The sequence below is a fragment of the Paenibacillus sp. GM1FR genome (assembly GCF_002803315.1).
Lineage (GTDB): Bacteria > Bacillota > Bacilli > Paenibacillales > Paenibacillaceae > Paenibacillus > Paenibacillus amylolyticus.
In genome coordinates this window covers 57,672-173,014 of the sequence record NZ_MKZL01000002.1, presented here as the reverse complement: position 1 = coordinate 173,014, position 115,343 = coordinate 57,672, and the positions used below count along the sequence as shown (strand labels likewise).

Here is a 115,343-nt window from a genome sequence, read left to right as displayed (position 1 = left end):
AAGTCAAAATAATCTGCATATTCTGCACTATCTTTCGCTTCACTCGTCGTTCTTTGGAAAAACTGAGTCAGCGTGTCGTCCTCTTTCAAGCCCGAGTACAGAGGTACGTATCGATTCAATGCACCGACAACCTTCTCCAAATCCTCATCTTGTCGGCCAAGCGTATGTACGCCAACCGTTAGTTCCTTATCCTCCCCCAGCAGATGCAAAGTCAGATTCCAACAGGCGAGCGTAACGTTATCTATTGTACTTCCAGCCTTCTCCGCTACCTTCTCAAGTTCAGCCCACAATTCTGGTGACCCTTCCACAGGGAAACTTGCCATCGTAATACTCGTGGTTCCGCTACCGGATACCATGGACAATTGTTTATCAACATGATCGAACCGTTTATTGTTCCAAAAACTTCTTTCCTCCGCGTGCTCATCATTGGTCAACAGGTCATTCAACCACTCGGATACAGCATAGTACGGTACCTCTTCTTCCAAAAGTTCAGGGTCCACCTCAGCCACGATTAATTGTGATAAATCCGCTAGAATAACGGCAGGTTCAATATCCGAGAACTGTGGATCAAAAGCGAGAATCAACACTTTGGAACGTTCGGACAGATCCACGTTAATGGCTTCCAGCGAATAATCACCTGTCCATGTGTCCAACTCCTTTCGGATCAACCCTTGGATATCCTGCTCCTGAATCGGTTCATCGGAATATGCAGTACGGAATCGGCTTCTGGTCTCCGAATCTACTTTCTGAAGATGGACCCCATAATTGGGATCGGCTTCTATGGAAGTGCGGAGTGTGCTGTATTTCTCGGCTATTCTCTTCACGGCTAATTCAATCTGATCATTGGAGCACTCACCTTCGATGTTAACAGCAATTACACTTGGGACCAGTGATGTTAATCCGTTATTATTCAGTTCATGCAGTCGTTTCTGTTGTGGTGAAAGGGGATAACCCAGCATTACATTTTCCATGTTCAATCCTCCTGCATTTCTAATGTATTTTCAGTTCGAATGTAATTTCCTTCAGGCGCAATTGAGGCTTAGCGACTCACGGGTTCTCCCATAGCTACCAGTACTTTTCGATCTCCCTGATACGGGTTCCGTGCATGCGCCACCAGCATATTGTCCAGCATAAGGATATCTCCCTCTTGCCATGGAAAGGCGATCGTGGCATCGGCATAAGCCTGACGAATATGTGCAGCCACATCAGCATCAATTGAAGTTCCGTCTCCATAATACGTCTGGTATGGCAAGCCGCTCTCTCCAAATTCTTCGAGCATCAAGTTGCGAACTTCCTCGTTCAGGCTACTGCTATGCCAGAAGGCAATATGATTAAACCACAGGTTCTCATTTGTATCGGGGTGGATCGTAATGGCCGGTCTCACCTGCTTCGTTGTCAATGTTCCATCCTCATTCCATTGGCAAGCCATGTTGTTGTCCAGACAATATTGCTCGACCTCGTCCTTGGACTCTGTGTGGAAAACATACTGCCAGGTCTGTCCGAATCCAGTTCCGTAGTTTCGAACCAACATCCAGCCTTTCTCTGCAAAAACATCCCGAATGTCCGGATCAATGAGGTTATATACTTTCCGTACATCCACAATAGGTGTTTCTCCTCCTTCATCAGCGACAACGATACTGGAGAACCAGATTTTTTTGGGCCATGTCATGACGTAGGACAGTTCATTATGCGGTGCAATGGATTCCTCGTTCGGAAATTCCGTTGACGTATACACCTTGCCCTGTACTTGGGTTCTCGGTGTCGCTCCTTCTTTATAACTGAGCGGTTCGGGGCAGCTTACATCGATGAACCCATAAAAGCTTTCTGGTGTGGTAGTATCAAAACCTCTGAACAGGACGCCACCATATTTCAAAATTTTCTCTTCCACCATATCCTTATTGTTGAGATACCATTGATTCAGATCCAAACCGGATACATTGGGTTTGATTACCAACGGCAGTTCCTGACCTTCCTCCAGAAACGATTGCTTCACAATTTCTTTCTGGATGACCATCTGCGCACCTTTATCAAATTTCTTCTTCATAGTTATTCCTCCTAAGATTTGATTTTGTTGAATTTCTTTTTGCTCTTACTGCTATTCAGCAACTCCATCTTGTACTCGTGGGCCATCACCTCCCAATCATGGCGTACAGCTTGAAGACTCCGTGAGGAATCAGCTGCAATCAGCTTCACTACAGCCATATAATCATGCAGAAATCTCTTCATGGTGGATTTGCCAAACAACTCTGTTTTGTATTCAACTACTGCATTCATGACATGGTCAGCCTCGATGAGATTCAACGTCAGATCCCACTTGCTCTTGCCACTGTGGCCCCACAAAATTTCATTCTGAGCAATATTCAGCCCTTCGATGTTGTACGTATTTTTGACATCAAGTACGAACCATGTCTGGAAGAACGGGGTCAGCCCGGAAGCACGATCCGGGTTCAGCAGTTCAATCAGCTTGCCGAAAGGCATCTCCTGATGATCAAACGCTTCAAACACCGTATTTCTAACGGAAACAATCTGGGCGTCTATGGACTGCTCGGGGTCCATGGTCGTCTTCAAAGCAAGACTGTTGGAGAAATATCCGATCAATCTCTGCACTTCGGCACGATTACGGTTTGCTACAGGTGTTCCCACGACGATCTCGGTTTCACCCGAGTAAAAGTACAGCAACATTTTGTAGGCGGTGAGCATGGTAATGTACAGACTGGCATTGTTTTTCATACCGGCCTTTTTGATCATTTCAATGGTTTGGATCGGAATTTCTGAGAGCAGAATATCTCCGGTATCCCCATTATTCAGCGAAGGCTCCCGGTCATACGGCAATACTTTCACCGATCGGTTAACGGTACTTCCCAACTGGTTGCGCCAATAATTCAGAACTGTCGGAAATTCGGCAGTCATCCATTTATTCTTTTGCCAATGTGAATAGTCGGAATATTGGATACTCAAATTCTCAGTTGCTGCATTTTCTCCCCTCAGATAAGCATTATAGTATGACCCCAGTTCAGCCATCAGAATATCCTGAGACCAGCCATCGAAGATAATGTGATGAAAATTAAAATAGGCAAAATATTGATGTGCATGGATCCGATACAATCCAAAATAATACATCGGCCCGGTTTCCAGGTTGAACTGGTGTTTGGATTCTTCTTCAATTACACGCTTCAGACTGGCTTGGGAATTATCCCTCAGCGTATGCTGGACCTCAATGCCAAAAGGCTCGTAAGGCCTGATTCGCTGCACGGGTGTATTGTTTTCTACAACAAAATACGTTCTCAATACATCATGCCGCTGCACAATTTGATTCAATGCATAGATGTATGCCTCTTCCGAGAATGCGCCCTCAAAAAGGACATGTCCGGGAATATTATATTTGGTGCTCTTCCCCTCGAACTGTTCAACCAGCCACAGGGATTCCTGGTTGAATGACATTACACCTTTGAGTGACGGATCAACTCTGGGAATATCTGTAGACAGGAAGATCGGCTTGTCCATAATTCCGTTCAATACATCCACTTTGGATCTCTTCACTGTGTTTTGTTCCATGCTCATCATGCCTTCCTTTTCTTCCATGACCTGATCCAGATATGAACTTAAGGATTGGATTGTAGGGAAATTAAACATATCGTTAATCGAAAAATCAAAACCTATCTCGGAAAGCCTTGTGTAGATCTGAATCAACTTAAGGGAATCACCACCCCGTTCGTAGAAGTGATCCGTCACACCCACCTCTTCCAGACCAAGAATCTCAGACCAGATGGTAGATATCGTCTGTTCCATGACAGTATTCGGTGCCACATACACATTTTCTTCATCCGATTGTGGCTTCTCTATCGATAACGCCAAGTAATCAATCTTGCCGTTAATGGTAAGTGGAATCGAAGACACCTTGATCAGATGTGTGGGAACCATATACTCCGGCAACAGAGATACCAGATTATCCCGTATCATCCTCCGGGTCACATGTGCATCGCTGACGTAATGAGCACATAACTGACGGGATTGCTGATCCGTCTTGACGCTTACAGCAACATCTCGGATTCCTTTGATCTTCAAGAAAGCTGCCTTGACCTCACCCAGTTCAATTCGATACCCGCGAATCTTCACTTGGTCATCCATTCTTCCGAGGTATTCCATCTGACCATCTTCCCTTAACCGGCATAGATCACCTGTCCGGTACAATCTCTCGCCTGGATGATCCGGGTGTTCGACGTATTTTCTGCCCGTCAATTCGGGTTGGTTCAGATAGCCTCTGGTCACTCCGTCTCCCCCAACCAATAATTCACCCTGAACACCGACAGGAACGTATTGCAGTGATTGATCAAGCACATATATGGATGTGTTCTGAATGGGCTTTCCGATAGGCACATACTCCGTTTGGTCAACATGAGGATTGTAAGTATAGATCATACAACCCACCACTGTCTCTGTCGGTCCATATTCATTGAAAATGGTAACCTCATGTTTGCTTTGCCGGGTAATATTCGCAGCCAGTGAAGCACTCAGATTATCGCCGCCCACAATAAATGTCCGGACATTGGATCTGTCCATAATGTTCATATCCTGAATCAATTGCAGATGAGCCGGCGTCAGCTTGACCAGATCCACTCGCGGATCTAGGACAACATCAGTAATCAATGCCTTGTTATGAGACGAGTTGTAGATAATCATCGTGTTGCCCGTAATTAACGGTGTGAAGATGGAGGTAATGGTCAGATCAAACGCGATGGATGAATACAGTGAAAAAGTCGTTTTCCTGTCAGTAACATAGGTCTGACTCGCCCACCATATATAGTTCGTCAATCCCTTATGCTCCACCAATACACCCTTCGGTGCTCCAGTTGATCCTGATGTGTAGATGACATAAGCCAGATCCTTCACATCTATGGTCAAGTTCAGATTATCTGTTGGTATATATCCATCATTTTCTTCAATCAAGTCAATGACTTCTAGACCGTCCGGCAAATGAACAAGCTTGTTAACCAGGACGAACCTTACCTGAGAGTCTTTCAAAATATGATGAATTCGCTCATCGGGATACTCGGGATCAATCGGAATGTAAGCACATCCGGCTTTTATAACAGCCAGAATCGCGATAACCATCTCCATACTGTGGGTTGCAATAATGCCTACCAGTTCTCGTTGCTTGATTCCTCTGCTGATCAATGTCGTAGCCAAGCCGTTAGCTCTGGCATTCAATTGTTCGTAGTTCATCTCCTTATCCCCCAGGATAAGTGCTGTATGTTGAGGGGTAGCAGCTGCCTGTTCTTCAAACAACTGGATGACCGTTTTGTCGCTAGGATAAGACGCCCTGGTATCATTAAACTCGGTTAGCATCGATTGTTTATCGGCTTCGCTTACAATACTGACCTGTTCAATTCTTTGTTCAGAATGCTCCAGAATGGCTTCCGTAACCGTAAGAAACTGATCGAGCAGAATGTCCATGAACGATTCACTGAACAACTGGGTCCGATAATCCATCTGAAATATGATACGATCCTCATTGATTTTTTCAATAATGTTGATAAGCAGATCATTCGTCTCATGTCCGTTAAACTTGTTGTCCATATAGACATCATGTCCTTGCATCTTGTCAAAGCGTTCTGGACGATAGACCAGTGATATGCCGAACAGTCTGTTCAGTTCCGGTAAGGAGAGCGACTCTCTCAGATCACGGATCAGCTGATTATACGGATATTTCTGATGACGCAATATTTCTTTTTGTTCATTGGAAATGCGTTGCAGCAAGGTTACCACGGTTTCAGAGGGTACTACCCCGATCCTGACAGGTATGGTTGTGACAAACATGCCAATCATGTCTTTATCTGTTTTACTAGTACGGTTCGCGTAGTTGGTTCCAACGACCAAATCGGTTTGGTGAGTGAGTTTATTCAGCAGAATAGCTAGAGTTGAGAGAAAAAAGGTAAATACGCTGACATTCTTCTGACGACAGAAATCTTTCAAACGTACATACATGGAGTGATCCATATTCATCGTTTTTCTTCTGGCTGCGGTGTGAGTTAGAAGGGGATTGTGCGCTTTCAGTTCCATAAATTCGGGAATCGTATGAAACTTCTCTCTCCAAAAGACCTGATCTTTCTCATAGCGTTTGGAAGCGAGATATTGTTGTTCACTATTTATATAGTATTCATAATCGTGAATCGTAGATTCAATCCTGCTTGCATTACCATCTTTCAGTTCGGCATGATAGGTTGCCGTAATCTCATTCGTCAACTGGAATAATCCCAGGCCATCACAGATGATATGGTGAACCTGAATGATGTATCCGTATTGTCCATGACCCTCATACGTATAAAACTGACATAGATCTTCACTATGTACATGAATCGGATGGTTACCCACATACTCAGTCCATGTCACACCCGTCAAGGCTGGATCTTCATGAATATGCTTGAGTGATCTGTACTCATAAGGTTGGATGTATTGTTTATTCTCACCTTGATCCAGTATAATCCGAGTTCGAAGCAGTTCGTTAGTCTTCAAAACCCTGTTAATCGACCGCTCTAACAAGGTGAAATCGATCGGTTCCGGTATGCTCATCTTAGATGTAATCATCCATACATCTGATTTCGGATATAACATTTCCATGTACCATATTCTTTGTTGATGCTCTGTTAAAGGATGCAGATCGACACATACATTTCCCATCTAATTCTCCTTTATATATAATTTATCCTAAAATAAGTTAATTACAACTTATCATCCCACCCAAATTTAATCAATAACTATTTTATTTGTTTTTTTAACATTTTTTCATATAATCCGACATTAAATTACCATTTTCAGCGTAGAAAGAATGAAAGTCCCATCCAACCTTTCTACAAGATTTCCACTTCCGTTTCATTATTCGGTAAAGTTCGAACAAAATGAAAAGCCCCGTGATCGATACAGAGGATCTGCATCTGACCGCGGGACCAATTTACGTGAATGATTCTTCCAAACTTCAGTGCTCATGGATCTTGACTAGCCTAGGGTGAATTGGAACAAATCTTAGCAGTCGACTACCTTTCCAAATTGCTCTGCCTTTTCTGTCATTATCCTCGTTAACCTCGCTCTTAGTCCGCTCATCCACTCCGGCTCATATGACCACTGCTCTGCAACAGATCGAAGCATACGCACATAACCGTACAAGTTGGCAAAACGGCGACAAGCGGGGAACATACTCTCCAGATCATAACGTTCTCCTGCCTCGGACCAGTACCCGTTCAGGAACAATTGTTTCTTCTGCTCCCATTGTTCAGGCTCGATCTCCTCACGTAAACTATCCAGACTCTGTTCCACGTCCATTGCGTACCAGTGATACATCGAGTCATCAAAATCAATGGCATAACAAGACTGGCTACCTTCATCATAGAAGACATTGTCCAGTTCAAAATCGTAGTGGATGAGACCGAAATTTTGCTGGGTCATCGGTAAAGTCGCAAAATACGTTCGAAGAAACTCCACCTCATTCAAAGCAGCCGTTTCACCAGGAAAACCCTTCAGGATCTCCTGCATCATCCAATCCAAAACATCCGTGTAGGTCCAGCGTTTCTCCTTTTGCTCAGGCATGAATGTACGTGATAAATGATGTAGCTCACCCAACGCCTGACCATAGCTGTACAGGATGGTGTCATTCAAATCAATACTTCCTAACTGCGATCCGGGTACTCGCTTGAATACGGAAGCATAGTATGTTCCCCATGGGGTGTGAGCCTCTATGAGTTCTGTCCCTGAATGGGAAGGTACCGCCTCCATAGCTCCATAATGATTCGTTTGAAGATAACGCAGGAACTCCAGTTCAGCGCCAAGATTGATTTGATTTTTCTCCTCTACCGGGGCAAAACGAAGCAATCTCACTTCCCCCTGATCTCTGAACGGATACACGGCATTGGAGGATATGCGATAATACTTAAACATGTCCAGCGACTCAGGATCATAGTTCCAATTCTTCAGGACCATCTCGGCAAGATCATTATGTTGAAATAAATTTTTTAATTTTAACATGGGCATTTCTCCTTTTTGGTCGTTTCATGTGCATTGCTTGTGGGCAACGAATGCCTATTTTTGCGCGCAAAAAGCCGCAGGCTATGCCTGCGGCTTTTAAAAATCTGAGTGTATGAGAAATTTGCACAAGCAAATAAAACTCGCATACGCCAGAAAAAATGAGCAGTTATATCCCTATATATCAGCAGATCTCAGATCGGACTGGGAAACTGGATGTTTCCACCCTGCATCTGAATGGTCTGCCGGAATTATTCAGTTTATGCTTACCTTCATTGTAGTAATGGAACATACCATCTTAGACCGTCGTTTCATGACGCTCACTCCCTTCAAAAAACCAGTTGTTACCATAATAGCCGATAAGCCAAATGTAAGCAATTACAAAATGACGATAATCCCATCATTTTTTACTGGACAACCATCACCCGTTCAACCGTCTCGGTGTTGTCCTTATACCACACCATCACGATGTTTTCTTTTTGAAGATCAGACACTTGAATAGACGAATTCGCACGTGGGCTGGAATTGCCCGAACCCGGCGTCCCCATGCCTTCAGTGATAACAACATCATCACCTATATTCAACTTCATTTCCATTCCGGTATCCTTCCACTCCATGCTTGGGGATGAGTTGTCCTGCACCTCAAGTAACGCCAGCGTAACTGTGTTTCCATTCACGGAGATGACTCTACCAGTAATGTTGGCATTCATCATCCCCTGCGTCATGCCAGGACTGCCTGATCGATCATTCATGCCCGCGGTGCCTCTTCCACCTCTCGGTGTTCCTCCATTCATTCCCAGGCCACCACCATTCGGCATACCGCCACCGTTCATGCCTTGCGCAGAACTGGTCTTGGTAATATTCTGAGCGGTTATCACATCGCAAGCCGTTAGCATAACCGAACATCCCAGCAGTAGGAGTAGCGTAACCGATGTAAAATATTTATTTTTTCGCATATGATCACCTTTTTCTCAGGGAATATCTCTCCAAGGTACCTTTACGATGGAATATGAAGTCATACGTATCTTTGAAACCCATATAGGACAGCACAACCAACAACGGATATACAGGGTAGATGTATCTCGACTTAATCTCCCACAGAATATAAAATCCGATGAATCCGAGAATGACCAGGATTAAGGAGACTTCATCATACCGTTTACGACAAATTCCACCAACCAACCGGATGGAAATAAAACAGTACATCAAGAAATTCATCACATATACGATCCAGAGCAAACCTGTCCGATAAGCCGAATCCCCTTGTAACAGTTCTGTTATCGCATTGGTGTAACTGTAGGAGCCTGCGATTCCGCCTCCCCTTCCTCTTCCGGCACCCATGGAACTTTCATTGCCGATTCCGTAGCGGTCCATCTGGTACGTTCCTTCGGTCCAGGTCCATATAATCTTTTTGTAATACATCTGCACCAAGTCACTTGCACTTGCTTCAGACAGCTTGTTGCCGATCTCTTGTTTGAACAATGCTGCGCTCTCAGCCTTATTGTAGTTGGCCTGCCTCTGATAGATCTGATAACTCTCCATATTGTCCCAGAAGCCAAAACGCTCCAGATTAATGCCCATATTCAGCCACATATAGACCGGTGCAGCATTCTCTCCGACAGATTCGCTCACAACAGAGGAGGATTGAAGAACCGCATTCTGTGTCCAGGTTGGTACATTAAACAACATACCCAGCACACCGATGGAAATGATGACTTTCTTCATTCCAATGCTCCGTAAATTCAGCAGGATATATATGATGGCAGCGATCAGCACAATCACGCCAATGCTTCGGAAGTAATTGCCCATCGCGAGAAAAACGGCGGCAATAACGATTGTTTTCCAAGACTTTTCACGTACAAAACGAATAACAAAGTATAAACATGATGTCAGAAAAGCTGTGGCAATTACATCGTTATAGATCAGGTTGTTCAGGAACAAGGAAGGCAGGTACGTTGCTGCAAAGATCAACACACCGTAATCACGTTCCGTGGATCTGTCGTTCACTTGTTTGTAGATAAGATAAATCATGAACGTTGTTAACGTTGAAAACAAAATATTAAATAGTTTGATGACCAGATAGTTGTCCGGGAACAGGTACAGCAATGTCTTCAGGTACAAGACGATCGAGTAGTTAAACGGGAACATCTGCAGATAACCACCCGGTTCAAACGACGAGTAGTCTTGGTCATACAGCATGTTCATGGCGAGTGAGAGAACGGTCTGTGAATCATCGGTGGGTACTCTCGGAAATACAAAAATGATGATGATCTGAATGGCCAAAGAACTTAGCAGCACAATCGGAATGACAACCTTCGGACTGTATTTGTTCAGCTTCAGACATAGCGCATATAACCCGACACCTGAACCAAGAAGCAAAAGAATGACCGGGAGAAAAATACTCCACTGCTGCATGCCCAAAATGGGATTGTCCCCATACAAGGCGTAGTTGTACTGTGCCCGAACCAACAAGGACGAAGCAATAAACACCGCAACAAACACGAGCAAAATGAGATAAAACGACTTATGCAGCACCTTAGACATGCAAAAACTCCTTTTCGATTACAGGATTCCGTGAGTATTATAATGGCTCTGGCTGAAAAATCGCTGAATTCGAATAAACAATTGCATTCATAAAACTAACGAATTATACCTTTAATGTCGATAAAATACATCGAATACATAATAATATTTTTTTACTAGAAGGAGATTAGAACATGTTTATTCAAAAAAGGTACATCCGCTCGTTACTCTCTCTTCCTCTCGCAGGTCTATTGTTTATGCTGCTCGGAACTCAGCAGATCGCTGCGGCCCCTGTCGACAGTCTGCTGCCTGAGCGAAGTGAACAAGAAATCAGCCAGAAATGGACACAATGGATGAGTGGCAAGAACCAAACTGCAACGTTCACTCAGAAACCCTCTACCAAGGCACCTTACGTCGCTGGTGTAGTAAGTAACACCACATTAGAGCAGGCTCTAGGTGCAGCCAACTTCTATCGTTATCTCTCCGGTTTGGATGGAGATCTCGTTCTGGACCCTGCGCTTAATCGTCAAGCCCAGCATGGAGCAGTTGTTGTCTCTACCGGAGAATTGACTCATTTCCCAACTCGTCCTGCAGATATGCCAAAAGCCTTTTTTGATCTGGGAGCCAAATCGGCTTCAAGCTCCAATCTGTACGCTTCCTATGGTACACAAGGAAATCTTGCAGTCCAAAGTGTTAAAGCCTATATGGATGATTCGGACGCAAGTAACATTGCTGCACTCGGCCATCGCCGCTGGATTTTGAGTTCGCAACTGAAAAAGGTCGGATTCGGAATTGCATCCCGGGACAACAAAAACTATGCAAGCCATTTTAGCACCATGCAAGTTATGGATACGAGCCGTTCAGGAAAACTCAATTACAATTACAACTTGTATCCGAATAAAGGGGCATTCCCGATTGAAGCATTCAATGTGTCACAAGCCTGGTCTGCACAGTTGAATCCGGACATCTTTGCGAAGCCTTCCAACTCCGAAGTACAGGTGGAGATCGTCCGTTCATCCGATCAGAAAACTTGGGTACTGGGAGCAAAAACACCGGTTAGCAGTGATCCTGCAAAGGCCTTTTTCAATGTAAATACCGATGGTTATGGATATAACTACGCTGTCATTTTTCGCCCGGATAACTTGAAGTCCCTGAAGGCAGGCGATACATTCAACGTTCGCATTACCGGTTTGAAAAAGAAAGACGGGTCCAAAGCAGAAATTTCATATCAGACACGTTTCTTCTCGGTTAGCAATCCTTCACAAGAACCTGTAACCGATCCACAGAATCCTGGGACAGAACCACAAGACCCTGGAACAGAGCCACAAGAACCGGAACCCGTGAACGAGGATTACTTGGATAATCATCTGATGCAGTTCGAATATACAGCGGATCGTACGCTGAAAGTACGGGGAACACTCACTGCTTATGCAGGTAAAACATTCTCATTCCAGATCCACGGTCCTTCACCTGACGAAAAACATATTCGCACGGAAACGGTGAAGCTGGATGCTAACGGTCGGTTCAGTCTGACTGTTCCTAATCTGGGCGTTTCCGACCTGACGATCTACTTGCAAGTGGACCCAAGCTTTATGTATTTGATTCCTACAGCAAGTAATTCAAACGTAACGTATTCCTTTGAATAGAAGTGAGCAAGAGCATAGGAATCGAACAAAGTAAAATGAAGTAACGAGCAACGTTAAACTTAAAATCTAAAAGTAAAAACAGTCGGAGTGCATAGGCATCCGACTGTTTTTTATAGTTTATGATATGAGCTTTTGTGATAGGAGCTTTAATTACTTCGGTGCTCCCTTTTTGCGTTTCTTTTCCAACGCGATCTCCACATTTTCTTTCACGCGATACTCCACAATCCGGCGAATGAGATCCTCGGGCAATGGCTGATCCAGCGGAAACTGGACAGACCCCTTTCCCCCTTTATACTTGGAGAGTTCCTCCTGGAAAGCTTGAATTCCCCTGGGAGCAGGGTAAAACCCAATATGATGCTGGTATGCGGCAAAATGAACCAGATTCCCATGCTGTGCATACGTAGGCATCTTGTAACTGATCTTCTCTTCGGCGTTCGGAGCCGCTTCACGAATAATCTGTCTTATTGCCTGTAATCTCACCTGTACATCAGGTGCAAACTCCGAGATATATTCATCTACCAGCACCGAATAATGGTTACTCTCAGCCATCTTGGACTCCTTCCACCACGGATACATCAATGGATTCGTGGTACGGGCATATTTGCTTATATTGTACTTCAAATGGACAAGCGGAACAGCTATTTTCCTGCAACTTGGAATGTTAAATTTGATTTTTAAGTGAACTAAGCCTTATAATACGTTTAAACAATTAAACATTATAACGGAGTGAGCCATGAACGAGTCGATGGGTAACCAAAAAGTTATTGATATTTTCGAGAATCTAAGTCCCTATCTTCAAGGATTGGGAGATCCTGTTCGCCAGCGAATCATATCGCTGCTCATTGATCAAGAGAGCATGAACGTATCGCAGATTGCAGAGCATGTCCCCATGTCACGCCCTACGGTCTCTCATCATTTGAAAATATTACGTCAATCCGGGCTGTTATCGGTTCAGAAAAAAGGTACGGAGATGTATTACAAGCTGGAGTTCAACGATGCGATCGAATTACTCAAACAGCTCGTTCATCTCGTGGAAGTGGAATGTCAGAGCTAGCGCATACCGCGCTGGTGAACCGCATTCCTTTTCTTCACTCTATTATGTTCATTAGTTTAAACATATAAGTACATAAACATATCAACGGAGGTTTATCGAATGAATAGAAAAAGAGTTCTTATCGCTGGGGGCTATGGTGCTGTAGGTGCACAGCTTGCTCGCATTTTGCATGACAGGCATCCTGATCTGGAATTGGTACTGGGAGGCCGTTCTGCGGGTAAAGCAGCACCTTTTCCATCCAATCGTGTCCAAACGGTTGTTGTTGATACCCATGCAGACGATCCACTGATTCACGCAGGAGAGAATATATCGTTAATCATTAATGCAGTGAACGATCTGGATGATCGATTACTGGTGTCGGCCGTACGGAGAAAAATTCCCCTCATCGATATAACACGCTGGACTGAGGTGTTCAATCAAGCGATCCGTACAATAGAGCAGGAAGAGCTTCATGCTCCGGTAGTGCTGTCCTCTGGATGGATGGCAGGAACGGCGTCACTCTTTGCCATGATACTTTCTAACTCTCTGCAACATGTCGAAGTAAACATTCATGCCCTATGGTCGCTGCGGGATAAGGCCGGCCCTGATTCGGCAGCCTTCATGGACCGGATGAGTATTCCTTTTCAGATATCCGAATCCAATACACATCGACTCGTCTATCCCATGACAGATCCGATCAAAGTTCATTTCCCGAACGGGTATACGACTCCATGTTACAGATTGGATACACCCGATCACGTCACATTACCTCATACCAGTCATATTGATTCAACCAGCTTCCGCATTGCATTCGATAGTAAAGTATCTACCTATGCACTCGCCGGATTGGTCAAAACCGGAGTATGGAAGATGATCAGTGGTGAACGTTTCAAGCCATTCCGGCGAAAGTTGCTCTATAATCCAGGAACTGGGAGTGCACATCATCTGGTCATTCAATTGAAAGGATTGGATGCGAAAGGGAATGAGGTTGAACGAACGATGACGGTCTCTGACCCACTTGGTCAGACCCATATGACTGCACTCGGCGCTGCAGTGCAGGCCGAAAAGATACTGATGATGCCAACGGACAAGCCTATGGCTCCAGGCATCTATTATCCTGAGCATCTGTTCGATGATCGAATGGACATGGATGCGGTTACTCATTTTTTCAAACATTACGGCGTTCAAGTATCTTATTCCTAATATCCAGACACAATAAAAATCCGCGAAGCCACTCACTGCTACAATGGGATCTTCGCGGATTTTACGAATAATAATGGAGGGGGATGGCGTGTCCAAGTGAAGGCTTAAGCTTGTTATTATAGTGTCATGGCCCGACCATTTCGCATCAGGTAATCTTCTTTTGTTTTGTAATCCGGCATGATGCTGCCGATTCGCCGCCAGAAAGAGCGATCATGATTCATGTGGTGAATATGGCAAAGTTCATGAATGATGACATAATCGATCACTTCCAGTGGCGCCATCGCCAGGCGATAATTGAACGTAAGTTTTTTGTCCCAGCTACAACTGCCCCACTTGGTGGGAGAATCTACGATCTCTACTGACTTCGGTTTCACCTTCAACTCTTGCTGATAACGTCCGATGCGCTCCCCAATCATGCGTTTACACTCGGCAAAATAAAACTTCTTCAGATTCGCTCGCAGCTCTTCTTCTGTCAGACCCTCTACAGGGATTAAGTCATGCAGTGCATGCTCCTTGCCAAAAAGCAGGAACTTCCCTTTGCCCTCATCTTCGTATTCCTTGGCTTGAGGACCGTCAAGCGCCCGCTGCATCAGAGCGGATTTCTTCAAAATTACATCCCCGTGCTGCTCTACAAGTTGCCGGATCATGTCTTCACTGGTACCATTGGGTGCTTTGATCGTTACCATATAAGGCAAGTCCATCGTGATGGATACTTTCTTGCGTTTGCCGTATTGGATATGACAGTTAATGCTGTGATTATTTAATTCTATAGTTAACATAACGCGCTCCGCTCCTGAAGTTAATCATTCAATCAAATCAAATTGTATACCATCTCCGACCATAATGCATACTGTTCGAAGATATATATGTTTGCATTGTATTTTTATACATTATTATGTATTATTATTTAATCATAAAATCGGAGGTTGGATATGACTCATTCCATAGATTCAGAACATAAAACCATTGAAGAACTATCGCTTAACCACTGGCAACCCCTGTCCACCTTATTATATGACGGTTGGGTACTCCGTTTTGCCAAAGGATATACCAAACGTGCCAACTCCGTTCAACCTATCCATTACTCCACTCTGGATGTGCATAAAAAGATTGAAGAATGTGAGCGCATCTATGCTTCCAATCAGTTAAGTACCATATTTAAAATCACACCGTTTATTCAGCCGGATCATCTCGACCAACTTTTGCAAGACAAAGGGTATACTGTTGTGGATCTGACTCGTATCCAGATCAGGAGCCTGGAAGAGATCAAAGAGCCTGCACACCAGGCTGTACAGATCGACGAACAGTTGACCACAGCGTGGCTGGATCATTTTTGCAGGTTAAATCAGGTGAATGATCTGCAACGGGAAACGACGGAACTTATGTTGAACAATATCCGCACACAGGTAGGTTTCATCTCGCTGTTGATCGATGAGCAAGTCGTCGCTTGTGGGTTTGGTGTCATCGAACGTGGCTATATCGGGTTGTATGATATCATTACAGACGCTAACTTTCGAAATCGGGGACTTGCTGAACAGATGATCTTGCATCTATTGCATTGGGCAAAAAAACAAGGTGCTACCTCCAGTTACCTGCAAGTGGTTGCGAATAATGCACCTGCCTTGAAACTTTACGCCAAGCTGGGTTATTCAGAGATTTATAGCTATTGGTACAGAGTCAAAGAATAGAGTGTTTGCTAATCAAGCTTAGCTTGTGGATTCTTTCATCATATTCAGTCTGACAAACAGATTAATTCAAAACAACATCTTGAAAGCAAAAACTGCCCTCCTTCTATAAAGGAAAGGCAGTTTTTAATTTGTCTTCGTAATTTTCCAAACTCTTCACATCGTTCAGCATTACTCCTTGCGCTTTTCTACAAAGGCAGCTTCACCAGCACCTCATATTTCACGTCGGCCTGTATATTCTTGATGATGTCGCCTGCAATTCGTTGACCGTCAACATGTACCTCAATTGTCCGGACAGTTGCATCCTTCTTCATGTTTACATTCAGCTCAGCCCCGCGGAACAACCGCGTAACTGATGCCTCGTTCCAATCTTCTGGTAACTGCGGCCGCACTTGAAGTCCTTGTGCATGACCTTGCAGTCCAAACAATCCGTCGATCAGACAACGATACACCCAAGGCACCGTGCCGGTGTTGAACAGATGACTGGAGCGCCCAGCTGTACGTGGGAATTGCCGATAAGCTCCGCGATAATAATTCGGGATAAATACAGGTAGCTGACCCCGCTGAAGAATATCCTCGGCATCGGGGCCAGGAATCATTTTACGCAACAGACGATACGCCTTCTCCTTCTCGCCCACCAGGTACAACGCGTAAATATAGAACGCCGCCGCGTGATTGTACACTGCACCATTCTCCGCACTTCCCGGATGTTTCTGCGTAACTCGACCTACATCTTCCCGCATCGCTGTGAAAGACGGCGCGAGTTTCTCGACACCATATGGCGTCTCCAATTGCTCCTCTACGGCACGGATTAACTTCTCCTGTTTCTCCTGATCCGCAGCACCGCTCATAAGTGCCCAGCTCTGAGGATTGATATAGATGCGTCCTTCCACGTCTTTGCTTACGCCAAACACTACGTTATCATCCGTAATTCCGCGGGCATACCAGTCCCCATCCCACAGATACTCATTGGCTACCGCATTGGTCTGAGTGGCTTCCTGACGGAATTCCGCTGCAACCTCGCCATGCCCTGCCTGTTCACCAATATCTGCCCACACATTGAACGCATAGGCCGACGCAATGGTTAACCAGCCGGATACGCCTTTGCCTTTGTACCCCACCATGTTCATCGGATCACACCAGTCACCCTGATTGATATAGTTCAACCCACGCGCATCACGCTCATGGATCAACCAGCGCATCGCAAGATTCATATGTTCCAGTACGGAAACCTTTTGTTCACTGTCTGTAAAAGCAACCTGTTCCTCCAAAATGCTATAGTCATTCGTTTCATCTAGATAGGTCTTCATACAGACCGGAAGCCAGATGCAGTGATCGGTATGAGGAACCTGGTTAATATATTTCAGTTCTGCGTCCGGGTGCAAAATAATGCCGTCTGGCATCGCGCCGCTTATATGCTGTTGAGAGAAAGCGGTCAAGAACGCAGCCCGCGCAATCTGCGGCTGAATATAACTCATACCCATGTTGTCCTGCAAATAATTCCGCGTCTGCGGATCGGTTGTCAGACGATTGGTTTTGCCATGATAGTACATCTGGCGAGGTAGCCAGTGATTCACGACATTATCTAACCAGCTGTCCGGTGTCTGAATCAGGATGTTCCCTTGCCCTTCCGCAATATACTCAGCATACTCCTGTTCAGCTGCGACGAAACCATCCTGTCCATCCTTATTCTGCTTCACAAAATAATGCTGACGAATGCCCTCAATCTCTGTCTCATCATGAGCCGGACCAAAGATAAATCGATACGCCTGCTCCGCTCCTACTTCCAGTTCGACTCTATATTGCAATACAGCTACAGGTGTCTCGTACCGTGCATCTCCACCAGCCAGTGTCTCCGACTGCAGGGCCGAAGGATTATGTAGTCCGCCTTCGCCTTCAAAAGTCTCATGATTTACTTCCCAGCCAGTCGGTTGGTGATCTGCAAGCAGATAGGTTTTGTCGCTGTAATTTTTGATTTTGCTATAATCCTGATATTTCTGATACGGCGTAATCGCCGAGCAGACAATGCCCTGCAAATCTTCCACATATGAACCGGATTGGTTCATCCAGGACATATAACCGACCGTATAATACGGGTAGATACTCAGCTTGCGTTTTTTCGAAGACAGATTGGTTACCTTCACACGCCATAGCTCCATGACATCTTCCTTCGGCAGGCGCAGGGACATCTCGATGCAAATGTCGTCCTGAATCACTTTCCAGTGAATATCGTGTTTACCGACAGCGAACGTATAGCTATCCGCCTGCTTGCGAACCGGTTCATACGGGGCTGAGAAAATTTCGCCACTTATTTCATCTTTAATGTAGACAAACCGTCCTGGATGGTGGGCATAGTACGGCTGCTCCGGTTGCATAAACGTCTTGGCTTCCAGGTTGGGCGCATACGAGTATTTGGCAGGTTCGGGCTGCATGAATTGGGCCACCGCGTACCCCCGACAATTCACATGAATCATCATCTTTTCATTCCAAAGGAATCCGGATGCCTTCGGTAAACTTGTCGGGCTTGTTAGTTCAACATATTGACTATCTTCCGTTGCTTTAATCATCACTGAACCTCACTTTCAGATTATGGAGTTAAAAGACAGAAAACGTTTTAGGTAACTTGTATACAACTTTGTCCATTATAACACGGGAACGCTTACAAAGAACTGAAAACTAAAAAAGAGCTGAGAAACTCAGCTCCGATTACGTTCCAATTGTCTCTCGATGCCCAACCTGTCGATCTGTATCCAATACTCTGCAATTTGTTCGTTTTCCACTCGGTATACTGCACTGGCAATTTCAATCACCGGGAGGTTGGTTGGACTGTATCCGTCCACTTCGCCAATATGGGTACCCGTTTGTCTCCAGCGCACATAAACTTTATCACCTTGCGTCAGCAACTCCAGAATTTCGAGTGAAAACTCCCCGTATACTTCAATCATCTCTCGCACATGATCCGCATAATCAGAAGGTGTTCGGGTGACCATGATCTCATCTTCAGATATCACTTGATGAGCCAGTACTTGTTCCGCCATCACGCTGCTTGCATAATCAGGATTTCGGCCTGATCGGACTTCTTCAAAAAAGGTTCTGACAATCTGTTCTGCTGTCATACGCCAATCCAGCCTCCTCAATTATTCTTCTATTATATATAAATATGTAGTAACTCTTGTATTTTAACACGGTCCCCCCGCTACAGAATTACAACTGTTCTATTGTTCTACAGGACTTATACCCTCCCCTCTCACCTTGACAATGCGTCAATATGACCATAAACTAGCAAAGGATATTAGGAAATTAATAGGAGGTTTGGCCGTTAAGAGGTTCGAGTATGGGTTTTAACCAATTTTGATAATCTTTCGGTGTGTAGAAAGTAGCATTAGAGCAACTCAGAAAAACAAGAAAGCGGTGTATCATGAAACGTCTATTTTTCATTATGTTTGCACTCACCCTGTTACTGGCTGGATGCCAGAGTACTGAACAGGAGAGTAGTCCGTCCGAAAATAACCCTACAGAAGTAGTAGAAGGTTCTACCATTTTAAGTTTGAAGCAGAAATACGGCTCTGAATCGGAACAAGCGATCATGCCGATGTACAACGTAGCTCAGGATGAAGAATTTATGTTCAAGTTTAAAGCCGATTTACGTAAAAGTAACCTGCGAGCTAGTGACATTATTAGTGTACATACCGATATTAAAGCACTCAAAGCAAGCGATGTATATGCCATTCCAGAGACAAACGACAATAGTGTTTCCATTAAGCCTCTTGGATGGGGCGTTTTAAGTTCAGATTCCATGATGAACAAGGATCAAAGTTCTTGGGGCGGTGCCCCCATTTATTACATTCGTCTGAATTATGATCCAGATGCGGAAAATCTAACACTACTCGATCAGCCCATCATTATTCCGTTTACAGTGAAATCGGAGTTACCCGTACCTAACCTAAGATACGAAATTGACAAAGATAGACGGTTCAAGTTGGTCTGGGACAAGGTTGAAGGTGCCACCGAATATAAAATTTATAAACGTTCTGACCTAACCAACTTCGATACAAATGTACCTCTAACTGGCGCAGAGGACGCGTTCAGTAATAGTCTGCCTTTAGATATTGCGGTAACGACAGAGACGTCTTTCAATGATTTTTTGAGAGACGGAAAAGGCGGGCTCGGCACTTATAATGAAATGATAACTACCACTCAGAACCATGGTATACGAGGAGAATATTACGTCACTGCAATCGGTGGAGGCAAAGAATCCAATTTTAGCAGAGGTGTCCCTACAGCTCCGCTTGCTTCCCAGTTGCCAACATCTCTGAAAGAACAATTGTATAGGGAGAAATTAAAGAATATAGATGTACTTCCTCAGAAAGCAACAGTTGAGTACAATGACGGCTCTCTAGCTCGTGAAACCATTGTCTATGATACCAAAAGCGTAGAGATTTCAGAGTTCAATGAAACGAATATTCCTTTTCATATTAAAGGAACAGCTTTGAAAAGTTACGTACGCGTAGAGAATGTAACTCAAGCAGATTTGGACAAACTTTCTCAGCAAACCGTAGCCGATTCCAGCAACGGACTGGTGGAACCAAAGAATGACACACCTTACATTCCTGCACCTGACGTGCCAACGATCATCAACAATCATGATGCACCTGAGTCTGCAACGGAAACAGAAGAAGCACCGGCTTCGGAAACTTCAACTCCAGAGTCTACAACCGATACTGGAACGTCAGAAGCTGCAACTGATCCTCTATCTACTGAGGCTTCAGATGATACTTCTGATAATTCTTCAGATATGGCTTCTGAAGAAGCTTCCAATGAAACACCTGCTTCAGCTCCAGAAGCTGTAGAAGACAACCTGGTAGATGAGCAGAAATCCAATACACAGCAAAATGTAGAACAAGGTAATCAGGAAACCGTGCCTCAGCCTGCTACAGGCGATGCAATGATCAATGCAGATTCCGCATTGGAAGAAGTTTTAGCCAAAAACATGATTGCGGCACAAGATAAAATTTCGTTAAAGGCTTTCCCCGAAGCTCAAAATTTCACGACACTCTCAGATGTTGTCCTGAAAGTGATGTACCAGAATCCATTGATTCTTGGTGTGGAAGGTTTCGAATACAACTATGGTACACTTACCCTTTCGATTCATTACAATGAATCGGCTAGTGGAATCCAGAAGAAGCAAGATGAGATTATTGCCAAAGCGAACGAAGTGGTGGCTTCCATTATCAAGAATGGTATGAACGAAGACGAGAAACGGAAAGCCATCTACGATTATCTGAACGATAACGCGAAGTATGACGATGCAGCGCTGGAAAATGCGGAGCAAAACAACTTCAAAAATGTCGATCCACAGTTTAATGACTCGTTTACCACATACGGTATTCTGGTCAAAGGAGTTGGGGTATGTGCCAGCTATGCTTCCGTTTACAAATTGCTCTCCGATCTCTCGGGATTGGAAAGCATCGTTGTAACGGGCGCTTCCAGCGGCGTTCCACATGCATGGAACAAGGTCAAAATCGGGAACGAATGGTTCCATGTAGATGCCACCAACAACCTGACGAACTCCGGCATCCCGTATTTCCTGTACAATGCCAATGATGAGACTGCTGCAAGTCAGAAAACGATAGCGGATCAAGATTATTGGCTTGATTCCGAGCTCACGATGTTTAATGGCGAGAGCGATGCCAATGATTATTATGTGCAGAATGATCTCGAAGTCGCGTCCATTAATGAGTACAAAACCAAGGCTGAGAGTGAACTCAAAAAAGGAGAGAACCGGGTCATTCTCCGTTTCGCCTCACCTGTTGACTCTGATGAGCTGATGACAGCTGCCGGCGAAGCCCTCGCAGCAGTGGATGAAGCGCTTCTGAACACAGCACAATTAGCCACGCTAGGCAGTTATGCCATTCTGGACCCGAAACCAGAACAAAAGTAATTTAATTACACAGCAATCCCCTTGGCTTTCTAACAAGCAAAGGGGATTTTTTGTCTATTATTAGATGACTTCAAGCCATTGATTTAACCTGTTGCAATCTGGTAATAAAAGAAGAAATAAATGCTTTCTCTTTTGTGAGATTCTGTTGCAATCTCTCACTTATTTTACTGAGTGTACTTGCATCACGCGTTATATTGTATTTCAGAACTATATTTCTCAATTTAAAGTAGTCCTGTTTCAGAATAGTGCTTAATTCCATAAAGGTTGAATCTCGTTCAATGATTGATTTCTCCATTAAGTAAGATAAACGTAACTCCATAAGTAACTTATGTTCATACAAGAGATGAAAGACTCGTGAATCCAATGCTTCTCCAACTAGGGCTGCCTGCTCAATGTCGGTAAAGATGCGTTGAATGGCTTGCATTCCAAAATCGTATTTCTGATCTCGCACTAAGTCATATGTCTCGCTTGAGTTAAGATAGTTTTCCATCGCCGTTATAATCTGCTCCACATGAATTGCATAATTGATATTCTGAATTGGCTTGAGGAATCTCACTTCTGTCCAAAAACTGTACTCATTAGACATGGTCCAGTAGCCTTTCTCAAGTTCATCCAGACTACATACGCTTTGTATGAATTTACCATCATCAAGATTATCAGCAATGTATATCAAATTTTGATCCAGGTCATACCCATACACTAATAATTCATGCATGAGATGTTCTTTTTGATAATAGTCTGTACACGCAATATAGTATCTATCTGCATAAATATATAGATAATATCCCATATCTATCGCTTCCGTAATCACTTGCTTAAGTGATGTTCCCCATTTGCTAATCACAATTTCTTGTGGCAGGTTGTAAAAGGAAATTCCCGGACAGGTACTTAGCAGAAACTGATGAGAATCAAACGAAAAAATTCCCCATCCATGTGCATACCTGATTTGTATAAAGTTATTGAAAATCCATGGCCATAAATCTTCGTGCATAACGGATGTTAATGTCCCATATGATGTGTACGTGCTTATGACAGGGTCACCTAGTTTAAGTACATTCTTGGCCATTACAGAATTCCTCCTTCGATTCCTAGGCATAGTGTATTGATCTGAACAGATTCATTGTATAAGCAACGCACTCTCAGAGCTGGGAGCGAAGATCATGTTCTTGAATATATTACCATGTACCTTTTCCGTTTTATATAAGAACGCTTTCATATATGAAAATATTTTATTTCTCTCATCTTAATGACAAAAAAGAGGATACCGCCCCCAATATGGAGACCGTATCCTCTGATACCCTGATCGGATTATCTAAAACTATTTACGGACTAACCGTACCACCATTCGCATTCAATGTCTCCCCGCTTACATAACTGGATTCCTGGCTTGCCAGGAACACAAATGCCGGAGCCATCTCGGCAGGTTGTCCTGCTCGACCAAGCGGTGTGTTGGAGCCAAAATCGGCCAGCTTCTCGACTGGTTGTCCACCCACGACCTGGAGCGGTGTCCATACCGGTCCTGGTGCAACAACGTTGACACGTATCCCTTTGCTACCCACCTGTTGGGCCAGCGCTTTGCTGAACGTGTTAATGGATGCCTTCGTTGTTGCATAATCCAGCAGGATTGGCGAAGGTTTGTACGCCTGAATCGATGATGTGTTGATAATGGAGCTACCCGGCTTCATGTGTTTCACAGCTGCTTTGCAGAGCCAGAACATGGAATAGACATTTGTTTTGAACGTTGCATCGAACTGCTCGGTAGTCAGATCCGCAATCTGCTCCACAAACTGCTGTTTGCCTGCCACGTTAGCAAGGATATCAATCCCGCCAAGCTCTTTTACCGCAGATTCAATGAGTTCTTCACAGTATTTCTCATCCTTCAGGTCACCTGGCATCGTAATTGCTTTGCGACCGGCTTCCTCAATCAGCTTCACAACTTCCTGCGCATCTGCTTCCTCTTCCGGCAGATAGGCCAGAACAACATCTGCACCTTCACGGGCAAACGCAATCGCTGCCGCCCGGCCAATTCCGCTGTCGGCCCCGGTCACAACCGCTTTGCGTCCCGTTAATCGTCCGCTGCCTTTATAACTTTTCTCACCCGCATCGGGAACAGGTGTCATCTCACGCTGAAGCCCCGGCTCATCCTGCTGCTGTTTCCACTCCGGTGTAGCCTTAGGATATTGTGTCGTTGGATCTTGCATGGTGTGCTGGTCTTGATTAGCCATGTTCAATTTCCTCCTTGGTGATTTACATTGATCACTACGATCACAGAATAACCTTCCGATCGCTGTTATCCCCAGATTTTTTTCTCTCCCTTATATAAGAGGAAAATCTGGTGATAGCGTATGCTTCCGATGTAGCTTTCTTTCAGAAAGCTTTTAGGCGAGCACTCCGTTTCTTCAGATTATTTCTGTGCTCTTCGTTATCATGTAAATATTAAATTTATTATCAGAAGTTGTTTTCATAAAAGTTGCACTCTTTCCTTTGTAACCGAGATGGGTGGAATTTAAACTAAGCCCGCCCGAATTCACTGACGATCGTCACATATCGAATCTCCCCTAACTGGAGATTGTATAATAGAACATGAGGTGATCTCGTTGAACCCAAATAAAGAACCCTACTCCATCGGTGAAGCAGCCAAACTGATCGGCTCCACGGTGAAAACGATCCGTTATTACGATGAGATTGAACTGTTACAACCCTCCAATCATACGGAAGGCGGGCATCGACTCTATACAACGCAAGACCTGTGGCAACTCGAACTCATTATAACGCTTCGTTATCTGAATTTCAGCATACCGGATATTCGAAAGCTCATGTCGGGTGAACTGGCGGTAGCACAGGCACTGGATCTACAGATTGAAGCCTTGGAAACCCAGATCGGCACGATGAATTCCATGCTCTCCATTTTGCAGCAAGCGAAGCAGCATGAAGAAGACACTTCACTGCATTCGGAACAGTCTCTTACCTACATCTCCAGTCTGGTTGAATCCCTAACGGCCCATGCGAGCAGTCGGAAACAATTCGTTGCTGCCAAGGTGGATGAATCCCATCTGCTGGACAGCATTCCGCAGGATTGGAGAGTGTCGTTTCTGCACTTTTTCGATAAATACATGATGAAAGATACCAAACTGACGGCTCAGCAAACACTGGCCTGGAAGGAAATTCAGGAACTGATCAATGATCCGGCCTATTGGGCCGATCTGGCTAGGTTGGAGATTCCGTTCTTCATTATGGCGAATCAGCCACAAGTCGAAGCGGACGTCTGGGTGAAAAAAATGGAGGCTATTCGCATTCGCACTACCGAAGCGCTGGACAAACGTTGGGCAATCGATAGCCCTGCTGTGCAAAGCATGGTGTGGGACTTTGTGTTGATGTATGCAAGTGCTGAGCATGCGGAAGCACCAGAAGTATTTTTTCGCAAACAGGCCCGATATATGCTGGACTCTGTGACGGATCGCATTCTTCGTTTTAACAAGCTGTGCAAGGTGATGAATCCCGAATGGAGCCAGATTGTAGATGGCATTAACTTATTGCAGGAGGGCATGCGGTTACGATTAAAACAAATGGAAGAAGACTGAACTTCAGTCTCCTTCCATTTATACGTTTAGCCTTTTTTCAACAAATAGGATTCATGTTCTCCCACTTCCTTGTCCATATGGAGCGGTTTCCCTTTCAAGTAGTGGTTGAAGAAATCAATCGTTGTATCGTTAACCAATTGTTGTGTCCCCCGCGCTTCTACACCCTGTGTCCATTCGAGCAGTGGAGAGATCAGGTAGAGGTCGGAGAAACTCAGATGTTTGGTGTTGGTCAGCTCCATCCAGAAGTTACCTCCTGCGGTTACCGGCTCATAGCGCTCATACACTTCCTCGTAATATTTCTCGGCTTCCGGACGGGTCGTGCCCATCGCAGCAATCTCTTCGTCACTCATCACACTTGTACCTGCAACGGTTGAGTCTGCACTCATCATCAGGAACGGCTTGCCCACGCCTTCCGTAGGGATACGTTTCTTACCAAACAATACACCGTCCATATTCATGCCTGCTTTCACACGTGGATCATCCATTAACATCTGTACTGTCGTTGCTCCGCCAAATGAATGCCCAAACATGCCGATATTGTCCAGATCCATATGTCCTGTAAAGCGTCCGCTCGGATCCCCCGTACCCAACTTCTCTACCTCATCCAGTACAAACTGTGCATCCCTCACCCATGTCTCATTCAACTTGTCCATGTAACTGAATTGCAGCTGTTCAAAGCCTTCTTTCCCTTCAGATTCAAACTGCGCCACACGTCCATCCGGGAATACGGATACCAGACTGCTATACGTGTGATTAATGCCCACCACAATGTAACCTTGACTGACCAGCTGCTCGACCTGGAACGTATTCTGATTTTCATAGCCATGCAGACCATGAGAGAAAAGAACAACCGGATACTTGGCTTCAGCATCAGATAACTGAGCTTCCTGTATCGCATGTGTTTTGACCTGACTCAGACTGGAAAATAAAAGCTTTGGCAGTTTCAGCACTTCATTGAAGGCTGTCCCGTAGATCTCCGGCTTATTAACATAAGGAGCTGTTGCGCCCTGTACATCTGGATTCGTTGGGTACCAGATCTGTACCATCAGCTCCCGTTGATCACCGATAGAACTCGTCAGCAACTCCTCACGGCTGTTATCTGTCCAGTCGTAGGATACTGTTCCGATTCCATAAGGACCTGCTGGCTTGGCAAACGAAAACACCGGGAACAGCAGCGGCAAGCCAATGCTCACAATAGCGTATACCAACACCAGAAGAGACGTTGCGATGATTCGAACACGTCCGAATTTCCTCGTCACAGTCGATGTGGAAGCAGAGGCCCCGGAACCTTTGCTGTTCAGCGAGGTTACACCTGACTGTTGCTGGCGTCTTGCCTTTGTAAATAACACAACCAGTGGAACCAACGTGAGCAGATACGCCGGAATCATAGGCCAACGGAGTCCTTCGACCACACCATGGATAATCAACAGCACACCCGATATGACGAATCCACCCCATGCCATTTTTCGAAAATGTTGACTCTGTCTCCCGATCCCGATTACCCCCACTAATATAAGCAGGTTGGAAATAAGATAAATCCATTCTATTGTCCTCATATACTTAAAGCCTCCCATTCTGCCACGGATTAAATCGGAATGATATTATTGCGCAGCAGCTATTATATAAATTGAACTAAACATTTACACGAGAACGTAGAGGACAGAAATAACCTGAAGAAGCGGATGCGTTCGCCTTTATCCCCAGATTTTCACCTTTGTAAAATTAAATCAAAAAAATCAGGGGATAACAGCGATCAGAAGGTTGTTCTGTCATCGAAGTGGCAAGTGTAAATAGGCTTTAGTGCAATCTTTATAATTCAAATCTTAAAACCTCCAGTTACAGGAGATTCAAGTATGAATTTTGCGGATAAAAAAATGCACTCCCTGAATGACGCTGAATCACCCGCAGGTTCTCCATTGTATTCAAGGAATGCACGTATGAAATTACGATATAAGTTGATTTTTGAATATTGGACTAGCGATCTTCGCCGCCATCTATCCGTTGTCTTTTGCCAATGCCAAATGCGAAATATCCAGCCACCACGATGGCCATAAACGTAGCTCCAACAACCAGAGGCAAGCGCGTATCCGGGTTAAACGCCATACCGATAATGACGAGAATCAGATACACAATAATGATGTAATTGCTGATCGGGAACCATTTGGACTTGAAGTTATGATCCGCCATCTCGTTGCCCCAACGCTTTCTGAATCGGAACTGGCTGAACGCCAGCGCAAACCATGGAACCATACCCGGAAGAACACTTGCACTGTAGATGTACAGGAACAGCTTGGAGTCCGGCATCAGGTAGTTCAGCACAACCCCAATCAGCAGCAAGGAGATTGTAATGACGATACTGTTGCGGGGAACCCCGCCTTTGGACAGCTTTTTGAAAAAGGCAGGTGCCTGCCCATTCTCAGCCAGCGTGTACAACATCCGTCCCGCACTGTAGATCCCGCTGTTACATCCCGACATGGCCGCCGTGAGCACCACAAAGTTAATGATCCCCGCTGCAGCCACAATACCAACTTTGGCAAAGGTGAGCACAAACGGGCTTCCCGTCTCGCCTACTTCGTTCCAAGGGTACAAGGTTACGATAACAAATATGGCACCAACGTAGAAAATAAGAATACGCCACACGATATTTTTGATCGCTTTACGCAAAGTGTGTTTCGGATTCTCCGCTTCGCCTGCTGTAATACCGACCATCTCCACCCCTTGATACGCAGCCGTTACGATACACAGTGCGAAGAGGAAACCTTTGATGCCTCCAGGGAAGAAGCCACCATGACTGAACAGATTCGACAGTCCGATTGGCTCTCCTCCGTTCCCCAAGCCGAAGAAGATGAGCCCGGTTCCGATCACGATCATCGCCACAATAGCTGTCACCTTGATCATCGCAAACCAGAATTCAAATTCCCCATAGAACTTCACCGCCGCCAGATTCGCTGCTGCAATGATCAGTACCCCAGCAAGTGCAGGCAGCCACTGCGGAATATCCGGGAACCAATATCCCACATAGATACCAATCGCCGTAACTTCCGCCATACCCACCGTAACCCATAGGAACCAGTAGCTCCAGGCGGTCAGAAATCCGGCAAGCGGACTAATATATTTGTGAGCAAATGTTGCAAACGAACCCGTGACCGGCTCCTGAATCAACATTTCACCCATAATACGCATGACAAAAAAGATAACGATACCAGCCAATAAATAAGCCAGCAGCACGGATGGACCTGCCCATTTGATCGTACTCGCCGATCCCATGAACAGACCAACGCCAATTGTACCTCCGAGTGCAATCAGCTCTACATGGCGGGGCTTTAGCCCTCTAGTTAGTTGCTTTGATTCCAAACGATTCTCCCCTTTTCACATTCACATTAACGCAATGCAGAATTACTTCACCAAATTGTACGAGATGTGCCGCAGAAATACAACAAGGAATGTGAGGAAGTTGGGTGGAGACGACTCTTGTATGGCAAAAAAGGGCCTCCTCCTCACGCCCTTATTGGACATGATTAGGATAACCCCTTAAAGTTTATTACAATCAGATCAATCCTGATTTTTGGAGAAGCCGCGAGACGATTGCAGCCACTTCAGCCCTTGTAATATATGCCTTGGGCGCAAGTTTCCCATCACTTCTCCCTGAAAAAATTCCGGCTTGTACACTTTCAGCTATACCACTGTATGCCCACACTGATGAGTCTGCTGCATCTGTATACATCTGAAGACCAGCTGATCCAGATGGAACTTTTAGCCCCGTAATTGCCATGGCTCTTGCCATAATGTTCATGGCTTGCTCCCGTGTAATTTTGTCATCAGGACGGAAAGTTCCATCTTTGAAGCCATCTAGCAATTGGTAGTCATATGCCGTATTGATCGCCCTACTATACCAAACATCGGTGGATACATCCGAGAAAACATTATTGGATGTATCCAGTTTCAGTCCCAAACCGCGTACCAATATCGTGGCGAATTCTGCTCGCGTAATATCTCGATCAGGAGTAAACATACCTTTTCCCGTTCCATCCATGACCATACGTGAACCCATATCGTTTACCTGGGCCTTAGCCCAATGGTTCTGAACATCCTGAAACTCAATTGGATTCCATATAATAGAATAAGTACTATTGGTCAGACTGTTCACTTTGGCATAATATTTGGCACCATTAACAATGACTTGAGTCGGTACGTGACGAACTGATCCATCCGTGTCGATGACTATACCTGTCGTGATTCGGTTAGGATCTACTCCCTCAGGAATCGCAATCGTTCGTTCAACATATGCATTGAAATGGGTAATGTTAATCGTACGATTACCACTAATGCCGCGTACTTCAAAATTATATGTTGGGGCAACAAGCGTAAATCTGTTTTTTTCAATCGCATCTGTTATTACCCGCAGCATCTCTGCTCCAGGAGTCGAAATCTCAATCTGAATCTGAATATCTTTGAGATTAATTGACTGCCCCAGTTGATTGGACAGCGCTTGGATATTGATTTGCCGAGAAGGTAATGTGTAGGTCGCAGAAGGCGTTTGAATTTTCAGAGTTGCGTTTTTTTCCTCCATGTTCTTGATCATCTGACCATTAAGTTCCCCAATGACAACATCAGATTGTGTATTTAGCAGAATGGTGACCGTAGCCCCATTTCCTTCAGCCGAGAGCTTTTCATCCAGTTTCACGGAATCTACCGTTATTGTGGTTACACTTTGACTATTTCGCTCACTTGAAGTTGCTGATCCGATGTTTTCCACTTTCCCGTTGACCATTACATCCACCCCTGAATTTCCTGGGTTCGGAACTTGAGTTCCTGATGTAGGTGGCTGGCTTGGAGTCGTATTACCTCCAATACCGCCAGTACTTCCTCCTCCACCACCGGTATTGCCACCATTACCTGTTGGTACCAACGGGATGATTGCATTGGATAGTAACGAAGACTCACTACCTCCTGCCTTGTTCTTTGCCTTCACTGTAAACGTATAGCTCGTTCCGTTGGTTAATCCCGTGATGATTATTGGGCTACGTGTTCCAGTCACGACTCTATTGTCTGGTAGAACATTCACCTCATATGCCGTTACGGCACTTCCTCCATTGTCTGCTGGAGGATTAAAGCTAAGCGTAACCTGTCCGTTCCCCGCGACTGCTATAACGGATGATGGTGCTTCTGGAACCGTTAATGGAGTTGCACTTTCCACATTGGACTCAGCACTCAAACCACCCAATCCGCCTGCTTTCACCATAAAGTAATAAGTGGTTCCATTAAGCAGATTTTCCACACGATAATTCCCGTCCGTTACGGTGGTAATGGCGTTACTGCTAAATTGACCAGATACTGTTGATAAATAAACTTCGTAATATGTCGCTCCCGGCACGTTACTCCAATTCAGCTGAGCCTGATGATCTCCAGGGATCACTACCAGATCCTGAGGATTGGCAGGCGCATTTGGCAAGTTGATAGCTTGAACAACTTGGAATGTCTGGTCCAGCATATTGTCCGCAGTTACAAGAACCGTCGCAGTGTAGGTGCCCGCTGGCAAACCATCCTTAACCATCACCGTGAAGCTGGTTTCAGCCCCATGGTTAAGAGTCGACACTGTAGGTTGTGTTACTTCAAGATCCGACCCGCTCGCCCCACCAGATGTTACCTCCAAGTTAGTCAATGTACCCGTACCGATATTTTTCACGGTAATGGTTAATGTTTCTTGACTACCCGAGACATAGCCCTGAATCAGTGCTGCTGGGGTTTGATCCGCAATATTCTCAATGATATACGTTAGTGCTGGTTGAATGGCAACTACAGCAACATTGCTCATCGTTGTTGCGGTCATCGTTCCATTTACACCATTATTGGTGTTGGTTACGATCACATAATAGTAGGTCGTTCCCACACTTGTCGTTGGCGCGGCATACGTTGGATTCGTTGCCCCATTGATCAGCGTACCGCCTGTAGTGTTGTTGGTCGTGTTGCTGTACCACTGGTAGCTCAACGTGCCTCCGTCACTGACTATAGCGCCTACGCTCAGCGTTGGACTGCTCGCTCCCTCGTTGGCTGTCTCATCTGCTGGCTGTGTGTTGATCGTTGGCGCTGCTGCATGAACCAGCGTATTCACCGTTACTTGTGCCGCATTGCTTGTTGTTGTTGCCGTCTTGGTTCCATTTACGCCATTGTTGGTGTTGGTCACGATTACATAATAGTAGGTCGTGCCTGTACTCGTCGTTGGCGCATCATACGTTGAGCCCGTTGCCGCATTGATTGGCGTGCCACCCGTTGTGCTGTTGGTTGCGTTGCTGTACCACTGGTAGCTCAGCATTCCTCCGTCACTTACCGTAGCGCCTAAGCTCAGCGTTGGACTACTCGCTCCTAAAATGGCCGTTTCATCTGCTGGCTGTGTATGGATCGTTGGCGCTGCTGCATGAACCAGCGCATTCACCGTCACTTGTGCCGCATTGCTGGTCGCCGTTGCGGTCTTTGTTCCATTTACGCCATTGTTGGTGTTGGTCACGATTACATAATAATAGGTCGTTCCTACACTTGTCGTTGGAGCTGCATATGTTGAGCCTGTTGCTGCATTGATTGGCGTGCCGCCTGAGGTGCTGTTGGTTGCGTTGGTGTACCACTGGTAGCTCAGCATTCCCCCGTCACTGACCGTAGCACCTACGCTCAGTGTTGGACTGCTTGCTCCCTCATTGGCTGTCTCATCTGCTGGCTGTGTGTTGATCGTTGGTACTGCTGCATGAACCAGCGCTTTCACCGTTACTTGTGCTGCATTGCTCGTCGTCGTTGCGGTCTTCGTTCCATTTACACCATCGTTGGTGTTGGTCACGATCACATAATAGTAGGTCGTTCCTGCACTCGTCGTTGGCGCATCATACGTTGAGCCTGTTGCAGCATTGATTGGCGTGCCACCTATTGTGCTGTTCGTTACGTTGCTATACCACTTGTAGCTCAGCGTTCCCCCGTCACTGACCGTAGCACCTACGCTCAGTGTTGGACTGCTCGCTCCCTCATTGGCCGTCTCATTCGCTGGCTGTGTGTTGATCGTTGGTTCTACTGCAGAAAGGACAGCATCATCAAGCACAATGTCATTAATACCATGCCAACTGTTCTTATCGGCTGAATATAAGAGAACCATATCCACATTATCGAAATCTTCATTTAATGAAACATGTTTAGAATGATAATCTGCAATTACTTCGTCATTTTGGAATGAGTAGGTTGCAACCTTTGCACCATCGCGATATCCTTCAACCGTAAGGTTTATTGGTCCTTCACCCCAGTTTGAATAAAAGAATCCGTTAATTTGGAATTCAGATGCATCGCTTGTTCTAATCCCCATCCCTTTCCAACCAATATTAATGTCAGTCTCATAAGTAGTTAGAAAAGGAAACCACCCATCTTCCACTGTATTTGCATATCTGAGAGGTTCCGACATTATAGCTCCACTACTGGTATCACTAATATTGTAGAATTGAAAAACTTTACCTGAGATATTCGTTGAAGAACCTTCGCCATCTTCAGCAATTCCATCAGCCCAGGCACTACTATCAGTTGTGGAGAAGGTTACTGTTGTTGGACCCACCGCTGCTGCTGCAACCCCCGCCCATTGACTCCCGAAGAATCCATTTGCTAAAACCAAGATAAAGCATAGAAGCATGATTAAGACTCTCTTGTACATGTTCACTGAACTGTTGATATTCATCAGTTCCTTCCTCGTTATGAAATGAGATACCGTCCAAACCATTGCTGCTTCATATCGACCCCCATCAACTGAAAATGCCTTATCGATAGACATTATTCGACATTTTTCTGCGAAATCCTTTAGTGCATTAAACAATAAAATATTTATTTTTAAACTATTTTATATCCTCCATTTATCGCCACTGGAATAGGGATCTAAAAATCCATACAAAAAAGAGCTACCAGAAAAATATCTTTGGCAGCTCTACATCCATTTTTGTAATCATCCGGAAGGCAAATGAACCATCACCGTTGTCCCCACGCCCACCTGACTTTTCATTTCGACAGTTCCGTGATGAAGCATCACGATTTTTTTGACGATGGCGAGGCCCAGACCGTTACCACTGATGCTACGATCGCGTGACAGGTCTGTTTTATAAAACCGCTCGAAAACATAATCCAGTTGCTCTGGCGCTATTCCAATGCCCGAATCGGTTATCGTGAAAAAGATTCCATCTACCGACTGGCTCGTGCGTATTTCGATACGCCCACCCACGGGAGTAAACTTAATGCTGTTGCCTAGTAAATTCATCCACACTTGGTTAAGCTGGTCCTGATCTGCCCTTATTTTGATACCGTCCGCCAATTCTAAATGAACTGGAATGCCTTTGGCTGACCATTGAGGCTCGCAAGTCACCACCACTTGCCTGATTTGCTCATCAAGATTATAGGTGGTTGTCTCGAACGGATGATGATCAGAATCCAGAGACGCAAGCTCCAGCAGATTATCACTTAGTCTGGATAGTCGTCCACTCTCCGTAATAATGATATCGAGGTAATAGTTACGATCGGCCTCCGCAACCAGGCTGCTGTTTTTCAACGCCATGGCAAAACCGGAAATAGAGGTCAGCGGCGTTTGAATCTCGTGAGATACATTGGAAACAAAATCCTGTCTCATCTGTTCCAGCTGTTTAAGCTCACTCGCCATTTCATTGAAACTCTGCGTCAATGCTCCCATTTCGTCCACGCGCTTTGTTTGGATTTCCACATTAAAATCACCCTTCGCCAGTCGTTTGGTTGCCCGCGTCAACACCTGGATCGGTTTGACCAAATACCTTGCAGCAATAAGGATACACAAACTTCCGATCAACAGTGCAAGCAATAATACCAGCAAAACCATCCGATTAATGATATTTTCATTCTGCGGAGAATACTGCATAAACATGGCTTGTGGTTCCCCTTTGTATGGAAAAGGAAGACCTATGAACGTCTGCTCCACTTCTCCGGGAGAACGATAGACCTGACCCTGCAACACCTTTTGAACCACTTCTGGTGCGATTTCAACGGTCTCTGTATGGTCTAGGTCATAATAGGTTACGTTACCCGAAACGTCATATAGATGAATGGGATAGGTGGACACTTTCACCATACTTTTGATGAAAGCATCCCTGTCCTCAGGTTGCGTTTGCTCATATAGACGGATCAGTTCCTCCCCTACAGAAATCATGTCATTCTGACCGATATGATTTACTTCTTTTTTGAAAAGGAAGATCCCCATGAAGAAAGAGGTCAGCAAGCTGAAAACAATGACGACCAGAAACGTGCAAATAATACGAACATATAAGGTTTTGATCATGTGATGACTAACCGGTAGCCCAGACTACGAGCCGTTTCAATCTGAAAATGGTGTGCATCACCAGCGAATTTTTCCCTTAGTCGCTTGATGTGAACATCAACTGTCCGGTCATCCCCTTCGTAATCACTCCCCCAGATCTTGATGATTAACTGTTCTCGGGTAAAAATCTGCCCAGGCTGGTTTGCCAGCATGAACAGCAATTCAAACTCTTTTAAAGGCAAATTGATTGTTTCCTCTCCACGAATTACTTGAAAGCTGCGTCGATTCAGCATAATGCCCCCTAGTTGAATGGTCTGGGAGGAGACAATCAGGTAACGTTTCAGCAAAGCTTTTACTCGCATTACAAGCTCTAGTGGATCAAAGGGCTTCGTTAAATAATCATCTGTTCCCAACTGAAATCCCTTTACTTTCTGGGCCGATTCCCCTTTTACCGTGACCATTAGCAATGGCATATTCAGATCCATACGCCGGATCTCCCTGCATAATTCCCAACCATCCAATCGCGGCATCATAATATCAAGGATAACCAGATCGATTGGGGATTTCCCCACGATCTCCAGTGCTTCCGCTCCGTCCTTAGCTACCACAATCTCGAATCCTTCATTCCGCAAAAACAAGGTAATCAGCTCACGAATATGCACATCGTCATCCACAACTAGGATTTTGGTCATATCAAATGTATGCCTCCGATATCTATCTTGTTTCTTCCACTTGGGAGGAAGTCTTCAACCAAAATGCCAGCCCAGCAGGTTCCAATGATAGAAAAATAAACTCAAGATCACCGCTGCTACCATTACAAACGTATAGTGCACACGCTTCAATAACGTCCAATATTGGTTTTTCCATGCCAGGACGCCCATGATGAATATTGCAGCAGTCAACCCTACAAGGATAATCGGCATAAACAGATAGAGACGTAAAGATAGTGGAATATGGCTAAGCCGATCAATCAAATCCATGTTCATCACCAGAAGTGTTGCGCCCAAGGTTAATAGTCCCCATATAGACGTAATAGCTGACAACCGGACTGCCCATTTTTGCGCTTTTGGCATCACTCTGATTTCGCGTCTGCGATAAACAAATCCATGCAATACAGTGATGAACAGAACAACCGAAATGCCCAGCAAGAGGAGCCAGAACTTCGATTGGTTCATTAACGGTGCAGGTTCCAGCGGCATTGGGTTTAATATATCCAGAAACAGATACGTGACCTTGCCCTCTGCATCGGTGCGGAACCCCATCTGATGTGACCCTCCGACCTCCTGGAATAAATTCACCCCAATCGGAGTATATACTTGCTGATCTGCACCACTTCCAATAAACAGTCGGTTATCCGAAAACTCAATATTGATTTGAGTCAGAAAACTGAAAAACTTGTCGATCTTCGTGTGATTACGGCGTGTAAATTGATAGGAGCCTGCATATTTTTCCAGAGACTCCCCGAATTCAATAGAAGTTTCATTAGGCTGCTTAGTTGCATGTACAGGATAGTATCGGTCAAAAAAGGCTTGCGCCAACCCTTCTGCTGCCGTTCCGCCTTCCCCTCCACTATAGGAAACAAAGATGCCCACTTTTTTGTCCGGTACAAGATAAAGGGCTGTATTAAACAGCTCATCGGCCCCTCCATGAGAGATCACACGTAGCCCATTCATATTCAACTCGTAAAAGCCCAGATCCATGGCGGGTAAACGTTCATCAAACTGGAATGCCGGAGAATGCATGAGTTTGGCTGTTTCCGGCTTGAGTATTTGTTTATCTTCATATCGCCCGTCTTGAAGATGGGCAATCATAAAATGAGCCATATCGTTCGCCGACACGCTCCCTGATCCCGCAGGACGAAATCCTCCCTCATACGTTGGCCGTTTGGTTACAAACTCGCCGTTAGCTCGCGCGTATCCAAGGGCGGCATAAGGTTCCAGAGACGCTGGAACAGGCTCCTCTACCGTAGCATAATTCATGCCCAGCGGATCAAAGATATTTTTCTGTATATAGTCATTGTAGGCAACACCGCTCACTTCTTCGACGATAAGTCCCGCGAGTGAGGCGCCATAATTGGAATACGACAGCATCTCGCCTGGTGGCTTAACCCGTGCAGGCATATGTTTTGCCATCGTTTCAGCAATAGAGACGGGAAGTTTCCCCGGATCGGTAGTAATCTGATAACCAACACCGCCTTCCTCGAACCCTGCGGTATGGGTCATGAGATGGCGCAACGTAATCGGTTCCTCATAGGTTTTCGGTATTTTCACCGTTTTCAGATAAGTGTTGACGTCTGTATCAAGATCAAGCTTGCCCGCCTCAACCAATTGCATCACGGCGGTCCATGTGAAGAGCTTTGTTGTTGAAGCAATTCGAAATAAGCTGGTTTCGGGATCAACGGGTTTATTTTCTTCGATGTTGGAATGTCCGTACCCTTTGGAGAGCAGGATCTTCCCATCCTTCACAATCGAAATGACTGCGCCTGGAATCTGTAAAGATCGCATTTGCACATCCATCATCCCATCCATGAATGCCGTTAACTGATCAGTATCCTCCAGATTAGCTACGACTCCTTGCTCCAATTTACCCGGATTTAATCCCTGATTGGATACTGCTGCCGATAGTGGCATGGTCCCTAATCCAGTTGCCTCTAATATCATGCCTAACAATAACACCAGTAAAATCATTTTCCCAAAAATCTTTCTTATCAACGATGACATGACTTGTCCCCACCACTCCGCATATTTTTTAAAACCTGTTCCTTACGCTTTCTTTCGAGAGCATATCAAGCACGTATGAACGGAGCGTGAATCTTTTTTTCATATTTTGCCAAATTAAATTACCTTTAGTAAGATAGGAACAGATTGAATAGGAAAAGGAGACTTTACATGCCTGACTTTTTACTGGTTTTATTTTTGTTTAACCTGTCTCTCTTTCTGCTTCACGAAATGGATGCCATCAGGCGGTCCGAGTGGAAATTGTTTATGGTGTTAAAAGATATGGAAGATGATAAAGCCTATAGGTATTTCACTTGGATTCACCTGCCAATGTATACCATCATCCTCTCTCTTCTTTTTAACTCATATCAGACCATTACATTTTGGGTGCTGGATATCTTTTTCATCATACATACCGTAGTACACTTCTTTTTCGAAAAACATCCTCGAAATGAATTTAAAAACGGGTTCTCCAGATCATTGATCTACCCTATGGGAATAATCGCTTTAGTTCATTTAATATTTCTAATCATCTAATCTGTTTACACCGACAGAATGAAGGAAGCTGGAAGGGTATTATAGAATAACAGTGAATATGGAGGTGTGCCTATGCAGCAGCATCATGCAGAACGAGTTGATTTATTTGTTTCCAATACCCAGATCATCAAGGAGTCGTTCAAATGGCAACATGCGATGATGCAACGTCTGGCTGCCCTGCTCTATGCAGCGGAGAATAAAACAGCGGATGGGGAAGCTATTCGTCAAAGCCATGAGTTGATTAAGCAAAACACAAAGCTTTTCTCTGCATTCAGAGGTAATTCGGTCATTAGCATTGCTACCATGCTCTCCCTTACAGCGGATGAAGAGACAAGACTGGCAGACACCTTGCATGTCTATGACTTGATGAAAGAAATCAAATTCCGTAACTCCGATTATCTGGTTATTGCCGCCTATCAGATCGCTACTCAGACATCACCTGACCAGTTTCAACCTACGGTAGAGCGGGCCAAATTATTTTATGACGGCATGAAAGCAGAGCATCGTTTCCTCACTGGACAGGACGACTACATTTTCGCTGCCATGTTAGCCCTTTCCGATCTCAACGTAGATACTGGTGTGGCACGCATGGAACAACTCTACGGGGAATTAAAACCAGAGTTCTCTTCCAGAAATAGTGTGCAGGCGTTAACACATGTCCTTGTTCTTGGAGATGATCCCCCGGATGCAGGTGCTCGTGTGATTGCTTTAAATGAAGCTTTTCGTAAAAGGGATTTTCGAATGGACAAAACTTATACGTTACCATCTCTCGGGATACTTTCTCTACTGCCTTCGGACAGAGACTCATTAGTGGATGAAGTCGCGGAAACAAATGACTGGTTACGGACTCAAAAAGGCTTCGGTGCCTGGTCAATCGACAAACAGGAGTTGCTCCTGTTCTCGTCTGCTCTGGTAGCCATTCAACATGTGGAGAATCTGCGGAACGGTGTGCTTACGACAGCAATCTCAACCAGTATCACAAATATTATCATCGCCCAGCAGGCCGCCATGGCCGCAACTGCCGCAGCATCGGCTGCTGCCGCTTCTTCATCATCATCGAATTAATAAGTGACCCTGTTACCTTCAATATAAGATGAAAAAGACCCTCCCGAGTTTAAGTTGACTCGGAAGGGTCTTAAAGCATTCAAACCTACACCTAAAATAATGTTCATCATTCGCTAGGATATAATCCCCGTATCCCGGAATTCTTCCACGAAACTATCCAGCCAATCCGGACCATAGTCCAGCGCACCCGTATCACTCTCAATAAAAGCAACATCTAGTCCCATCACCCAAAATCGGCGAGCAACAATAAAGAGATCAACCGCCTGCTCATCTTCGGCAGAGAAACTTCTGACTGAACGATATCCTGCCATGAGCGCATCCCATAATGCTGCTTTTCGCTCATCAGACTGTCTTTTTCGAACTTTTACTTGAGCTAAATCATAGGCACGCCAGCCTTTGGCTGCCCACTCGAAGTCATAATGGATGAACTGATGTTCCTGTTGAAATACATTGTTATTCCCATGCATATCGCCATGGCACAGACCAAAGTCCAGGTCTTGCCTGGAAGTGGCAACGATGCGTTCTTTTAATGTTGTGGCAAACGTATGGAGAAATGCTGCTGCTTCATTGTTCTCACCGATATAGTGAATAATTCGCTCAAGAGGTTCGTCAATAAGTAACTTCAGATCCAGCTCATATCGTGGCAGCTCCATGTTCACCTGATCCATAGCCTCATGCAATTCAGCGGCAGATTGGCCAAAGGCGTAACAAGACTCCTCATCCTCCAGGTTGTTCTCCGTACCCTCAATATACCGAAACATCACAGCAACCCGCTTGCCTTCCGCAGCCTCCAACACCGTATATCCCGTATGATCTTTCTTCTCGATGTATTCTCCAATGTCGGTATGTTCCGCAGAACCTAGAACGTTCTTGAGTTGAGACAATAATGAAAGCTCATACTGAACATCTGCCTCCGTGATTTCAGTGCGGTAGATACGGAGAATGTACATGCCACTGGACGTGCGAACCCGGTAAGTATCATTTAATCCTCTAAGCCAAAACAAACATTCTTCCCATGTTCCAATGTCATATTGATTACTCAATGTAGACTCCAGGTACCTGGGGTTAAGCACTGAACGTAAAGCAGTCGGTTGAATGGACATATGGTTGCTCCTTCGGTTTAATATGATTATTTCTCATCTGATGAACGATGTAATCCTTTCACCTATCAACCTATAACATAGTATATTTTTCGTTTATTTTCCAGAATATATATTTTGATAAGCAAATACTCTCTAGACTCTTATAGCTCCATCTCTCATCAGCAGGTTATTACACTCTGGGTCGGTGCCAGCGCTCGACAATGCAGCACATTCACGAAAGGCAAAATGTTTGCACCCCCTGCATTTCTGAACATCCAGATGCAATAATGCATAATTGATGGCTTCACCCGTGTGCTCAAACATATGATCGGGACCAATCCGTTCAATCAAACCTGTTCTCTTCAACATCTCCAACGGTTGCGCCTGAATGCCTGAAAGTAAAATCCTGCCCCCCGATCTCTCCATATGTTTGACAACACGGGCCAGATTGGATTCACCTGTTGTATCCATAAAAGGCACCTTACCCATTCGCAACAGCAGAGTGCCTGGTCGCCGATGAATCGAATCCATGACCGACTTCTCGAACATATCCGCTGCGCCGAAAAACAGTGGCCCTTCAATTGTATACAGGCTTATTTGCGGACAGTCATGTCCTTCCTGAACCATGTGGGCCATGACTTTCTCATGTTTATGATCGGGATCGGGCAGTACTTTGGCAACCTTCAACATCTCACTCATCCGTTTAACAAATAAAAGGACAGCCAGAATCAACCCAACCTCTACAGCCGTTGTTAAACTTGTAAATACGGTCAGCAAAAAGGTAATCAGCAGAACGAGTGAATCACTCGTTTTGGTTTTCATAACATGTATGAAGGATCTTCGTTCACTCATATTCCAAGCAACCAGCATGAGAAAGGGGGCCATACTGGCAAGAGGAATGTGGGATGCATATGGCGCAAAGAGAACAAGTACCAGCAAAACCACTACACCGTGAATCACGCCAGACCATGGCGATACTGCGCCGGATTTGATATTTGTTGCTGTACGTGCAATCGCTCCTGTTGCAGGAATACCCCCGAATAGCGGCGTCACCATATTAGCAATCCCCTGCCCAATCAACTCTCGATTGCTGTTATGCCGACTTCCAGTCATGCCATCGGCAACAACTGCGGATAACAGCGATTCAATTCCACCCAGCATGGCGATGACAAAAGCGGGTTGCAGCAAGTTCACGATACGTCCCCAAGTGATCTCAGGCACATGAAACTGAGGCAAAGAGTTAGGTATGGCGCCAAAGGACGAACCAATTGTAGCCACCTGCCCTTCAAAAAAGAACGCCGCGACTACCGTCGAAAGAACCAGCCCCACCAGTGATGCAGGCACCTTTGGTGCAAACTTGGGCACAAGCAGAAGAACAGCCAGACAGATTCCAGCTGTAAGCACACTGTATATATTAATCGTCGAGATATGCATCCCGATTTCTTTCATATTGGACCAGAAATCCTCGTGTTTCTCGATGCCTCGAAGTCCCAGAAAGTTCGTAATTTGTCCGCTAAAAATAATGACGGCGATCCCTGCCGTAAAACCGATAGTCACCGGCTTTGGAATAAACTTAATTAATGCCCCGAGCTTGAATACGCCCATTAGTACAAGCATCAAACCGGCCATCATTCCGGCGATCAGCAGATTCTCATATCCATACTGCATCACAATGGCAAATAGGATCGGAATGAATGCCCCCGTTGGCCCGCCAATCTGGAACTTGGACCCACCCAGCAAGGAAATGAGAATCCCTGCGATTACTGTGGTATATAATCCATACTCCGGTTTGACCCCGGAAGCGATGGCAAAGGCCATACCGAGTGGAATCGCAATGATACCTACAATCAGTCCTGATAACAGATCCTTGCGAAAAGCGGCAGCATTGTACCCTGCATATCTCCCCATCCATTTCATGTACCAAAACCTTCTTTTCTTCATATATTTGAATATTTGAATATATTTAAAAGACTACTCCCCTGCATACGTCTTGTCAATCGGATTACGCACAATCCCAGCAGGAACCTAACACAAAAAAACAAGAACCTCCGGAGCTTACACCCAGTTGCTCTTGTTTATTGTGTCAGGACTCTTTACGAATATCTTCCAGCATGGAAATGGCATCAACCAGATGATTGTCAAAAATCTGTTTGGTGACTGCCAGCAGGTCCTTAATCAGCGGATCACGCAGCGAATAGGTGACGGTTGTCCCTTCTTTAATTCCCTGGACAACGTTTTTGCTGCGCAATACAGCCAGTTGCTGTGAAACGGCAGAGCCTTCCGATCCCAGAATGCTTTGCAGTTCATTCACGTTCTTGGCTCCTTCACTCAGCAGTTCCAGAATCTGAATCCGCATCGGGTGTGCCAATGCTTTGAAAAAATCCGCTTTAAACTGTTGTATGCTCTGATTCATACGCTATGCCCCTTCAATCGAACTTTTGAAGATGCAAATATCATAACATAGAACGGGTACCATGCTTTACTCTAACCATAACGGTTTGATGGAAAAATTAAGATTGACCTTGAAGTACACTTCAACCTTTATACTTTACTTATAGTCTCCACAGACCGTATATCTGAACTCCATCAGGAAGGGTGATTCCTCAATGAACATGTATATCCATAATCACAAACGCTCGTTGACGAGCTTTCTATTCGAGAAATATATCGGAACGTTAGATACCAAGAAAATTTTTTCAACACGCGAGCTTACCCGCAAACACCTGGATCATATGGGCTTGGAAAACATTAAACCTTATATCTTGGGTAAAACAAAACTGTCATCTTCCATCAAAGAGCGCTCCCATGAAGACATGCAGGTGTTCACCTTAAACGATCAGCATTCCCGTGAACAGAGAGTCATTCTCTACATTCATGGCGGGGCGCATACACACCAGCCGCTGTCTTTACACTGGAAATTCATGGACCATATGGCTCAGGCCCTGAATGCCAAAGTTGTTGCTCCCATCTATCCAAAGGTTCCTCATTTTAACTATCAGCACACATATCCGAAACTGCTCAATCTATACCGGGATCTGCTTGCCTCCGTGGACGACCCGGCACAACTCACCATTATGGGGGATTCCGCAGGTGGGAACATATCCCTAGCCTTGGCCCATTATCTGAAGATGCATGATCTCCCGCAGCCCAAAGATATCATCTTGTTATCACCTTGTGTGGATATGGTGTTGGACAATCCGGTCATATTTGATTACGAGACCCGAGACCCTATGCTCGCTGTGGAAGGGTATGATGTCATCCGGCGGATCTGGGCAGCTGACAAACCGTTGGACGATCCGTTAATCAGTCCAATCTACGGAGATTTCGCCGGTCTGGGCAAAATCAGCATCTTTATCGGAACCCACGAGGGTTTGTTTCCTGATAATATGAAGCTCGACAAACTGCTGACGGATCAAAGAATCGATCATCAAACGTACGTTTACCCCAAAATGAACCATGTCTTTGTCCTCTATCCGATTCCGGAGGCCAGGGATGCTCAGCGTAAAATGGTTAACATCATAAAAAGCTCAGCACATGAAGCTGGACAATAAACTGTAACGCCTCCCCATAGCCGTTTGGCAAAAAGAACGAAAAAAAGCTCAATCCCTGGACTACCGCCACCGGATTGAGCTTACTTTCTGTTATTCTATCATCTAAATATTATTTATATGAACCATATTCAAACCAGTCAAAGTCCGCTACCTGATCGGAAGAAATACCGTTGCTGCTGCTAAACATTCCGATACAACAGCCAACAAAACCGCCGGCTACTTCGGTGCTCAGGCTGCTTGTATCCACCTGTTCCGCCACCAGATGATACTGACTTCCATCTGTGCTGTAATAGAAGTTTAGTTGCTGACCTGTTGCGGCCAGTTTGATATACACCCGCGATACATCACCCTCCAGCGCGATTTGCGCAATGTGGCTATCCTGACCATCTATAACGGTCACCACACGCAGCACCTGCTGTTTATCCGCCAGAGCACGCTCAATCCGTACGTGATACAGATCGTTCTGAATGACGACAAGACCAGCCGTTTCGTTGGCATTCCCGGGCACAAATTCCATCGCTGTAGCTGCGACATAATCCATATGCCTTTGACGCAGACAAACAAAGCTGGAATTTTCTTTTTCCTTCAATGTTTGCGGTTTCAGCTTCAGTCGCAAGTATCCTTTTCGTTCGGTTAATGAATAGAGATCTTCCTGAGGATTGCGCAGGAACATCCATTGCAAGCCCAGTTTATCACTGTCAAAATGGTCAAAACGCAGTTGCGGCTCTACCGGAACAGGCTTCAAATCCAACGTGCCCTGCTCCTCCAGGATTCCGCGGCCCTCATTGACAACAGGCCATCCGTCCTCCCAAACGACAGAAGCAAGGAACGTCTCCCGCCCCAGGTTGCTATAGCTCCCTCCATATGGACGCGAAGCAAGCATGACCATGAACCATTGACCGTTCGCAGCCTGCACCAAGTCGGCATGTCCTACATTAACAACAGGGTATCGTTTACCCAAATGGCGATGTGTAATGATTGGATTATTCGGATTCCCGACGTATCCTTCGGTCAAATTTTTACTACGAGCAATGGTCACCGCATGGTTTGGCCCTGTGCCTCCCTCTGCAATCAATAAATAGTAATATTCATCGATCTTATACAGATGCGGGCCTTCCGGCCAGATGACATCCACCATCGCCCCGCGCCACAGAACGTAACTGTCTCCCACCAGCTTCATACTGCCCAGATCCAACTCCCGCAGCCACACTTCCCAGTTCCCATTGTAACGAACTCCCTCGGAGCAAGGACGTGTACCAAGGTAATACGCTTTGCCATCATCGAAGAAAATCGTAGGGTCTATGCCTTCTGCGCCTTCAATAAAATAAGGATCAGACCATGGCCCAGCCGGGTCGGTAGCGGTTACAACAAAATTGCCGCCATGTGATACATTGGTTGTAATCATATAGAAGGTGCCTTCATGATACCGGAGCGTTGGTGCGAATATCCCCTGTGAATGGCCTGCTCCCTGAAGATTTAACTGTGAAGGGCGGTCCAGCACATTGCCAATCTGTTTCCAATTCACTAGATCACGGCTCTGAAAGATCGGAACGCCAGGAAAATAGGCAAATGTTGATGTCACCAGATAAAAATCTTCACCCACCCGGCATACGGATGGATCTGGATAAAACCCGGGCATAATCGGATTGTTATACGTGCATTTTTCGCCTTGATTTGCATTCTTCATTCTTTTACCCCTCCAATGGTTAGTCCAGTCACAAAGTATTTTTGCAAGAACGGATACAGTAAAACAATCGGCATTGCCGTCACAACCGTGATTGCTGCCCGAATGGATACAGGCGTCACCATGTTGGTTACATTTTTGAATGAATCCACGTTGACGGTTCCCCCCTGTGAGGTCGCAGAGGATAACAATTTCATCAGCTCATACTGCAAGGTGGTCAAATTCCGATTTCCTGCCGTGTACAACATGGAGTCAAACCAGGAGTTCCACTGACCTACAGCAATAAACAGTGCAACCGTAGCCAGAACCGGCTTGGATAGGGGAAGCACGATACGCATGAAAATCCGAAAATCTCCGGCTCCATCCATCTTCGCGGATTCAATCAATCCCTCCGACAGTCCCTGAATGTAGGTACGAATGACGATCATGTTGAACACCCCGATCAACCCGGGAATAATGTATACCCAGAAGCTGTTCAGCAGCCCCACTTGTTTGATCAGCATGTATCCCGGAATTAAACCACCGCTGAAATACATCGTCATGACAAACAGCGTTGTGACCAATTTGTTGAACATATACTCCTTGCGGCTCAGCACATAGGCCAGCATGGCTGTACAGAACAGCTGTACAACCGTTCCCACCACAGTTCTGGCGACCGAAACAAATGCGGCTTGTGTCAGATTCGGGTTTTGGAATACGGAGACGTAATTTTGCAGCGTCCATTCCCTCGGCCAGAGATAGATCCCCCCGCGGATCGTATCCAGCCCGTTATTGAAAGATACGGCAATGGTGTTTAAAAAAGGATATAACGTAACAACCATGACAAGCAACATAAATATGCCATTGGTGATGGAAAAAATAGAGTCACTCAAGCTTCGTTTTCTGCTAAATCGCTTCACAGTTCTGCCCCCTTATCATATCAATCGCTCTTCACCAAGAGACTTGGCAATCCCGTTGGCGATAAATATGAGCACCAGACTGACCACACTTTTGAAAATGCCTGCTGCGGTGGCAAGTGAGTAGTTGCCGAGATTAATCCCGTATTTCAAAACAAAAATGTCGATCGTCTCGGATACATCCTGCACAAGTCCGTTCCCCAGCAAGTATTGAATCTCAAAACCTGCGTTCAGTACGTTACCAACGTTGATGATGAGCAGGATAATAATTGTTGGTTTGATGCTTGGAAGTGTGACATTGAACATTTTACGAAACCGTCCGGCTCCGTCGATGGAAGCTGCCTCGTACAAGCTCGGATTAATCGACGCCATGGCCGCCAGATAAATAATCGTGCCCCAGCCGATTTCCTTCCACATGCTGGACAGACCTACAATCCCCCAGAAGTACTTTGGTTCGGCAAAAAAATTGATCGGTGCATCAATCAGGCCCAATTTCGTCAACAGCACATTCACTATTCCTGTTTCCGTTGATAATACATTCGCAACAATACCTGTTACGATGATCCATGACAGGAAATGCGGAAGGTAGGAAACCGTCTGTACCACGCGTTTGAACAATACCATTCGCAGTTCATTCAATAAGAGCGCCAGACCAATCGAGCCGACAAATCCCAGAAACAGACTGATCAGGCTCATCGCCAGCGTATTGCGAATGACACGTAAAAATGTAGGGTCCGTGAATAACGTTCGAAAATGATCCACCCCAACCCAATCCTGCTCCATAAAACCAATGCCCGGTCTATAATTCTGAAACGCCATCAACCAGCCCCATAATGGTCCATACGCAAAAATAGCGATAAACGCAATAAACGGAAATGACATCCACATTAATTGTCGCTGACTTTTCATTCTGGACAGGTTGTACCCGATCCAGCTTGTTCCCGCTGGGATATGGCTGGTTTTTAACGAAGGCTGCAACTCCTTTTTGGCCATGTTTTTCTCTCCTTGCTTACGAGTTTATCTATATCACCCAGTCTGGGTGAATCGATTCCATTCCTATCCAATCTCCCAATCTAGCGTGTAAGAAAGGCTACGGGGTTCCCCATAGCCTTTCTGTGTGACAGGCCTTTATCCCCACAGTTCCATACGTCTGCGGACTTCTTCCGTCAGCGCATCTTCATACGCTTTAATATCTGCACTTTCCTTGAGCGTGGCTTGATATTCTTCCCAAGCCTTATCAAATTCGGCTGGTGAAGTCATAATCACTTTTGGCAGCCATTTGCGTTTTACATCGTCCATTTTCTGTCTGGCGATGCTCTCCGGTTTATTCGGTTCAAAATTATAGGTATAGATTGGGAACCACGGTTCATTTTCCTCCGCAGGCTCAAGGAAGTCGGTAAACTTCGTATATCCATAAGCCTTCAGCACTTTTTTGTCGATGTCATTCAATGTGGCAAGGTACTCCTCCGGCTGCTCCTTAGGGTCAAGGGCATTCTTCCCGTCAGCGGTCATGCCTTCATGATGCGGGAAATAGACCAACGGGCTTCCCGTGTTTGCCAGCACCCAGTCCGGATCTTTGGAATTCGCACGTTGCTCTTCATTCCTGGAGAACACACCTTTGTCATCGACTTGGTAATCCACGCCTTCCTGCCCCCAGGTTCTCAATACCTCCATCTCAGGGTCCAGCAAATCATTAATATATTGAAGTGCTCCCTCGATATCCTCGCAGCTTTTTGTAATGGCCAAGCCACCATTCACGTTAAGGATTGGATTGTTCTGATAACGCCCTTTAACATCCTCGGAGAGTGTAATGGACAACGGTACATAGGTTTTGTCATACAATTTTTGCTTCACGAGTGATGCCTCGGCATCAAGGAACTGCCATCCTTGATCCACCATGCCCAGCACACGTCCGGTTGAAATTTTGGAGATATATTGATCATAGTTTGCTGTAAAGGTTTCGTTATCGACCAAACCTTGATGATATACCTCATTGATCTTCTTGAAATATGCCTTCGCTTCCGGAATGGTATTATAGTTTTTGGCCGTCAGCGTTTCTTTATCAACGATGGCTGCGCCTTCGTTAGGATAACCAGCCATGAAGAGCGGAGGGTTCTCCAGTGCGAAATAACGCCAGTCATAGGAGATAATTTCAAATCCAATTGTGGGCTGACCATCAACGGTCGGGTGAGCTGCTTTATACCGTTCAATCAAGTCGAAGTATTGGTCAAGCGTTTTGATTGTCGGATAATTATCCCACTCCAGTACGGCCTTCTGAATCCAGAATGCTTCTCCGTCATGGGATACTTTCATCGACTTTTCTTGTATATTGCCGAATTGAGGAATGAAGTAGATATGTCCATCCGTCGTATTTTTCATCTTCTTCCAGTCTTCGCCCAGGTAATTTTTGATGTTTGGATATTTATCGATGTAATCCTCAAGAGGTACTAACGCTCCTGCTGCTACCAGTTGCTGAGTACCATCACTCCCATCGATAAAATCGGGATATTCGCCGCCTGCAATGAGTACACCAATCCGCTCTTTGGCTGTTTGGCCAGTAAGCCAGTCCATCGTGACTCTGGCGCCTGTTTTCTCCTCAATAGCCTTTAACACCCGATTATCGTCAGGCGCAATTTTTCCCGGTACGGCAAAAAATGCGGAAAATTGTTTCAATTCCCTTCCATCTGCTGTCTTTTCCCCTTTCGAGGACGATCCCGGTGTACATCCAGTGAGTGCGATGACCAGTATTAAAGCGAGCAGAGCACTATACTTGATTCTTTTTCTAACATCCTTTTTCATCATGACCCCTCCATCGATTATATTGACAGAAGCTTTTTGGAAAGCGCTTTCCAAAGGCTGACTTAAAATTATCATGCTTCCATGCCCCTCTCAACGGGATAAACTATAGATGGAATCCCACTAATTCCAGCATCTGCGAAAAAAAATATCCCGCCGCTCCTTCAAGGAGTGCAGGATGTTAATCAAGAGAGTACGCAGCATGGGCACTTTTACGATATTGTGCAGGAGTCTCCCCCATGAGTTTCTCGAACCGGCTAATAAAGTAATCGGAATCCCGATATCCCACCATTGTTGCGATTTCGTATACTCTTTGATCTGTTCTGCGCAACAGCCGGGCGGCTTCCTCAATACGCAATTGATTCAAATAATCACTGAAGCTGATCGAGAAATGCTTTTTAAAAATCTGACCCAGATATGCACTATTCATGTAAAACTGCTCCCCGAGCAATTTCAGGCTGATATTTTCTCTGTAATGCTCGTGAATGAAGGCCTCAATTTTGGCTAATACGCCCATCGCATTTGACTTTTGCTGCTCCTTCAGTTTCTCTGCGCACATGAGCGAGAATTCGCATAAATGATCAATGTTTTCCTCCATGGATAACATCGCGTAGTTCACCTTCAGAAAAGTCGATTCCATCAGCCCGGAATCTGGAGTAACCGCATCGTTATTCACGAGATCCAGCAAAGTGTATGCCAAATAATGCAAGTGGATGCGGACCATACCAGGCTCGATTCTCTCATCCAGAAAAAATTGAAAAATGGCCTTTGCATGACTGTATAACTCATCCGTCTGCTGTTCCTCAATAGACTTGACTAGCCCATCAAACAATTGTTTTTCGAACTGTCCCGGCCGATTAACAAATAAGGTCGTATCCATAAGTTCGAAGTAATAAATGGGCCTGCAAGTGGTGAAGAAACGTAAGCTTTTCATTATGCCGCAGGATTGATAAGACTCGTGCAGCGCCTCCAACTCATGTACTTCCTTCCCGACATAACAAGCAATAGCCGCCTCTTGACCATGGCTCAGATCGGCATGTAATCGGGTCAAATATTGCTCCAAGGTCACTGCCTCACGGTTCACCATCAGGTCCGTAACCATAAGCAGAACCGCATTTTTATCACCTGTGAAGGGCTTCAAAATTTGTCCCGGCAAGGGCTTGCCCACCCATGCCTCAACCCGAGCACACCAATCCGTTCCCTGTTCTGGACCGGCTTCCGCCTCAATCAGGATGCAACGCAGTATGCCGGCATCTTGATAGTGGGGCTGCAGACTCGTAACAGCATCCTCCTCAGCCACCCCAAGCAAGATTGACTGCATATGCTGAGCCATAATAATTCGATCTTTTTTTTGCTGATATCGCTTCTCTTCCGTCCGCGCATTAAATGCGACCCTGAACTCCTCAAGCACCTGAACCAGTTCGGTCTTCACAATAGGCTTGAGAATGTAGTCATCCACCTGGTATTTAATCGCCTGCTTGGCATATCCGAACTCATAGAATCCACTTAGAAGAATCAGCTTGATGTCACCGTTATATTGCTCGTACAAGGTTTTGGCAAGCTGCATTCCGTCCATTTCCGGCATCTTAATGTCGGAAATCACCAGATCGGGCTGCACAGCGCGTATGCACTCCAATGCCTGCATACCATTGGAGGCCTGACCGCAAATCTGAAATCCGTAAGACTCCCAATCAATTAACAATAGAAGTCCTTGGCGAATAAATGGCTCATCGTCCACAATCAGCACGTTGATCATATCCTCGCTCCTTATTCTTGAGATGCCTGCATAAGAGGAATTTGAATGCCAATCGTTGTTCCCTTCCCCTTTTCACTGAATATGTGCACCTGAACGAAATCATCAAAATACATCCGCAGCCGAATATATGCATTCATCATACCAATGCTGCTAAGCTCGCTCATCCGATCCATACTCGGGTCTTGCATCATTTTGCGGAGCGAGGCCAGCTTGTCCTGTTCCATACCGACTCCGGTATCTCGAATGGAAATGTACAGTTCATTACTTCGAATTTCGAATAATACCTCCACGACCCCATCATTCGAAGTCCCCTCAATGCCATGGATACAAGCATTCTCCACAAAGGTGAGAACGGTTAGCTTGGGTATCATCATGGCAGCAATGGATTCGTCTGTGATCCGGATTGCAAATTGCAACTTTTCACCAAAGCGATACTGCTGGATACTCAGATAACTCTCTACAAAATTGATTTCCTCTGCGATTGTAATCAGATCATCGCCCCAATTGATCGTCTGACGTAACAGCAGTGCCAGTTTATGAATGACATCGGAGGTTTCAAGCTCGTCCTTGATCAAACTCCGCATACGGATCGTTTCAAGCGTGTTGAACATGAAATGGGGATTCACCTGACTCTGAAGGGCTTTCAGCTCCGCCTGCTTTTTGGAGAGCTCAAGGGCTTGCCGCTCCACCTGGCCCTTAAACACAATCTCAATCAGGTTCTTGATCTTGATGACCATCATGTTATAACTATGGGTCAGGCTGCCGATCTCGTCTTTGCCCACAGGTCCCGATATCACCTCAAATTTCTCATGCTTCACTTGATCCAGGTGCTCTGCTATCCGATCAACTCTGATGACCAGTGATCTGGATATCAACCAAATTAGCAGTGTCGGCACCAACAGATTAAGAATGATTAGTAAAGTCAAATTAAGCTTGGAATTAACAATCTCCGACAGAACGTCCAATTTCTCCGTGCTGACGACAATCTGCCAATCCTCGGATACGACTGGAATCGATTGCATGGATTGAACAGGATCAATTGAACTGTTTGCAATCAGATTAAATGGCTTGCGCATCTGATTCATTTTTGAATCGTTCGAGAAAATGACCCTGCCATCCGAAACGACATACACCTTCCCATTGGCTCCCTCATTTTTAAGCGATTTGTTGATGAAAGCGTAGTCCAGATCAACCTTTAACACCTTTTCAACCTGCTGCTCCCCAAAGTAATCCAGCTTACGAATAATGCTTACTTTGCGTCCTCCCTGACTTTGCGACATCTCCGCCTGCTGTTTGTCAAAATACGAATAGATCATGATATGGTCGCTTGTGTTCATCAGCGCTTGATACCAATCACTTTTCTTCACCTCATCATCCAGCTTAATGAAGTTTCCTCCATTAACGAAGGTATCATTGCCAACATAAAACGTAATTTGATTCACCTGCTGGTAGCTGTAGTAGTACCTGACCAGATTGTTGTTGCTAAGCATATCATAGTAGGCAGAGTAATAGTCTTCCTGATCGCGATACTTGAACTCCATGAACCGGTTCAGCGTTCCATCGGTATAGAGAAAATTGGACACATACAAGCTATTGTCTATACTGTTCCGCAGGTTGAACTTGATCCTTTGCTGCATTTCATTGAATCGGCTATGCTCCTTCTCTTCAATGTTACCTTTGATGCTTTGGTAAAACACGGTATTTGTGACCAGGACCGGGACCAGCACACAAAAAATGAACAATATGTACAACTTGGTTTTGAGACTCCAATCATCCAGAAACTGAATACGCTTACAGTATTTCTTTCGGCTCATGTTATGTCTTTGTCTCCTCTAACCATGTCATATATCAACATTATTATAACGAGTACAGGATGGGTTGGATACTGCAATCCAGGATTTCCGGGAAGCCTTTAATCAACCTCCCGTTCAACTGGCCCAACAAGACAGACACTAACACCCCACATATTTTCGTATGAACCCGATCTGATCTTAAGTCGAAACGGGTATCTCGTTATAATTTCAAGAGCATTTCGTACTGGCCCACATGATATGCAAAACCTGATTTGACCAGGAGGAAATCTTCCATCGGTTTCAGATGAGACTCCACATTGAGGACACTGATTCTAGGAGATTCTGTGCGTTGGACCATCTCTGTCAGGATGCTGCTTGCAATACCTTTGCCCCGGTAATTTTGGTTCACTGCAAGCTGGGGAATATCACCTGTTTTTTGATCTATAATGCCATAACCAACAATGCTGTGATCCTGACGTGCTACCACATAGATAAAAGCCTCCGGTACAGCGTAGATGGAATCAATTGAATTTTGCCAGGAGGGCTCCACATCCCAAAATTCCTTAAACTGCTCTACATCGATTCTCTCCACACATTCCACCGTGCAGGTCGTTTGCGGTATGAATTGATCTTTTTGCAACTGGAAACATGAAAATTCCCTTTGAATTTTGAAGTTTTGTTTACTGTACAGCTGAACTGCAGATTCGTTGGATTGGATAACTTCCAGCAAATATTGCTCTACATTTTTTTCTTTTAACAGCTTTTGAATATTCAAGAGCAGATTGCTTGTAATGCCCTGCCGTCTGCAATCTTTTACAACGCCTGTCCCAAGGTCATATGCAGTTGCCTTTCCATTCCAGCTTCGAAGTCCATTGATAACAAATCCGACCATTCTCTCATCCTTAAAGGCTCCCATAGAGATTTCGGGGTGATAACCCCTTCGTTGGAGCATCTGTTGAAACTTCCAAAAAGGCAAATCCATTTTAACCTGGTAGTCGGAGAACGCATCCACAAACGCCTCGTGAAGTGTTGCCATGCTTATTTTGTCCAACAATTTATAACTGTACATTAGGGCACTCTCTCCTTTGAAAAGATGAAAACAATAAAATATTAGGGCTCAAGATCCCTATCCTTATTTAAATATTCTACTAAATAGTATTAACACTATACAGTAAGTTTCTTTTAACTAATAACTAAAATAGACCGCTCCCTGGTTAAGGAATACGGTCTATCGAGTCATTATTCTATGGGGATACCGATTTTGTTAAACCAATTTTGGTGATCACCGTATCATACGGCTCCAATTCCACGGTCTGTTTTCCATGCTCTGTATGGATCGTCGTGGACTGAACCTGATTGCTATTATTGATCACAACCAATATGTTGCTCTCGGGGTAGTAGGCGCACTCGGTATACAAGTTATCCGTGATGTACTTTGTTGCATGGAATTCATTGCCCCCAAATCGAATCAAATTCAGAAGTAGTCTTGTATTTTCCCAGCTGAATTCGAAGGAAGGAAGGTAGATCCCTTTTCCTTTTCCAAAAGCATGTGTGGACAGTGTGATTCGACCATCCGTTTCATTCACTACAGCTGCTGATCCATCAGTAAGATAAATGTTATTTTTCGGAAGTATGCTGGCCCCCTCAGGCACCAAACCATACTCATCATTAACCTCATACGACCATTTTCCATGAACAACCCTTGCACCTGTATCCTCATCCACTCCAAGCACATGCGCCATTCTAAAATAGCTGTCGTACCCATCCATTGCCGAAGGCTGGTTAATGCCAATAAAGGTACCACCCTCATACACCCATTGGGTCAATAAGTCCACAGACTTGTGGTCACTCCAATGCGCTCCACCGCTCCATGCTGAACCTGCAGAGCCGGCATTGATGACGACATCTACATCCTTCAATGCCCCCTGACAAATATCATCAAAATCAATAAACTGCACGTCAACAGGCAACCCGGCTAATGCCTCATTCACATGAATCAGATCATGCATATGCGTTTCATGAAAATGACCGGACAAGGTCCACGATCTTAACTTGCCCCAGCTATGCAGCACGGCTACCTTTGTCTTGATCTGATATGGTTTTCCCTCTTGATGCAGCTCTTTCATTTCCCTGAATTCATGGGCAATCTTCTCGATATAATCCACAAAGTCCGGGTAAGGCTCAACCAGATGCAAATATCCACCCAGTCCAATCCGGTCAATCGACTCACGCAGCAGCGCACGCCGGATATTAATCCAATATTTCTTGGCATCCAGGGTAGGGTCGCCTCCCTCTTTGAAGGTAGGAAGCCCGCCTAAGCCAACTGGGAACAGGTAGGGATGCAAGCGAATCTCATGGGTATCAGCCTTAACGCCTGAGCACATTCTTGCCTCATAACCGGAGAACACACATTTGATCATGCCGTCGAATCCAAACTCCTCAAAGCGGTCATTGTACGGCTCCATGCCCACCCAGCTGTCATCATAGAAGACATACGCCAGCTTGTCATGCTTGTGTACAATATCAATTAACTTTTTACCGAATTCAATCACAAAATCATTGATAAATGCCATCCAACCCAGTTTGCGCTGATTCGCAGGCATATGAGTGACCTGATATTTACCACCATTTACAAAGTCCTCGGCGGAGAGTGAGTACCCATATTTTTGAGCAAACAGATCCAGCGCTCTCGAACTTACCGTGAAATCGTATGAACCCCAATCCGAGAACAGATGGCGATTCCGCTCATCACTGCCCCAGATCCAGGCGAAGTTATAAAATAGGGACGTAAAACGTACAACCGTTGTTTCCGGGTGGTCTTGGCACCACTTTTCCATCCAATCCAGTAGATAGGTTTGGGTGTCTGTATAGATCGGGTCAATCTGCATCAGATGCTCTTTGTCCCAGTTATTCGTCGTATGGTTGTACATGGAAATCTCTTCCCATATCCGATAAACCATGAAACTCACGGTGTATTTATGCCAAGGAGCAACGCCGGTAATGACAACATTGCCAGATTCCCTTTCATAATTCCACTGTCCTCTAGGCACCTCTTCCCCAGTCGTTCGATCATAAACTTGCCAATACTTAAACGCTTCTTTCGAATCATTCACCCTGAATTGTTCAGCAAAGAAGTCCTCCATCAGATAGATGGATACATAATCTTGCACAGCAACCTTAGGATTCGTAATGAGAAAACATTGCTGCAGTTTATCCAGATTACGGGATGCCCACTCATTATGATCCCGAATAATGCAAATGGTTGAATAGATGCCGTATCCGGCATTGATAATCTCATCGGACAATTTTGTACCGTCACTGTCACGGATCACATCGGCACCCCAGCGGTTGGCAAGTTCAAGCGTCAGTGCTTCATAACCGGATTCTCCCGGTAGTGTAAAGGAGCCTTTGGTTAATTTGGACAATTGGGTTCCCTCCCTATCTCAACATATCGGACAGAAAAGCGAGTGCCAGGCCCTGACCCCAGCCCTGAATCCAGTCTTTTGGAATATTGCGATAGCCATCCCGATCCTTCATCACCGCGGTACCTCCAGATACACCAAGCACGCGTCCATCTTCGCTAATGTTGTTCAGGATGCCTTCCAGTGCCTTTTGCACGTATTTGGTATGCAGTGGATTGCCGTTGTTGATCATCGCTGCTGCAATACCCGCGGAAGCGGACACCTCTTCATACGATTCTTCGTCATCCAAAACCGTACGCCACAAGCCATTCTCGGTCTGTACCAGCTTGAGAGCCGCCAATTGATCACGAAGGGCACACTCTACATCCATACATTGCGGATACAAGTACCAGTCGTTCAATTGCGCTTTCACCTGAGACATGGTATAGGCTCCCCAAGCGTTCGCTCTGCCCCAATAAAATCCGGACATGTGGTCCTTGTTGATATTGTTATAACCGTGATACCACAGACTGCTGCTCGGATCTTGCAGGTATTTGATATGCCAGTAATACTGATTCAGCGCATCCTGGATCATGGCTTCATCTTTTAATTTGCTACCTACGCGAAGCAGGAAAAATGCCGCCATAAACAAGGTGTCCGCCCAAGCCTGTTCCGGAAAATCATTGGAAACCGATACCGTATGCTGAAGCACATTGTCTCCAAAGCGAAGTGCATGATTCTGGAGATAATCGACTTTGCTGAGGACAATATCCCAATATTTCTGATCCCCGGTTTCTTCATATAAAGTGATGAGCACATGGCCCATAGCACATGTATTTACCGTCCAACTTGGCAACCCCAGCTCGATATATTCGTCTGCCCATTTCACCAGCCTGTCCAGAATCTCTTGGTTGCCTGTCGTTTGATAGGCTCTGGATACACCATAATAAGCCACTCCACCGGGCCAATCCCATGTCAGATCCATATCCAGTGTTTTCTTGGTAACGTTCTCGATTACGTGCAGAATCTGTTCTCTGTCATATTTCACTTGAAGCATTGTTATTCCCCTCTCCCTGCGCACACGCCCCCAAGTGCACCCTGAGAGGTGTCCGTCCATTTTTGTAAACGCTTTACTTATTCCATTGTACGCAGTAAAATAGTCTCAATCTAAGCATATTCACAACAAAACTGTGCAATTTCAATCATTTATACATAGGAGTCCTCGAAAATGCCTAAACCGAAGAAACCTGTCATTGAATATCGTCACTATAGCCTGCCCATTGATTTTCCTGTCCTGTTACTCAGTGGAGACCGCTGGAGAATATCCGATATCAAGAGTGAGCATCTTCATTTCCATAACCACATGGAGATTGGCATCTGTTATTCCGATGGAGGAATCATGGAGATTAAGGGAGAATCTGTGCCTTTTCGAGCAGGCGATGTCACGTTCATTCCCCGCTATCTTCCGCATACCACGTACAGTTCACCTAATAACGCCAGCCTGTGGGCTTATATCTTTTTTTCACCGGAAGAACTCTTCCGCCATTCGCTCAAAGCAGCACAAACTCACATTGAACCGAATTTATGGGCGATTCAGGGGACCAATTGCATCCTGAATAAAGAACAACATCCCAAAATTCACATGCTCGCAACATCAGTAGTAGAAGAAATGAAGCAGCAGTCCCCCTACTATCGGGAGAGCGCGTACGGCTTGTTGATGTCTCTATATATCGAACTGCTTCGAATTCATGCGAGCAGCGAGCGCTTGTCATCTCAGGATCAGGAACGGGAACGAGACCTCCAAGGTAACTTGGTCATCTCACCCGTGCTGGAGTTTATCACCAAAAACTATATGATGCCTGTGACCATCGATTACCTCGCTGAACTGTGTCATCTGAGTACAACGCATTTTCGCCGCAAGTTCCATGAAATTATGGGAACCACACCGCTCGATTTTCTGAATAGTACCCGGGTCGAAGAGGCGTGCAAGCGATTAAAAAGCACGGAGGCCTCCGTTCTGTCCATCTCTGAGCAGGTCGGCTTCCGATCCATCTCCAGCTTTAACCGTTGCTTCGCCAAACTGATGGGAGAATCACCCAAAGCCTGGCGCAAAGGCGCTCATACAGAAGCACAGTCTGCAAAAGCGTCGATATTGGAATTCACGGGGTGGGTATGAGGAAATTTGTCGAAATGTGATTGCACCCCCCAGAGATATTCGCTACAATGCCGATAGAATACAAGAGATTTTGTCCGAAGCTACCAAAGGATTGAACAATCTCTAAAGGAGCAGCATTTCGTGTTATTAAAAATTTCAGGTGTTGTCCTGACTGTTGTACTCGCTATTACCGTACTGCTGCTGTCAACGATCAGAGAACCACAATCTGCTGCGCTTCATGCCCGTCAAGGTGTTCTGGACCTCTCGGCCTGGGACCCTGAACAAGACGAGCGGATCAAGCTGGACGGGGAGTGGGAATTTTACTGGGAGCGATTGCTTCCTGACGAATCTGCAACATCGAATCAGGCTGGTCCAACGAAAGCACCCGACACTTATGCAACCGTTCCCGGCTCCTGGAATCGACTTAAAGTGGATGGTGAACGACTGCCAACCCACGGCTTCGCCACGTATCGACTGGTGCTGCGTAATGCACCTGTTGAAGGAACACTGGCGATCAAAAAAATGAACATCCGTTTTGCCAGCGAAATCTACATCAATGGCAACAAGCTGCTGGAAGACGGGCATGCCGTGGCAAAATCCGCAGGTTACCGACCAGGCAACTCCCCCCAGATTGGCTTTTTCCCCTATCATGGCGGTGACATTGAGATTTTGATCCGGGTGGCTAATTACGATTACACGGACTCTGGCATTCCGGGGCCACTCTTTTTCGGCGAACAAGCAGCCATGCTGAAAAAACATCAAATCAGCACAGCCGTTGAATTCGGCACGCTTGCTGTATTGGCTACCATTTCGATCATATTCCTCATCAGTTACCTGGGGTCTGCACTCTACCGAAACAGGGACGACTCCCTGCTGCTGATTGGTCTAATCTGTCTGCTGTATGCACTCTATAACGGCATGATCAGCGAACGTGTGTTATCGATGGCGGGCACGGAAATCTCCTTTAGCACACTCTATAAATTAAAAGATTTCTGCTCTGTGGCATGTCTGGGTCTGTTAACCTTTTACTTCTACCGATTCAAAACAGGCATCCTGTCCGGTATGCTCACGGCGTTGATCCTGATCATCTTCGGAGCTTACTTATGTATGGTCACGCTCCTGCCTATTTCCATCTACGGGCTGGCTGCGCCTTACGTCGTCGTTATGTACACGTTGATGTTGCTCTGGTTGCTGTATCAATGTGCAAAACAGTTCCTAACCAGTGAGAAAGGCGAACGGCTGTCTACTTTTCTGTGGTACGCAGCTCTCTTAAGCATCATGCTGTATTGTCTGGACATTAATCTCTTCTCGATCTCGCTCAAGGAAAATATGAACATCGGGCAGGCTTCCATTGTCCTGTTCAGCATCCTGATGCTGTTTCTAGCGGTGCTTCGGTTCTTCGAGGCCTATCGTACGGTCCGCACTCTCAAAGATCAGTTGCTCTTGCTGGACAAGGTGAAGGACGACTTCCTGTCCAATACTTCGCATGAGCTCAAAACACCGCTGAACGCGATTGTTAACATCAGTGAAAGCCTGCTTAAAGGCGCAGAAGGTCCCCTTACCGATGAGCAAGCGCACAATCTGGCGATCGTGACGGGAAGTGGCAGACGATTAACCTATCTGGTCGATGAATTGCTGGATTATTCGAAAATGAAACATGGCGACATCCCGCTCCACCGGTCTTCGACCGATCTGTACTCGTTTGTCGAATCGGTCATGCGTATGCACTCCTTCCTGCTTGGCGCGAAAAAGGTGGAGCTTATCAACCGCATCCCGGCGCATTTCCCGCCGATCTATGCAGACGGCAATCGACTGATTCAGATTTTGCATAATCTGATCGGCAATGCCGTTAAGTTCACGGAACGTGGCACGGTAAGCATCAAAGCTGCGGTTGTGCAAGGCAAAGCGGAAATACGCATTGTGGATACCGGTCGTGGTATCGGTACGGACAAGCTGGAACATATCTTCCTGCCGTTCGAGCAGGAAGCGGATACGGGGCCAGTCGTTGCTGGAGGCACCGGTCTAGGACTAAGCATTACACGCAAGCTGGTCGAGCTGCATGGCGGAACCATTCATGCGGAATCAGCACCCGGCATGGGTGCTACGTTCATCCTGACCTTTCCGCTGGCAGAGAATAAAGGAGAGAAACGTTCCAACGTCATGCCACTTACCATCGCTCCTACAGGTCCTGGTAATCGGCTACTCCGGTTCGAAGAACCAACGATTGTACAAGGGAATAAAGACGAATGGATCATCGTTGTGGATGACGACTCAGCTAATTTGCAGACAATAGTGAATCTCTTGAAGCTGGAAGGTTACAGTTATGCGGTCACTTCACGCTCACCCTCGGTCCTGGAGCTACTGGACCAGCTTCCCGCCGTGCATCTCGTCATTGCTGATATCATGATGCCTGACATGTCGGGTTACGAATTGCTGGAACGGATCAGGGAGCGCTTCTCTCCTTCCGAGTTACCTGTACTCATGCTGACGGCGAGTAATAAAGCCCATCAATTGAAGCTGGCCTTGGAGAAAGGCGCCAATGATTTTGTATCCAAGCCGTTCGAATCGGAGGAACTGCTGGCACGGATCGGCGGTTTGACTCGGATGAAAACATCCGTGCAAGCTGCGCGAGATGCGGAAATATCTTTTTTGCGGTCTCAGATGAACCCACACTTTCTGTATAACGCCCTGAACGCCATTGCCGAATTGTGTGTGGATGCGCCGAATCGGGCAGAACAATTGATTTTGCAATTATCGAGTTACTTACGGCGGAGTGTGCACTTTAAACATCTGGACTCAAAAACTAGCCTGATGAACGAACTGGAGATGATCGAGGCATATGTAGCCATAGAGCAAGCCCGCTTTGGCTCAAGGTTGGAGGTCATTATCGATGTAGATGCGGACGTGAACCGGAATATGGACATTCCACCGCTCACGTTACAGCCCCTGATCGAAAACGCGATTCGGCATGGGCTGATGTCCAGCATTCGCGGTGGTCGGGTCATGTTGTCTATCCGCAATCTGAATGATACGGAAACACGGTTCACCATCGAGGACAACGGAATCGGCATAACCAAGCAACGGATGGACGAAATTCGGCAATCCACGGACGGCAGTAACGGCGTTGGACTATGGAATATTTCCAGCCGGTTGAACCTGCTGTATGGCAGACACCTTCAGATGGAAAGTCTGGACGGCGAGGGAACGCGGATTACATTTGATCTTCCAAATCAACGTCTAAGCACAGATGGGAACGGGGGTTATGAAACATGAAGATGAAAGTCATCATCGTGGACGATGAGGATTTGTCGCTGAAGCGACTGAATCGTATTTTGACAGAAAGTGGAGAAGTCGAGGTATCTCGTGCGTTTCATGACCCGGAGGAAGCCTGTGAATATGCGGCAGAGAATAGCTTCGATGCGGCATTTCTGGACATTACGATGCCTCGCATCTCGGGTATGCAACTCATTGGTGAACTGCGTAAACATCATCCTTCGCTTCCAATCGTGCTGGTGACCGGTTATGAGGAATATGCGGTGCAGGCCTTCGACAAAGAGGTCATCGATTACGTCATCAAGCCGGTCACGGCTGAGCGACTGAACCGCAGCATCAAACGGTTGCAGGAAAAGCTTCACAAGTCCGTGACAACACCTGAACCAGCGGTGCCTGGACCCAAACTGAACGTTCGTCTGTTCGGTGAATTCACCGTGTTCGGCGGAGCCGGAGCAGACAGTCCCATCAAGCTTAGAACGCCCAAGACGGAAGAATTGCTGGCATTCTTGCTGTATACCAAATCAACCACCCGCGATGCCTTGGCTGATACGTTGTGGAAGGACCTCAGTCCGCAGAAGGCCTGGACGAACATCAATTCCACACTGTACTACGTGCGGCGTGCCATCGGTGATAACAGTGACGTGCCGATCATTCTCAAGGACAGAAACGGTATCCGTATCGACCGGGAAGCGATTAACTGTGATCTGTACGAGTTCGAGACTTTGTTCCGGCAGATGCGTCAGGCCTCGGCACATCGCCCCGAGCTCTTCGAGCGGATGGATACGTTGTATACGGGTGAACTTCTGAAAGGAAGGCATTATGAGTGGGCTTTTGCGTGGTCCAGACAGCTGGAGCTGGATTTCATCCTGACGATGGAAACTGCGGCCCACTATCACGCGAAGGCAGGCGAGCCGTTACGGGCGCTGTATTATTTTGAACGTATCCTCCAGATTGATTCGATTCGGGAAGATATTCATCGCGAGATCATCCTGTTGTATCTGTCGCTTGGACGAAGAACCGAAGCACAGCGACAGTATCTGGTGCTGGAGGAATTGCTCAAAGAGGAGCTTGGCTCCAGTCCGGCAGCGGATATCAAACAACTGCTGCGACAGTCATGAAACAGCAAAAAAGCCCATGCATTGGCGATAATGAACTGCTCCCATCGTAGTCTTCTACGGTCTACTATGACAGGAGCAGTTCAGTGTTGCTTTTGGCTTGGGCTTTTTGCAATAAATGGACGTTTATTCGTCCATAACTGATGATTTTACATCATCATTGTCTAGAATCAATTACTCATTTATAAGTTTTTCTGTATTAAGGGTAAAGCCTTCAATCACAACATCTTCGTCCACTTCAATCATGATGCAACGTCTGCCTTGATAATTTACCTGCTTCACATATCTCAGGTCTTGCGGGCTAACCGAAATCGTAGCAACCTTGGTCTCAATCTTAATGGACTTGGACGTAAACTTCGGCATAACACTGGTTGCCTTCATCTCATAGTTCTTGTTATCAACGATGGTTTCGAAGGCACGTTCTACTTTCTCCGTTGTCAGATCCTCTATACCGCTTGCGGTCAGTACACGTTCCAGATCTTTATAATCCAGCTTTGGAGGTTCTTCCTCATGGGACTCTTCGTTAATCTCGATGACTCGGTTGATCTCCTCGTATACATGTGCAATGGTGGCTGAATCGAACTGTTCACCAGCCACTTCCTTGACGATATCTTCGAAGATCGCCCGTTCTTCCAGTGCGGTAACGGATCTTTCTCCATTCAATACATTTTCAACAAAATGCGGATCCGGGAAATTGGATTTCCCTGTACAATACAGTACACGATTCACATCGGAGTAGTTGTCCGTCACGCTAGGGTACAGGAACCCTTGCTCTGGCGTGCTTAATTTGATAATCGGATCGACAATAATGTTGTATTTGAATTCTCTCTCCACGTAATCAAACAAGAGTGTCTTCCGCTGTTTCTCCGTGGAATTCACGCTGCACAGAATGAACGGATGGGCGAACACCTCATTCTTCTCACTCTCTTCCGTAGCTTCATTTCTAGCCTTGGTTGGCAGATAATACTGTCCACGCACGAACGTAGCTACCATATCCCGCTCAAACTTCGTGTCCACCAACATTCGATCCACGAGCAGCAGCATCAGATCCTGCCATTCATCCGGATCACCTGTTACCAGAGCCTGGTGAAGCAATACCTGTGCCGGGTCCTCCGCCGCTTCCTGGAACTTCAACTCAAACAACTTCTGATCCAAATCGCCTGTCAGCAATTTTTTGAAATTGCCCATGTACAGCTCCTGCTTCTCTCTGTCCACCAGTTCGAACGGGTGACGCTCCCAGTGATAAACCTCATTCGTTTCCTTCGTAATATACACGTTGAGAATATCGTAAATATTCAGTAGATCGTGATCGAGTTTAAATTGCTTGCGTATATGCGCGACTTCTTTTTTATTCATGATTCGTTAGACAACTCCCACAATATATAATTTTATCTGCGTGCAGCTCTATATCCTAAAAGCCAGTGCTCCCTTGGAAGTTTTCATCTGAGCAGTAGGTCACAAATGGGCGCAGCTATGGAGTAGCTGGACCAAGCCGTTCTTGCTCTCCATTTCTGTACTCTCAGTGAGAAATTATATCATATAATGATGACGATTAATGAGAAACAATCTATGGTATTTCCCTCTTTATCACGATCCATTTTTGAATATGGAAAATAGCTCGCCGTATGGGAGCACGAATGAGATTTAAAAGAAAACAGAAAGACGCAACAGGAATGATTCCCGTGCGTCTTTTTTCGTTGTTTAACAATTCTTAAATAATTAATTACTGCTCGGCAATATATCCGTATTCAACAGGGGTGCTCTGCTGGAAGAAACTTTCCTTGTTTCCCGCAGAAACAGTAATCCCATAAACAAGGACACTCCGCCAATAATAATCAGCAATGCCCCCAACTCCTGACTGTAGGCTGTCAGCGCCCCGTCCCTAAACGCCATTCCACGAATCAGACGGTTAAGCCAGTTCATGGGTAATGCCCATGCGAACATTTGGAACGGTTCTGGGAACGCCAGCGGCGTTAATTGAATTCCCGTAGCCAAAAAGGAGGGATACAATACAAAACTGGTTCGTAGGCTTACTTTCGACATATCTTTGGCAGTGTATCCAATCAGCATACCCATGAGTGACAAGGCAAAAGCATAAACAACTAACGGAATGATAAAAAGATAAGCCTCTGCTTCAAACCGCATTCCCCCCACCTGCTTTAATAATCCATAGGATAGAAGTAGCGAAAGCGAACTCAACACAGTGTAAGGTACACTCCGAACCCATAGCTGGAAAGGTGACCTTCCGTTTACAAACAGTTTCCCTTCCTGACGAAGCCGGGGTACAATTGAGCCCGCTGCGCTTGTCGTAATCATCAATACTACGATATTTACAAATCCAAGCACCATAAAACCGACATAACTGGAGGTTGGATTAAACAGCATCCGTTGCTGAAGGGATAACGGTGACACGATTCCTTTAGCTGTCTCGGCATCCATCCCCTTTTGGATCAGACGTGTCATGGAAAGGGTCATATTCTCTGTCTGGATGATCTCCTGAATCGCAGTGCGAATACCGGTTAACCCCGAGGGCATCGTGTTATCCATCAAGATGCCGATATTTGTCGATTTCCCTTGTTGTTGACGCAATCCCAACTGATTGGGAAGCATAATGACCGCTACAGCCTGCTCGTTGGCAAGCAATGTTTCAGGACTCATTCGGCTCGCATATACGCTTTTGACGCTCATATATTGTGACGCATTTATCTTGGAGATCAATTGCCGTGAATATTCGCTATGATCCTCATCAATAACCACAACTGGTGATTTATTAAGTTGATTCTGCGAGAAGATTAATCCAAAAAATAGGGCTGCAATCATTGGCCCAATAAAAATTAGCCGTATATACTTACTGTCCGCGACGTACTTCCATTCGTCAATCAGTGATTTCATCAATTTTCACCTCTGCTGTCATCCCCGGAAGCAAATCGGTATTCGAATCCATCGATATTCGGACCAGAAACATACTTAAATCGGCTTGCCCTTTTTCCCGCGACATACGCAAGTTCGCAAACTGAGGAGCAGTTGAGATAGAAATAACGCTCCCCTTCACCTGCGTTGGCTGATCCAAATAAGGGAAATGAACATCAATGCTTTGATTCACTTCAAGCTGTTGAATTTCACTTTCCTGTATGTAAAGGTCGGTGTAATACGTATTCTTTTGCACAACTGCTAGCGGGACTCCTGCTTGGACTTGATCCCCCTTCTCTACATTAACTCGGTCAACCAATCCGTCATACGGTGCGAGTACCTCCTTATCTCCCTCCCCAGCTGATTTCACTTTGAAAAGTACCTCTCCCTCTTTCACAGAGTCACCTTCAGACGCACCCGCCTCTGCAATCGTCCCGGGACTATTCTGATAAAATAATGTCGTTTGCTCTGCCTCAAGTATGCCTTGTTTCCGGCTCTCGGCCTGACTTACAGCATCCTTTCCTTTAACAGCCAAAAGTGAACCTCCAACAATGAGCACCATCGCAATTCCGATATACAAACCTGCTTTTATCTTCATTCTTATATCTCTCCCATTCCCAATCCTCGTGTATGGTTAAATTTGCTGACTATTTCTGCTTTTTCATTTTGGTGACCGCGTTCTCGGCTGCCTCCATGATCACTTCTCCCAAAGTGGGATGAGGGTGAATCGTCATGGCCAGATCTTCCACGGTTGCTCCCATCTCGATCGCAAGTGCGAGCTCCGATATCAGTGTAGATGCCTCCACGCCGACGATTTGCGCGCCAATGACAATTCCTGAAGTCGGGTCAGCCACTATTTTCACAAAACCTTCGGTTTCCCTTAACGCCAATGCTCTTCCGTTGATTCCAAAAGAAGATTTTCCAATAACCACTGGAATGGCCTGTGTTTTGGCTTCCGTCTCACTTACTCCAACACTGGATAGCTCCGGATCAGAAAAGACAACAAGCGGAATCACCTTGTAATCCACTTTGGAGGTGAGACCCGCAATGGCCTCTGCAGCTACTTTGGCTTCATAGGATGCCTTGTGAGCAAGTGCCGGACCGGCTGTAATATCTCCAATGGCATAAATGTGCGGGATAACCGTTCTGCACTGTTCATCCGTCTCAACCAGTCCTTTGTTCGTTACGGGCACACCTATGCGTTCCAGTCCTAACTGGCCGTCTGTATTGGGTTTCCTGCCGATTGTAACCAGTACATATTCTGCTGTAACTTGTTGTTGCTCCTGATTTTTTGAATAATGCAGTGTAACGGAATCCGCATTCTGCTCCACCTTTTCGGCAATCGCTCCGGTTACGATGTTGATGTCATCCGCCTTCAATTGTTTGACTACAGGGGCTGCAAGTTCCGCCTCGAATCCGGGCAACACTTGTGCGCCACCCTCAAGAATCGTTACCTTTGTTCCGAATTTCGCATACATCTGTCCAAGCTCCACACCAATATAACCTCCGCCGATAACAATCAGACTACTCGGAACCTCCCCCAAAGACAGTGCTTCTGTGGAAGACAAGATACGACCTCCAACTGGAAATGCTGGCAGCTCAATTGGACTAGACCCCGTTGCCAGTATCAGATTTCTAAAAGAAATGATTTGCTCCTGTCCAGTTTGCTGGATCATGGCTGTGTGCTCATCCACCAGACGGGCCTCTCCTTCCAGAATGTTCACACCCGCAGTCTTTAACAAATAGTGGACGCCACCTGCCTGTTTATTCACAACCCCCTGTTTAAAATCCTGAGCAGTCTTAAATGTCGCTGCCGAGTCAGTTTGATTGAACTGTCTGAACCAATCATAGCGATGCGATTCCGCAATTAAGGCTTTGGATGGTATGCAACCCACATGTGTACAGACCCCGCCGAGCTGTTTACGTTCAACAATCGCCGTCTTCATCCCCAACTGCGAAGAACGAAGCGCCGCCACATATCCCCCTGGACCTGATCCAATAACTAACGTATCCACAGATTCAAGCTTGCTCATATTCTGATACCTCCCGATTTGAAGTCATTTTAAAATATGATGACCGTAATATATTATAACCATCATATTTTAAGACCGTCAACAACCGTATTTGGCCCTTTTCTAAATCAACTGATATTCAGTCGCCAAATTGACAGGCTTTATTATGATGACTATAATATTTTAAAAAGCATAATGATGAAACTATGGAGTGAATGATCATGCCCTATCCCAAAGGACATAAGATAAAAGTACGAGGTAAGATTGTTGAAAGTGCGGCTCGAGCTTTTCGCACCAATGGTATCCAGGAGGTGAGTGTCCCGTTTATTATGAAGGGAGCTGGATTAACTCACGGAGGGTTCTATTCACACTTTGACAACAAGGAACAATTAGTTGCCGAAGCCTGCGAATATGCCATCAGTGATACCATTGCACTTCTACAGAACGTGGCTGATCAGCAAGAGCAAAATCCCAAAATCAATAAAGTAATCGATTATTATTTGAGTCCGTATCACCGCGACCAAACAGAAATGAGCTGTATTTTCCCCGCCCTTTCCAGCGAAATATCCCGTTCGTCCGAAGAGGTTCGGCAGGTGTTCACCCATGAATTGGAGCGGATGATCACTTTTATCTCCAATCTGGCTGAGATCGATATGTCCAGCGGTCGTGCACTGTTCAGTACAATGGTTGGTTCGCTTGTACTTGCACGCTCTGTTAGTGATCCTGAGCTTAGCGACAGCTTTCTCTCGGCGGGCAGGCAGCAAGCCAAAGAAATGGTTAAAAGGAACGATATGTAGCCTCGATGTTGCTATATGCTTATTAACTAGCTGTCAACAAAAAACACGCCTATAAATGGCGTGTTTTTCTTATCTGTTTGCAACTAAATAACTTCCATACTAGCCACCGTAACGCTCTTCTCGCACTCAAAGTACGAGGTCATTAACATTCCCAAACTTTTATAAAAACGAATTATTGTTCATCTATTAGCTCCAAGAAAAATATGGTATACTCACAGAGCAATGGAAAGGCTTATATGGGCGGTCGGCTAATCTCCCGGAAGGGAGGTGATGCCTTGTGACAGTATTTGAAGCAATTATGCTAATGCTTACCTTCGGTTTGCTGATTGTAGCGTTGCTGTCCAATAAAGACAAATAGACCGCCCTCTGGCTAAGGGATGCGGTCTATTTAGTCGGTACCCTGTTTGTTAAGCCCACCGCCCTTAAAAGCGGCTATTGCATCAGAGAGTCGTGTTAGCGCACGGCTCTCTTTGCATTATAAGCTGTTTCTGTCCTCATTATAACATGGAGATTGTGGATTTCAATCCTACGATAACCATATATTCCGTATGTTAAAACTGACGCTACGGCGAAAATTTCAGCATCTTACATATTTACGCTTGAACCCCGTCCGCCCTTTTTCCACTGCCTTTTGGATATTCTCAGAGGCATTCAGCAGCTTACTCTTGGGCTTATCCTTGTTCACTTCGACAGGTCCCACAGCCTTGGCTATCTCCACTGCCTGATCGTGCAACGGTTGATAGGATGTTGCAACGGTATACAGGAAATTGTTCATCGAATATTTCGTTCGTTCCGGAGATTCGTGAATCGTCTTTTTCACCTGTTCCAGCATCTCCATCAGTTTATTCTCCGAAAACTCAGCATCCTTTCGACTGCCGAGTAACCAACAGTAACAGCTCCATCCTGCTGACATTTTCAGCTCATCTCCGCTGGCGATCCACTTATCCGAAACTTCTTGAGCAATATCCGTCTCGGCTAACGTCACAGCAACGATAAAGTCAGAGATCATGTAAAAATAAGCAGCGTCAATCCAACGGTCAAAATTAGCTTCCGTCATCGCTTGAGGATCGGCAATCACGCCCGCAAAGTACATCGCATCATAATTCCCCGTTGCATATAGTTGCTCTACCAAAGGTTGATCCTTTTTGATCCGCTTCGCCATTGGTTTCATCGCCCCGGTTGCCACGCCAAATAGCGGTTCATGCGCACCATTGGAGATATAGATTTTTTTCGTTCGTTCTTTGCCCAGCGCTTCAAGCTCCTGCATCACTTCATCTAGATTCATTTCGTGACACTCCCAATCCTATAAATTATATATCTGATCATATCAAACAGACACTTATGTTTAACGAAAAACCGATGGGAAATTGCACATTATCCAATTGGAACCCTTCTGCCATATGCATAATCGTCCCGGCGGGATTGTTACCATTCGTATGAGGGATTCCCCACTGGGGTATTTTTCCTGAAAGAACTGAATACTATTCAGATTTCCCTGTTGCTCTGACATCCTGTTCGAGCATTATCACCGATCATAACATCTATACCCTTGTTTCGCACAGATCCCTGAAAAGATAGATATAACTTCTTCACAGACAGACATTTTTCCTTTCTTATGCTTCTACCGGCAACTTCTGAATACCTGCCCAGAGCCTGATTGGAAGAGGGAATTCCCCCAGCACAAGCAGAGCAACATATGTCCATGTCCAAGCAACGTTAAGCTATGGCAGGATACGTCACTCATCGTTTATGTTCAGTTTAGTGTTGTTAACAAAACCGAGATGAGGAAGGATGCGAGAGCATGAGCAACAATCAAGTGTTAGGCTTTGCCCCTGCCCTGGGCTGGAATTCGTGGAATACCTTTACGTGGGATATTAACGAACAATTAATTCGGGATGTCGCTGATGTGTTTGTATCGGAAGGTTATCTGGCCGCTGGTTACGAGTATATTGTCATTGATGATTGCTGGAGCCTGAAGGAACGTGATGCGAGTGGCAATCTGGTGGCTGACCCGGAGAAATTCCCGAGTGGAATGAGAGCGCTTTCTGATTATATCCATAGCAAAGGACTGAAGTTCGGCATGTATTCATGCGTGGGTACACATACATGTGCCGGGTATCCAGGCAGCTTCGAGCATGAATTCCAGGATGCTGCCCTTTTTGCCGAATGGGGCGTTGATTATTTGAAGTATGATTACTGCTTCAAGCCGCGCCATATCTCAGGAGAACTGCTGTACAAACGGATGAGCCTTGCGCTCAAAAACTGCGGACGCGATATCCTGTTCTCCGCCTGCAACTGGGGAGCTGACGATGTATACGATTGGATTCGCGAATCGGGGGCTCATATGTACCGCTCCACCGGCGATATCCGTGACAATTGGGATTCGGTGAAGGAACTTGCCCTGTCTCAATTGGGCAAACAAAGCTACACCGGCTCCTTCTGCCATAACGACATGGATATGCTGATTGTAGGTATGTACGGTGGAAGCAACAATGATTATATTGGCAGCATTGGCGGATGCAACGACATCGAATATAAAACCCACTTCTCTCTCTGGTCCATGATGGGTTCCCCATTAATGATCGGATGTGACGTGCGCAAGGCTAACCAGATTACAAAAGATATTCTCCTGAATCCTGACCTGATCGCTATCAATCAGGATGTAGAAGCGCGCGGAGCTTACCGCATTAAACCAGAACCGCAATGGTTTCACACGGACGATGTATTTATGCTGGTGAAGGTACTCACAGATGGAGATCTAGCTATTGGTTTCTTCAACCTGAGCGACAGCCAGCGGGAATTGTCTTTGCAATTTTGGGATATGGGTCTGCCTTACGCTGCCGGTTATGCCCTGTCCCTGTATGACTGCTGGGAACATCAAGAGCTTGGCGTATTCCGTGAACGCTTCGCTCCCGTTGTCGCAGCACATGATTGTTTACTTGTGCGTGCCAAACTGGTGAAATAGATGGCTCAACATCGCCTGTGCACCTCCTGTCAGGTCCCGCTCTCTTCAGACGATGTGGGCATCTACCTCAAATTGATCTCGCGCTCTGCCCAGCAATTTCTGTGCATTGATTGTATAGGAGTGAAGCTGAACTGTGGACGTGAGCCTATTGAGAAGCTGATCCGTTATTTCCGAGAGTCCGGGAACTGCGCCCTGTTCCGTTAACGTTATGCCTTGGTCCCGTGCAGCATCATGTACGATGTTGGCGTGTGTGAAGTTGCTTTCTTGAATACTTTGGAAAAATATAACGGATCATTGTAGCCGACAGAATAAGCTACCGATTGAATCGGCAGGCCCGACGTTTTCAACAGTTCACAGGCGCGCTCGATTCGGCAGGATGTAATATACTCCAAAACAGACTTGCCGGTTGCTGCCTTAAACAGACGAAACAAATAACTGCGCTCCAGATTAACTGCCTTTACGATCTCGGTGACGGTCAATGTTGGCTTCCAGTAGTTATGCTCGATGTACTTTCTCGCCAGCCAGACATAATCCTTGGCGTCCACCTGCGGCTCTTTCGGATAATGCTCCATATAGTAGGAGAGCAGCAGACGCAAACGTGCATCCGCCCGCAGTAATTCATAAGATGATGCACCCGCGTTCCAGGCAAGGTGGAAAAAAGGCTGCAATGTCTCCGGCGAGACCGTCACCACGGGTTGTACCTCTGAGAGCTGTGTCAGCCCCAGCAACCGCCCGGCATCCTCACCGCTAAACTCCACCCAGACGTACTCCCATGGATCTTGCGGGTCTGGATAATAGTAAATCTCCTTTTGCGGAAATATGATAAAGCTTTCCCCCGTAACGAGCCGAAAAACGCGGCCGCCCGTCTCCAGCGTCCCTTGGCCGCGGATAATATAGTGCAGCGCATAAACGTCACGCACGCCTGGCCCCCATTGGTGAGGGTTAGCTGGCTTGTGACCACCGCTGATAAAATACAAATTACTGGCTCTACTGCTCTCATGCCAAATCGGATTCAACCTTGATTCCCCCTTTCTAATGCCACGTTGATCAAATGTTCGGTAACGCTTACACGCTAAATCCAGAGAGGAGAATGTTGTATGCTTAGAATGGTTACGGTAGAACATGGACAAGTGCAAGGACTGCCCGCGGCGGACCCGCGGATTACCAGCTTCAAGGGAATTCCTTTTGCCGCACCTCCTGTAGGTGAGAACCGCTGGCGCGCTCCGCAACCGCAGTCGAACTGGGAAGGTGTACTGCAAGCTTTTGATTTTGCCCCCATCTCCATGCAAGCCCCAACAGTCATCGATGATAACAATATCTATACCCGCGAATGGGCCGTTGATCCCGACCTGCCCATGGACGAGGATTGTCTGTATCTGAATGTCTGGACACCCGCCAAGCGTACGGACGAGAAGTTGCCTGTTTTTGTCTGGTATTTTGGCGGGGGCCTGCAAGTCGGCCATACGGCCGAAATGGAATTTGATGGCGAGCGAATCGCTCGTAGAGGTATTGTCGTTGTGACGATTAATTATCGACTGAATGCCTTTGGCTTCCTGTGCCATCCTGAGATTAGTGCCGAATCCCCACATGCACCCGCCAACTTTGGTCATCTTGATCAACAAGCAGGTACCCAGTGGGTCAAACGCAACATTGCCGCCTTTGGCGGTGATCCAGACCAGATCACCATCGGCGGACAGTCGGCAGGCGGAGGAAGTGTACTCAGCCAGATGACCTCTCCTCAAAATAAAGGCTTGTTCCAGCGAGCCGTCATCATGAGCGGTATAGCTACCGAGTTGTACCCGAAGGTCCGCGTGCCTTCTGTCCGCTCCACACTAAGGGATGCAGAGCAAGCAGGGGTTGAATTTTTCGGCTTCCTGGGTGTATCTTCCCTGGCTGAGGCGAGACAACTGGATGCTGAATATCTCCGTGATAAAGCACTCGAATACAAAAGCTTCTGGGGAACCGTCATCGACGAACAATTCTGCGCAGGCGATCCGTTTACTCGTTTTGTTCAGCAGGAGCGCGAGGCGATACCCGTAATGCTGGGGCATACGTCTTCCGAATTTTGGACCCGTCCCGCCGCAACCAATCTGGAAGAACTGAAGCAGATGGCTGTGGAGCTGTTTGGCGAGGATGCTCCTGCCTTTTTGCAACTATGTGAGGCTGATTCCGGCCAAATCGAACATGCTCTGCAACAAGCATCGGTCCGCATGATCCAACATGCCATTCTGCTCGCCATCCGCGCGAACAGCGGTCATCCGTCTGAAACGCCTCTCTACTATTATAACTTCGACGCCGAGATTCCGGGCTGGGATCAGCCAGGTACTTTTCACTCCGTTGATCTGTGGTTCTTCTTCGAAACACTTGCCAAATGCTGGCGGCCTTTCACAGGCAAGCATTATGATCTGGCTCGCCAGATGTGTAATTACTTATCCAACTTTATTGCTACAGGTGACCCAAACGGTTCGGACTCCACCGGAAAGCTGATGCCTCATTGGACTCCTTGTACTACGGAACAGCCGTATCTAATAGAATTTGGCGATCAGGCTCAATTACAGAAGGCTGAGCCCGGACCGATGCTCGCGTTTTTAATTGAACAATATTTCAAGAAACAGAATGCACCTGTTGTTTAAAACATGAGGTTTGCCCTCTCGCAATATATGTAAGAGCCATGCTGTCGCATGGCTCTTTTTGTATAGTGTGAATGGTAGAGCGATATTCTTTCTCCTACGCCTATTTAGCAAGCTCCTCCACTACAGCACCCTAAGGTAACAAAATTAGACAGCAAGATGGATTCCACGAACACTCAGCATCATTTCAAGAGATCCGTTATATATGAGTCTGTGTTGGTTTGTTGATGATGACAGGTAGCATAATCTGTAGTGAAAAGATATCCTTTTCCTGCGACACCGTCAACGTCCCGTTGTGCTGCTGGATCATTTTCTGACAACTAACGAGTCCAATTTCGTTGCTATCTTTCTTTTTGCCAACACGTTTAATCTTATTCTCCACCTCAAGAATAACCCATTGTTGCCTCAAAGAAATCTGGATATGAACGGGATGCCCTGGATCGGCGTATTTTCGAATATTTGAAAATATATTATCCATTACGCGACGCATGGCGACCAGATTGATTTCCAGCAAAAACTCCTCATGATGTGCATCTGTCTGAACCTGCACGTCTATATCGTCCAAAACCACTAATTGCTCATCTATGAGTTGATCGATAAGCGCTCTGCCCTCATACATTTCAAATTCTACTTCCTCTTCTTCAGCGGCCGAGGATACCGTAAAATATTCAAATAGTTTGTCCGACAACACTTTGATCTGATAAGCCTTCTCCCGGCTATTATGAATATACTGCAATAGATCCTCATGTGTCTTATATTTGTTGAGCTCTATGATATCCATATATCCTAATAGAATCGTGAGTGGTGTTCGCAAATCATGGGAAATCGCCGTGATCAATTCACGGTTGGCCATCCTGACCCTCTCCTCGCTGCCCAGCCGCTCCACAAATGATTTCCTCATCTCATCAATACTCTGGGCCAGAGATGACAGTTCATCCTTTCCCGATATCGTAATCGAATAATCCAAATTTCCACCTTCGAGTATTTTGATCTCTTGTTCAAGCACGCCAATATAAGATGTTTTCTTATTAATCATCAGTAGAAAGGAAACAATAAACACAATGGCCGCTATGAAAACACCAATAATCAGAATGAGGTTGTAATATTGATACTCATAAAAGCTAACCAAGTATATCTGGGCATCCTGATCCGCAAAATGGATGGTGGTGATGGGTATTTTTGATGGCACGAATTGAGTTAACAACTCTTCATTAATGGCAGGATCAATCTCCGTGTTGGAGGAAAATATCAATTTGTCTTTTGCAAAAATATACAGATTTAAGTAGCGCTCATGTCTTATCCAAGCATACAATTGCTCATGATCACGGGTTGACACGTTCTGGTTATCCACAAATGCTTCGAATCGATCAAGCGCATCTTGCTGCCTGTTCTCTACAAAAGTGGATTTGCTTAAATAACTATCCAATACAGTCTCGCCAACAACTTGTAAAATAACGAGTGCACTTATGGAAATGACCAAAGAAATGACAACCGCCAGAACCAGTTTAATCTTCAGCTTTTTTCCGATTAATAATCTATTCAATTTTGTACCCCTTCCCCCAAACGGTCTTCACATATTTAGGGTTCTGCGGGTCATCCTCCAGTTTGCCTCTCAAGTTACGAATATGAACCATCACCGTGTTATTACACGTATAAAAGTAGGGTTGCCCCCAAACACTCTCATATATGTTTTCTGCCGAGAATACCTTTCGTCGTTTCTTAACCAACAACAGCAAAATCTGGTATTCAATTTCAGTCAGAGCAATCTCCTTCTCCCCAACAAACACGGCTTTTGAATCCTGATGGACGGTAAGATCCTTAACGATAATTTGGTCCTGTTCTTCGGTCTTCTCCTTGCCCCGATAAACATAATACCTCCGCAGTAAGGCCTTCACCCTCGAAACAAGTTCTGTATAGGAAAAGGGTTTGGACAAAAAGTCATCACTGCCTGAGGAAAATGCCAATTGTTTGTCAGAATCCTGCGTTTTCGCCGTGAGAAACAGGATCGGTGCGCTTGTTTTTTCACGAATCTCCAGACAAGCCTTCAGCCCCGATTTATTGGGCATCATCATATCCAAAATAATGAGATCCGTCTCTTCGTTCACTTTATCAATCGCATCTTGACCATCTATCGCTTCAATCACTTCATAATTCTCACTCTCTAACAAAATCCTTACAATTTCACGAATTTCACTGTTATCATCAGCAATTAGAATTTTCTTGCTCATCTGATCCCTCCGTCTAATTTCAGTATAATATGCGCTATTAGCGACTACCAGCAAATACAATCGACTTAAGAATTCTTCAGAAGTTATGTAGGTATCTCTTAATAATTTCGTCTTATACTGTAAATATGTAGAAGTTATTAGACAAAGGGGTCGTCAGGTATGCCACAAACTTCGAAAAAAGTAATGATTAACATATTGTTGGGTCTGTTCATCATGTTGTCCATTGGTCTACTGGTGTATTATTCTCCTGCCATTATTAAAATCATGTCTTCCATGGACAACTTCAGAGCGTATATTCACTCAACAGACCATTGGGGTCCGGTCATGTTTATTTTATTCCAGATTCTTCAGATCGTGGTTGCACCTATTCCAGGAGAAGTGGTACAGATTGCAGGCGGTTATATCTATGGGGTTACACTTGGGTCCTTGTATACTACAATAGGTTTGATTATAGGCTCAGCGATTGCTTTTTATTTCACTCGTTTTATCGGTCGCGCTTATATTTCACGGCTAATGCAAAAGAAAAATAATAAGTGGATGTCGTTAATTCATGATGAGAAGAAGTTCTCCGCTTTTTTATTCATCTTTTTCGTAATTCCCGGCTTGCCCAAAGACATGCTTGTATTTGTCGCCGCACTTACATCGATTAGTTCGTTTAGATTCTTCACGATCCTTATCGTCGGTCGTCTGCCGTGGATCATCGCATCTACCGTTGTAGGGTCCACAATTCATATGCAACAATACACAATCGCCATTATTATTTCTGTTATCGCTGTAATCGGGTTTGTACTCGGTTATATCTATAGGGAGAAATTGGTGGGATTGTTCTCCCGGTCAGACAGTACCAAAGCCAAAGCCAAGGCTATACCCAGTTATAGTACGAATAGGGAGTCTCGTAAAATAAAAAGAGATACAACATGAACAAAGCCAATCTATTGATATGAAAACCGGAGGTATATCAACTTATGCAAATGCTTAAAACCAATCGATTAATCCTGAGAAATTTCACCTTAACGGACGCAGCCGGACTGTTGGAATATACAGCAAATCCCAGAGTGAATTGTTTTATGGATCAACAAATTTCAACATTGGAAGATGCGGCGGCAGAGGTCGCAAAAAGAAGCAGTGACGATTCCCACATCGCGGTTTGCCTGAAAGACAGTAACGAGTTGATCGGTGAGCTGTTTGGTATGAGGGAAGATCGGGATTCCGATACGGATAAAGATTCGAATTCAGATACGTATAGTATAGGTTGGAATTTTAATGGCAGATTTGAAGGGAAAGGGTACGCCAGTGAGAGCGCCAATGCTTTCATCAAAAATCTCTTTATGGAACAGGGAATAAGAAGATTGTACGCTTATGTCGAGGATGATAACTTCCGTTCTCAGAAACTGTGTGAGAAGCTGGGCATGCGCCGGGAGGGTCTTTTTTTGGAGTTCATTTCATTTGTCAAAAATGAGGACGGCACACCGAAATACGAGAATACGTATCAATATGCTTTGTTGAAAAAGGAATGGCTGGCACAGCGTGAATCGCAGAAATAAAAAATGACAAGCCCCATCATTAGTTTAAAAAAGTTATAGAAATGAGAACGTACCTATACGTATACGTACGTTCCACAACAAATACGGCGGCTTCTCACTGGATAGATTCCAGAGGAAAAGTCGCCGTTTCATTATCGCACAGAACTCTATTGATCGAGCAATGTATTTATAAGGTCACAATACATTTAGCTTGAATTCTAGACGGTGCTGCCCCAATATTGCTTTGCAATCTTCTGCCCTTGATCAATCTTCGCCCATTGCTGAGCTTCGCTTAATTCGTTACCACCATCGCAGGATGCAAATCCGCATTGGTGGGACAACAGCAGCCGATCCTTATCGATGATTTTGGATGCTTCGTCCAGCAAACGGACAACACGTGCTTCATCATCGAGTGTACTCGTTTTGGATGACAACAGACCCAGTACAATTTCCGTTTCAGGTCTGTCCTTGAACACTTCCAGAGCTTCAATTGAACCCGCACGATCATCATCCCACTCCAGGAAGAAACGGTCATACTTCAATTGCTTCAGGAACAGATTCGCAATTTTGGCATACGATCCACCACCCATGTTGCGGGAATCATAATTGCCGCGGCAGTTATGTGTCCACATTTTCAAGCCAAGGCTATGACCAAAGTCAATCACGGTATTATTAATATCAATGAATTCGGTAGCAAGTCCCTTTACTTCATCTTGATTAATATTTTCCCCTGTAAAAGGAGAGTTCGGGTTGTCGTCTGCAAACAGTTCCCACAAGCAATCATCGAATTGCAGAATTTTACCGCCCACTGCAGCGAATTCCTCCACGAATTCCTTATACGCGATCACAAGACCCTCTTTGAGCTCCTGTATGTTTTGATATACAGCATCCGTTCCACCAATGTTATCTGACCAGGAAAGCTCACCGAAAATATGGGAAGGAGACGGTACGCAAAGTTTCGTTTGTTGCTCGCCAGCCGTGTCTTGCAGTTGTTGGAACAGTTGAATGAAATGATGGTTCTTTCCACTCAATTTATCAGTGATGCGCAGTCCAATATCTTTGCGTGTTTCATACTTCGAAGTTCCGTCTACATCTCTGAAAAAATAGCCGTGATCCGCGATGTAACGCTTCACTCCGCCAAATCCCCATACAAAGTCCAGATGCCACATCGATTTGGAGAATTCGCCATCGGTAACCACGGACAAGTTATGTTCGATTTCCTTAGCGACAACTTGTTTGATTGCCTCCGTCTCACACTTCTCATATCCTTCGTAGTTTTCATAGAACGGATATTGGATATCATCATTATGTTCAATTTGCGTTTTATATTTCAGCAGCTCATCCGGCCGCAATAAACTTCCTACGATCTGGAACTTATCAGTCATGTAAAAAACCCCCTCGTTGTATACAATGATCATATCACGCTGAGAGCAGTTAGAAGGGATACTAAAAAACCATAACTGGTTATAGTTAAAAGCTATATCAAAAGTTATTCAATTTCACACCGTACGACGACGCAGTTCATAAAAATACTGAACGGCTGGATGCTTTAATTTGACCTGCTCCGACATATTTAGAATTCTCTTTTTGCCAACTCGTCTGTCCATTAAAGCCAGAATATTAAACAAGATATCCTTGCTCTCCAGATTATCCTCTATAGAAGTGGATAAATACGTCGTAGCTGCAACAGTAAAATTTGATTTACTGAGTGCGGTCTGAGCCAACAAAAGCTCTTTGGCATGCACGGAGATTTTTCTACTTCTTGCCATGACTTGAAGACGATCCTCGGGAATGGGTCCTTTGGAATCTTTTCTGATAGCTTCAATCTCTTCATCGCTCACAGGAATCATGATTTCCGGGTCGCTCTTGATCTCCTGCTCTGACTGATACCATCGAATTGGGGTTGTAGTATCACTCATGTTGAGTACATTCTTTTTATCTACAGTAATATAACAATTGCCTGATTTATCAGGTGAATAGCTATAGCTGGTGGCACGGTACTCCACCCTTCCAACTAACGCAGGACTGAGAAAACTCTCCAGTTGTTGCTTCAATTTACTCCAGGACATAGATCCTCCTATTATCAAAAGCCTACCGCATGAATTGCGGCGATCATTTCAAATATTTTTCAATCCGTCTCCAGTATCAACATTCATCTAAATTATAACATAGCAAACCAAATGGATGATGGAAGAAACCCAGTTATTGGTTTTAAAATTCCCTATGTGATAAAATTGCAGAAAATTATCTACTTACTATTAAATCGTCATAGCCTACCATCGGAACATACGTTGTTATTCACAAAGGAGAGGAAGAGTGTAATGGCTACGAAGAAAGCAACCTTACCTGCTCATATGGAAAAACTCGTTAAAGATAATGATATCGCTACTGTAAAAGAAATTTTCGAGCAATGCGAATGGGATGCACGTGGGGGTTATAGCAAAGGTACGGCCCTCAGCTTTCGGCATATTTCGGATGAATTGGTCCGCTGGCTGGTAGCGCAAGGGGCAGACATTAATGCACTTGACAAATATCAACGCACGCCTTTACATGCCCATGCCTCACACTGGTCAGGAAATGTACCCCTGTTCCTTGAATTAGGTGCAGATCTGGACGCTGTGGATTACCAAAATGAAACACCATTACATGCAGCCGTCAATGGGTATCGAACCAAAGTGGTTCAAGAGTTGGTAAACCAAGGCGCTACGATTAACGTTGAAAATAAACAGGGAAATACCCCGTTAGCTAAGGGGTTAGTCAATTGCAGGAATAGCGATATAGTCAATCTGGCAGAGATTGCCGCAATTCTGCTGGATGCCGGAGCATCGGTCACCCCGGATATGAAAGAATCGCTGAAGCGGGTCGGTAAGGATTTTGAATTCGTCCGTGAGAAGTTTAATAAGGACAAGGTCGATGAAGTTTCAGACGCGCTGATCAAACTGTACCAGTTATTTGATATCGAGCCGGTAGCGAATCGGATCATGCATGACGGGACTTCACCCATTCAGGTAAAGGCAACCTCTTGGACCAAACAGCACCAAGAGCTGTGGGAATCTCTCATCCCGGCCCAGGGCCATGCTCAAACGGTGCAGGGAGAGGTCATCCGCATCACAGGACGTGTATCCCATGAAGTATTGGATAATGGCGGTGGAAACTGGGATGCGGAGTATCGCAAGATGCTCGATGCACTGATTCATCACCTGGGCTCTGGTGCGCCACTCGCCCCGGCACTGCTCCAAGAGGCAACAGACTTGGTCAGCAGACTTCACAATGGATACGATTTTGATGCGCCCGCCAGATTATCCGAGTTGGCTGTGTTATGGGTGCTTGCCAATCCTCAGCCGGTGGCTATGGAAAAGCCTGCGTATACGCGTTAAACAGCAAAGCAAAAAAAAGAAGCGGAAGAGTTACCGCTTCTTTTTTTTGCTATTAAATCTACCTGAATCATACTCCGTATCCATTATTACGTCTTACTCTACTCTACCTGTTCATTGCTTTCAAACTCATTGAGCAATTCGCGTACTTTAGAAGTGGTTTTGGCGTTCATCAAGCTGTTTCTCAGCTCACTAGCACCGCGGAAGCCACGAACATAGATTTTGAAAAAACGGGCCAGCGGGCTGAACGAACGCGTTTCAAGCTCGGAATATTGATCATGGAGATCTAAATGCAGCCGTAGCAAATCAAGCAATTCCGTGCTGCTGTGTTCCTTTGGCTCCTTTTCAAAAGCAAATGGATTTTGGAAAATACCGCGCCCAATCATAATACCATCCACACCATATTGCTCCACGAGTCTCAGGCCTGTCTCACGGTCAGGAATATCCCCGTTAATCGTCAGCAGTGTATTAGGCGCTATCTCGTCACGAAGCTTCTTAATCTCCGGAATCAGTTCCCAGTGAGCGTCTACTTTGCTCATTTCTTCTCTTGTCCGCAAGTGAATGGACAGATTCACGATGTCCTGTTGCAAAATATGGGTTAACCAGTCGCGCCATTCATCGACCTCAGTAAATCCGAGACGCGTTTTTACACTGACCGGCAGCCCCCCGGCTTTCGCCGCCTGAATAATCTCCGCCGCAAGGGCTGGCCGGCAGATCAATCCACTTCCTTTTCCATTCTCGGCCACATTCGCTACCGGACAACCCATATTGATATCGATACCTTTAAATCCTTCTTTCGCCATACCGATACTCATCTCACGAAAGAATTCCGGTTTATCTCCCCAGATATGAGCCACAATCGGCTGTTCGTCCGCTGTAAACGTCAAACGCCCGCGCACACTATGGTGCCCCTCCGGGTGACAATAACTCTCTGTATTCGCAAACTCCGTAAAAAACACATCCGGTCTGCCCGCTTCACTTACGACATGCCGAAACACAACATCCGTCACATCTTCCATGGGTGCCAGTATAAAAAATGGTCGTGGCAATTCACGCCAAAAGTTTTCCTTTGTCATCTCAAAAGCTCCTCTATACATTCCAGGACAGTCTTTGTCCTCATTAATAGTTAAAATAGTAAAACTCGTAACTCATGCATCTGCTTGCCTATCATTTACATGATCATTCGTTTTTCGTTGCAATTCACATTATGATGTCCTAGCTTCTTCTTCACTTATACCATGCAAATGTAACTTTGTTCAAACAGCAGTATCTGTTATTACTTCCATTAGATCTTCAGATTAATGGAAGTTCGATGATCTCAAAATTGCCCTTTCCCGATTTTATCACGTCTTTATTAGATTTTCAGCCCGATTGCTCTTGCCGAACTGGAAAAGCTCCTCTAAAATGAAGCTCGACAGGCTTTTAACCTGCAAATCGAGATTTTAAGGAGGCCTGAATGATATATGGAAATTTCACTGGATATGATCAAAGACAAAGTCGAATGCTTGCAGGCTTATGACTTCCGTGAACTGGAACGAGCGATCGAAGAACGAATCGGAATGAACAAAGCATTAATGCTACGCGTGAAGCAAGTTCAGCATCAAGTGACGTTTGACCCTTTTCGCAACAAGATGTTATATAGTGCAATCGTGCATTTTGCCGTAAATTAATGGACCAAGATTTTCAATAGTGAAAAACAGTTCACTGACGCAATTGCATTTAAACATATCCTATAAAGCATGCAAAAAAGAAGACGCGAATTCGCTCGCGTCTCTTTCCATATCAAACTCCATTTTCTCTTATTAAAACTCCTGCTTAACCAACAACAACTTATAAGCAGAATTTCACCTGTAATCATACTTTACATAGTTAAATACGGGATCGTACCACTTTACAAACAGTCATTTTTGAGGATTAAGGGGGTAATACCATGCAAGAATTAATATTTATGAAGAATTATAAAAACAATGAAGTGCTGCGCAAGAGTTTTTTCGAGCTTGCTGTCAACACGTTTGAGATCAATTTTGAAGATTGGTATCAACAAGGATACTGGGGCGAGCGTTACATCCCTTATTCATATGTCGATGGAAACCAGGTTATTGCCAACGTTTCTGTTAACATCCTTGAGCTCATCATTCACGGTGAGAAGAAAAAAGCGATTCAAATCGGCACGGTGATGACACATCCTGATTATCGGGGGAAAGGACTCTCTACACGTTTAATGAACAAAGTTTTAGAGGAATACGAGAACAAGTACGATTACATGTACCTTTTTGCCAATGAATCGGTGCTTGATTTTTACCCCAAGTTTGGGTTTAAGCCTGTGGAAGAGCATCTTTTTTCAATGAATTATACGGCAAAAAAATCACCTGAGCCTGCGGACATCCGAAAACTAAATGTAACTAACGCGGAGGATTTACGTCTTATTCAAAAATTGGCATCGGAAAGATTGCCTGTTTCTCAGCATTTCGCAACCCATCATGCTCAAGGAATACTCATGTTTTATTGCCTGAATGTCTTTAGTGATGACATTTATTACTTGGAAAACGAAAACGTCATTGTTATTTATCAGAAAGAAGACAATCATATTGAGCTCTTCGACGTTGTTAGCTTAAACGAAATGAATATGAAATATATCTTGGATAAGATTGCAGATGAAGGTACGGAGAAAATAACCTTTCATTTCACTCCAGATGCAACAGATGATATCGTTCTAAAAAGTTCGATCACCAATGAAGGTTTATTTGTAAGAACCCATGGTGAACATCTCTACCCTCTGCACGTTAAACATCCGATTACATCTATTGCTTGATGATTTATTTAATAAGACCTACCACCAGACCATACTTAAAAAAGATCAAAAAGGAGCAGGATTTCCCTGCTCCTTCGTTATGTGAAACTTCTTTCTCTCATCAAACGTAAATTCACAAGGTATAATGAAATCAGATGACCGTTCAGCATGATCTTATGACCATCATAATGAAGGAGGGGACATTCGTGGCGTTTATCCCGCTAAACTGCCCCAATTGCAACGGAAAAATCGAATACAAGAAGGATGAGGTTTTAAAGTGTCCCTATTGTGAAACAGAGCTTTTATTGAAGCAAAATCATGTCTATTACGTAGACCAGACTATTAATCATTACCATGGAACGCCCCCTAAAGTACCACCGAAGCAGACTGCCTCCGTAAAGGTAATGCTGATACTGATGTTAGTCCTAACTGGCGCGATCGGTACATATTTTTATTATAGCAACAGCTCCACCTATCCAAAAACAGAAGCCAATCTGCCTGTACGAAAGATGCCTGAAAGCGAGGTTCTGCTCTCATTTTTGCGAGATATCTTTGATAAAGGGTCCGCCTTGCCAACAGAGGAGGAATTGGCTCGTATTCGCTATTTAACCGTAGAGCATTCGGAGAATGATCAGTGGAAGTTTACATATAGCCTCTCCGATCCCTTCAGCGATGAACAGGCCGAGAAGATCACTTATATTACTCAGGACAAAAAACTGAATAGCCAGCGGATTGATCAGCGAGATTTTGAAGCTTTTAGGGGACTGACGGCATTGGACCTGACGAATACCTATGAAATATCCCAGACGGACCAAACCACTTTGGCCCATATGCCCGGATTAAAAAGTTATGCTGGCGCTTTTAACGAATCCTTTAGTACATTTTCGGGCTACTTTGGCGACAAGTCTAAAATTACGGAACTTTCTACTCAGCTTCGCAGCAATCAGGAATTGGCTATGTTGCTGGAATTCCCCAATCTGAACTCTTTATCCATTACCTATGTGGATGAGTCCGTAACGGATTTTCACTTGTTAAACCAATTGCCAATCAAGTCCCTGTCGCTCACCTTTGTCGATGAACTCGGATGGTTGTCGTCCATGACCGGGCTATCATCCTTGTCTATACAGTACAGTGAAACCACAGACCTGCAGCCGCTGTATGCCCTGACCCAGCTTCAGGAGCTTCAGTTGTCCTATTTAACGAACGTAAAGTCCATCGACTTTGTGCAAAATATGCCTGCTCTACAAACGTTAGATATCGAAAATGTAAACTTCTCCAGTCTGGAGCGCTTGGCCGGCAAAAACTCTATTACTACGCTGCGCCTGGCTTCTCTAAGTCAGCTTGGTTCGGTAAAAGCCATCAATAGCCTGTCCTCTTTGCGGGAATTAACGTTGTCCGGCTACTACGAGAATGCAGAAGCGCTGACACTGCCTAAAGTAGAGCGAGTGGAAATTCCAAGCTCCTTCCTCCCCGGGCTAAAGGCCCCGGTTACAACCAGTCTGACGCTCCGTGGCGGAAGTGGGGAATTGAACTTGGCTGCGCTGGGGAAATTCCCGAAACTGGAGCAACTCTCGCTCTGGGAGATCGATGAAATAACCCGTCTTGCCGCCCTGGACGGCTTGTCCCGCCTAGAGAGCTTAAACATTTACGACTCGTCACTGTTCAAGGAAAGCGACGCCTTATATCGTTTGAAGCAGGTGAAATCTTTGGTTTGCTCCGAGTGCAGGCTGAACTTTGAACAAAAGGCGGCCGCGAAGAACAGCGTACTTGAACATTTGACCTTAAACCAGTCATATTTTAGCATGAACAATACCTCTGTTACTGAAATCGATCAAATGATGCCTTACTTTGCCAAAATGTCCGCTCTGCGTTCCTTCACTATGCAAGACAGCAATTTGGCTTCTCTCGAATTCATGAGCAACTGGCAAGCTATAGAGGAACTTCATCTCGAGAACAATGCCATTTCCAATATCGAGACCCTAAGCCAGCTGCCTAATCTGCAAAAGGTATATCTATCCGGTAATTCCGTACAAAACAAATCCGTGCTTGGTACGGACGTGAAGGTATATTAAACTACTATAATTAATGGATGATATTGAAACAAAGACAAGAAGGGGTTCGAGAATTATACATAATTCTCGAACCCTTTATTTTTATGTTTAGCTTTCTAACCATCATCGCTACACTCCAGAACGCTGCGGATTGACCGTGCCAAAGATATGATACGGTGTTATCCCCTTTGAAAATAGACTATCGATCAGTTTGATCAATTCCTCCGACGATAGATCTTTGTCGTTGCGTATCCAAAGACGAAACATAGATATTAATGTTGAAATGTAAAACTCAATGATATATGGTGCCAAGACATCATCTGTTGGAAAATCCACAATCAATCGCTCAAAGGGAATTTCTCTTTTCAAGCGTTCCACAAAATGAACAGAACCATAGTCGCCCAATATAGCTTTAAGAACTGAAATCTCCTCTGCATTTTCTAAGCATTGAAGTGCATCTTGAATAGTATGTGTAGAAAACTCTCTGCCTGCCATTTCCTCCTTAATGGATTTCAAAATACGCTCTTCAACGCAGTCCAACAACTCATAGATATCTGTAAAGTATTGATAAAATGTACTCCGATTATATCCTGATTGGTTAGCAATCTCTTGAATAGATATTTTTTCGATGGGTTTTTGGCTATATAAATCGCAGAATACATTTATGAATGTCTGCCTTGTTTTGTCCGTAATTTCAGGTTGCTTTTTCATTATTTGCCTCCGTTTGCTGTTCGATCAATTATCCGACAGATATTAAAAATCTGATGGTTGATGACCGTATAGTGAATCAATACAATAATATTATACAACACGTTGTTGGATCATCAACAAGGATGAATATTGATTATTAGGAGGCTAAGATGAGAATTTTATTTTTCGGTAGAGGTGTAATATCGACCCAATACGCGTGGGCTTTCGAAAAGGCAGGCCACACCGTTGAGTTTTACGTTAGAAAAGGGAGAAAAGAAACCTTCGGAAGTCATATAGCGCTTGAAATGTGGGACGCACGAAGAGCGAAACGGTTAATCAAGGAAAACTGGAAAGTCAAGCTGCATGAGGAGATAAGCCCAAATTACGATCTTATTATTGCGAGTGTCAACACGAAACAACTTCCCGAAGCAGCACAATTACTATCGACTACCGCGGGTAACACCCCGATCCTTATATTCAATAATATTTGGCAGGATTTAAAATCATCGATCTTGCCCTTGTCTATGAACAATGTTGTCTTTGGTTTCCCAGGAGCAGGAGGCGGCATTGAGGACAATAAGCTTAGGGGCGGCTTCTTAAAAACGATATTTCTGGAAAAACCACGTGTAGGCACGGAACATATAAACAACAAGGTCAAAGAACTATTTGAAAGCGCCCATTTTAAAATCAATTGGATAAAGGATATGCAAAGCTGGCTATGGAATCACTTTGCCGTGAATGCGGCGATGGAGACCGAGGTGTTAAAACGGGGAAGTTTTCCAGCACTTATGAATCATCGTGACTCATTCGCAAATGTTGGTAAGAATATGCGGGAAATGGCACCTGTACTTAAAGCAAGAGGCGCAAAGATGGACGCGATTACTCTACTGTTGACCAAAATTCCATCAGCACTTCTCGGCACGCTGTTTAACAAGGTTATTTTTGCAAAGGGCAGCTTACCGCGACTTTTCATTGAATACAACAATAGTAAAGCCGGTTTTGCAGTACTTGAAGTTGTGAGAGAAGCAAAAAAGTTAGGTATACCTTCACCACGTCTTACTGCGGCATTTGCAAACACTGAGCAACAACACAAAGCTATTGAAAAAGGATAAACTGGAAAACTTGATATTGTTCAGACCAACATCAACTCTACTAATGGTTATAACAACTATAGCCCGAGCTTTAGAAGCTTCGGGCAAAGTAATTTATTAAAACAGGTAAATGTAGCTTCAAAACACTACACCCTAACCAACATCGCTACACTCTCCACATGACTAGTGTGCTGTAACAAAATCAAAACAAAAAACGGCATCTCTGCCGTTTGTGTTTAAAGTGTTGATGCAGACGGCGGCGGCTCTGTTCGCGGCGGTTTTCATACGATGAAAAGACACATGCACAGTATGCCTGTTGATGCGGCTCATTTCTAGCAATATTAGATGTGATTTTACCTGAAAGCCTTTAACATTAAGAATAATTGATTATTAAAATGTACTTCATTCGTATATATTTTTGTAAATAAACCAATGCACTTGTCTATGATTTCCCCAGTGAACTTTTGGGACATGATGGCTTTATTCGAATAGATCCTTACTGTCTTCCAGTCATGAATAATTTGGTCCAATAACGGGTCAAGCGTATGTTTTGCATTGATATGATCAATGTTGTACTTATAGAGAGTATTTAACCTGTATTTCTCAGAACATTTTCTATAAATAGTACTGCTCAGTGTTTCTATAATCGTTTCATTTTTTATAATGAGCTCGTAATTTTCTGCCAACAACAGTATATTATTCAAACTTTCCGTTATTTCATTTTGATACCTGCACATATTTTCTACGAATGTATTGATGGTTGTGTGTGCTAAATTCTTATTGTTCAAGATCTCATGATTACCGGGGGGCACTAGCGCATATTCCCAAAAGTAGTCTGGCATCTTTACGTGTTCCGAAGTCATACATGACCATTTAAATTCTGAAAATGGCAGAGAATATTGTCTGTATTCTGTAATATCATCAACCGTATATATTTCCTCGTTCGTAAGATTGAAGCCATAGACAAAAACAGGGTGCAGTCCATGTTTTTTGTTATAGTAAAAGTCTCTCCCGCGTTGATAAAATAAATCAATAAATATGGAAATCGGATGACCACTAGAAATAGAGTTTAGGATCTCATCTTGTAACGTATCTAGTACAGGGGATTTTTTACGAATAGAAATCCCCATTTCCTCAAGGATCTGATCTCCCTCCTCAAGATCCAACACCTCTAACTTGAAATATCCTCTTGTTTGTATTTTTTGTTTATCAAATCTATAAATACTAATAACATTATTCAAAATCGACAACTCATCTTTTTTAAAATATCTGGCAAGCGTTAACAACAAATTATAGCCGCAATTAAAATAAGGAAAATTATGATGAGGATACATTTTTGTCATGCCGTCGAAGGGCTGAAAGGTGTCCAGGGAAATAATTTCTTCCATAAAATATTTCTCCTATACTAAAATTATTGTTGATATTACGGCTATATTACCTCTTAACAAGGTTCATCATACGGTATTGCCGCGTTCCAGCCTTCATCTCTTCATATTTCTTCGAGCCGGGCAATGCGATGAATTCATTGATATCTCCAATATTCGTGCTCGCTTTGGCGTTGCTCGCAATCCCTTGTGTGCCAGTACGCTGCTTCGCACTCTCATCACATGATAGAAGAACATTCGAAGTCACATCCTGATTGCGGATTACAGACAGGCCTGCTTCCTCTAACAGCCTGATGTTCTGCGCTACTTGATCTCCCAGCATCAGCTCCGTATACAGAAATACGCCGCCAACTCTCATTATCCGGTACACCTCTTCATAGAATCGTGATCGGTTCGGATAGGCATGTGCTGATTCTATATTTAACACCACATCGAAGCTCTCGTCTGCAAACGGTATATTCTCCGCATCGCCGACGAGATACAAAGATTCACCCCCTCGGGATTTGGCATTGCAAAAGGCAATATTCGCCGGGCAGATGTCGAGACCGACAATAGACAGCGGCTTGAAATATTTAGACAGAGCTGCTATGTTCCCTCCCCTGCCGCATCCGATGTCGATCACCTGCCGCTCCCGAATCGCCGTCCTGCCCACTGTCTCAAGCAGCAGCTTGACCGAGTTTCTATTCCATGCATCGTCGGGTTCGATCACCGCATGTTGCTCATTCCCGTGCGGGACGTAACCATAATTTAAGAAGGTGGCGAATCGGCCTATACCGGACAGCGCAAGAGAGTGCGAAATCTCGCTATAATCCCGAATTTCAGCCTCTTTCCGATTCCATTCGGAAGGGTGGACAAACTGCTCACGCCGGTCGAGCATCGATACATAACGGTAATCGTTCGTATATACCGCATCGCAGATGCAGCATTGCAGCATTGCCTCCGACTGGACCAGCACGCCCTTGCAGCTGGAGCATACCAACCTTGCATGTAGATGTTGTAACATGACTATCACCCAGCCGACGTATGCATTTGATTCAACGCGTACACATTATAGTAATTTGGGATATTCAAATCTTCGTAGTAATCGATCACGGCATAGAAGCCGTTGGTTTGGAAGATGTTCTCGAGCCTGCTGATCTGCTCTCCGTCCAGTCCGTGTACCTCCATTACAATTTGCCTGATTTTGCCCCAATCTTCCGGTTCGATTCCTTCCAGCACCTCAAACTCACTTTTTTCCACGTCGATTTTGAGAAGATCAATTTGGTTCAGATCATAAAAACGGATCATTTCGGAGATCGTAGTTAGCTTGCAACGATAGATTTGTTCATTCAGAAGCTTCGGCGACATAAGATGATCAACAAAGCGGTTTAGCATTCGCCGGTCAGCGAAATTATCTTCGTAATGGTTGATTAACCCGTATCGGAGATCTTGATCGTGGTTCTCCCTGTATTTGATCTGGACAGAGTCCGTGGACATCGTAGGAAAATAGGCAAACTCCGCTTCCTTGATCTCATTGGAAAGCCCGACGTTAACCGTCGTTACGCGAGGCAGCGAGCTCGTATTCATCTTCAAGAGTTTAAACGTCGGAGGCAGTGGCTCAAAGGCATACACCCTGCAGTCGCTCTTGCTGCTGACATATAGGCTGAACATGCCGATATTAGCCCCGACGTCCAGGACCGTGCCATGATCCGGAAGCGTAATACCGTGCTTGAAATACATCTCCTTGTGGAAAATCTCGTTGTAGAGAAACTCGGTCTCTCCTTCGTTGTTTTGATAGATTTCAATACCGTTGTGCAGCCGTTTCTTTGTAATGGCCTCTGTCTGCAATGGATGACGCTCATGCTCCGTCTTGCTCATTCAATTCACCTTCTCAACAATTTGTTTGTAGGGCATTTCTCTAACTGCTGGCGCTTTCATAGCGTTTGACGGCCAGCTTCCAGAACAGCCTGACCACTAGAAGCGATATAACGGGAGCTACAAAAATCCATATCCCAAGGAACAAGTCCAATCGATCGATCAAATAAACCGACGGCATGTTGGTGATGAACAAGATCGGCACAACATACAGCCCAATTCTCCGTAGCCATTTGGGGTATATGTACATCGGCATATTGTTTAAATCCCAACATTTGTCGAGTATTTCGAAGATCGAACCGGATTTCACCGTCCAGAAGGCAAGGATTTGCGGAAGTAGAAGCACCGAATAGGTCACGATCGTGCTACTCAAGATCACGCCGATATATCCGGCCACGTGGATCAAGCTTGGCTCGATGTCAAGACGCCGCCAAGCCAGTACGATCATCGTGATCCCGGCGATCAGGTTCGGGATCGGAAACGCAAAGTTAACGTGCCGGAATGAAATCATGAACTGCAGCGAAAGCGGCTTCGTCATATACAAGTCCAGCGTCCCGTTGCGGATATGGCCGGCGAATCTATAAAAGTTATCCATAAACAGTCCTGTATAGATTGCGATCATAATCGTATAGGTCCCCGTGAAGATCAACATCTGGTCAGGAGAAATGCCATTGATTTCGATCCCGAGCTGGAAAACGAACAAGATATAGATCAGCTTGGAAAACAGAAATACGGTCTCCATGATCAAACCGGAGTAGAAATTCGCTTTGTATTCCATGTAACCGACCAAGCTGTTCTTTGCGAAAATAAAGAACATACGTACATGCTTCCGAAACTCCGTCAAGCTGATACTCACAGATCTAACCTCCAACGGCTACATATTTCCTCATCCCGGAATCCCACGACAACTTCGAAATCATCATGAGCACAATTACCCAGACCGCTTGTAAGAGGAGTCCGCGCACGATTTCATGAATCGCCATGCTCCCATTGATGATGTTAACCGGGAAGAATACGACATATTGAAACGGTAAATAGCTGGAGATTCTGGCAAACGTATCTCCGAAAATATTAAGCGGAAAGATGGCACCACTTAGCAGATAGACGCCTTGATTGAACGCGATATAAACGCCCCAAACCTCGGTAATGATGAACGCGAGAGCACTAATCGAATAAAAAAGCAGGAAGTTGATGAGCAGTCCGAATAGAATGCTGACCAGGAACATAACAATCTGCACCCCTCTAAGCTGAAACCCCCAAATCTGAGTAAAAACGATCATCAGTATGACGAATAAGACAAGGACGACCCCGATCTGAACCGTTTTCCCACCGAAAAAATTGCATATCCGATAGCTGAAATAATGAATGGGCTGAGCGATAAATTTGCTCAGTCCACCCGTCTTGATATCATTCGCGATTTCCCCTTCAAAGCCGGCAGAAACCAGCTTGGAGACGACGCCGGACAACACGGAATAAATGATGATCTGTGAATAAGTATAGCCATTAATAATCTCTTGCGGCGAACTGCGAAACACGGCCGTCCAGAGGAAGCATTGGACGAGAATGATGAAGCCGCCGCTGATGATACTCATAAAGAAATCGGTCCGATACTCCATCGCATTCTGAAGCGCAAGGATGTACGTCCTTTTATACTTCTGTAAGGCTTTCATGTCTGACCCCATCTTTCTGATACAAGCTTTCGATGCCTCGCTCGACAGGTATATCTTCAACTGTGAAATCGAGGATCGGGAACCGGTCCAGCATCATCTTGGAAAGCCGCTGAAGGTCATGCTTATCGATCTCCATGACGGCATTCATGCCGTCATGTTGCATGATAGCGCCATAGTCGCTTAGCGCTTGCCTCGGCACTTCGTCCGTAAATTGCAGCTTGATGATCTTTTTTGCATGAAACAGCTCGTTCACACGCCGAAGATCGCCGTCGTATACGATCTTCCCTTGATTGATGATGATTGTTCGTTTGCATAAATCCTCAATATCCGCCATATAGTGGCTTGTCAGAATGACCGTTGCTTTCGTCTGCTGGTTATAATACTTCAGGAACTCCCGAATGCGCTTCTGCGAAATCAGATCGAGTCCGATTGTAGGCTCATCCAGAAAAATCACCTTAGGCCGGTGGATGAGCGACGCAATTAGCTCCATCTTCATCCGTTCCCCCAGCGAAAGCCTACGTACCTGAATATTGAGCAGATCTTTAACATCAAGTATCTCCGTAAGCTCATCCAGGACAAGGTTGTAGGGCTTATCCTCGACCTCATAAATGCATTTGTTCAGGTACAACGATTCGTTCGCCGGTAAATCCCACCACAACTGCGATTTCTGCCCCATCACGATCGAGAACTGCATCTTGAATTCTTTTTTTCGCTCCCAAGGGACATAGCCTAATACCGTCGCTTGCCCGCTTGTCGGATACAAGATGCCGGACAGCATCTTAAGCGTAGTTGTTTTGCCGGAACCATTCGGGCCTAAGAACCCGACCATCTCGCCTTGCTCGATTAAAAGTGATATCTCGCTAACCGCTTCTTTGATCAGTGATTTCCGCTTCACTAAATTTTTTAGCGATTTTTTGAACCCCAATTCTTTTTCGTAGTAATTGAAGCTTTTGGATAAGCGTTCCACTTGGATAATGCTCACTGGTTCACCTCATTTATGCTCATGTAGAATAGTTAAACACCGTGCAAATGCAAGACACTGCACTTGGAACATGCCGGTGTCAGTCGTTCATCCATCATTTCCCTTATCCTTCTGTAGGTCATGCCGTGCCATAATTCCTGTACGGACGCTTCATTTAATTTGCCGATCTCAAACTCCTTGAAAAATTTGCATGCAACAATCGTTCCATCGGGCGTAATATCCATCCGGTTCGAGAGAGCCAGACACTTCTTGTTCATCGTGCCTTTACTCTTCACCTCTTTGCCGAGCACGAAATCTTCGATCTGGTCATAATCCAGATTCGGCTGGTAGCGTAAACGCATTTTCCAGACCCGATTATTCACCCGGTCCAACTCGCTCATCAAAGCAGGGATACGCTCCGGATCGAGCTTGTAGTTAAAGGCGTGCCAGCTTCGTTCGCCCTTGTGCTCGCTCGCCGGAAGGAAGTCGAACTTCTGGTCAAAGTAATCGTCCATTCCCTGCGTGCATTCGTCCGAGATGTACCACGGGAAGCAGACCATGACCATATCTACACCGACGTCCTCCAGAAATTCCAGCAGATCGTAAAGCTTGTCGGTCATAGCATCGTTAACGACGGTATGGATCGTAATTTTGCCCCTGAATCGGTTTTCCTTGCGCAGCTGGACTAGCATCCGAATAGCATCTATCGCCTTGTTGAATACCCCTTTGCCGCGAAGCGCATCATTCTCTTCTTCGAATCCATCAAGTGCAATGAGCAGCTCCAGATTGTCGGAGATTCTCAGCAAGGCGTCCAGCTTTCGCTCGATCAGCATCGCGTTCGTGCAGATCGTCGTCTCGCGAGGATGGGCTTCAAGTAAATCGGCCAAACGGTCGAAATGGCTGTATACGAGCGGCTCGCCGCCCCAGATATAGAGTCTCGACTTGGCTGGTTCCGTCTCAAGGATCAGCTTCTCCAGCAGCCCGTAGTCGAGCTGTTCCCGCTGCTGCTCCGGTGTCATAAAGTGATGGTATCCGGTGTCGTTCCATTGATAGCAATGCTTGCAGCGCAAGTTGCATTGGTTCGTGAGTTTAATCCCGACCGACTCTGGCAACGGTGTCGCGTAACCCGCTATTTTCTCCATGTTCCGCTTTGTTTCCACCGTATTCTTGATAGTACGTTTCAATATTTGCAAATCCTTTGGGGAATGTTTAATCTCTGATTTTGGATTCATATCAACACACCCTTCTTAAACTTATTAGGTTATTCACATGAATCAATAGATATAATACCTTGAACAAGCCGTACAAATCGGAAGCATATTTTTTTTCATATACGCGCGATAATCTTTGTACTTGTCACTACTCCAGATATCCAGCAAACTCTCTTCGTTCACGTTGCCGAAGGTCAAATCATAGAAGGCATGGCAGGGCGAAACGTCGCCCCTTGCCGTAATCTCCGCATAAACCCATGGAAGGGAGCACCGATTTCGTTTATCAGCCATCTGATGGAATTGCCCCGAGAAATAGTTACTCAAATTTTGTTCATCTATCGTCTTCGGATAGGTGATCACATGGATGCGGTTTTTCAAGCAATACGCTTTAACATTATTGAGCTGTCTCGTCAGTTCCGGAATATCGATCTGGCTGAACGAACTGGTGTCCCGCCAGACCATCCCCTTGGCATAAGGAGCTTCATGCACGTCGAATTTGTCACTAAGAACCTCCACATATTGGGCATACTGCTCTTCCGTTGCATAGAGCTGCACTTCCATGCTGATATGGTCCAACATCGACAAGTCGATATGCTTAAAGAAAAATTCCTCAACGTACATATAGTTCAAGGGCGTAATGATAAAGGATACACCCATTTTCGGAAATTGCTTGCCCTTGCTTTCCCGAAGCTCATAAAGCTTCTCGATCCCCTTGATTACTTTCTTGAATACGCCTTTGCCTCTCTGCTTATCGTTTATTTCCTCAGGGCCGTCGAGCGACATCCAGATCTTATTTGGAGCAGTCTCGACAAGCATCTCGGCATGCTGCTCAAGCAATGTGCCGTTCGTGGGGAAGTCCGCTTTACTTCCATAGTGATTGATCATGGCGAGAATGTCGCTCAGCCAAGGGTACATCAGCGGCTCGCCGCCGAAGAAATCGTAATACGGCTTGCCCGGGCTGCACTCGACGATGATCTTTTTAATGAGATCCGGATCCAGATGTGCTAACGTTTTTTTGCTTTTGTAGGGACCTTCGAGTCCCCACTCATAGCACATCTTGCATCGTAAATTACACTCCTCCAACAGCTGCATGACGATCCATCTCGGATAGCTTGTCTTTGTCTTATCTTGGGCGATACTCAATTTGTTTACGCTCATCGCATAACCCCTTCTGCCATTGAAATCTTACCCCTTCGTTAACGCGACTCTCGCACAATAATGATCCACATAATTCGTCCGTTCTCCGGGTCTGTTCATGATCGCTTGATGCATCTCCCTAAGGACCTCTACGGAAAAATCCATCTCCCGCCACTTCTCGTAGCGTATTCCGAACCCCAGTGATTCCCACAATTCCAAATTGCTAAGCTCGTGACTTCCGAACGGCTCCAGCAGAATAAGAGGGGTTTCGGATGCAAGCGAGTCGATTAATGTGCCCGCTCCCGGCTTGGCCACGATAGCCATCGCCTCCGAAGCGATATCGAATAACCAATGATGATCAACCTCAGCGTTGTATGACTTCGTGTCTTCTCCCGTTATTTCAATGTATGGCGGAAACTCGTGCAGGCCGTTCGCACTCTTCACCCATGCACACCATTCCGGATCATTCATCCAATATCGGTGATCGGGATCGGGCTTCGCTTCCTTCCAATCGTAAGCTACGATATCAAGCCCATAGTTATGGCCGGCAAGCTCTGGAATTGTACTTTGATAAGTGCCCATCCCCCAGCCGCCACCATGAACAACAAGCCGCCGCTTCCTTGAGTCGAAGGGCAGTGCCGTACGATGAAGAACTGGGATTTCGCATCGAATCTCCATCTTGTCAGTGTCATAGAGACAAGCATTGTAATAATACTCGTCATAGCGAGAATGAAACTTCTTCAAGCTCTTCCAAGACGGGGCCAGATCTGAATCGACGTAGAGCAGGTCTACATGAATTTGATTCGGCAGCATTTTCTCCCTATACAAATCCAGAATATAGATCCAGTGTCCGGATAACGATATGAATTCGTACCGGTCTTCCGCTTTCCACGCCTCCAGCAATAGCTCGACCTGGGCATAATCAATGCTGTTGCGTATATCCATCGGCATTCGGGCCGATAAATTGGCAAGTGCGAAATTATTGTGGTAAGCCTTTCTGCTGTCTACAATATGATCCATCTTGTCTTGCTCCAAATAGCTTTCGAACACGAGCACTTCCGTCGCGATATCCCTTTTCTTGAAATCACTTGCAGCTAACAGACCGGGAATATAGAAACCCAGACCGAAACCCGAGCATAGAATCGTCACTTTCCGCTTACCCATAAAATTTCTTCCTCCATTCATGGCTTCAAGCGCTTCGGACTGCATCAGCGGGCGATCTTGAAGGATAACGACGACAGCACCTCCTTAACCTTAGCGGTCAATCGTTCGTTATCCCATTCCCCCTGGATCAACGAATAATATAATCTGCCTTTCACCTGCTTATTCCGGATCCCCTTGCACTCGCTGACGACTTTGTTAATAAGGAGCGTATTCGCGCTTAACGGTAAAATACCGAATCCTCGATGAGGCTTATATAGAACACCCTCGCGGTCCAGCGATTCAAGCAATTGATCGAATGATACATCGCATGCAAACTGTAAAGTCGCATGCGTCATGCTCCCGGCCGTATCGTGCTTCTTCAGGTAGCGGTCAACGTAATGCTTGATCAGACTCATCGATCTTCTTGCATTCACCTCAACAATCGGAACGATGCGGCCGTCTGTCAACAGCATAGAATCGACGCATACGTCGCCGTGATAACCCGACCGATAAAGCTCGCGAGCCGCCCGTTTCATTACATCAAAATACTTCGCTTCCTGCAGCATATGAAGCAACCTATCGTCTGCTGTATAGGAGCCTTGGTAAGCGAAATTGCGATTAACCAACTGCTGCACTGAGATATGTCGGTAAGTACCGTCCGAATCGATGTGGAATTGGCAAGAAAAATCCAATTCCTTGCGGAGGAACGGCTCAATAATAAACCGAACCGTTTTTCCCTTGCTGCACTGATCGGCGACATAGGATGTGACTCGCTGCAAAATCGCTTCCGACTCGATCAGCAAATTCCCTTTCCCGGATACCCCAAACTCATCTTTGATCAGGAAGGGTCCTTGATTCAGCAAAGTCAAGCCGCTTGCCAGCAGCTCTTCGGGAGAATAGACCGTCTGGCTGTCACACCGAAGATCAAGGCGACGGTTCAATTCGGTTGAATACAACTTCGAATTGACAGTCTGAACCGTTTCGATAGCTGGAAAATCCTGTTCCAGCCCGTAACGCGCTGCAGTACGATCTACCCCCGGAATGACGGCAAAGGGCGACAACCGGGCGCCGTCCAGCAAGTAGAGATCCATGTCACCCATTCGATCGGCTGATGTGAGCAGGTCGAATATATTGGCGGTTCTGCCTACGCTTCCTACATCAGGACTCTCGAGATCGGTTGAATTGGAAAGAAATTTAAATCCGATCTCATGCAAATACTCTTTATGGCAAACGTTCATTCGATAGCGAGTAATGAGCTTATCCTGCGCCTCGCAAAATGGGAAGAGCAGCTCATCCATGGCCATCACGATATTCTCCATTTCAGGATCGTGAAACGACGGCAGTTTGGCTAGATTAGGGTCGCGCCAGAAGCGTTCCGCGTCAAATGTCCCGATAATGAGCTCGAACTTGCGTCTATCGTTCATACAGGCGCTGTTTTCTGCAGCTCTGAGATATAATTGCAGAAGGTCGTTACCGACTCCATAAGATTGAAGTCGAATTGTTCAAAATCGATTTCAATACCGAAACGCTCTTCCACCTGTAGTACAAAAGTAATTAGCTGTAAAGAGTCCAATCCCCCGTCTTCCATGATGTTCGAATGCTCGTTCAAACTGTTTGCCAGTTGGGCGTCTTCCTTGATTTCGCATATCATCGCTATGATCTGTTCTTGCATAGGTACCTCCCGTTTAATGGATATATTGACCCTGGTAATAATGGATCGTTCTAGCGAGTGCATCATGCAAACTGATCGCCGGTTCCCAGTCCATAATCGTCCTTGAAATGGTAATGTCCGGCTTCCTTCTCCTGGGATCGTCTTCCGGCAGCGGGAGAAACTCTAACTGCGCGTTGGACTTCATTAGCTCCTTCAATATTTGGGCGACTTCAAGTATGGTAACTTCCTCCGGATTCCCCAAATTGACTGGCTGTTCATACGTGGTGCTCAGCAGTCTCACAATCCCTTCCAGCAAATCGTCGATATACTGAAAGCTTCTCGTCTGTCTGCCGTCGCCATAAATCGTAAGGTTTTGCTTGGACATGATTTCATTAATGAAATTGGTAATGACGCGTCCGTCATGTAAATCCATCTTCGGGCCGAATGTATTGAAGATCCGAATGACCCTTACCGGTATACCGTATTTCCTGTTCATCCAGTAGGTGATCGCCTCTGCATACCGCTTCGCTTCGTTGTAGCAGCTTCTTGCTCCAACCGAATTCACGTTGCCATAGTAGCTTTCCGGCTGAGGGTGAACAGTTGGGTTACCGTAGATCTCGCTTGTTGAAGCCAAGAAGAAAGCAGCCTGCTTTTCTTTGGCCAGATACAGCAGATGCATCGTCCCTTCGCTGTTGACCCTCATCGTTTCGATCGGATAGGACAGATATTTGGGCGGACTGGCAGGACTGGCAAAATGCATCACCCAATCGACAGGGCCTTCAATTGCGAGCGGATAAATGACGTCATGCTCGATAAACTTGAAATTGGGCGACCGTAAGAGATTGTCTATGTTGACAGTAGACCCGGTCAGAAAATTATCGACGCCGATAACGGTATGGCCTTCCCGCAGCAGCCTCTCGGCAAGGTTGGAACCGATGAAGCCTGCGACTCCTGTTAATACAATGAATATTATGATCCCCCCCCTTGCTTAAGGTTTGTGAAACCACTATTAATTCAATCGAACAGATATGGTTCTATGCATGAATCACAAGATGTTGGGTCAAATACCAGGAGAGATTCTTGAGGTGAGTGGATTCGCTGTGGTTGTGCCGGAAAAAAGCGCTTGAAGCAATGCGGATCGTTGAAAGACTAGAAGGCAATAGGCTGTCAGCAAACGGAATCTTTAATACAAGAGCAACGGTTTGGCTTACTCAACACGCTGTCTCCCAACGATTATAATCCCGGCATCACTCCTTCCATAAATATGCCCGGATCACCACGGGCTTCGCGCTAAAGCTTCTATTCGGGTGCAAGAAGAGATATCCACAACTGACATCATCTGCTCCCTCAACATTACTGAATAACTACCTTCTTCAGCCATCGTTCAAGGAATATGGATTCTTCATTTTCTATATTCGTAATCAGCGTTTGTAAACTTTCGGAAATACTCGTATCCTTTGTCAAATTATATTTAATCGCTAGATTCACAAGGATCTTTGCCTGAAGTTCAATAGCTGTGAATTCATCTATATGCTCTTGATTTAATTCAATTAAATGCTGATTATCGTACAAGTACTTGAATCTTAGCGTCATTATCTTCTTATGATCATAAAGTAAATGAAAGGGTCTTATATCAAACATAACCTTATGTTCCAATGTCTCTTTCGCATAATTTAATAGAGTTGTGTATATTTGCATGCCGAAGTCAAGATTATCCCTGTCGCCCCCATAGTTGAACATCTCCCAATACTCCGGTGTTTGCTTAGTGAAATAATTTCTTATCGAATTCACTAGGGTATCTGCACTGAATTTATCCTGATATTGATCATTGAATCTATACAGATAAACCATTTCTCTAAGATAATCATGATTCGTTGTTAGATGATTCGTGTCGAACGCAAGATTGAAATCAGTAAATGATATCTCAGCCTGACTATACACGCCGTTCTTAAAGAAATCGGAAACATACAATATCTTTCTATCCAAATCATAACCGTAAACAAATATGTCATGATGCAATTGAAGTTTATTGTAGCGATCGCTTAGGGGCACGTAGAAATAATTGATCATGGTGTGGACATAGTTATTAGCATTAATATTTTCTATAATAAAATGAATAACAGAGTCCCATTTAGTTGTTACAGTATCTCTATGTATCTTTTGAGTAGTAATCCATTTGCACGCATCCGAAGGCCGCAGCTCATAAGTCAGAGGGAAATAAAAATCTCCCCAATGATGTTTATAATCTTTGTTAATAAATAATTGAATATAATTGCTAAATATCCATGGATGTGCGCACTCGTAATGGGTAAGTATGGACAAGAGATGAGCATGTTGCGTATAGGTTGTAATCATCGGATAACTGACCGGCAGTATTTCTCTTCCCAATGTTTGAGTTGAATTCTTCAACCTTTCGTTCACCCCTCGTTATTTGGTTAAATGGCTTAAGGATGCCGAATCAGTATATCTCATTTAGCAATAAGCGCTTCGTACTTGCCCTGTCCAGTTTTCCTGTTTTTGTTTTTGGAATGTTATCGATAATCCTCCATTGTCTAGGCACTTTATACGATGATAAATGCAAGTTGCAATGTCGCGTCAGTGCATCTATATCAATCAGGCATTCATTAAAAACTTTCAGAAATGCGATAGGCACTTCGCCTAACAGATCATCGTGTACACCAACAACCATGACCTCCTCCACTTCTTTCAAGCCGTACAAAAATTCCTCGATTTCTTCCGGATAGATATTGATACCGCCGGATATAATGATATTCTTCTTTCGGCCTGTGAGTATAAGACACCCTGATTCATTCCAATATCCCAAATCTCCTGTCTTTAACCAACCCTCAACAATGGTAGCGTTCGTTAACTCCGGGTTTTTGTAATAACCGAGCATCACATTCGGGCCCTTGACCCAAATTTCTCCGATAGCAGCTCCTTCTACCTCATTCTCTTCTTCGTCAACAAGACGAATAGAAACGTCATTTATGGGTGATCCACAGGATAAGTAGCGCTCTCCCCGTTCCATCATGCTTACCCGCGGAGAAGCTTCGGTCAATCCATAGGTTTGAATAATGTCCGCATGAGGAAATACAGTCTGAAGATGGTCTACTAATTTCGCAGGAGTCGCCGCACCGCTAATTACAATAAATTCAATGGAATCAAAGGCACTCCAGTTCTTTGTCTGATGGAAATCGGAAACAAAGTGCATCAATTGCGTAGGCACCGCTGAGAATGCCGTGACCGCCTTATTCTGAAACAGTTTAAACGCGGTGCGCGGCAGAAAGGGCAAGCTGATAAGTTTAATTCGGGTTCCATATAACATACAAGAAATCAATTGCGTGACAATCGTAGAACTGAAATGAACGGGCATCGTTACAAGAAACGAATCTTGTTCTGTATACCCCACCTTTCCGCCATGTGCCAACGCATTCGTTAATACATTCCAATGGGATAACATAACGATTTTAGATTTTCCGGTTGTGCCCGATGTAGGAAGGAGAATCGCACATTGATTGGGATCGGACTGATTGGTTAACGAGATCGATTCGAACGAAGGCATTGGTTCTTGCGATAAATCCTGAGCGGTAACCCAAGGTATGTCGCAATTTAAATGCGCTGGCTGTGCAGATTTGCTGATAACCAATTTGGCGTCACTGGCAATTAAAATATTTTCAATTTCAGTATTGGACGCCGAATAAGGAACCGGTACTAACACATAACCGCAGAATTGAATGCCCAGCGCCGCAAAAATGAACAAGGGTTCATTATTTGTGTATAATGCAAGATGGCTTCCGGACTCAAGCTCAAAATTCTTGTGGATATATAGAGCAATCAAGTAAGCTTCTTTCATCACCTCTGCGTAAGTCCATTGCTGCTTTAGATCTTCAAGGATAATATGATCTTGGCGATCAGAGGCCTCCAGAAATAGACGCTGAATGATAGTCATCATAGCGTTTTCACAGTCAAATAATTAAGGATTAATCCAGCCGTGGAGAACTTCTCAAATAACAGATCTTCATCAGGGATCGAGATGTTAAACTTCGATTCCATTAAAACAATAAGCTTGATGAAGCCTACTGAATCGATCCCTTGGTCCAACAAACGGGTATCGCGGCCTTCCGTATACTCGATGTCCAGCTCAGCAAAAATTTCATCTCTCAAGATAGATTCTATTGATTTAGACATCATATTCCCCCGTTAGATAATCTTTAGAAAGGCTGATTAAAGAGGATAGTATACGTGATGAGCAAGTGAAAGTGATTTTGAAGAAGAATAAGTTCATAAATATAGACAAGGTGAATTTGCACTGAAAGAGTTGTTTGCAGAGATGCTGCAATTCATGTTGGAGGTGGAATATGACACGGTGCAGGACATAAAAAGCTTGACGCGAAGAGTACAACGACGGAAATACTTGAGGGTTCCCTCGTCAACATCGCAAAGCCTAAAAAAAAGCATTTTCCCAAGCAATGAAGCGTTGCTGAAAATGCTCTACAAAACTACGATGAATGTCACTCGTAAATGGACAGAGTGTATATAAAACTGGGAGTAAGTCCCCAATCAACTCTCCATTTTCTTCCTCGACGGGATCGAACTATACTGCGTAAAGTTTTTCTTGGTAGCGTTTACACTAGTAGATTTACAGTACCAAGCGCCCGATATATTTAATATAATTACAAATATACCAATTGTCAACAGTTTTGAAAAAGCCCGTTGATGCCAAGGAGATGTTCAACGCATGCTGTTGGGCTGTCAAGAACGAACGTCAATCATTTAAGGAGAACGGCTCGACTTCAAACTGGAATCGCTCATGAACACACGGTGTGTATCAAACCAGTAATCACTTCATAATTACAGGTACAAAAAAAGACACGGAAGAACAACTCCGTGCCTATATCAAGCAATTATTTGAACTTCAAATTGAAGGTCAACAAGTCTTTAAGCAGTTATTAAAGACGGTTCAATCAAAGCAATACATTACATATTTCACTTCCTCAATCCATAAGGCAGTTTGGAACAACACCCCTTCAATTTAACAAAACTACCGACTCCACATGTGTTGTGTGTTGGTCACTAGAAAAGAAAAAAGCCTCTTACTACCGATAGGATAAATGTTCCGCTAAGTATGTCGGTAGAAACCATTCTCGGCACAATTCTTCATAACTTCTCGAGAGTAACCAAACCACCCCAAAGTGATATAACTATATGGTAATGTACGCAATGATCTGTATCAAACTCAAACAGCACTTTCCCCTTTGTATATAGCTTCAAACCACAATGACCATAAGGAAAAGCTACGTTAGAGTCGATATGGTATTCATAACAATCATTATCAACTGCGTTCTTATTCCTCTCTCTTCTGAAAGACAACGTATTTCCTTATCTATCCTTAAAAAAATTATAATCTCCTTTTACAGACATGTCATAGGAAGAAACTTAAATTTCCCCTGCTATAACCTCGTTAAAACTTAGGCTGCCAAACCCTTGAATTTGAACAGGAATATATTCACTTCTTTCAACAATTCCAATTAGACGAGTATCCTTTTCATGACCAAGATACTTATTCCAATTGAATTTGGGCATAAGACTCGCAACCCAAACCATAATTTCCAAATACTCTGGGAGTTTGGTTGGTATCTCAAAGAACAACGTCTTTCCATCATAAAAGTCAACTGTATCGTAGTAGTCATCAAATTCACTCTGAGTTATATCAACCAGGATTTTCATTTCTTCATCCCAAATGATTACACTTCCCTAATGAACCATCTTACTTAGCCTGTTACATTTGTACCATATGTTAGGATTATTGTATCGTTTCAAATATTCCATCTAGTAGCCGATTAGATGTGTACCGCCCAAAATTCAGATACTTATAGTTTAATGGATATAAACCTTCCCCGCTATGCGTGCGTATATTACTCCCACTTCTAAAAACAGATACAAAAATGCCCTCTCAATTAGGAGAGGGCATTCCCAAATTAGTTTCTCATTCTTTGACAAGTACTTAGAAATAAATGTTTTGACTCAGATTTTATTTACATCTATGGTCATATTTAAATATTTACTCACAATTTTATAATCTCTTTGTTTTAGATAATTTTCCACGCTATGTATCTCCTCATCAATATATTTATCAGTTTTAACCAATGCAATATTGCACAAGGACTGCAATATCATTATAGTCTCGTCATAATCAAATTTCCCCTGCATTTCAGGATATGCAATTCCTGCTATACATTTCTCATTTTCATTTAAGACCATACCTAGTTTCGCATTAAGAAAGTCATGTTCATCATGCGCTATACATTTGTCTCGTATTCTCTTTAATTTGTTATAGCATTCTATTGGTTCGCCTGGTATTTCTTTGTATACTTTGTTTAGTGAAAGCTGAGACCTACCTCGACCGGAATTATTAAAGCATTTTATATATAAGATTAAAGCAATTCTAAACATTCCTTCTTTAATAGTAATATCATCTGTCTGAAGTGATATTTGTAAATATTTCATAGCATTTAGCAAATCTATTTTTATCAAACCATACGAATAAAGCCTTTCAAACCTTTTCTCTCTTGGAACTTCAACATATTTCGTTACAAACGGGAGTCCCGTAATAAACATTTTTCTTGTTTCTTTGTCAAAACTATATTGATAACGGTATAACAAGCAAAATCCCCTCCATTTCTTGCTATTAAATTAGACCTCGGTGGTGAGTATTCCTGCTTCCTTACGAAGGCAAAAAAAATACCCTCTCATTAAAGAGAAGGCAAAGCCCACATTAACTTCTCATTCGTTATTTCCGTTCCAAACTAATAGTGAACAACACTCCACATGTGTTGAGTAGCAGTGTGAACAAACGTATATGATGTGCCCTCACCCAGCGGTTAAAAAGAAGCCCCTATAAAATTACAGGGCTTCTTTTTACTTTTTATTAGTGGCTACTTTTTGATACTTTCTAAATGTTTTATTACCTCGCCAATATCACGCCCACTTTGGAGAGTAACATAGTAGCGTGCCTCCATATCTTCAATAAAGGAATACAGGAAGTTAACGTACTTTAAGTGCTTATTACTTTTTACAAACCTCTCAACTTCTAATTTTACATGATTGTAGTTATCTGATGACTGAAGAGCGATATTTACTAAGGCGTTACGAACCTCGGTATCAGTTCGTTCAAATTGGTCCTGCTTAAAACCCTCTAAATAGGTTAGCTCTAATAATTCTATTACATATGGAAGTGCATCTATACTATTTAGAGTTTGTAATGGCATCAATATATTGATCACTTCTTGTTCTTTTACTTTCTGTCTGACCCAGCTCACATAAAATTTCAAAGCCTCAATGTCTTGTAATTTAATAAGATACTTAGTTGCTTCTAATATATCTTTTTCGATGGTTTCATCTTGAAGTAAAGTATTAAGTTGATCGTAACAATGATCTTGATAGCCGCCCTCAAAAAGACTTTTAATTACCTCATACTTAAAGGACCCATCAATATCTTTAATTTTAGAAATAATAATATTAAGTTCCTTTGCTAATTTAAGATACGTGTGTAAGGCCGCTCTTCTGACCGCCTCACTTTTAGAGCCATCCATAATTAGACTTAACGAAATAGGCAGAACCTCTTGAATATCATGTCGCATACAGAAATGAATATGATTTATTAGTACTTCATCGATGTTTATTGATTCAGTTAGATTTCTCCAAATTCTTTCTGACATTGAATCTAAGTCGAGATGCTCTTCAAGGTACTCAATCCCTAGCATTTCACTTCCCTCTATCCAGTCAAAGGAAATCATGTCTAATAGTATTTTCTTTGGAAAAGTGAGGTTTAACTTTCGGAGAAAGAACCACAAAATTATGCATGTTGTATTCCCACTAGTGCTACCATTAGGATTTTTCGTAAGTGCCCCTTTGAACTCGGCATTCTCAACGTTTCTTTCACACCAACTCTTAATCAACTCTCTTTGTTTTTCTGAAATTTCGATTTCTTTAGATGAGGACATTATTTTATGCACTTCAATAATCCAATATGAATCCCAATCCATTGTTCCGACAATGTGGAGAACTCTATCCAATGTCAGGGAATCACTCCCAGCGAGTTGATACAGAAAACGAACAACAATATCTGAATAACTTAATCCTTTTTCTTGCAATTGCATTTTTTCCTTAATCAATTCATCTTTAGTCATAGCCTGCTTTTCAACATATAATAGCCTAATTTGTTCAGCAAAGGCTTCTTTATTAAAAAGTAAATTGAAATCCTGGATTGAACGAAGTTTTCGTTCCTTTTCGAAATCCCTTCTTGGCTGTATCAGAAATTTATTTTCGGATACTCCATTTATACGTTTATTAAATATGTCTTTTATCTCCCAATTTATAGCCCATTGCAAACTCCAAATATTTTCGTCAGTCAATTCCCCTTTTTGGTATTTATCAATGATACTTTCAAGATGTTCCTCTTTAATTAATAAACCAAGTGCATCCCAATTGTATCTATCCTCAATTTTTTCATAAGAAAGAGAATCTATTGCCTTTTGTCTTGTTTTAGTCTTATCAAAAAATAATACAAACTTAGCTGCTTCATTTTGCCAATAATATTTATTTAGATTCTTATATAATTCGAAACAGGCTAAATAAATATTTGAATCAAATTCAAAGGCTTTGGCTGCATTGTTGGCAATAACTTCGACTAGGTCATTCCAAAAATGGTGATCCTGGTTTTCCATATTCTCATTGAAGAACTGAATTATCTTTTGTATACCTTCGGTTGAGCTAACTTTATCCAGCCCTGCCTCTAGTTCTATTTTCTCATTTATTAATCGAGATTCACTATCACTGATGTTAATTCCCACATATTTGATTCCTTCGAGAAAAACATCTACGTAACGATCCACAGCATTACTATTTGCTAAGAATGTGTATAAATTAGTTCGAAGCGAATCATCAGTAGATTGACGTATAGAATTTACAACTGCCTCAACTACTTGATCCGCTTGAAAATGCAGATAGGTTAAAGTAGCTAATGCCGTGCTTCTAATTATTACTTGTTGATTCTCATCCATCAGTATCTCGAGTAGAATACTGCATACTTCGCTTCTTTTAGGAATAGACACTTTCATAAAACTAATTAATTTTAATGCATTCACACGGGTTGTATAGTTCTGGTCAGTTTTAATTTCATTAATTAAAAAATCGATTGTTTCGATAGATTGACCAAAGCGCGCCAGTGAACTCAAGTCAAATTTATCGCGGTTAATCCAGATCTGTTTTTCTTTATAAATGTTAAATACTTGTTTAAACAATTTAATACGCAGTGCTTCTTCCACATGTTCAGTTTCAAAGTATACTATCATTTCAGGATCGTTGTAGTGCAGCCACTCTAATAATTGAGTGAATCTTTCGTCACGAAAGTCTATTATATTGACCAAAAATGATAAAGTATTAACCCAACTGGGTATTACCTTGTTGAATTCAGGTGGAAATGCAAGAAATGTTTTTATAGTATCCAAATCTTGTCTTGCTAAAATTTTTGCGGCAAGATACTCCTGAAAATTATTATGTTCAAATTGCCATTTGACTCCATTAGAATCCACCTGTTTTTTCCAAACAGAGCAATGTGATAGAATCTCTCTAATATCCTTATTATTAACCAATACGCATAATTCTTCCTCTGATACATAGTTTCTGCCCAGATCCTCCATGCCTAAAGCTAATGATTCAAGGGCCTCTATAAGTGTTTTTCGTTCTTCGTGTAGCTCAAATGTGTTCCTAAAGTGTTCCACATCGTTATTTATACCTTGAGAAAGTAATTCCTCGTACAATTGAGACTTATTGCTGGGAAGCACTCCATCTTTAATATACATTCTAACCATACGTATTAAATAGAATGGTATGCGTATAAGTTCTCGAAGCTTATTCTCAAGAATAACATCTTTGAAATCTATTGATTTTGCTCCCAATTTAGATTCGATATATAAGTCAATGTCGTTTTGATCCAAGTCATATAATACATATGATTTAAACCCTTGTAAGGTTCCTGAAAAATCACCATTCTCTGACTGATAGAAATTTTTCCGACATGAGATTAGGATATTTATCATAGGGTGCTGATCAATAAATAATTCTATAAAACGAATTGCATCCTTTTTATATTTGCTTTCAATCTCATCTAAACCATCTAAAATTAATAAGAGTTGATCCTCAGAAACATTTCTCCAATCACTCCAAAACTCATTTAACAATTCGGTCAAACTGCGAGGAGTGTATTTATTTAAATTTATCACTACAGGATAGTAACCATATGGATTGTTGGATAGCATCGATGCAAGAAACTTTAATTCGGTTGATTTTCCCGTTCCAGCCCCTCCAAGCAAGGTAATCAGTTTATTTTCTTTTATTACTTCTAAGAGTCCATGTAGTTCCTCAGGTGATATTAACCAAGAAACAGAATTAGATTTCTCAAGCTTTATTACCCTTCGGGGAATATAATCATCTAACGGGGCATAGAAAAGCGGCAGGATAATCTGTTCAGTACTTTCTATAGATCTCTGTCCTGATGTATCTATTTCCTTCAGAGTTTTTGGTGACGAAAATTGTTTACTTGCAGCAAGAAAAAATTGTGTTAATAAACGATATACAGTGCTATTATGATCTATCTTGCATATACTCCTATGGTCCTCTTCAACCGAATCCACATCCGAAATATATGGAGCATGGGATGAAGCAACTCCTACAGCCCAATCAGATTTTCCGTAAATTACTTTTTGTCTAATATGATTAAGAGACGAGACATATCGTAGCCATTTTACACTTAACTCATGGAGTTCTCTGCTATACACTTTTAATGAACGTACCTGAACAGAAATTAATTGATCTCCAATTAAGGGAGGGATAAAAGCATACGCTTTAGAAGCTACTGTAGCAATGTTCGATCCACCAAACGGTACCGCCAAATAAATGATGCCACTATTAAGGTTTAGAAATTCATAATTCCCTCTTTCTACCTGCTCAACCAACATACTTTGAACAATAACTCCACCCATACTATGGGTAACGAAATAAATCTCTTTATGATGTACTCTAGCTTTTATTTCAGTAAACAATAAATCTGAGATATCTTTAATATGATGGCCCTTTAATAGGAAGTTCGTTTTATAACCAAATGAGTATATATCATATTCATTAAAGGAATCATCTTTTTTCATAAGAAGAGGCAACGGATCACAATTTTTTTTGGTCCATGTTTGAAAAGGATGCCCTCCAAGCCCATGGACAAAGATAATTGCAGATTTATTCGTGCTTTCTCGAATTTCATGCAAGCCTTCTTTTTTACTTAAATCACTATTTCGGGAATCATTCTTTTTTTGAGCCTTACCAATTCTCCATTTCTTCAAAATCTTCCCCCGCCTATGTTTTCTTTGAATACATGTCATTACCAACCAATGAAGAGTATCGTCCACTTACTGTGATCAATATTGATTCCAACCATTACTATAATTATATTTGATTCTCCATTAACAAACTAGTATCTGACTTATAAGCGATCACACTCTATATACTTTATGTGAGATTATCGTGTAAACAGGTCTATATAACGTACGAATATTCCGTTTTGTTACACACTGGTACATCATGCTTTTTCCATTTCCATGCGCACCATGCACCAATTCTGATCCTCTAGAGAGAAAGCAAGACTAAGGAATTTCAGCTTTCTGGGACACTCAACAATAAAAAAGCCACTTCCATTTATTCAATGGCAAGCGGCTCATATTATTTCGTTGAGATTTAATGGGGACAATTCCTTATCTGAATATTTAGGAGCTATTCCTAGTCTTACCATTTCATTCATATGCCTATCATAGGTAGTTTTAGACGGTTGATTTATACTTTGATCACCGAATAACATTTTGTATTCTATAAACCCCAGAAGCTGCCACGCCTTACTCTCTCCTATTCACTAATGAGTCGAGTCGCAACTTCTTTACGATTACAGATAAGTGATTATCTATTCCCAATCAATGCAAGCGCTTGAATATCATATCTTTAGCTACAGACTCCTTAATGAGTTCCCCCGCCCATCGGTTTTGGGAATACCTTACTAAGTTCTTATCAGTGATATTTGCTTCGAATCGAAGTATTCCAAGCGACTGCTCAATGACTTCAGGTGACCCTTTATGAGCTTTAATTTCTTGTTGCTTATCATAGAAGCTCATACGTTTGCTTCTGTTCTGCCATACGACCGTTTCTCGCTGCCATATACACAAGTAGAATATCGGGGAATATATAATCCCTAACCGCCTCGCCTACTTGAAAGATCCAGCACACGTCCATTCGTTGAACCTTCCAATAATACGGTTCATGCTTAGGATAAGCATAGAATTTATTCCTAAGGTAATCATTCAAGCGATGGAAGAAGCGGCAAAATCAATGTCACTGACCGTTCGTACATTATGACCAAATAGAAATTTAGGAATTGATACTTCTACGGTCATTTTTTCTACCACAGGAACGACAAACCATTGTTGCCAATACTCACCCCGCCCTAATAACAAAAGATGAGTTTGAAGAAGTTCAAGCTAAGTTGGCGCAGAAAGGTAAACGAAGAAGCAACGGTCAGGAAAGTTTGTTCGCTCATCTTGCCGTATGTGGGGACTGCGGAACAGGAATGCACTATAAAAATGATAGAAAGGCTTACCAATGTGGAAGATACGGTAAGTATGGGAAGGAGTTTTGTTCCCCTCACTTCATCAAGGCGGATAAATTGTTATCTGATATGTTAATAGTTCTTAAGGAACTAACCGGGTATCAATAAATCCAAATTAATCGAAGTTGCAAAAAAAGAAGCAGGGAAACAAACGGCAACTTACAACGTGGAACTAAAAGATATTGAAAAGCGAATGCATCAATTGACAAAAAAACAAAGCACCTTGTTGGACTTACTAAATGACAATGAACTGACCAGAGATGAATGGAAAGTTCAAAATGAGGTCATACGGAATGGACTCGTACATTTGACCACAAGAAGACAGCAACTGCAATCTTATGCTAGAAAAGAAAAAGACATAGAGAGCCCACTCCATGTCTTTGAAAAACAAGTATCCCAAATAATTCACCTTAACATTAAGGATGAGAAGATATTGAAGCAATTCATTCATAAGCTCATCCACAAAATTGAAGTGTTCGATAGCAATAGCATTAAGATACACTTCAATTTCTTGAATCCAAGTACCGAGATGGGGGCGTAGGAATTAATCCTGCCCCTTCCATTTTAGCATCGCCACCGATTCCACATGCACCGTATGCGGGAACATATCCACCGGCGTTACCTCCACGGTGCGATAGCCGCCATCTTCCAACACACGAAGATCACGTGCCAGCGTACTCGGATTACAACTCACGTAAACCACGCGTTCCGGCTTCATCTCCAGGATGGTATCGAGCAAACGCGGGTCGCAGCCTTTTCGTGGTGGGTCGACAACGATGACGTCAGCTTCGATGCCTTGTTCTTTCCAGCGCGGGATGACGTCCTCAGAGGCACCAACTTCGAACTTGACGTTCTTCATCTCGTTCAACATCGCATTGCTCCGCGCATCCTCGATCGCTTCTGGCACAATCTCAACCCCGTACACCTGATCCGCATGTTGCGCGAGGAAAAGAGAAATCGTTCCGATGCCGCAATAGGCATCAATTACCGTCTCTTTGCCGCTCAGTCCAGCGTACTCTACCGTTTTGCCATACAGTACTTCCGTTTGCACCGGATTCACCTGATAGAACGAACGCGCAGAGATCGCAAACTGCACATCACCGATATAATCATAAATTACATCACGGCCCCACAAGACGCGGGTCTCATCGCCAAAGATGACGTTGGTCTGTTTCTTGTTCACGTTCTGGCAGATGCTTGCCACATGCGGAATCGCTTCACGGATACTGCCAATCCATTCGTCTTTGTACGGAATGTCTCGACCATTCGTGACCAGTACGAGCATCATCTCGCCAGTACGGAATGCCTTCTTCACAACCACATGGCGCAATAAGCCGCGACCTGTCTCTTCGTTGTAGGCGCTAATTCCAAAATGACTGCCGATCTCCTTCACCTTCGCGACCACTTCGTCATTGTGCTCATGCTGAATGAGGCAGCTCTCCATATCGATGATCCGGTGACTTCCTTTAGCATAAAAACCACCTACCAGGCCACCCTCGGCTGCTCCAATTGGTACCTGTGCTTTATTCCGATAGCGCCATGGCTCGTCCATACCTATCGTTGGCAGTACACGAATGCCTTGCTCCGTATCTTCTTCGTTCATGACACCTTCAAGGCGAAGACGAATACGATTACTTCCAATCATCTGTGCTTCATTCGCCTCATCAACTGAAGCGTCATCCTGCACCTTGGATGCCAACGTCTCCGCATCCTCCACCATCACGTTCAATTTGCCAATCCGTTGCAAATTATCAATTACCAACTGGCGTTTCCACGCAAGCTGTCCGGCATAACTCATATGCTGGATCTGGCAGCCGCCGCACTGATCATAGATCGGGCATGGCGCGGACACACGATCCGGGCTTGCTTTCACGATCTCCAGCAGTTTGGCATAGCCATACTGCTTCTTGGTTTTCATCACGCGCACACGCACGGTTTCACCTGGAAGCGCACCCTGCACAAAGAGCGTGTATCCATTCGCACGACCTACACCCTCACCGTCATGGTTCATGCCAATGATGTCGATGACGGTCTCTTCATTTTTGCTAACGGGCAGACCTTCGATTGGTGCAGATTCACGCGTTCTCCCCTTTGGACGAACGGCAGAAAGAGATGCGCCTTGTGGCCGCACCTCTTTTCCTTGCTGACGTGTAGATGGACGAGATGATTGACTTGGCTGACGGGACATTGAAGCGTTCCCTTGCCCCTGAGAGGCAGCCGAATTCCGGCGGTTTTTTCCACGACCGCTGCGGTTCGTATTAGACAACGTACATTCACTTCTTTCTTCTTATATGGTATCACATCAAAAAATAACGTTCCGAATTTCTAATGAACTTCAGAAACGTTATATCATCTTCGGATGGTGTTTTCCGACCTTTTTCGGTCATTTTCTCTAAAATAACGACGCTGTGATTCGTTAGATTCGCAGATTCGGCAATTTCGCCACATTAAGGTTTTCTGAGTTCGTTAGCCGCCAGTCGGCACTCGACCAAACTGTTACATTCAGCACGATGTACCACATCGCAGTACCATCGAACTAGACCAGCACTCTTAACCTTCACTGTTCATTATTCACCGTTCAATGTTCACGTTCACTCAATCACCACAGTATGCCCTGTATCAGCTCAACGCATGGTGACCACATGAGATTATACGCGATCCCACCGTACACAGCAACTGGAAAATACACTTCCATCTCGCCTTACGGCAGAGCTGAATCCAACTCTCCTCACCACTTGTGCGATGCTATACAACAACCACTGCGGCATTAACGCTTTCCGCAAGCGACCACATTCTCCGCCAAGTGCCAAGTTTAACGATACAACATCAGATGATGACGCAAATTCGTAAACGTAGCAGGCAGCGTGCCGCCCAACTCTCCATCGAGGTTCAATTGTACATATCCCGGGGACGTAACTTCCATATGACTCGTCTGGAAATGAACCACTTTCTTGTCGTTCAGATGTTCCCCACGCAGCGCAAGCGTTACGAGGCGGATCATATCAGCCAGATTACATTTGCGGACACCGATCACATCGAACAGACCATCATCAATGGTTGCACCTGGAGCCAACTTCTCGAATCCCCCGACCGAATTGGTATTGGCGATGAGGAATAACATGAATTCATCATGGATTTCTTCCTGACCGTCGGCGCGAATAATCAGCTCCTGTGGAGACAGGCTCGCCATTTTCTCAATACCCTTCATATAATAGGCCAGTTGCCCAATCATCGTTTTCAGACGACTCGGTACTTCATAGGTCAGTTCAGTCAATGATCCGCCACCGGCAATGTTGATAAAATATTTATCATTTGCTTTGCCCAGATCGAGCGGACGAAGTTGCTGGTTAATGACCAGATCCACATAATCCTCCCACTGTCTCGGAATGCCGAGTGCACGTGCAAAATCATTCGTTGTTCCCAAAGGGAACACACCCAGCGGAGGACGATTCTCCCGCTCAGCCATACCATTGATAACTTCATACAACGTGCCATCGCCACCAGCAGCAATAATCATGTCATATCCGCGTTCAATTGCCAGTTCAGCTTCCCGGGTTGCGTCACCTTCACCCGTTGTTGCGTGACATGAAGCTTCAATACCACCTTGATCCAAACGCTGCAAAATATCAGCCAGACGTTTCTTCATTTCTTCCCGGCCTGAGGTCGGATTATATATTAAGCGAGCTTTTTTCATCTCATACGCCACCTATTCCACATTATCCATGAGTCTAAACGACCTCATATTCTTACGTTGCATCAGTCCACAAAAGGGCATATTTTTTACACAATAATGAACTTGCGTTCATTCTGCTCTAATCTTTCGAC

88 protein-coding genes (1 of these 88 only partly in view) are annotated in these 115,343 nt (G+C 44.5%); 26 read left to right on the top strand and 62 right to left on the bottom strand.

The genetic code is table 11. The features are described from left to right. The 6 genes from PAEAM_RS01650 to PAEAM_RS01625 form a co-directional block, all read right to left on the bottom strand. Positions 1-971, bottom strand: partial view of a non-ribosomal peptide synthetase gene (locus PAEAM_RS01650; protein WP_100526396.1) — the 5' portion only. Its footprint begins 2,125 nt before the window's first position; only the first 971 of its 3,096 coding nucleotides appear in the window; the start codon lies at positions 969-971; its stop codon lies beyond the left edge, outside the window. A gap of 68 nt (positions 972-1,039) precedes the next feature. Continuing rightward, positions 1,040-2,044, bottom strand: coding sequence for a TauD/TfdA family dioxygenase (locus tag PAEAM_RS01645; RefSeq protein ID WP_100526395.1), 1,005 nt, complete (start codon positions 2,042-2,044; stop codon positions 1,040-1,042). 11 nt (positions 2,045-2,055) lie between these two features. After that, positions 2,056-6,678 (bottom strand): non-ribosomal peptide synthetase, encoded by a 4,623-nt coding sequence (locus PAEAM_RS01640; protein ID WP_100526394.1) that lies wholly within the window; start codon positions 6,676-6,678, stop codon positions 2,056-2,058. Between the two features lie 342 nt (positions 6,679-7,020). Further along, positions 7,021-8,016, bottom strand: a complete 996-nt coding sequence (locus tag PAEAM_RS01635) for a phosphotransferase enzyme family protein (RefSeq protein ID WP_100526393.1) — start codon at positions 8,014-8,016, stop codon at positions 7,021-7,023. A 404-nt stretch (positions 8,017-8,420) separates the two neighbouring features. Further along, on the bottom strand, positions 8,421-8,969 hold the full coding sequence (locus PAEAM_RS01630; protein ID WP_133120399.1) for a hypothetical protein: 549 nt from the start codon (positions 8,967-8,969) through the stop codon (positions 8,421-8,423). A gap of 4 nt (positions 8,970-8,973) precedes the next feature. Beyond that, entirely contained in the window at positions 8,974-10,557 is a 1,584-nt protein-coding gene (locus PAEAM_RS01625; protein WP_100526391.1) for a glycosyltransferase family 39 protein, read from the bottom strand. 173 nt (positions 10,558-10,730) lie between these two features. Here PAEAM_RS01625 and PAEAM_RS01620 point away from each other — a divergent pair, with 173 nt between their 5' ends. Further along, on the top strand, positions 10,731-12,182 hold the full coding sequence (locus tag PAEAM_RS01620; RefSeq protein ID WP_100526390.1) for a CAP domain-containing protein: 1,452 nt from the start codon (positions 10,731-10,733) through the stop codon (positions 12,180-12,182). A gap of 150 nt (positions 12,183-12,332) precedes the next feature. Here the strand turns inward: PAEAM_RS01620 and PAEAM_RS01615 are convergent, their stop codons facing one another. Continuing rightward, positions 12,333-12,731 (bottom strand): iron chaperone, encoded by a 399-nt coding sequence (locus PAEAM_RS01615; RefSeq protein WP_091038905.1) that lies wholly within the window; start codon positions 12,729-12,731, stop codon positions 12,333-12,335. Positions 12,732-12,915: 184 nt separating this feature from the next. Between PAEAM_RS01615 and PAEAM_RS01610 the strand changes: the two genes are divergently transcribed. Together PAEAM_RS01610 and PAEAM_RS01605 are read left to right on the top strand one after the other, a co-directional pair. Continuing rightward, positions 12,916-13,236 (top strand): ArsR/SmtB family transcription factor, encoded by a 321-nt coding sequence (locus tag PAEAM_RS01610; protein WP_017690570.1) that lies wholly within the window; start codon positions 12,916-12,918, stop codon positions 13,234-13,236. A gap of 99 nt (positions 13,237-13,335) precedes the next feature. Next, positions 13,336-14,418 (top strand): Rossmann-fold NAD(P)-binding domain-containing protein, encoded by a 1,083-nt coding sequence (locus PAEAM_RS01605; RefSeq protein WP_100526389.1) that lies wholly within the window; start codon positions 13,336-13,338, stop codon positions 14,416-14,418. 116 nt (positions 14,419-14,534) lie between these two features. On the opposite strand, the gene PAEAM_RS01600 is transcribed toward PAEAM_RS01605, so the two are convergent. Continuing rightward, on the bottom strand, positions 14,535-15,197 hold the full coding sequence (locus PAEAM_RS01600; RefSeq protein ID WP_100526388.1) for a M48 family metallopeptidase: 663 nt from the start codon (positions 15,195-15,197) through the stop codon (positions 14,535-14,537). A 153-nt stretch (positions 15,198-15,350) separates the two neighbouring features. Between PAEAM_RS01600 and PAEAM_RS01595 the strand changes: the two genes are divergently transcribed. After that, positions 15,351-16,106 carry a GNAT family N-acetyltransferase gene (locus PAEAM_RS01595; protein WP_100526387.1) on the top strand — a complete coding sequence of 252 codons (756 nt, stop codon included), beginning with the start codon at positions 15,351-15,353 and terminating at the stop codon, positions 16,104-16,106. Between the two features lie 185 nt (positions 16,107-16,291). On the opposite strand, the gene PAEAM_RS01590 is transcribed toward PAEAM_RS01595, so the two are convergent. Together PAEAM_RS01590 and PAEAM_RS01585 are read right to left on the bottom strand one after the other, a co-directional pair. After that, a complete protein-coding gene (locus tag PAEAM_RS01590) occupies positions 16,292-18,670 on the bottom strand; it encodes a GH36-type glycosyl hydrolase domain-containing protein (RefSeq protein WP_100526386.1) in 2,379 nt (792 codons plus the stop codon). Positions 18,671-18,799: 129 nt separating this feature from the next. Further along, the gene (locus PAEAM_RS01585; protein WP_100526385.1) at positions 18,800-19,219 is read right to left on the bottom strand and encodes an ester cyclase; all 420 of its coding nucleotides are present in this window, start codon (positions 19,217-19,219) and stop codon (positions 18,800-18,802) included. Positions 19,220-19,521: 302 nt separating this feature from the next. Here PAEAM_RS01585 and PAEAM_RS01580 point away from each other — a divergent pair, with 302 nt between their 5' ends. Continuing rightward, on the top strand, positions 19,522-22,044 hold the full coding sequence (locus PAEAM_RS01580; RefSeq protein ID WP_100526384.1) for a transglutaminase domain-containing protein: 2,523 nt from the start codon (positions 19,522-19,524) through the stop codon (positions 22,042-22,044). 70 nt (positions 22,045-22,114) lie between these two features. On the opposite strand, the gene PAEAM_RS01575 is transcribed toward PAEAM_RS01580, so the two are convergent. Next, the gene (locus PAEAM_RS01575; RefSeq protein ID WP_100526383.1) at positions 22,115-23,110 is read right to left on the bottom strand and encodes a cysteine peptidase family C39 domain-containing protein; all 996 of its coding nucleotides are present in this window, start codon (positions 23,108-23,110) and stop codon (positions 22,115-22,117) included. A gap of 256 nt (positions 23,111-23,366) precedes the next feature. After that, positions 23,367-24,269, bottom strand: a complete 903-nt coding sequence (locus tag PAEAM_RS01570) for an SDR family oxidoreductase (RefSeq protein ID WP_017690578.1) — start codon at positions 24,267-24,269, stop codon at positions 23,367-23,369. Between the two features lie 372 nt (positions 24,270-24,641). Between PAEAM_RS01570 and PAEAM_RS01565 the strand changes: the two genes are divergently transcribed. Continuing rightward, entirely contained in the window at positions 24,642-25,625 is a 984-nt protein-coding gene (locus tag PAEAM_RS01565) for a MerR family transcriptional regulator (RefSeq protein WP_165789799.1), read from the top strand. A 26-nt stretch (positions 25,626-25,651) separates the two neighbouring features. Here PAEAM_RS01565 and PAEAM_RS01560 read toward each other — a convergent pair whose 3' ends face one another. From PAEAM_RS01560 to PAEAM_RS01535, 6 genes are all read right to left on the bottom strand, one after another. After that, positions 25,652-27,181, bottom strand: a complete 1,530-nt coding sequence (locus tag PAEAM_RS01560; RefSeq protein ID WP_100526381.1) for an alpha/beta hydrolase family protein — start codon at positions 27,179-27,181, stop codon at positions 25,652-25,654. 418 nt (positions 27,182-27,599) lie between these two features. Next, positions 27,600-28,979, bottom strand: coding sequence for an amino acid permease (locus PAEAM_RS01555; protein WP_100526380.1), 1,380 nt, complete (start codon positions 28,977-28,979; stop codon positions 27,600-27,602). A 193-nt stretch (positions 28,980-29,172) separates the two neighbouring features. Further along, the gene (locus tag PAEAM_RS32165; RefSeq protein ID WP_243391234.1) at positions 29,173-33,303 is read right to left on the bottom strand and encodes an S-layer homology domain-containing protein; all 4,131 of its coding nucleotides are present in this window, start codon (positions 33,301-33,303) and stop codon (positions 29,173-29,175) included. A 285-nt stretch (positions 33,304-33,588) separates the two neighbouring features. Next, positions 33,589-34,941 (bottom strand): sensor histidine kinase, encoded by a 1,353-nt coding sequence (locus tag PAEAM_RS01545; protein ID WP_100526379.1) that lies wholly within the window; start codon positions 34,939-34,941, stop codon positions 33,589-33,591. Next, on the bottom strand, positions 34,938-35,612 hold the full coding sequence (locus PAEAM_RS01540) for a response regulator transcription factor (protein ID WP_036605998.1): 675 nt from the start codon (positions 35,610-35,612) through the stop codon (positions 34,938-34,940). Before PAEAM_RS01540 ends, PAEAM_RS01545 begins: the two co-directional genes overlap by 4 nt. A gap of 54 nt (positions 35,613-35,666) precedes the next feature. Continuing rightward, positions 35,667-37,580, bottom strand: a complete 1,914-nt coding sequence (locus PAEAM_RS01535; protein WP_243391233.1) for a serine hydrolase domain-containing protein — start codon at positions 37,578-37,580, stop codon at positions 35,667-35,669. A gap of 228 nt (positions 37,581-37,808) precedes the next feature. Here PAEAM_RS01535 and PAEAM_RS32590 point away from each other — a divergent pair, with 228 nt between their 5' ends. Together PAEAM_RS32590 and PAEAM_RS01525 are read left to right on the top strand one after the other, a co-directional pair. Next, positions 37,809-38,174: a DUF6713 family protein gene (locus PAEAM_RS32590; RefSeq protein WP_100526377.1), complete on the top strand. Its 366-nt coding sequence runs from the start codon at positions 37,809-37,811 to the stop codon at positions 38,172-38,174. Positions 38,175-38,246: 72 nt separating this feature from the next. Continuing rightward, entirely contained in the window at positions 38,247-39,239 is a 993-nt protein-coding gene (locus PAEAM_RS01525) for a DUF4003 family protein (RefSeq protein WP_100526376.1), read from the top strand. Between the two features lie 113 nt (positions 39,240-39,352). On the opposite strand, the gene PAEAM_RS01520 is transcribed toward PAEAM_RS01525, so the two are convergent. From PAEAM_RS01520 to PAEAM_RS01510, 3 genes are all read right to left on the bottom strand, one after another. After that, positions 39,353-40,342 (bottom strand): phosphotransferase, encoded by a 990-nt coding sequence (locus tag PAEAM_RS01520; RefSeq protein ID WP_100526375.1) that lies wholly within the window; start codon positions 40,340-40,342, stop codon positions 39,353-39,355. A gap of 132 nt (positions 40,343-40,474) precedes the next feature. Next, positions 40,475-42,238 (bottom strand): SulP family inorganic anion transporter, encoded by a 1,764-nt coding sequence (locus tag PAEAM_RS01515; RefSeq protein ID WP_100526374.1) that lies wholly within the window; start codon positions 42,236-42,238, stop codon positions 40,475-40,477. Between the two features lie 166 nt (positions 42,239-42,404). After that, positions 42,405-42,734 carry an ArsR/SmtB family transcription factor gene (locus tag PAEAM_RS01510; RefSeq protein WP_091038881.1) on the bottom strand — a complete coding sequence of 110 codons (330 nt, stop codon included), beginning with the start codon at positions 42,732-42,734 and terminating at the stop codon, positions 42,405-42,407. A gap of 193 nt (positions 42,735-42,927) precedes the next feature. On the opposite strand from PAEAM_RS01510, the gene PAEAM_RS01505 reads away from it, so the two are divergent. Then, positions 42,928-43,872 carry an alpha/beta hydrolase fold domain-containing protein gene (locus tag PAEAM_RS01505; RefSeq protein ID WP_100526373.1) on the top strand — a complete coding sequence of 315 codons (945 nt, stop codon included), beginning with the start codon at positions 42,928-42,930 and terminating at the stop codon, positions 43,870-43,872. A gap of 109 nt (positions 43,873-43,981) precedes the next feature. Here the strand turns inward: PAEAM_RS01505 and PAEAM_RS01500 are convergent, their stop codons facing one another. The 9 genes from PAEAM_RS01500 to PAEAM_RS01460 all read right to left on the bottom strand — a co-directional run bounded on the left by PAEAM_RS01500 (position 43,982) and on the right by PAEAM_RS01460 (position 57,255). Further along, a complete protein-coding gene (locus tag PAEAM_RS01500) occupies positions 43,982-45,559 on the bottom strand; it encodes a glycoside hydrolase family 43 protein (protein WP_100526372.1) in 1,578 nt (525 codons plus the stop codon). Continuing rightward, positions 45,556-46,428 carry a carbohydrate ABC transporter permease gene (locus PAEAM_RS01495; RefSeq protein ID WP_347707850.1) on the bottom strand — a complete coding sequence of 291 codons (873 nt, stop codon included), beginning with the start codon at positions 46,426-46,428 and terminating at the stop codon, positions 45,556-45,558. Before PAEAM_RS01495 ends, PAEAM_RS01500 begins: the two co-directional genes overlap by 4 nt. 42 nt (positions 46,429-46,470) lie before the next feature. Next, positions 46,471-47,445, bottom strand: coding sequence for an ABC transporter permease (locus PAEAM_RS01490; RefSeq protein WP_036606005.1), 975 nt, complete (start codon positions 47,443-47,445; stop codon positions 46,471-46,473). Between the two features lie 135 nt (positions 47,446-47,580). Then, positions 47,581-49,254 (bottom strand): extracellular solute-binding protein, encoded by a 1,674-nt coding sequence (locus PAEAM_RS01485; RefSeq protein ID WP_243391232.1) that lies wholly within the window; start codon positions 49,252-49,254, stop codon positions 47,581-47,583. 175 nt (positions 49,255-49,429) lie between these two features. After that, entirely contained in the window at positions 49,430-51,004 is a 1,575-nt protein-coding gene (locus PAEAM_RS01480; RefSeq protein ID WP_100526369.1) for a response regulator, read from the bottom strand. A gap of 11 nt (positions 51,005-51,015) precedes the next feature. Beyond that, positions 51,016-52,818, bottom strand: a complete 1,803-nt coding sequence (locus PAEAM_RS01475) for a cache domain-containing sensor histidine kinase (RefSeq protein ID WP_100526368.1) — start codon at positions 52,816-52,818, stop codon at positions 51,016-51,018. A gap of 199 nt (positions 52,819-53,017) precedes the next feature. Continuing rightward, entirely contained in the window at positions 53,018-53,866 is an 849-nt protein-coding gene (locus PAEAM_RS01470; RefSeq protein ID WP_100526367.1) for a GNAT family N-acetyltransferase, read from the bottom strand. A gap of 175 nt (positions 53,867-54,041) precedes the next feature. Then, positions 54,042-56,222 (bottom strand): 1,3-beta-galactosyl-N-acetylhexosamine phosphorylase, encoded by a 2,181-nt coding sequence (gnpA, locus tag PAEAM_RS01465; protein WP_100526366.1) that lies wholly within the window; start codon positions 56,220-56,222, stop codon positions 54,042-54,044. Positions 56,223-56,235: 13 nt separating this feature from the next. Beyond that, the gene (locus PAEAM_RS01460; protein ID WP_100526365.1) at positions 56,236-57,255 is read right to left on the bottom strand and encodes a glycoside hydrolase family 88/105 protein; all 1,020 of its coding nucleotides are present in this window, start codon (positions 57,253-57,255) and stop codon (positions 56,236-56,238) included. Between the two features lie 171 nt (positions 57,256-57,426). Here PAEAM_RS01460 and PAEAM_RS01455 point away from each other — a divergent pair, with 171 nt between their 5' ends. From PAEAM_RS01455 to PAEAM_RS01445, 3 genes are all read left to right on the top strand, one after another. Then, the gene (locus PAEAM_RS01455) at positions 57,427-58,374 is read left to right on the top strand and encodes an AraC family transcriptional regulator (RefSeq protein ID WP_100526364.1); all 948 of its coding nucleotides are present in this window, start codon (positions 57,427-57,429) and stop codon (positions 58,372-58,374) included. A gap of 120 nt (positions 58,375-58,494) precedes the next feature. Next, positions 58,495-61,626, top strand: a complete 3,132-nt coding sequence (locus PAEAM_RS01450; protein WP_100526363.1) for an ATP-binding protein — start codon at positions 58,495-58,497, stop codon at positions 61,624-61,626. Next, positions 61,623-62,744, top strand: a complete 1,122-nt coding sequence (locus PAEAM_RS01445) for a response regulator (RefSeq protein ID WP_100526362.1) — start codon at positions 61,623-61,625, stop codon at positions 62,742-62,744. Before PAEAM_RS01450 ends, PAEAM_RS01445 begins: the two co-directional genes overlap by 4 nt. A 171-nt stretch (positions 62,745-62,915) precedes the next feature. Here the strand turns inward: PAEAM_RS01445 and PAEAM_RS01440 are convergent, their stop codons facing one another. The 4 genes from PAEAM_RS01440 to lpdA all read right to left on the bottom strand — a co-directional run bounded on the left by PAEAM_RS01440 (position 62,916) and on the right by lpdA (position 67,684). Next, entirely contained in the window at positions 62,916-64,097 is a 1,182-nt protein-coding gene (locus tag PAEAM_RS01440; protein ID WP_036606014.1) for a DUF4317 domain-containing protein, read from the bottom strand. Between the two features lie 363 nt (positions 64,098-64,460). After that, positions 64,461-65,633 (bottom strand): ABC transporter permease, encoded by a 1,173-nt coding sequence (locus PAEAM_RS01435; RefSeq protein WP_100526361.1) that lies wholly within the window; start codon positions 65,631-65,633, stop codon positions 64,461-64,463. After that, on the bottom strand, positions 65,617-66,249 hold the full coding sequence (locus PAEAM_RS01430; protein WP_100526360.1) for a biotin/lipoyl-containing protein: 633 nt from the start codon (positions 66,247-66,249) through the stop codon (positions 65,617-65,619). Before PAEAM_RS01430 ends, PAEAM_RS01435 begins: the two co-directional genes overlap by 17 nt. A 49-nt stretch (positions 66,250-66,298) precedes the next feature. Further along, on the bottom strand, positions 66,299-67,684 hold the full coding sequence (gene lpdA, locus PAEAM_RS01425) for a dihydrolipoyl dehydrogenase (protein ID WP_100526359.1): 1,386 nt from the start codon (positions 67,682-67,684) through the stop codon (positions 66,299-66,301). Between the two features lie 200 nt (positions 67,685-67,884). Between lpdA and PAEAM_RS01420 the strand changes: the two genes are divergently transcribed. Both PAEAM_RS01420 and PAEAM_RS32660 read left to right on the top strand, forming a co-directional pair. Further along, the gene (locus PAEAM_RS01420) at positions 67,885-68,460 is read left to right on the top strand and encodes a TetR/AcrR family transcriptional regulator (protein WP_100526358.1); all 576 of its coding nucleotides are present in this window, start codon (positions 67,885-67,887) and stop codon (positions 68,458-68,460) included. A 277-nt stretch (positions 68,461-68,737) separates the two neighbouring features. After that, the gene (locus PAEAM_RS32660; protein ID WP_370739116.1) at positions 68,738-68,818 is read left to right on the top strand and encodes a putative holin-like toxin; all 81 of its coding nucleotides are present in this window, start codon (positions 68,738-68,740) and stop codon (positions 68,816-68,818) included. A gap of 219 nt (positions 68,819-69,037) precedes the next feature. On the opposite strand, the gene PAEAM_RS01415 is transcribed toward PAEAM_RS32660, so the two are convergent. Continuing rightward, positions 69,038-69,745, bottom strand: a complete 708-nt coding sequence (locus tag PAEAM_RS01415) for a DNA alkylation repair protein (protein WP_100526357.1) — start codon at positions 69,743-69,745, stop codon at positions 69,038-69,040. A gap of 516 nt (positions 69,746-70,261) precedes the next feature. On the opposite strand from PAEAM_RS01415, the gene PAEAM_RS01410 reads away from it, so the two are divergent. Beyond that, positions 70,262-71,425, top strand: coding sequence for a glycoside hydrolase family 27 protein (locus tag PAEAM_RS01410; RefSeq protein ID WP_100526356.1), 1,164 nt, complete (start codon positions 70,262-70,264; stop codon positions 71,423-71,425). Further along, the gene (locus PAEAM_RS01405; protein WP_074093540.1) at positions 71,426-71,629 is read left to right on the top strand and encodes a hypothetical protein; all 204 of its coding nucleotides are present in this window, start codon (positions 71,426-71,428) and stop codon (positions 71,627-71,629) included. Positions 71,630-71,631: 2 nt separating this feature from the next. Here PAEAM_RS01405 and PAEAM_RS01400 read toward each other — a convergent pair whose 3' ends face one another. After that, positions 71,632-72,441 carry a helix-turn-helix transcriptional regulator gene (locus tag PAEAM_RS01400; RefSeq protein WP_100526355.1) on the bottom strand — a complete coding sequence of 270 codons (810 nt, stop codon included), beginning with the start codon at positions 72,439-72,441 and terminating at the stop codon, positions 71,632-71,634. An 81-nt stretch (positions 72,442-72,522) separates the two neighbouring features. Here PAEAM_RS01400 and PAEAM_RS01395 point away from each other — a divergent pair, with 81 nt between their 5' ends. Further along, positions 72,523-74,058 (top strand): carboxylesterase/lipase family protein, encoded by a 1,536-nt coding sequence (locus tag PAEAM_RS01395; RefSeq protein ID WP_100526354.1) that lies wholly within the window; start codon positions 72,523-72,525, stop codon positions 74,056-74,058. A gap of 196 nt (positions 74,059-74,254) precedes the next feature. Here the strand turns inward: PAEAM_RS01395 and PAEAM_RS01390 are convergent, their stop codons facing one another. Both PAEAM_RS01390 and PAEAM_RS01385 read right to left on the bottom strand, forming a co-directional pair. After that, positions 74,255-75,598: a sensor histidine kinase gene (locus tag PAEAM_RS01390; protein ID WP_100526353.1), complete on the bottom strand. Its 1,344-nt coding sequence runs from the start codon at positions 75,596-75,598 to the stop codon at positions 74,255-74,257. Next, positions 75,591-76,283, bottom strand: a complete 693-nt coding sequence (locus PAEAM_RS01385; RefSeq protein WP_100526352.1) for a response regulator transcription factor — start codon at positions 76,281-76,283, stop codon at positions 75,591-75,593. The genes PAEAM_RS01390 and PAEAM_RS01385 overlap by 8 nt, the downstream gene beginning before the upstream one ends. Before the next feature lie 183 nt (positions 76,284-76,466). Between PAEAM_RS01385 and PAEAM_RS01380 the strand changes: the two genes are divergently transcribed. Together PAEAM_RS01380 and PAEAM_RS01375 are read left to right on the top strand one after the other, a co-directional pair. Next, positions 76,467-77,204, top strand: a complete 738-nt coding sequence (locus tag PAEAM_RS01380; RefSeq protein ID WP_243391231.1) for a TVP38/TMEM64 family protein — start codon at positions 76,467-76,469, stop codon at positions 77,202-77,204. A gap of 44 nt (positions 77,205-77,248) precedes the next feature. Continuing rightward, positions 77,249-77,827 carry a GNAT family N-acetyltransferase gene (locus PAEAM_RS01375; protein ID WP_100526350.1) on the top strand — a complete coding sequence of 193 codons (579 nt, stop codon included), beginning with the start codon at positions 77,249-77,251 and terminating at the stop codon, positions 77,825-77,827. A 197-nt stretch (positions 77,828-78,024) separates the two neighbouring features. On the opposite strand, the gene PAEAM_RS01370 is transcribed toward PAEAM_RS01375, so the two are convergent. Beyond that, on the bottom strand, positions 78,025-79,191 hold the full coding sequence (locus tag PAEAM_RS01370; protein ID WP_076253801.1) for a cobalamin-independent methionine synthase II family protein: 1,167 nt from the start codon (positions 79,189-79,191) through the stop codon (positions 78,025-78,027). A 114-nt stretch (positions 79,192-79,305) separates the two neighbouring features. Continuing rightward, complete coding sequence (locus PAEAM_RS01365) at positions 79,306-79,875, bottom strand: SF0329 family protein (protein WP_036668348.1); 570 nt, start codon at positions 79,873-79,875, stop codon at positions 79,306-79,308. Positions 79,876-80,127: 252 nt separating this feature from the next. Between PAEAM_RS01365 and PAEAM_RS01360 the strand changes: the two genes are divergently transcribed. Continuing rightward, positions 80,128-81,183 (top strand): ankyrin repeat domain-containing protein, encoded by a 1,056-nt coding sequence (locus PAEAM_RS01360; protein ID WP_100526349.1) that lies wholly within the window; start codon positions 80,128-80,130, stop codon positions 81,181-81,183. 98 nt (positions 81,184-81,281) lie between these two features. Here PAEAM_RS01360 and PAEAM_RS01355 read toward each other — a convergent pair whose 3' ends face one another. Next, positions 81,282-82,256: a tRNA dihydrouridine synthase gene (locus PAEAM_RS01355; protein WP_100526348.1), complete on the bottom strand. Its 975-nt coding sequence runs from the start codon at positions 82,254-82,256 to the stop codon at positions 81,282-81,284. A gap of 387 nt (positions 82,257-82,643) precedes the next feature. On the opposite strand from PAEAM_RS01355, the gene PAEAM_RS01350 reads away from it, so the two are divergent. The 3 genes from PAEAM_RS01350 (at position 82,644) to PAEAM_RS01340 (ending at position 86,043) form a co-directional block, all read left to right on the top strand. After that, positions 82,644-82,850, top strand: a complete 207-nt coding sequence (locus PAEAM_RS01350; RefSeq protein WP_076329555.1) for a DUF2536 family protein — start codon at positions 82,644-82,646, stop codon at positions 82,848-82,850. Between the two features lie 260 nt (positions 82,851-83,110). Further along, the gene (locus PAEAM_RS01345) at positions 83,111-83,992 is read left to right on the top strand and encodes a GNAT family N-acetyltransferase (protein ID WP_100526347.1); all 882 of its coding nucleotides are present in this window, start codon (positions 83,111-83,113) and stop codon (positions 83,990-83,992) included. A 383-nt stretch (positions 83,993-84,375) separates the two neighbouring features. Then, positions 84,376-86,043, top strand: a complete 1,668-nt coding sequence (locus PAEAM_RS01340; RefSeq protein ID WP_243391230.1) for a leucine-rich repeat domain-containing protein — start codon at positions 84,376-84,378, stop codon at positions 86,041-86,043. A gap of 108 nt (positions 86,044-86,151) precedes the next feature. Here PAEAM_RS01340 and PAEAM_RS01335 read toward each other — a convergent pair whose 3' ends face one another. Beyond that, positions 86,152-86,733, bottom strand: coding sequence for a TetR/AcrR family transcriptional regulator (locus tag PAEAM_RS01335; RefSeq protein ID WP_017690637.1), 582 nt, complete (start codon positions 86,731-86,733; stop codon positions 86,152-86,154). A 149-nt stretch (positions 86,734-86,882) separates the two neighbouring features. On the opposite strand from PAEAM_RS01335, the gene PAEAM_RS01330 reads away from it, so the two are divergent. Beyond that, positions 86,883-87,824 (top strand): ketopantoate reductase family protein, encoded by a 942-nt coding sequence (locus tag PAEAM_RS01330; protein WP_100526345.1) that lies wholly within the window; start codon positions 86,883-86,885, stop codon positions 87,822-87,824. A 332-nt stretch (positions 87,825-88,156) separates the two neighbouring features. On the opposite strand, the gene PAEAM_RS01325 is transcribed toward PAEAM_RS01330, so the two are convergent. The 18 genes from PAEAM_RS01325 to PAEAM_RS01235 form a co-directional block, all read right to left on the bottom strand. Next, positions 88,157-89,191: a hypothetical protein gene (locus tag PAEAM_RS01325; RefSeq protein ID WP_100526344.1), complete on the bottom strand. Its 1,035-nt coding sequence runs from the start codon at positions 89,189-89,191 to the stop codon at positions 88,157-88,159. 46 nt (positions 89,192-89,237) lie between these two features. After that, the gene (locus PAEAM_RS01320; protein ID WP_100526343.1) at positions 89,238-90,191 is read right to left on the bottom strand and encodes a class I SAM-dependent methyltransferase; all 954 of its coding nucleotides are present in this window, start codon (positions 90,189-90,191) and stop codon (positions 89,238-89,240) included. A 5-nt stretch (positions 90,192-90,196) separates the two neighbouring features. Further along, complete coding sequence (locus tag PAEAM_RS01315; protein WP_036606035.1) at positions 90,197-91,045, bottom strand: FkbM family methyltransferase; 849 nt, start codon at positions 91,043-91,045, stop codon at positions 90,197-90,199. Between the two features lie 40 nt (positions 91,046-91,085). After that, a complete protein-coding gene (locus tag PAEAM_RS01310; protein ID WP_017690645.1) occupies positions 91,086-91,898 on the bottom strand; it encodes an ABC transporter permease in 813 nt (270 codons plus the stop codon). Between the two features lie 4 nt (positions 91,899-91,902). Further along, entirely contained in the window at positions 91,903-92,712 is an 810-nt protein-coding gene (locus PAEAM_RS01305; RefSeq protein WP_017690646.1) for an ABC transporter permease, read from the bottom strand. Beyond that, positions 92,690-93,694, bottom strand: a complete 1,005-nt coding sequence (locus PAEAM_RS01300) for an ABC transporter ATP-binding protein (RefSeq protein WP_100526342.1) — start codon at positions 93,692-93,694, stop codon at positions 92,690-92,692. The genes PAEAM_RS01305 and PAEAM_RS01300 overlap by 23 nt, the downstream gene beginning before the upstream one ends. A gap of 32 nt (positions 93,695-93,726) precedes the next feature. Beyond that, positions 93,727-94,815: a radical SAM/SPASM domain-containing protein gene (locus PAEAM_RS01295; protein WP_243391238.1), complete on the bottom strand. Its 1,089-nt coding sequence runs from the start codon at positions 94,813-94,815 to the stop codon at positions 93,727-93,729. 132 nt (positions 94,816-94,947) lie between these two features. Next, a complete protein-coding gene (locus PAEAM_RS01290) occupies positions 94,948-96,042 on the bottom strand; it encodes a radical SAM/SPASM domain-containing protein (RefSeq protein ID WP_100526341.1) in 1,095 nt (364 codons plus the stop codon). Positions 96,043-96,069: 27 nt separating this feature from the next. Further along, complete coding sequence (locus PAEAM_RS01285; protein ID WP_100526420.1) at positions 96,070-97,185, bottom strand: UDP-glucuronosyltransferase; 1,116 nt, start codon at positions 97,183-97,185, stop codon at positions 96,070-96,072. Between the two features lie 44 nt (positions 97,186-97,229). Next, on the bottom strand, positions 97,230-98,402 hold the full coding sequence (locus PAEAM_RS01280) for an ATP-grasp domain-containing protein (protein ID WP_165789798.1): 1,173 nt from the start codon (positions 98,400-98,402) through the stop codon (positions 97,230-97,232). Between the two features lie 182 nt (positions 98,403-98,584). Continuing rightward, entirely contained in the window at positions 98,585-98,836 is a 252-nt protein-coding gene (locus tag PAEAM_RS01275) for an acyl carrier protein (RefSeq protein ID WP_036668367.1), read from the bottom strand. A 13-nt stretch (positions 98,837-98,849) separates the two neighbouring features. Continuing rightward, a complete protein-coding gene (locus PAEAM_RS01270; protein ID WP_207765546.1) occupies positions 98,850-99,779 on the bottom strand; it encodes an NAD-dependent epimerase/dehydratase family protein in 930 nt (309 codons plus the stop codon). Positions 99,780-100,168: 389 nt separating this feature from the next. Further along, positions 100,169-101,224, bottom strand: a complete 1,056-nt coding sequence (locus tag PAEAM_RS01265; RefSeq protein WP_100526338.1) for a hypothetical protein — start codon at positions 101,222-101,224, stop codon at positions 100,169-100,171. A gap of 49 nt (positions 101,225-101,273) precedes the next feature. After that, complete coding sequence (locus PAEAM_RS01260) at positions 101,274-102,764, bottom strand: class I adenylate-forming enzyme family protein (protein ID WP_279303082.1); 1,491 nt, start codon at positions 102,762-102,764, stop codon at positions 101,274-101,276. After that, positions 102,764-102,979 (bottom strand): phosphopantetheine-binding protein, encoded by a 216-nt coding sequence (locus tag PAEAM_RS01255; RefSeq protein WP_165789797.1) that lies wholly within the window; start codon positions 102,977-102,979, stop codon positions 102,764-102,766. Before PAEAM_RS01255 ends, PAEAM_RS01260 begins: the two co-directional genes overlap by 1 nt. A gap of 1,272 nt (positions 102,980-104,251) precedes the next feature. Then, complete coding sequence (locus PAEAM_RS01245; RefSeq protein ID WP_100526335.1) at positions 104,252-104,542, bottom strand: hypothetical protein; 291 nt, start codon at positions 104,540-104,542, stop codon at positions 104,252-104,254. Between the two features lie 297 nt (positions 104,543-104,839). Beyond that, a complete protein-coding gene (locus PAEAM_RS01240) occupies positions 104,840-105,478 on the bottom strand; it encodes a hypothetical protein (RefSeq protein ID WP_100526334.1) in 639 nt (212 codons plus the stop codon). 272 nt (positions 105,479-105,750) lie between these two features. Next, positions 105,751-110,208, bottom strand: a complete 4,458-nt coding sequence (locus tag PAEAM_RS01235) for an NACHT domain-containing protein (RefSeq protein WP_100526333.1) — start codon at positions 110,206-110,208, stop codon at positions 105,751-105,753. A gap of 1,079 nt (positions 110,209-111,287) precedes the next feature. Here PAEAM_RS01235 and PAEAM_RS32655 point away from each other — a divergent pair. Further along, positions 111,288-111,626, top strand: a complete 339-nt coding sequence (locus tag PAEAM_RS32655) for a recombinase zinc beta ribbon domain-containing protein (protein ID WP_100526331.1) — start codon at positions 111,288-111,290, stop codon at positions 111,624-111,626. A gap of 58 nt (positions 111,627-111,684) precedes the next feature. Continuing rightward, positions 111,685-112,059, top strand: a complete 375-nt coding sequence (locus PAEAM_RS32160; RefSeq protein WP_243391228.1) for a hypothetical protein — start codon at positions 111,685-111,687, stop codon at positions 112,057-112,059. Positions 112,060-112,062: 3 nt separating this feature from the next. Here the strand turns inward: PAEAM_RS32160 and rlmD are convergent, their stop codons facing one another. Then, positions 112,063-113,784, bottom strand: a complete 1,722-nt coding sequence (gene rlmD / locus PAEAM_RS01215) for a 23S rRNA (uracil(1939)-C(5))-methyltransferase RlmD (RefSeq protein WP_100526330.1) — start codon at positions 113,782-113,784, stop codon at positions 112,063-112,065. 546 nt (positions 113,785-114,330) lie between these two features. Further along, positions 114,331-115,212, bottom strand: coding sequence for a diacylglycerol kinase (locus PAEAM_RS01210; protein WP_017690659.1), 882 nt, complete (start codon positions 115,210-115,212; stop codon positions 114,331-114,333). Between the last annotated feature and the right edge of the window lie 131 nt (positions 115,213-115,343).

Bases quoted from the DNA above. Each gene is read 5' to 3' on its own strand.
- PAEAM_RS01645 (WP_100526395.1), bottom strand. From the start codon at position 2,044: ATGAAGAAGAAATTTGATAAAGGTGCGCAGATGGTCATCCAGAAAGAA.
- PAEAM_RS01640 (WP_100526394.1), bottom strand. From the start codon at position 6,678: ATGGGAAATGTATGTGTCGATCTGCATCCTTTAACAGAGCATCAACAA.
- PAEAM_RS01635 (WP_100526393.1), bottom strand. From the start codon at position 8,016: ATGTTAAAATTAAAAAATTTATTTCAACATAATGATCTTGCCGAGATG.
- PAEAM_RS01630 (WP_133120399.1), bottom strand. From the start codon at position 8,969: ATGCGAAAAAATAAATATTTTACATCGGTTACGCTACTCCTACTGCTG.
- PAEAM_RS01625 (WP_100526391.1), bottom strand. From the start codon at position 10,557: ATGTCTAAGGTGCTGCATAAGTCGTTTTATCTCATTTTGCTCGTGTTT.
- PAEAM_RS01620 (WP_100526390.1), top strand. From the start codon at position 10,731: ATGTTTATTCAAAAAAGGTACATCCGCTCGTTACTCTCTCTTCCTCTC.
- PAEAM_RS01615 (WP_091038905.1), bottom strand. From the start codon at position 12,731: ATGGCTGAGAGTAACCATTATTCGGTGCTGGTAGATGAATATATCTCG.
- PAEAM_RS01610 (WP_017690570.1), top strand. From the start codon at position 12,916: ATGAACGAGTCGATGGGTAACCAAAAAGTTATTGATATTTTCGAGAAT.
- PAEAM_RS01605 (WP_100526389.1), top strand. From the start codon at position 13,336: ATGAATAGAAAAAGAGTTCTTATCGCTGGGGGCTATGGTGCTGTAGGT.
- PAEAM_RS01600 (WP_100526388.1), bottom strand. From the start codon at position 15,197: ATGTTAACTATAGAATTAAATAATCACAGCATTAACTGTCATATCCAA.
- PAEAM_RS01595 (WP_100526387.1), top strand. From the start codon at position 15,351: ATGACTCATTCCATAGATTCAGAACATAAAACCATTGAAGAACTATCG.
- PAEAM_RS01590 (WP_100526386.1), bottom strand. From the start codon at position 18,670: ATGATTAAAGCAACGGAAGATAGTCAATATGTTGAACTAACAAGCCCG.
- PAEAM_RS01585 (WP_100526385.1), bottom strand. From the start codon at position 19,219: ATGACAGCAGAACAGATTGTCAGAACCTTTTTTGAAGAAGTCCGATCA.
- PAEAM_RS01580 (WP_100526384.1), top strand. From the start codon at position 19,522: ATGAAACGTCTATTTTTCATTATGTTTGCACTCACCCTGTTACTGGCT.
- PAEAM_RS01575 (WP_100526383.1), bottom strand. From the start codon at position 23,110: ATGGCCAAGAATGTACTTAAACTAGGTGACCCTGTCATAAGCACGTAC.
- PAEAM_RS01570 (WP_017690578.1), bottom strand. From the start codon at position 24,269: ATGGCTAATCAAGACCAGCACACCATGCAAGATCCAACGACACAATAT.
- PAEAM_RS01560 (WP_100526381.1), bottom strand. From the start codon at position 27,181: ATGAGGACAATAGAATGGATTTATCTTATTTCCAACCTGCTTATATTA.
- PAEAM_RS32165 (WP_243391234.1), bottom strand. From the start codon at position 33,303: ATGTACAAGAGAGTCTTAATCATGCTTCTATGCTTTATCTTGGTTTTA.
- PAEAM_RS01545 (WP_100526379.1), bottom strand. From the start codon at position 34,941: ATGATCAAAACCTTATATGTTCGTATTATTTGCACGTTTCTGGTCGTC.
- PAEAM_RS01540 (WP_036605998.1), bottom strand. From the start codon at position 35,612: ATGACCAAAATCCTAGTTGTGGATGACGATGTGCATATTCGTGAGCTG.
- PAEAM_RS01535 (WP_243391233.1), bottom strand. From the start codon at position 37,580: ATGATATTAGAGGCAACTGGATTAGGGACCATGCCACTATCGGCAGCA.
- PAEAM_RS32590 (WP_100526377.1), top strand. From the start codon at position 37,809: ATGCCTGACTTTTTACTGGTTTTATTTTTGTTTAACCTGTCTCTCTTT.
- PAEAM_RS01525 (WP_100526376.1), top strand. From the start codon at position 38,247: ATGCAGCAGCATCATGCAGAACGAGTTGATTTATTTGTTTCCAATACC.
- PAEAM_RS01520 (WP_100526375.1), bottom strand. From the start codon at position 40,342: ATGTCCATTCAACCGACTGCTTTACGTTCAGTGCTTAACCCCAGGTAC.
- PAEAM_RS01515 (WP_100526374.1), bottom strand. From the start codon at position 42,238: ATGAAATGGATGGGGAGATATGCAGGGTACAATGCTGCCGCTTTTCGC.
- PAEAM_RS01510 (WP_091038881.1), bottom strand. From the start codon at position 42,734: ATGAATCAGAGCATACAACAGTTTAAAGCGGATTTTTTCAAAGCATTG.
- PAEAM_RS01505 (WP_100526373.1), top strand. From the start codon at position 42,928: ATGAACATGTATATCCATAATCACAAACGCTCGTTGACGAGCTTTCTA.
- PAEAM_RS01500 (WP_100526372.1), bottom strand. From the start codon at position 45,559: ATGAAGAATGCAAATCAAGGCGAAAAATGCACGTATAACAATCCGATT.
- PAEAM_RS01490 (WP_036606005.1), bottom strand. From the start codon at position 47,445: ATGGCCAAAAAGGAGTTGCAGCCTTCGTTAAAAACCAGCCATATCCCA.
- PAEAM_RS01485 (WP_243391232.1), bottom strand. From the start codon at position 49,254: ATGATGAAAAAGGATGTTAGAAAAAGAATCAAGTATAGTGCTCTGCTC.
- PAEAM_RS01480 (WP_100526369.1), bottom strand. From the start codon at position 51,004: ATGATCAACGTGCTGATTGTGGACGATGAGCCATTTATTCGCCAAGGA.
- PAEAM_RS01475 (WP_100526368.1), bottom strand. From the start codon at position 52,818: ATGAGCCGAAAGAAATACTGTAAGCGTATTCAGTTTCTGGATGATTGG.
- PAEAM_RS01470 (WP_100526367.1), bottom strand. From the start codon at position 53,866: ATGTACAGTTATAAATTGTTGGACAAAATAAGCATGGCAACACTTCAC.
- PAEAM_RS01460 (WP_100526365.1), bottom strand. From the start codon at position 57,255: ATGCTTCAAGTGAAATATGACAGAGAACAGATTCTGCACGTAATCGAG.
- PAEAM_RS01455 (WP_100526364.1), top strand. From the start codon at position 57,427: ATGCCTAAACCGAAGAAACCTGTCATTGAATATCGTCACTATAGCCTG.
- PAEAM_RS01445 (WP_100526362.1), top strand. From the start codon at position 61,623: ATGAAGATGAAAGTCATCATCGTGGACGATGAGGATTTGTCGCTGAAG.
- PAEAM_RS01440 (WP_036606014.1), bottom strand. From the start codon at position 64,097: ATGAATAAAAAAGAAGTCGCGCATATACGCAAGCAATTTAAACTCGAT.
- PAEAM_RS01435 (WP_100526361.1), bottom strand. From the start codon at position 65,633: ATGAAATCACTGATTGACGAATGGAAGTACGTCGCGGACAGTAAGTAT.
- PAEAM_RS01430 (WP_100526360.1), bottom strand. From the start codon at position 66,249: ATGAAGATAAAAGCAGGTTTGTATATCGGAATTGCGATGGTGCTCATT.
- lpdA (WP_100526359.1), bottom strand. From the start codon at position 67,684: ATGAGCAAGCTTGAATCTGTGGATACGTTAGTTATTGGATCAGGTCCA.
- PAEAM_RS01420 (WP_100526358.1), top strand. From the start codon at position 67,885: ATGCCCTATCCCAAAGGACATAAGATAAAAGTACGAGGTAAGATTGTT.
- PAEAM_RS01415 (WP_100526357.1), bottom strand. From the start codon at position 69,745: ATGAATCTAGATGAAGTGATGCAGGAGCTTGAAGCGCTGGGCAAAGAA.
- PAEAM_RS01410 (WP_100526356.1), top strand. From the start codon at position 70,262: ATGAGCAACAATCAAGTGTTAGGCTTTGCCCCTGCCCTGGGCTGGAAT.
- PAEAM_RS01405 (WP_074093540.1), top strand. From the start codon at position 71,426: ATGGCTCAACATCGCCTGTGCACCTCCTGTCAGGTCCCGCTCTCTTCA.
- PAEAM_RS01395 (WP_100526354.1), top strand. From the start codon at position 72,523: ATGCTTAGAATGGTTACGGTAGAACATGGACAAGTGCAAGGACTGCCC.
- PAEAM_RS01385 (WP_100526352.1), bottom strand. From the start codon at position 76,283: ATGAGCAAGAAAATTCTAATTGCTGATGATAACAGTGAAATTCGTGAA.
- PAEAM_RS01380 (WP_243391231.1), top strand. From the start codon at position 76,467: ATGATTAACATATTGTTGGGTCTGTTCATCATGTTGTCCATTGGTCTA.
- PAEAM_RS01375 (WP_100526350.1), top strand. From the start codon at position 77,249: ATGCAAATGCTTAAAACCAATCGATTAATCCTGAGAAATTTCACCTTA.
- PAEAM_RS01370 (WP_076253801.1), bottom strand. From the start codon at position 79,191: ATGACTGATAAGTTCCAGATCGTAGGAAGTTTATTGCGGCCGGATGAG.
- PAEAM_RS01365 (WP_036668348.1), bottom strand. From the start codon at position 79,875: ATGTCCTGGAGTAAATTGAAGCAACAACTGGAGAGTTTTCTCAGTCCT.
- PAEAM_RS01360 (WP_100526349.1), top strand. From the start codon at position 80,128: ATGGCTACGAAGAAAGCAACCTTACCTGCTCATATGGAAAAACTCGTT.
- PAEAM_RS01355 (WP_100526348.1), bottom strand. From the start codon at position 82,256: ATGACAAAGGAAAACTTTTGGCGTGAATTGCCACGACCATTTTTTATA.
- PAEAM_RS01350 (WP_076329555.1), top strand. From the start codon at position 82,644: ATGGAAATTTCACTGGATATGATCAAAGACAAAGTCGAATGCTTGCAG.
- PAEAM_RS01345 (WP_100526347.1), top strand. From the start codon at position 83,111: ATGCAAGAATTAATATTTATGAAGAATTATAAAAACAATGAAGTGCTG.
- PAEAM_RS01340 (WP_243391230.1), top strand. From the start codon at position 84,376: ATGCTGATACTGATGTTAGTCCTAACTGGCGCGATCGGTACATATTTT.
- PAEAM_RS01335 (WP_017690637.1), bottom strand. From the start codon at position 86,733: ATGAAAAAGCAACCTGAAATTACGGACAAAACAAGGCAGACATTCATA.
- PAEAM_RS01330 (WP_100526345.1), top strand. From the start codon at position 86,883: ATGAGAATTTTATTTTTCGGTAGAGGTGTAATATCGACCCAATACGCG.
- PAEAM_RS01325 (WP_100526344.1), bottom strand. From the start codon at position 89,191: ATGGAAGAAATTATTTCCCTGGACACCTTTCAGCCCTTCGACGGCATG.
- PAEAM_RS01320 (WP_100526343.1), bottom strand. From the start codon at position 90,191: ATGTTACAACATCTACATGCAAGGTTGGTATGCTCCAGCTGCAAGGGC.
- PAEAM_RS01315 (WP_036606035.1), bottom strand. From the start codon at position 91,045: ATGAGCAAGACGGAGCATGAGCGTCATCCATTGCAGACAGAGGCCATT.
- PAEAM_RS01305 (WP_017690646.1), bottom strand. From the start codon at position 92,712: ATGAAAGCCTTACAGAAGTATAAAAGGACGTACATCCTTGCGCTTCAG.
- PAEAM_RS01295 (WP_243391238.1), bottom strand. From the start codon at position 94,815: ATGGAGAAAATAGCGGGTTACGCGACACCGTTGCCAGAGTCGGTCGGG.
- PAEAM_RS01290 (WP_100526341.1), bottom strand. From the start codon at position 96,042: ATGAGCGTAAACAAATTGAGTATCGCCCAAGATAAGACAAAGACAAGC.
- PAEAM_RS01285 (WP_100526420.1), bottom strand. From the start codon at position 97,185: ATGGGTAAGCGGAAAGTGACGATTCTATGCTCGGGTTTCGGTCTGGGT.
- PAEAM_RS01280 (WP_165789798.1), bottom strand. From the start codon at position 98,402: ATGAACGTTTGCCATAAAGAGTATTTGCATGAGATCGGATTTAAATTT.
- PAEAM_RS01275 (WP_036668367.1), bottom strand. From the start codon at position 98,836: ATGCAAGAACAGATCATAGCGATGATATGCGAAATCAAGGAAGACGCC.
- PAEAM_RS01260 (WP_279303082.1), bottom strand. From the start codon at position 102,764: ATGACTATCATTCAGCGTCTATTTCTGGAGGCCTCTGATCGCCAAGAT.
- PAEAM_RS01245 (WP_100526335.1), bottom strand. From the start codon at position 104,542: ATGAAAATCCTGGTTGATATAACTCAGAGTGAATTTGATGACTACTAC.
- PAEAM_RS01210 (WP_017690659.1), bottom strand. From the start codon at position 115,212: ATGAAAAAAGCTCGCTTAATATATAATCCGACCTCAGGCCGGGAAGAA.